This window comes from Streptomyces sp. NPDC047085, from assembly GCF_040643735.1.
Lineage (GTDB): Bacteria > Actinomycetota > Actinomycetes > Streptomycetales > Streptomycetaceae > Streptomyces.
The window spans coordinates 357,530-472,160 of sequence record NZ_JBEYUW010000004.1 but is presented as its reverse complement, the minus strand read 5'-3'; the positions used below and the strand labels follow the sequence as shown (position 1 = coordinate 472,160).

Genomic DNA, 114,631 nt, shown 5'->3' with positions numbered 1-114,631 from the left:
GAAGCTGCTGCGGGAGAAGGACGACAACCTCACCGGTGACGACATCCGCGAGGGCCTGACCGCGATCATCTCGGTCAAGCTGAGCGAGCCGCAGTTCGAGGGCCAGACGAAGACCAAGCTCGGCAACACCGAGGCGAAGACCTTCGTGCAGAAGGCGGTCTACGAACACCTCAACGACTGGCTGGACCGCAACCCGGTGGAGGCCGCGGACATCGTCCGCAAGGGCATCCAGGCGGCCACCGCGCGCGTGGCGGCCCGCAAGGCCCGTGACCTGACCCGGCGCAAGGGCCTGCTGGAGTCGGCGTCCCTGCCGGGCAAGCTGTCCGACTGCCAGTCGAACGACCCCACCAAGTGCGAGATCTTCATCGTCGAGGGTGACTCCGCCGGCGGCTCGGCCAAGTCCGGCCGCAACCCGCAGTACCAGGCGATCCTCCCGATCCGCGGCAAGATCCTGAACGTCGAGAAGGCCAGGATCGACAAGATCCTGCAGAACCAGGAGATCCAGGCGCTGATCTCCGCCTTCGGCACGGGTGTGCACGAGGACTTCGACATCGAGAAGCTCCGCTATCACAAGATCATCCTGATGGCGGACGCCGACGTCGACGGCCAGCACATCAGCACCCTGCTGCTGACCTTCCTGTTCCGCTTCATGCGGCCGCTGGTCGAGGCCGGGCACGTGTACCTCTCCCGCCCGCCGCTGTACAAGATCAAGTGGGGCCGGGACGACACGGAGTACGCGTACTCGGACCGCGAGCGCGACGCGCTGATCGAGCTGGGGCGGCAGCGCGGCAAGCGCGTCCGCGAGGACTCGATCCAGCGCTTCAAGGGCCTCGGCGAGATGAACGCCGAGGAACTGCGGGTGACCACCATGGACCAGGAGCACCGGGTCCTCGGCCAGGTCACGCTCGACGACGCCGCCCAGGCCGACGACCTGTTCTCGGTGCTGATGGGCGAGGACGTCGAGGCGCGCCGCGCCTTCATCCAGCGCAACGCCAAGGACGTCCGCTTCCTCGACATCTGAGTCGGTCTCAGCTGACCGCACCAGGAAGGATCTTCACCAGCAATGGCCGACGAGAACACTCCCACGACGCCTGAAGAGGGCGGCGAACTCGCGATGCGTGTCGAGCCCGTCGGGCTCGAGACGGAGATGCAGCGCTCGTACCTGGACTACGCGATGTCCGTCATCGTGTCCCGTGCGCTGCCCGACGTCCGTGACGGTCTCAAGCCCGTCCACCGCCGTGTGCTGTACGCGATGTACGACGGCGGCTACCGCCCCGAGCGCGGCTTCTACAAGTGCGCCCGTGTCGTCGGCGACGTCATGGGCAACTACCACCCGCACGGCGACTCCTCGATCTACGACGCGCTGGTGCGCCTCGCCCAGCCGTGGTCGATGCGGATGCCGCTGGTGGACTCCAACGGCAACTTCGGCTCCCCGGGCAACGACCCGGCGGCGGCCATGCGGTACACCGAGTGCAAGCTCGCGCCGCTGTCGATGGAGATGGTCCGGGACATCGACGAGGAGACCGTCGACTTCACGGACAACTACGACGGCCGCTCCCAGGAGCCGACCGTCCTGCCGGCCCGCTTCCCGAACCTGCTGATCAACGGCTCGGCCGGTATCGCGGTCGGTATGGCGACCAACATCCCGCCGCACAACCTGCGCGAGGTCGCGGCCGGCGCCCAGTGGTACCTGGAGAACCCCGAGGCCTCGCACGAGGAGCTGCTGGACGCGCTCATGGAGCGCATCAAGGGCCCGGACTTCCCGACCGGCGCCCTGGTGGTGGGCCGCAAGGGCATCGAGGAGGCGTACCGCACCGGGCGCGGCTCCATCACGATGCGCGCGGTGGTCGAGGTCGAGGAGATCCAGGGCCGCCAGTGCCTGGTCGTCACCGAGCTGCCGTACCAGGTGAACCCGGACAACCTCGCGCAGAAGATCGCCGACCTGGTGAAGGACGGCAAGATCGGCGGCATCGCGGACGTCCGCGACGAGACGTCGTCCCGTACGGGTCAGCGTCTGGTGATCGTCCTGAAGCGGGACGCGGTCGCCAAGGTCGTCCTGAACAACCTGTACAAGCACACCGATCTGCAGACCAACTTCGGCGCCAACATGCTGGCGCTGGTCGACGGCGTGCCGCGCACCCTGTCCCTGGACGCGTTCATCCGCCACTGGGTGACGCACCAGATCGAGGTCATCGTCCGCCGGACCCGCTTCCGGCTGCGCAAGGCCGAGGAGCGCGCGCACATCCTGCGCGGTCTGCTGAAGGCGCTGGACGCCATCGACGAGGTCATCGCGCTGATCCGGCGCAGTGAGACCGTCGAGATCGCGCGCGCGGGCCTGATGGACCTCCTGGAGATCGACGAGATCCAGGCGAACGCCATCCTCGAGATGCAGCTGCGCCGGCTGGCCGCCCTGGAGCGCCAGAAGATCGTCCAGGAGCACGACGAACTCCAGGCGAAGATCAACGAGTACAACGAGATCCTCGCCTCGCCGGTGCGTCAGCGCGGGATCGTCAGCGAGGAGCTGGCGGCGATCGTCGAGAAGTACGGCGACGACCGCAAGACCAAGCTGATCCCGTACGAGGGCGACATGTCCATCGAGGACCTGATCGCCGAGGAGGACATCGTCGTCACCGTCACGCGCGGCGGCTATGTCAAGCGGACGAAGACGGACGACTACCGGGCGCAGAAGCGCGGCGGCAAGGGCGTGCGCGGCACGAAGCTGAAGGAAGACGACATCGTCGACCACTTCTTCGTCTCCACCACGCACCACTGGCTGCTGTTCTTCACGAACAAGGGCCGGGTGTACCGGGCGAAGGCCTACGAGCTGCCCGAGGCGGGCCGGGACGCGCGCGGCCAGCACGTGGCGAACCTGCTGGCCTTCCAGCCGGACGAGGCGATCGCCGAGATCCTCGCGATCCGTGACTACGAGGCGGCGCCGTACCTGGTCCTGGCCACCAAGTCCGGCCTGGTGAAGAAGACGCCGCTGAAGGATTACGATTCGCCCCGCTCCGGCGGTGTGATCGCGATCAATCTGCGCGAGCGCGAGGACGGATCCGACGACGAACTGATCGGCGCCGAGCTGGTCTCGGCCGACGACGATCTGCTTCTGATCAGCAAGAAAGCACAGTCGATCAGGTTCACCGCCTCGGACGACACCCTGCGCCCGATGGGCCGCGCCACCTCGGGCGTCAAGGGCATGAGTTTCCGCGAGGGCGATGAACTTCTGTCGATGAATGTGGTGCGACCCGGTACGTTCGTGTTCACTGCCACCGACGGTGGGTACGCGAAGCGGACCGGCGTCGACGAGTACCGCGTCCAGGGTCGCGGTGGCCTCGGCATCAAGGCCGCCAAGATCGTCGAGGACCGTGGCTCCCTCGTCGGCGCGCTGATTGTCGAGGAGAGCGATGAGATCCTCGCCATCACGCTGTCCGGCGGTGTGATTCGTACGCGAGTCAGCGAGGTCAGGGAGACGGGCCGTGACACCATGGGCGTCCAACTGATCAACCTGGGCAAGCGCGATGCCGTGGTCGGCATCGCACGTAACGCCGAGGCGGGGCGTGAGGCGGAGGAGGTCGACGGCGAGGATGTCGTCGACGAGACCGCCGAGGGTGCCGCGACCACCGGCACGGACGAGGGTGAGGCGCCCTCGGCCGAGTAGCACGAGGAGTGAGTCATCGTGAGCGGAGCCACGGGCGCCGGGTCGGCCGGTACCTCCACGGGTACGGAGACGAACGGCGGCGGCCGTGGCTCCGCCGCGAGTGCGGGGAGCCCGATCGACCCGCACACCACCAACCTGAAGCCGGTGACGGCTTCGGTGCAGGGCTCGCCCTCACCGCAGGCGCATGGATCCCAGGGGGGAACTGTGACGGACACCCGAGGCCCGCAGACCCATGGCGGGGCCGTTCCGGCTGAGACCCGGCCGGTCTCCCCGCTGCCCGGTGAGCGGCACTCCGAGCAGCCCGCCGGGCCCTACCACCCGCCGCAGGCCTATCCGGCACAGCAGCCGGGCTCGGCCGTGCGCCGGCCGCGCACGGGAGCGAAGACGGCTCCGCGCACCCGTAAGGCCCGGCTGCGCGTCGCCAAGGCCGATCCGTGGTCGGTGATGAAGGTCAGCTTCCTGCTCTCCATCGCGCTGGGCATCTGCACGATCGTCGCCTCGGCGGTGCTGTGGATGGTCATGGACGCGATGGGCGTGTTCTCGACGGTCGGCGGCACGATCTCCGAGGCGACCGGCTCCAACGAGGCCAACGGCTTCGACCTCCAGGCGTTCCTCTCGCTCCCCCACGTCCTGATGTTCACGTCGATCATCGCGGTCATCGACGTCGTCCTCGCGACGGCGCTGGCCACCCTCGGCGCGTTCATCTACAACCTCTCCGCGGGCTTCGTCGGCGGTATCGAGCTGACGCTGGCCGAGGACGAGTGACTCCACCTGCCCGGCTCTCCTGACAGTCCCCCGACAACCGATTTTGGGACTGCCGCCCTCGTGCGCTAATCTTCAGGAGTCAGCGCGCGGGACACACACCGCAGAGCGCGGCGGGGCTATAGCTCAGTTGGTTAGAGCGCATCCCTGATAAGGATGAGGCCACAGGTTCAAATCCTGTTAGCCCCACAGTGAGAAAACCCCCAGTCGGAGAGGGCTGGGGGTTTTTGCTGTTCCGGGGGTGCGTCGGGCAATGCAAAGGCCCGACCGCTGGCGACGGGGGATGCACCAGCGATCGGGCTATGGCCAAGGGTAACAAGGTTGGTTGGCCTGGGGGAGCGAAGTCGGGGAGGAAATCGGGGAGTTGGCTGATCTTGGTCGGTCAGCGGGGACACGGGGGGTCGTACGAGAGGCGGGGCAGGTACTCGTGCCACTTCTGCTCGGTCAGCACACCCGCGGTGACCGAACAGATGTGCTGGATCGCCTCGTCGGCGTCCAGGCTCCACAGACGGATCGTGTCCGCGCCGCTGGAGACGCCGAGGATGTGGCTGCTGGGGCTGAAGGCGAGGAAGCTGCCCGTCTTGGCGTAGGGGCTCATCGACTGGCCGATGGGGGTGGCCGACTCCGGGCGGGTGACGTTCCACAGGCGGACCGTGTTGTCGTTGCCGCCGCTGGCCAGGGTGTGGCCGCGGGCGCTGAACGTCAGCGAGGTGACCGCCTCGGTGTGGCCGGTGAGGGGTGAGCCGAGCCGGCCGGGTGCGCTGGGGTCGGCGACGTTCCACAGGCGGACGGTGTCGTCGTCGCTGCCGCTGGCCAGGGTGCGGCCGCCGGGGCCGAAGGCGAGCGCGTTGACCGGGCCGGAGTGGCCGGTGAGCGGCCGGCCGAGCGGGGTGGCACGGCCGGGCCGGGTGACGTTCCACAGGCGGATCGTGGCGTCCGCGCTGCCGCTGGCCAGGGTGTGGCCGTCGGGGCTGAAGGCGAGCGCGTCGACGTAGCCCCGGTGGCCGGTGAGGAGCCCCCCGAGCGGGGCCGGACGGGCGGGGTCGGCGACGTTCCACAGCCGGATGGTGCGGTCGTCGTAGGCGGTGGCCAGGGTGCGGCCGTCGGGGCTGTACGCCAGCGCGTCGGGGCCCATGAAACGGGTCCGCAGGGCCAGCGGGGGCCCGGCGGGGACCGGGCGGGCCGGGTCGGCCACGTTCCACAGGTACACCGAGCGGTTCCCGGTCAGCACCGCCAGGGTGCGGCCGTCGGGGGAGAACACCAGCGAACGCTGACCGCCGTCGGCGGCCATGAACGGGGCGCCGAGCGGCACGGGCCGGCCCGGCGCCGCCACGTTCCACAGCCGCAGCCTGCCGTCGCGGGCGGCCGTGGCGAGGACCCTGCCGTCCGGGCGGAACGCCCCGCCGCGGCCGATCATGTCCGACGTCGGCACCGACCACAGCCGGACCTTGCTGTCCCCGCTGCCGGTGGCGAGGGTCCTGCCGTCGGGGCTGAACCCGAGCGCGTACATCTCGCCGCTGCTGCCCGCGAGCGGCTCGCCGACCTGGGACGGGGACGCCGGATCGCTGACGTTCCACAGGCTCGCCGTGCTGTCCGCGCTGGCGGCGGCGAGCCGGCCGCCGTCGGGGCTGAAGGCCACCGACCAGATGGGACCGGTGTGCCCGGTCAGCGGCGAACCGATCGGTGCCGCGCGCTCCGGATCGGCCACGTTCCACAGCCGGATGGTGTCGTCCGCGCTGCCGCTGGCCAGCGTGCGCCCGTCGGGGCTGAACGCCACCGAGTGCACGACGTTCGTGTGGCCGGTCAGCACCGTGCGGACCGGCTCGGGGTGCCGTGGATCGGCCAGGCGCCACAGCCGGACCTCGTTGTCGTCGCCGCCCGCCGCGAGGGTGCGCCCGTCGGGGCTGAACGCCACGGAGCGCACCGCCGCGGTGTGCCCGCGCAGGACACCGAGCGGCCTCGGCGCGCGCGGGTCGGCCACGTTCCACAGGCGTACGGTGCGGTCCTCGCCTGCGCTGGCGAGCGTGTGCCCGTCGGGGCTGAAGGCGACCAGGTAGATCGTGCCCTGGTGGCCGGTCAGAGGCGTGCCGAGCGGCTTGGGGCGGGTGCGGTCGCTCACGTCCCACAGGCGTACGGTGCCGTCGTCGCCGGCGCTGGCGAGCGTGCGGCCGTCCGGGCTGAAGACCGCGCTGCTCACCCAGCTGGTGTGGCCGGTCAGGGGGGCGCCGAGGGGTTGGGGGCGGCTGCGGTCCCGCACGTCCCACAGGCGGACGGTGCGGTCGTAGCTGGCGGTGGCCAGGGTCCTGCCGTCGGGGCTGAAGGAGGTCAGGTAGACGGCGCCGGTGTGGCCGAGCAGAGGGGTGGCGAGCGGCGCGTTCACGACGGAGATCAGTCTGCTGTACGCCCCCTCGTCGCCGGGCCGCAGATCGTGCGCGACCAGGTCGAGCTGAGCGGCCAGCGACGGGTCCGTGTGCTGAACCCGGTCGGCCTCGGCGAGCACCTGCTCGAACACGGCGTCGTCCCGCTGCTGCCACGCCACCACCGCCGAACCGGCGGCCAGCACGGCGAGCACGACCAGCGCCGCCACCGCGGCCCGGCTGATCAGCACCGTACGCCTGCGCAGCCGGACCGAGGCGGCCAGGAACTCCACCGCGCCGCGGGTCAGGAAGGTGTCCCCGGCGGACTTCGCCCAACTACGGGCCTGCTCCAGCCGGGAACCCCGGTACAGCAGGGAACTGTCCCGGTCCGAGGCCTCCCAGGCCCGGCCGTCCTCCTCCAGCCGCTGGCGCAGCAGCTGGTCGCCCCGGTCGTCGTCGATCCAGTGACGCAGCCGGGGCCAGGCGTGCAGCAGCGCCTCGTGGGTGATCTCCACGGTCTCCGCGTCGAGGGTCACCAGCCGGGCGCGGACCAGCGCCTCCAGCGACTCCTCGGTCTTGCCGGGATCCGCCGACTCCTGCGCCAGCTGGCGCCGGGTGCCGCGCCGGCGCGTGGCCTGGGTGTCCTCGCCGAGGCGGACCAGGCGCAGCAGGAGCAGCCGGGCGGCGGTGCGGGCGGCCGGGTCCAGGCCGGACCAGGCGCGCTCGGCGGTGGCCGCGACGGCCCCCTGGATGCCGCCCGCCGCGCGGTAACCGGCCAGCGTCAGCCGGCCCGCCTTGCGCCGCTGCCAGGTGGCGAGCAGGGCGTGGGACAGCAGCGGCAGCACGCCCGCGTCGTGCGCCCCGCGCGGGCCGTCGGCGCTCACCTCGCGGACGATCAGCTCGGTCAGGCCCGCCTCCAGCTCCAGCCCCACGGCCTTGGCGGGGCCGGTCACCGCCTCCCGCAGCTCCGGCGTGGTCAGCGGCCCCAGCACCATGTGCCGGTGCTGGAGCGCGTCGGCCAGCTCCGGGTAGCCGAGGCACTGCTCGTAGAAGTCGGCGCGGATGCCGAGCACCACGAGCACGGGGGCGGGCCCGGGCGAGTCCGCGGGCGGTGTGCAGGCGGCGTGCAGGAACTGGACGAAGGCGCGCCGGCCGGCCTCGTCGGCGCAGAGCGTGAAGGTCTCCTCGAACTGGTCCACGATGAGGACCGGGCGGGGGTAGGGGGTGACGTCGGGGGCGGCGGTGTGGGCGGAGACGGTGGTGTCGGCCGGGGGCTGGTGTACCGAGGGTGCCTCCGTGCCCTCTTGATCCCGCGCCGGCGGTTCGTCATCCCGCGCCAGCGGTTCGTCTCGCGGGTCCTGCTCCGTCCCGGCCGACTCGCCGCGTGCCCATGCCGTGAGGGTCTCCCGTACCGCGCGGGCGAAGTGCGGGGCGTCGGCGCCGGGGGCCGCCGGGTTGTGCGTCGCCTCCAGTTCGGCCTCGCGGGCCGCCGCGGCGAGGGGGGCGAGGGCCGGGACACGGCGGGTCAGCTCGCCGAGCGGATCGGCTCCCGGTACGAGCTGGAGCACCGGGCCCGGCCGGCCGCCGCCGTCCTCCAGGGCGCCGCCCTGCACCGCGGGGACCAGACCGGCGTTGAGCAGGGACGATTTTCCCGCGCCCGAGGCACCGACCAGCACGACCAGCCCGCCCGTCTTCCCGGCGGCGCGCAGCTGGGCCACGAGCGCCTCCGTGCTGCGCTCCCGGCCGAAGAACCACCGGGCGTCCTCGCGCCGGTAGGGGGCCAGTCCCCGGTACGGACACACTCCGCCCGTGACGGCCGGGGCCTGGTCCGGAGGCGGCTGCTGTTGCTCCTCGACGGGCGGCGGACGCTCGCCCACCGGGTCGGCCAGCGCCCTCTCCCACAGCCGCTGCCACTGCGCGAGGTCGTACAGGCCGCCGGAGACCGGAGCGGGCCGCGCGCGCCGCGCCTCGGGGATCAGGATCTGCAGGACCGCCGCGAGGGCGGCGAACTGGGCCGGCACGTTCTTGGCCCGCCGCCAGTCGCTGATGCGCTGCGCGGACACCCGTACGGGCCGCCCGCGCTCGTCCACCCGCTGCAGTCGTACGACTGCCTCGGACACGCTTTTGAGGGGAGGGTTGCCGGCCTCCTTGTAGAGCAGCGCGAGGCGCTCGGCGAAGGCTGTGCGTGCCCCTGAGTCGGAACCCAAGGTCCCACCCCTTTACTTCCCCCGCTGTCTGGACGTCCGGACCGGAAAACTCACCTTATATGGCTGACCTGCGACGAAGCCCTGCTCCGGACGTCCGGGCCTCCTCGCCGGAGGCGCCAGATGGCAGGATCGCATCGCGGTAGCCGCACTGTGACACACCGTCCGGACAGGCCACCTGCCCGTGCCCCGGAGAGGCGGCCCATGGCGCCGAACGTTCTCGGTCAACTTCCCCCGGAGCCACACGGCGGCCGTGTCCACGGTCGTCGCACCTGAGCCTCCGCATCCGTCCGCACCCACTTCGACTTCCTTCGAATTCCTTCGACTTCGGTCCGCCAGCACGCCGACGCGACGTGGACCGACATCCTCCGCTCCGTTCGGTACCGGTCCCCACGAGGGGAGGGACCGGTACCGGACGGGCGGCGGAACCACGCCTCCCCCTGTCCCGACGGCTCTGGATATCTGACGGTACGTCAGCTACGGTCGCCTCGGCCGCCGTTCCCGAAGGGGTTGAGTGCCATGCCGAGTGCCGTGGAAGAAAGCTCTCCTTGTCCGCAACCGCCCGGTGTGCCGCGCTGGGTCGCGATGTTCCACCAGCCGTCCCAGGACTCCTGGGCCGTCGGCGCCGAGTCCCCGTACCGGGCACCCGTGCTCTACGCGGTGGGCGACATGGCCCGGACGGTACGGGCGCGCGGCGCCGAGGTGACGGTCGCTCTGTGGGGCCCCCGGGACGGCGCGTGGCACCGCTTCGACACCCCTGACACCGCCCCGGCCCCGGCCACCGGGGACACCCCGCTCGCCTCGGACACCCCGGCCGCCTCGCACACCTCCGGGAAGCCGAGCAGCAGCCGCGAGGAGCGCATGGCCGACCGCCGACAGCAGGTGCTCATGGCCGGCCTCGGCAAGGCCGGGCTCTACGACCTCGCCGACGACGACGCCCGGGCGGTGGAGGCGATGGTCGACCGCCTGGACGAACCCACCCTGCGCCGCGTGGCCCACTGGCTCGCCACGGCGGGCGGCGCCCGCGGGCCCCTGCCCCCGGTTCAGGCCAGCGCCGGCGGGGCAGGGTCGTCGTAGGTCTCGGTTGCCTGCGACGGGAGGGCGCATGAAGGTCTCGGTGGACCGGAACGTGTGTTACGGATCGGCCGAATGCGCGTACCGGGCTCCGTCGGTGTTCGCGTTCGTCGACGGATACGGCGTGGTCCGGTCCGGCCAGGAGGACGCGGGCGACGATCCCCTGGTGCGGGAAGCCGCCGAGAAGTGCCCCTCGCAGGCGGTCGTCATAGCCGAGTGAGCGAGCCGGCCGGCGTCGGCCGAGGTCGGCCGGGTGGCGTCAGTCGGCGTCGGCCGGATGGCGCCAGCCCGTCTGTGCCAGCGCGCGGGCCCTCGCCTCCGCGACCGCCATGCGCGCTTCGCGTTCCGCCGGGTCGGTGTGCGGGGCCTGGCCCGTGACCTGGCCCTCCCACTTGCGGTAGAGGAGCCCCACCTCCCGCGAGAACCATCCCCGGCTGACGGCGTTCAGCGCGAGGAGCAGTCCGGTGTCCTCGGAGGCGGGCAGGGCCATCCAGCCGCCGAGGGCGGTCAGCAGGTCCCGCCGGACGAAGAGGGTCGCCGGATGCACCTGGGCCCGGAAACCGTGCGCCTTCCAGTAGTCGAGCACGGCCCCGCGCTCGACAGGTCCCTGGTCCGGGTCGTCGGGGAAGCCGGCCGTGGAGCCGTCGGGGAGCAGGTCCAGGACCCGGGACGTGGCCCAGCCCAGTGTGCGGTCGGCCTCCAGCGCCGCGAGGTCGCGGGCCAGCGTGCCCGGCGGGAGCTGGTCGTCGGCGTCCAGGACCTTCACGTACGGGCCGTCGGCGTGCGCCAGGGCGATGGTGCGGGCGACTCCGGGGCCGCCGGGGCGTCCCTGACGGAAGATCACCCGCGGGTCGTCGGGGAGGTACGGGCGGACCTCGTCCGTGCGCCCGTCCTCCTGGACCACCCAGGTCCACTCCCAGCCGTCCGGGAGTTCCTGCGCGCACAGGGACCGGTACGCGTCCGGCAGGAAGCGGGCGGACGGGGCGTGGACAGCCGTGACTACGGTGATGCGCCGGGGCACGGCGGCATTCACCACCTTTCCAGATGCGTGGTGAAGACCAGTTCCGTGCGGTCGCCGGGCAGGACGAGGTGGGAGACGTCCACGACGCGGTCGTCAGTGTCGTACGAGGTCTTCCGGAGCAGGATCACCGCCGTGTCGGGGGGAAGCCGCAGCTCACGGGCCTCCTCCGGGGTCGGCGGACGGGCGGTGACGCGTTCCTCGACGCGGTCCACCTCGACGCCCACGGTGCGGAGTTGGTGCTGGGTGCCGCCGGGCCAGGGCTCCTTGGACTCGTCCAGCAGGTCGGGGTTGGCCGCGACCAGGTCGTAGGGGACGTACGAGGTGACGAGGCTGAAGGGGGCCGGGTCGTCGCCGCACCGCGTCCGGTAGCGGCGTTCGAGCAGCGCGGTGCCCTCCGGCACGCCGAAGGCGTCCGCGAGGTCCCTGGTTGCCTCGGTCCTGCGGTAGCGGGCGAAGAAGACGAGGTCGTCCGGTGCCAGGCCGGTGTCGTGCTCGGTGGCGCCGGTCGCGGCCCGGGTCGGCCGGGGCTGCCGGGCCCGGTCCTTCTCCCACTGGTGCCGCGCGTTGTCGCGCACCGCCGGGGCGCGCGGGCTCCGTACCTCCTTGGACACCCGACCAGGCTACGACGCCCGGCCAGGCCGTGACGCCGGATGAGGAGGCGCGTCGCCGTTCGCGGACAGCGCTGGACCCCCGGCCGCCATCGGCCGGGGGTCATTCCGTGTCGACTCATGCGTACGCAAGTCGCCGTGGTGTCGAAACGTCAGCGGTGCTGTGTGCAGCGGAACGTCTGCGGTCCTGTGTGTTCTGGAACGTCTGCGGTCCTGCGAGCTGCGGGTCGGGTCAGCAGTCGAGCCGTTCCCTCTGTTCCGTCTGTACAGCCCGTTCCGTCTGTTCCATCTGTTCCGTCGGCCGGAGCTGCATGTCCTGCAGCACCGCTTCCGTGTCGGTGAGGGGACGGTGCCGGCAGTTGGGGGTCTTTCCGTGGGCCTCGGCCCGGATCCGCTGTTTCATCGTGGGGGGCAGGGCCCTGGCATGGGACCAGAGCCAGTGGTTCATCGCCGGGACCACCGGGGCCGTGCGGTGCGCGGTGGTGGGGCGGGGCTCCTCGTTCTGCGGCGCCGCCGCGGCGGTGGCGGTGGTCGCGGTGACGAGTCCGAGCGCCGTGCACAGCGCGAGGAAGGCGGTGACGATGGCGGTCCACAGCTTCATGACCTTGTTCTCGGTCATGGCCCCTCACTTTCAGGTCGGGCGATTTGCGTACTTTCCTCATGATGTGTATGGGGATCGAGAAGTGGTGGACCAACGCCCGTGGCGCGTCGAAGTTCAGATGAACACCACTCGGATGGACGCAAGAGGGCCGGAAAACCCCCAAAACCTGGTGAGGGTGAGCGAAGAGGGAGCAAAGTAACCGTGTGTGGAGGTGTGATCACCCTCAGATCGGAAGGTGCGCCGACCTGGTCTATTGCGCTGCCGGAGGCGGGAGTTGGGGGCCGACGCAGGTCACCGACCGATATCGGTCGGTGTGTATAGTCGGGCGCCAGAGGTCCCCTACGTCAACGAAAGACGAGGTCGCGCGGTGAAGAAGCTGCTCCTGGTCGCACTGGCCGCCATCGGCGGTCTCCTCGTGTACCGCCAGATCCAGGCGGATCGCGCCGAGCAGGACCTGTGGACGGAGGCGACCGACTCCGTGCCCACGGGTTCCTGAATCCCGACACCAGAACCTGAACAGAGCCCCGGCCGCCCCGCGCGGCCGGGGCTCTGTGTTGCCCGGCCGTTCTTCCGCTGCCAGGCCGAGTGCGTGGTGTGGCTCGTGGCTCGTGGCGCATGGCTCGTGTTGCCGGGTTCCGGCGGGTGGTGTACGCGTACCCGGACGGTACGGGCGTTTCGGGCCGCCGTTTCGGACGGCCGCACGGAATCCCCGGATGGCCCAAGGGCACCCGGGGCAGGATGGGCCACGCCACGCACCCGGCCGGATGCGGGCGGGAGCGGAGTGACAGGGGGTGTCACGTGCGGGGGCGAGGGCGGCGTACGAGGCGGAACCGGGACCGGGTCTGGGACCGGGGCCGGGTGGCGGGCGGCCGGCGCGTGGGGTATGGAACCCGGGCCGCACTCGTGGGAGCCGCCCTGTGCGCCGTGGCCGCGCTGCCGGGTGCGACCGCCGCCGTAGCCGCCGACGCACAGCAGGGGACGTATGCCTTCGCGCCGGACGCCCGGCCCGTCACCGGTGCGACCGGCACCGCCGATGCCCCCCGGCTGGAGCCCGGCCGGACCTACCGCAGCTCCCTGCCCAGGAACGGCGAGCTGTACTACCGCCTCGACCTCGACGCCCCGGCCACGGCCTACGTCCCCGTCACCGCCGTACCCCCGGCCGACACCACCGTCTCCGCCACCGACGGCATCCGGGTGTCGGTCCAGGACGCCCACGGCACCTCCTGCTCCTACGGCTCCGCGCTGTTCGGCGCCGGGCTCAGCCCCCGCCCCGTCACGGCCCTGGGGGAGCGCGAGACCGGCAAGGCGCTCTGCCAGGGAAAGGGGACGTACTACCTGCGCGTCCAGCGCCTGGACGCGCAGGGGTCCTCCGGGGGGTCCTCCGTGGTCGGCTCCGCGCAGCGCTGGGACCTGGAGATCGCGCCCGTCACGGAACCGCGCCCGGCCGGGGCCGGTGCCACCACCCCGCCCGGGACCTGGGACTCCGCCTCCCCCGAGCCCATCACCGGTGAGCCCCGCGACCGTTCCGGCGGCACCGGGTTCGCGACGGCCCGCCCGCTGGGCCCGGGCGTCTGGAGCACCCGGATCGCCCCCGGACAGACCCTCTTCTACAAGGTGCCGGTCGACTGGGGCCGCCGCCTGCACGCCACCGCCGAACTGGACGGCTCCCCGGGGCACGGCTATGTCGGCGGCGCCCTGAACCTGACCCTCCACAACCCCGTACGCGGCTACGTCGACGCCGCCGCCCTCGGCTACACCGGCACCGCGAAGAGCGCCTCGCTCGACCCCCTGCCGCCCGTGGAGTACGCCAACCGGTACGCGGCCGTCGGCCGGGTCGGCGCCGTCCGCTTCGCGGGCGAGTACTACCTGGTCCTGCACCTCAGCGCGCAGATGAGCGACACGTTCGGGCCGGGTCCGTTCGGGGTGACCCTGCGGGTCCGCCTCGACGGGCAGGCCCATGCCGGGCCCGCGTACGCCGGGTCCCCCGTGCCCGGTGACGTGTTCACGATCTCGGCGCAGGACCGGGCGGCCGCGGTCACCGGAAGCGTGGGGGGTGCGGGGAGTGCGGGCGGCGTGGGGAGCGCCGGGCATGCCGGGAGCGCGGGTGGCGGCGGCACGGCGATGAAGGCGCTCGCGGTCGGCGGCATCGGCACCGGTACCGCGCTGCTGCTGGTCCTGGGCGTGTGGACGCTGACGGCCCGCCGGACTCAGACGCGGGTCAGCGCCCAGAAACCCACGCCGTAGCAGGCCAGCGCCAGCAGCAGTATCGGGATCGCGACCTTGGCCGACGGCCCCGGACGCCGGTTCTTACGGCGTGCTCGGCGCCCCCGGCGTCTGGACGCGGAGGGTGGCTGCGGGGGGTAGGGCTGCGCCGGGTCGGCCTGTGGTGGGCGGAGCTGTGGTGAGTGGGGCTGCAGCGAGTGGGGCTGCGGGGGGACGTGGAGCGGGACGGGCGGTGGAGCCTGTGGCATGGCTTGCGGGGCTTGCGGGTCCTGGGCTGTGTACGCGGCGGTGGGCGTGTGCTGCGGCGCCGGGGGTGTGTGCGGCGCGGCGGGGTGCCAGGGCGTGGGGGTGGTGTGGGCGGAGATGTGGGGGGCGGGGCCGGCCGCTGCCGGGGCCGGGGATACCTGCTCGGTGTTGCCTTGATGGTGCTGCGGGGCCTGCGGCCGGGCGGCTTGGTGCTGCGGGGTGTGGTCCGCCTGGGTCATCTCCGGCAGCGACGGCGACTCGGGCATCGGCGCCGATTCGGGCAGCGCCGGCGACTCCGGCTGCGGGGTCAACTCGGGCTGAGGAGGGGGGAGATGGAAGCTTCCGGTGTCCGACATGGAAGGCGTCGGGGGCGCGGGACGCGAGGCTTCTCCCGTGCCCGGTTCCGTGCCGCCGCCGGTGCGGCCGCCGGTGTCCGTGATCAGGGACGCGTGTACCCCGGAGGCCCTCTTGAGGGGTCCCTCCGGGCCGAACCCGGGTGGCAGGGACCCGAGTTGGTCGAAGATCTCGATCGGCTCCTGGTCGGGGCCGGGTTCCGGCAGGAGTTCCGTGGCCGCGGCGAGCGCCTTGCGCGCTCCCGTGGCGGTGCGGAAGCGGGCCGCGGGATCGGGCTGGAGCAGGGTGGCGACGACCTGCCAGAGCGGCTCGGGGATGCCCTGGGGCGGACCGGGCGTCCCGTGTTCCATGAAGTACTGCATGAGGGCCTTGGCGTCGGGCTTGGCCCCTTCGAGCAGATAGAGGGCGACCAGGCCCACGGCGAACAGGTCGGCGGGGAAGTCCGGTTCGGCCCCCAGCATCTGTTCGGGTGCCAGATATCCGGGCGTGCCCACCACCAGGTTGGTCTCCGTCAGCCGGACCTCGCCGAGCCGCATGGCGATGCCGAAGTCGGACAGCCTGAGCCGCGGCCGGCCGGTACCGGTGGCTTCGAGCAGCACGTTCGCGGGCTTGATGTCCCGGTGGACGACGCCCTCCGCGTGCACCGCGGCGAGACCGGAGAGGAGCTGGTCGAGCAGGGTGCACACGAACGACGGGGGCAGGGGGCCGTAGTCGTTCACGAGGTGGACCAGTGACCCGCCCGCGACGAGGTCCATGGTGAACAGGACCTGGTCGTCGTCGGCGGCCCAGCTGGCCGGGGCGAGCACATGGGGGTGGTCGATGCGCAGGGCCTGCTCCCGCACGAAGCGCAGGAGTGCGTGGGCGTCGCGCTGCTGGAGCACCTTGGCGGCCACGTAGCGCCGTCGGCGGTGGTCCCAGGCACGCCATACGGCGCCCACACCGCCCCGGCCGATCGGGTCGGCCAGCTCGTACCGCCCGGCGAAGACCTCACCCATGACCGTCCGCCGCTCCTCCCCCTCGCCCGGCCCAGCCCTGCGTCCTACCCGGCCCCCCTTGCTCCCTGCCCCCCAGGCCCTGCTTCCCACCCCGATGAGAGATACGACCCGCGCCCCCGACCCTCTGCGCTTCTCGAACCTCTGCCCACCGAGCCTCTGCCTCGGCCCGGTTCCGGACCCCCTCCGGAACCGGGCCGTGGGGTCAGCTCTGGTGGGACTGGTAATGCGCGACCGCGTCCGAGGTGCGGCCGGCGCCGTAGACCCGGAGGAACTCTGCCAGTTCGGGGTGGCTCACGGCGAGGGTGTCGGCGGCGTCGATGATGTCGCCGGCGGCGGCCACGGAACGCAGCAGCGACTGGATCTCGCGGACCACTCGCTTGACCGTCGGCGCACCCGAACTGTTCGTCGTATGCGTGGCGTTGCTCAGCACCGAACCCCCCTGTGACTTCTTGATCTCGTCCATCCGCTCGGTCGCCTCGGCCGCGCTGACGCTGCCGTCCGCGACCTGTGCCGCCAGCTCCTGCAGCAGCTGTACCCGCTGGACCACGGCGGGATTGCCGATCTTGGCCCGCTGGCCGCTCATCAGCTGTGACAGCATCGGAGCGGACAGCCCCAGGACCGCCGCGAGCCGGGCCTGGTTGAGCCCGAGATCGTCGATCAGCTTACGGAAGAGCGCCCCCAACGGCTCCCCGTACCAGTTCCGCTGCAGCTCCCGCGCTCTCGCGGTGGCTTCCTGCTGTGCGGCGTCCATTGCGTCTCCCCATCGCTTTCCCCTAAAAACGGCGGTTCGCTGTAGCGAACCACGTCGAGCATCTTACGGAGAGTGGTCATCCGCGGGGACCCCCAATCTTTTTGCGGGATACGGGGGGTGACCCGGTACTCTGGTCTGCGGCGCCGCCGGGGACGTGATTCCTCCGGTCGGCCGCTCCTGTCCGGGGCCTTAGCTCAGTTGGTAGAGCGCCGTCTTTGCATGGCGGATGTCAGGGGTTCGACTCCCCTAGGCTCCACACCGGAAATGCCCCCTGACCTGCGAAAATGCAGGCCAGGGGGCATTTTTTGAATCGGATCGGCGGTCCGCCGCCGTGCGGGTCGTGCTCAGGAGTGCGGGCAGGCCTCGCCCTGCCCGATCCGCCCGGCGCGCGTTTCACGTGAAACACCGTGGGGCGGACGACCCACACGCGTCGTCCGCCCCACGGTTTCGCCGCCTCACCTGTCGTCGTCGCGGTCGGCGGACTCCTCCTCGTCCTGCTTCGCCTGAACCTCCGGGTCCAGTACCTGGGGGCCGGTGCCGTCGACCGAGCTGAGCCCGCCCGATTCGGGTACCTCCGTCGCGGCGGGCGGTTCCACCAGCCAGTCCGGGTTGGCCTGCTTGTCCCACCACTTCCAGGCCGCGAAGGCACCGCCCGCCAGCACGCCCACCAGCGCCAGGACCTTCACGGCGCGGCCGGCCCGGCTGCGGCGCTCGTTGCGCCGGGCCAGCTTCTGGATCTCCTTCGCCGAGACATTGCCGCGCAGCGCGGCCAGGGCGGCGGCGCCCCGCGAAGCGGCCTCGTCGGCCACCGGGCCGGCCGCCGCCATCGCCTGCTCGATCTTGGGACGGGAGTACTCGGCCGCCTGCCGGGCGGCCCTGCGGGTCAGGACGGCGGCGTCCTGCGCGGCCTGGTCCACCTTCGGCGGCACATGCGAACGGGCCTGTTCCAGACGCGGGGCGAGCCGGGCGTCGTACTGCACGCGGGCTTGCTCCGCGGCCTGCGACACCACGGGCGCGAGCCGTACGCGCGCCTCCTGAGCGTAGTGCGAGGCACGCTCCTTGGCCGTGTCGGCGTAGGGCGCCACCACTTCCGCGGCGTGCAGCACGCTGTCCTTCGCCGAACCGGTCGCGGCGCGCACGCTGTCGATGCGGGTCACGGGGTCCTCCTCCTCGGTGGCGTACGGTATTTCGACTTTCCACCCTTTTACGGATCATGCCTGTCCGAGGCCCGTGAGGCATGCGCGGGCGGGCATACGGGTGTCGATGGCTGCGTAAGCGACGTAATCCGGGCAACACGAGCCTTCGACGACATTGCCACGATTCGCCGCCGCGCGCTTCCCACCCGCCGGAACCCGCCGGAACTGACGCCTGCCCGGCGACGTCCGGGCCGGACCGTGCGAGGATCGGGGCATCACGGAAAGACAACGGAAGGCAGATCGTGGCCGAGCAGCTTTACGCCACCCTCAAGACCAACCACGGCGACATCGCGATCCGGCTGTTCCCGAACCACGCGCCGGTCACGGTCCGGAACTTCGTGGAGCTGGCCACGGGCGAGCGTGAGTGGAAGCACCCGGGCACCGGCGAGGTCACCCACGACAGGCTCTACGACGGCACGATCTTCCACCGGGTCATCGGCGGCTTCATGATCCAGGGCGGCGACCCCCTCGGCACCGGCATCGGCGGCCCCGGCTACGACTTCGCGGACGAGTTCCACCCCGACCTGAACTTCGGCAAGCCCTACCTGCTCGCCATGGCCAACGCCGGCCCCGGCACCAACGGCTCGCAGTTCTTCATCACGGTCTCCCCGACCACCTGGCTCAACCGCAAGCACACGATCTTCGGCGAGGTCGCCGACAAGGCGAGCCGGGAGGTCGTCGACGCCATCGCCGCCGTCCCGACCGGCCGCAACGACAAGCCGGTGAACGACGTCGTCATCGAGTCGGTCGTCGTGGAAAAGCGCGAGGGCTGAACGCCCGTAGGGAACCAAATGCCCCGCTCGTCCGTAAGGATGAGCGGGGCGGGGTCAATGCCGGGGGGACATCCCACGACGGACAAGGGGATCTCATGGAGCAGGCCGCAGGCAGCGCGCAGGACGACGCCCGGAGCCTGCCCGTGTGCTACCGGCACCCGGACCGCGAGACCGGCGTGCGCTGCACCCGCTGCGAGCGCCCCATCTGCCCCGAGTGCATGGTCAGCGCCTCGGTCGGCTTCCAGTGCCCGGACTGCGTCCGCGGCGGCTCCGGCACGGGCCATGCCCCGGCCGCGTCACGGCCCCGCACGATCGCCGGCGGCACCAGCACGGCGGATCCCCGGCTGGTCACCAAGCTGCTGATCGGCATCAACCTCGCCCTCTTCCTGGCGCAGCTGGCCGTGGGCGACAGCTTCACCGACCGCTTCTCGCTGATCGGACATGCCTACAGCCCCCACCTCACCGGGTTGCAGGGCGTCGCCGAGGGCCAGTACTACCGCCTGCTGACCTCGATGTTCCTGCACGGCGGGTACGTCCACATCCTGTTCAACATGCTCAGCCTGTGGTGGATCGGCGGCCCCCTGGAAGCCGTCCTCGGCCGCGCACGCTATCTCGCGCTCTACTGCGTCTCCGGCCTGTCCGGCGCCGCGCTCACCTATCTGCTCGCCGCGCCCAACCAGCCCTCGCTGGGCGCCTCCGGCGCGATCTTCGGCCTCTTCGGCGCGACCGCCGTCCTGATGCGCCGGCTGAACTACGACATGCGGCCGGTCATCGCGCTGCTGGTGGTCAACCTGATCATCACCTTCGGGGTGCCGCACATCGCCTGGGAGGCCCACATCGGCGGTCTCGTCGCCGGTGTCGCCGTCGGGTACGCCATGGTCCATGCCCCGCGCGAGCGGCGGACGCTGATCCAGTACGGCGCCTGCGCCCTCGTGCTCGCCGTGGTGGTGGTCCTCACGCTGGTCAGGACCGCTCAGCTCACCTGATACCGAACCGTTGTCCACAGTCTGTGCCGAATCTTGTGCACAGAGTGCGGGCACAGCTGTGCCCCCTGTCGCTCGGATGAGTTTCCGCAGGTCAGACAGGGGGCGCTGAGGTGTTCGAGGCCGGTAGGGCAGTCACACCGGCGTCAACGGCCGATGAGTTATCCACAGATCGTAGTCTTTTCCCCAGGGAGGGTGTGGACGGAGCTCAGGCCTGTGGATAACTCAGCGACGAGGCCCTGGGCAGAGCCCGCGCGGTCGCGTCACTTCCACTGCGTGGAGACACCGAAGCCGGCGGCGATGAAGCCGAAGCCGACCACGATGTTCCAGTTGTCCAGGCTGTCGATCGGCAGGGAGCCGTCGGTCACGTAGAAGACGACGATCCAGGCCAGGCCGATGAGGAACATGGCCAGCATGACCGGGGCGACCCAGGCGCGATTGCTGAGCTTGAGGGCCTGCGCCTGCTTCGCGGGCGGCGGCGTGTAGTCGGCCTTCTTGCGGATACGTGACTTCGGCACGAGGGTCTCTCCTGTCGATGCGCTGCGTGGCCGCGCAGGTAACTGGGTCGGGCTCGGGGCAGGGTACAAGCGGACAGTAAGGGCACACTCAGCGCTCCCCCGGGCGTCCGTTAGCGTAGTGCTTCCGCGGCGCCGAAGGAGATAAGGGTACGTTGAGCAATTCTGCCGACTCCCCCGGGACGGGATCAACGGGTTCCGGTCCCGCGCGCGGCCTGCGTTTCCCGCCGGTGCGCATCCTGACCGTGGCCGTCTTCGCCCTCGCCGGGCTCATCTTCTTCACCAGCTTCAACACGGCCAAGGGCACCGACATCCGCCAGGACGGCTCCCTGCTGAAGCTGTCCGACCTGATCCAGGAGCGCAGCCGCAAGAACAAGGAGCTGGACGAGTCCAACGGCACGCTGCGTGACGGTGTCGACGCGCTCGCCGAGAGCGACGACGGCAGCTCCAAGGAGCAGGACGAGCGGATCCGCGGCCTGGAGAAGAGCGCGGGCACCCAGCAGGTCACCGGCGACGCCGTGACCGTCACCCTCAACGACGCCCCGCCGAACGCCACGGCCAAGCTCCCCGGCTACCCCGAGCCGCAGCCCGACTACCTGGTCATCCACCAGCAGGACCTGCAGGCCGTGGTGAACGCGCTGTGGCAGGGCGGCGCCAAGGGCATCAAGGTCATGGACCAGCGGCTGATCTCCACCAGCGCGGTCCGCTGCGTCGGCAACACCCTGATCCTCCAGGGCCGCGTCTACTCGCCCCCGTACAAGATCACCGCGGTCGGCGACCCGGACCGGCTGAAGCAGGCGCTCGCGGCGAGCAAGGCGATCCAGACCTACATGGTGTACGTCAACGTCTACGGCCTCGGCTGGAAAGTCACCGACGACGGAACGGTGACTCTCCCCGGTTACTCGGGCACAGTGGATCTGCACTACGCGAAGCCAGTCGACTAGGACGTCTGGATCCCCCGGTCAGGAGCCGCCGGTGCGCGTGATCGTCAGGACCGTCAGCGAACTGTGCATCACCGTCGGCACGCTGATCGTGCTCTTCGTCGTCTACGTGCTGTTCTGGACCGGCGTGCGCGCCGACGGCGCCATGAGCGACCAGATCGACGAACTGCACCGGCAGTGGTCGCAGGGGAGCGTCCGGCCGACGACCACCGCCCCCGGCGAGCAGACGATCACCGCGACGCGGCCGGAGCCGTACCACTACGGCAGGCCCTTCGCGATCATGTACATCCCGCGGCTCGGTTCCACGTGGAACAAGCCGGTGCTGGAGGGCACCGGCACCGACGTCCTGCAGAAGGGCCTCGCCCACTACGCCGGGACCGCCCGCCTCGGCCAGGAGGGCAACTTCGCGGTCGCTGGCCACCGGCGCACCTACGGCGACCCCTTCAAGGACTTCCCGCGGCTGCGGCCGGGCGACGCGGTGGTGCTCACGGACGGTACGACCTGGTTCACGTATCGGATCGACAAAGGGCCCTACAAAACCGTTCCGGCGGACGTTGAGGTGATCGACCCTGTGCCACGTAAGTCGGGGTACACCCGTCCGGGCCGGTATCTGACGCTGACCACGTGCGATCCGGAGTGGGGGCACAGCCACCGGCTGATCGTCTGGGCGCACCTGGACGCCACACAGCCTGTGGAGTCAGGCCAACCGGAGGCGCTGCGCCGTTAGTCTGGTGCGGGTACGGCGTGAGTCAGGTGCCGTGGATGAACGGAAGGGACGGCATGTACGGCTGGATCTGGCGGCATCTGCCGGGGAACGCGTGGGTGAAGGCACTGATCTCATTCGTACTCGTCCTGGCTGTGGTCTACGTCCTCTTCCAGTACGTGTTCCCGTGGGCCGAACCACTGCTGCCCTTCAACGATGTGACGGTGGACAACCAGTGAGTACTGCACGGATTCTCGTCGTCGACAACTACGACAGCTTCGTCTTCAACCTCGTCCAGTACCTGTACCAACTGGGTGCCGAGTGCGAGGTGCTGCGCAACGACGAGGTGTCGACGGCCCATGCGCAGGACGGCTTCGACGGGGTGCTCCTGTCGCCCGGCCCGGGTACGCCGGAGGAGGCGGGCGTCTGCGTGGACATGGTCCGCCACTGCGCCGCGACCGGCGTCCCGGTGTTCGGGGTGTGCCTCGGCATGCAGTCGATGCAGGTGGCGTACGGCGGTGTGGTCGACCGGGCGCCCGAGCTGCTGCACGGCAAGACCTCCCTCGTCACGCACGAGGGCAAGGGCGTCTTCGCGGGGCTCCCCTCGCCCTTCACGGCGACCCGGTACCACTCCCTGGCCGCCGAACCGGCCACCGTGCCGGACGAGTTGGTGGTCACGGCCCGCACCGAGGACGGGATCATCATGGGGCTGCGCCACCGTGAACTCCCGGTCGAGGGTGTGCAGTTCCACCCCGAGTCGGTGCTGACCGAGCACGGGCACCGGATGCTGGCCAACTGGCTGGTGGAGTGCGGCGACAAGGATGCCGTGGCGAGGTCGGCGGGGCTCGCCCCGGTGGTGGGCAGGGCCACGGCGTGACCGCGCTGCGCCCCGAGCGCGAGGACTTGTACGGCGAGGTGCCGTACGAGTCCTACGGGCATGCCTCGCTCGCGGGCGCGGGTGATCATCCGACGGCGCAGCTGCCTTCCCTGGACGGGCAGGCGGCCGCGCCGTCGGCGTATGACGGCCAGTACGGCGGCGGCCAGTACGGCGCGCGGTACGGCGAACCGTACGGGGACCCGTACGCCCAGCGGTACGGCGGGCCGTACGACGGACCGCCGGGGGCGACCCGGGCCGCCGTCGACGAGGAGACGATGGCGCTGCGGATCCCCGGCCCTTCGCAGGGGCCGGAGAACGGCCTCCTGGGCGCCTCTGGGGCCTCTTCCGCCTCATCGGCCACAGCCGGCCCACTCGGTGGCCGTGCGGCCCGCAGAAGGGCCGCCAAGCGGGGAGGTGGCCGCCACGGCGGAGGCGGCCGGGAACCCGCGACGCCTCCTGGAGCCGGTGCCAGGGCGGGGCGGCCCCTGTCCCGGGTGGAGGCCCGGCGCCAGGCGCGGCTGCGCAGGCCGAGCCCGGCGGTCCTCGCGAGCCGGGCGATCGGCGAGGTGTTCATCACCACCGGCGTGCTGATGCTGCTGTTCGTCACCTACCAGCTGTGGTGGACGAACGTGCGCGCGCACGCGCAGGCCGGCCGGGAGACCAGCAACCTCCAGCACGACTGGGAGAGCGGCAAACGGGCGCCCGGTGTGTTCGAGCCGGGGCAGGGCTTCGCCATCCTGCACATCCCCAAGCTGGACGTGGTGGCACCGATCGCGGAGGGCGTCAGCAACAAGAAGGTGCTCGACAAGGGCATGGTCGGGCACTACGGCGAGGGCGATCTGAAGACGGCGATGCCGGACGCCAAGACGGGCAACTTCGGGCTGGCCGCGCACCGCAACACGCATGGTGAACCCTTCCGTTACATCAACAAGCTCACTCCGGGCGACCCGGTCGTGGTCGAGACCCAGGACACGTACTTCGTGTACAAGGTGACGTCGACGCTCCCGGTGACCCCGCCGTCCAACACCAGTGTGCTGAACCCGATTCCGCGGGGCTCCGGCTTCACCAAGCCGGGCCGCTACATCACACTCACCACCTGTACGCCGGAGTTCACCAGCAAGTACCGGCTGATCGTCTGGGGCAAGATGGTCGAGGAACGCCCGCGCAGCAAGGGCAAGCCGGACGCGCTCATCGAGTAGGCACCGAGGAACCGAGGAACTGTGGCAGCGACCGCCGACGACACCGAAGACCACACGGACGCGTCCGGTGCGGCGCCGCCCGCCCCGGGCCGTCGCCGGCCCGGCCGGATCGCCCTCGCGGTCAGCTTCCTCGGTGAACTCCTCATCACGGCGGGCCTGGTGCTCGGCCTGTTCGTCGTCTACTCCCTGTGGTGGACCAACGTGATAGCGGACCGCAAGGCGGACCGGCAGGCCGACAAGGTCCGCGACCACTGGGCGCACGCCACCGACGCCGGCCCCGGCGCGCTCGACACCAAGGACGGCATCGGCTTCCTGCACGTCCCGGCCATGAAGAACGGCGCGGTCCTGGTCGAGAAGGGCACGGGCACGGACGTCCTCAACGACGGCGTGGCCGGCTACTACACCGACCCGGTCAAGGCGGCCCTCCCCATGACCGGCAAGAAGGGCAACTTCACCCTCGCCGCCCACCGCGACGGCCACGGCGCGAAGTTCCACAACATCGACAAGCTGGAGGAAGGCGACCCGATCGTCTTCGAGACCAGGGACCACTGGTACGTCTACAAGGTCTTCTCGATCCTCCCGGAGACCTCGAAGTACAACGTCAAGGTCCTCTCCCAGATCCCCGAGGAGGCCGGCCGCGACAAGCCGGGCCACTACATCACCCTGACGACCTGCACCCCGGTGTACACGTCCCGCTACCGCTACGTGGTCTGGGGCGAACTGGTCCGCGTCGACAACGTCGACAGCAAGCGGACTCCGCCGAAGGAACTGCGCTGACCGAGGTACAACAGTAACTCTGGCGCCCGGACGTGATCATTTTCGGCCAGCCCACCGGGGCCAGTGACCGGGTGGCCGGTATCCCGCATCCGTGCGTACCGGTGCACGGTCCTCATATCGCCCCCACCAGCGCGGACGTCGAATCCGCGAGTCCGGTGGTGTGCAGATGGTGGATGACTTCCATGGCCTTACGGCCAGGCTTCTTCACGATTCCTCCGGATTAAGCCGCGGAGGATTATCTGGTTGAAATAGGCATGTACACGCCTAAGTGAAATGACCGAATATCGGTCAGCTGTGCGATATGGGTTTGTTGCCGCCAAGTATCTAGGTGATCATCTTTGATCACCGGAAGGTCTCATCTGGGCAAGGTTGGGCCACCGGCAACCAACAGGGAGAAAAACAGCATGAGAACGCGTTCGCGCATAGCCACCGTCTGCGGTGCCGGGGCCCTGGCCATGATCACGTTCACCGGTCAGGCATCCGCGGCGACGGCGGCGACGTCGACCACCGCCAGTTGCTCGACGACCGGGGCGAGCGGCAGCATGGGGGCGACCTGGCCCTCGGGGGACCAGTGGATGTACGGCGAGTTCAAGATTGCGCTGTCCGTTACGGATACGTACGCCGATGGGCACCACGTACGGGTCCGCTTCCTCAGCAAGCCGGTGGGGAGCACTGCCACCATGACGTGGCCGTGGCACTCCCTCACCACGGGCAAGGGCGACACCCTCACGGTCCCCACCACCGCTCAGAGCCCGTACGGCATTGTGGCGACGGGTGTCGAGGTGGCGCGCTTCGAGGGCAACAGCAAGCTCAACTCCTGCACCGACTGGTCCTGACCAGCGGCCGGACCGGGCTGCCCGCCCGTCGCCCGTATGGGCTGAAGAAGTGAGCCCCTGCCGGGATGTCCCGGCAGGGGCTCACTCATGGGGCTCGCTTCATGCGGGCCGCGCGGGGGCCTCAGCCTCCGACGCCGCCGAAGAGTGTGCCGCCGTTGTTGCCGTTGCCGTTGCCGCCCCCGCCAATAGTGAACAAGGTGACCGTGAAGCCCTTGTTGACGGTGGTGCCCTGGGGCGGGTTCGAGTTGAAGACGGTGGCGTTGTCGTCCTGGACGCCCTGGACGGCGACCTGCAGGCCCGCGTCCTCGAGCAGCTTCCTCGCGTCCTTGAGCGAGCGGCCCTGGACCTGCGGAACCTGCACCTGCTGGTCGCCCTGGTCGTCGCCGGCCTCGACGGTGAGCGTGACGGGCGTGTTCTTCTTGACCTGCGTGTTCACCGGCGGGTTGGACCCGGTGACCTTCCCGTCCCCGTTGTCGGGGTTGCAGGTCGGCACCAGGCCCAGCTGCTGGAGCGCGGCCTTGGCGTCGTTGCAGGACTGGCCGACGATGGTGTCGGGGATGGTGACCAGTTCCTCGGCCTTGGCGACCGTGAGGGTGATCGTGCTGCCCTTCTGGACTTCCTTGCCGAGCTCCAGGGACTGCTTGATGACGGTGCCCGCCGGCTGGGTCGAGACCTCTTCCTTCTTGAGGACGTTGAACTGGTACTTGTTGCTTTCCAGCAGCGTCTTGGCGGCGTCGAAGGTCTGGTTGAGGACGTTCGGTACCGCGACCTTCGGGGCGCCCTTGGAGATCACCAGGCTGATCGTCTGGTCCTTCTTGACGTCCGTGCCCGGCTTCGGGTCCTGGTCGCAGACCTTGTTCTTCGGCTGGTTCTCGCAGGACTCGTAGGTGGGGTCCGCCAGCTTCAGATGTGAGTTCTCGGCCATCTTCTGGGCGTCGGCATACGTGTTGCCGATGAAGTTCGGGGCCGGGAAGGGCTTGTCGGCGTTGTTGTCGCCGCTGAACGCCCACTTGCCGATCAGGATCGCGCCGACCAGGACCAGGATGCCCGCGACGACGAGAAGGATCGTGGAGGTGTTGTTCTTCTTCTGCTGACGGCGCCGGTCGGGGCGCTCGTCGTAGCCGTAGCCGCTGTCGTCGGGGCTCATCGGAGGCAGCATCGTCGTCGCCGCCGCGCCCGGCTCCTGGCGCAGGGCCGTCGTCGGCTGGTCGTCGGGGTAGCCGCCGTAGCCGACCGCGCCCAGCGCGGCGGTGGCGGCGACCGGCTGGCCGTCGAGGCAGGCCTCGATGTCGGCGCGCATCTCGTCGGCCGACTGGTAGCGATAGTTCGGGTCCTTGACCAGTGCCTTCAGGACGATGGCGTCCATCTCGGGCGTGATCTCGGGGTCGAAGACGGACGGCGCCTGGGGCTCTTCCCGGACGTGCTGGTAGGCCACGGCCACCGGGGAGTCGCCGACGAAGGGCGGGCGGACCGTCAGCAGCTCGTAGAGGAGGCAGCCCGTCGAGTACAGGTCCGAGCGGGCGTCGACCTGCTCGCCCTTCGCCTGCTCCGGAGAGAGGTACTGGGCGGTGCCGATCACGGCCGCGGTCTGGGTCATGGTCATGCCGGAGTCGCCCATGGCGCGGGCGATGCCGAAGTCCATGACCTTGACCTGGCCGTTGCGCGTCAGCATGACGTTGGCCGGCTTGATGTCCCGGTGCACGATGCCGTTGCGGTGGGCGTACTCGAGACCCTGAAGGATGCCGACGGTCATCTCCATGGCGCGCTCCGGCAGCAGCTTGCGGCCGCTGTGAAGAAGCTCACGGAGTGTGGAGCCGTCGACGTACTCCATCACGATGTACGGGATCGAGACCCCGTCGATGTAGTCCTCGCCCGTGTCGTAGACCGCGACGATCGCGGGGTGGTTGAGCGAGGCGGCCGACTGGGCCTCCCGGCGGAACCTGGCCTGGAAGGACGGGTCGCGCGCGAGGTCCGCGCGCAGCGTCTTCACCGCCACGGTGCGGCCGAGCCTGGTGTCATGCGCGAGATAGACCTCGGCCATGCCACCACGGCCGAGCACCTGGCCCAGCTCGTACCGGCCGCCGAGGCGACGCGGCTCTTCCATAGCTACCTACCAGCCCTCTCCGTCGGTCCCGGCCGCACGTTCGTGTGCGGTCGAGGCTGCCGTCCGGGCCTACCGTACCCGGCTCGTTCTGTGTGACCTGGCCAAGCCCGTTATCCGATACAGGACCGGTATCGCAACGTGCACCGATGTGAAGGGGACGTGAGCGGGGTCACTTCTTGGCGTTGATGACCGCCTCCATGACGCTCTTGGCGATCGGCGCAGCCAGGCCGCCGCCGGAGATGTCGTCACGGTTGGCGTTGTCGTCCTCGATCACCACGGCCACGGCGACCGGCTTGCTGTTGTCGGGGAGCTTGGCGTAGGAGATGAACCACGCGTAGGGGTTCTCGCTGTTCTCCACGCCGTGCTGGGCGGTACCGGTCTTGCCGCCGACGATGACGCCGTTGATCCGCGCGTTCGTGCCGGTGCCCTCCTTGACGACCGTCTCCATCATCGACTGCAGGATCTGCGCGTTCGCCGGCGTCAGCGGGCGGCTCAGCTCCTTCGGCTCGGTCTTCTCGACCGGGTCGAGGTTGGAGGACTGCAGTTCGTCGACCATGTACGGCTTCATCAGCTTGCCGTCGTTGGCGACGGCGGAGGCGACCATGGCCATCTGCAGCGGGGTGGCGGCGGTGTTGTACTGGCCGATGGAGGACAGCGCGGTCTGCGACTCGTTCATGTTGTCGGAGAACACCGAGGCGTTGGCACGGACCGGGGTGAACTGCTCCGCGTCGAAGCCGAACTTCTTGGCCTCTTCCAGCATCTTGTCGTTGCCGAGGTCGGCGCCGATCTTGCCGAAGACGGTGTTGCAGGAGTACCGCAGCGCGACCCGCATGGTCGCGTTCTTGCAGGGGATGCTGCCCTCGTTCTTCAGCTCGGTCCGGGTGCCCGGCATGACCCACGGCAGCGGCGAGTCGGTCTTCTGGTCGGCCGAGGTGTACTTGCCGTTCTCCAGAGCGGCCGCGGCGGTGACCACCTTGAAGGTGGAGCCCGGCGGGTAGGTCTCGCGCAGCGCCCGGTTCAGCATCGGGTCGGACGGGTCGTTCTTCTTCTGGAGCTTGTTCCAGGCCGCGGAGTCGCTGTTGCGGTCGCCGGCGAAGCTCGAGGGGTCGTACGACGGGTAGGAGGCCAGCGCCAGGATCTTGCCCGTGGAGGGCTCCAGGGCGACCACGGCGCCCTTGCCGCCCTGCCGCTTGAGGCCGTCGAAGGCGGCCTTCTGCGCGGCCGAGTTGAGCGTGGTGACCACGTTGCCGCCCTGCTTGGGCTTGCCCGTGATCATGTCGAGGGTGTTGCGGAAGAAGAGCCGGTCGTCGTTGCCGGTGAGGATGCCGTCGTCGATCTTCTCCAGGAAGTTGCCGTCGAAGGCCTGCGAGGAGTAGCCGGTGACCGGGGCCCACATGGGCCCGTTCTTGTAGGTGCGCTTGTACTTGTAGTCGCCGGCCTTGGTCTCGACCGAGCCCGTTATCGGGTCGCCGTCGACGACGATGTCGCCGCGCGGGTAGGCGTACCGCTCGATGGCGACGCGGCGGTTGGCCGGGTCGGTGCGCAGCTTGTCGGCCTGGACGTACTGGAGCCAGTTGTCGCGGATCAGCAGCGCCAGGACGAGCAGTCCGCAGAAGATCGCGATGCGACGCAGGGGCTTGTTCACGTCCGGCCTTTCCACAAACCAACAGGGGCGCCTGTTGCTTCGGTCTCTCGGTGTCGCGGGTGCTGGCGCTCGTCCTCGGCGGCCCACAGTCTAGGGGCCGGTCCTGTCCCGTCGGCACGGGACAGGGATCGTCGCGGAGTGGTCACGGTCACCCCGCGCTGGGGCCGGTGCCGCCGGGCCGCACCACCTGGGTCATCTCGGCGTCGGGGTTGGCGGCGGGGCTGGGAGCGGGCCGGCGGGCGGTGTCGCTGATGCGGATCAGGATGCCGATGAGCGCCCAGTTGGCCAGCACGGAGGAACCGCCGTACGCGAGGAACGGCATGGTCATACCGGTCAGCGGGATGAGACCCATCACACCGCCGGCGACGACGAACACCTGGAGGGCGAAGGCGCCGGACAGGCCGACGGCGAGCAGCTTGCCGAACGGGTCGCGGGCGGCGAGGGCGGTGCGCACGCCGCGCTCCACGATCAGCCCGTAGATCAGCAGGATCGCCATCAGGCCGGCCAGGCCCAGCTCCTCGCCGAAGGTGGCGAGGATGAAGTCGGAGTTCGCGGCGAACCGGATCAGCTCGGAGTGGCCCTGGCCCCAGCCGGTGCCGAGGGTGCCGCCGGAGCCGAAGGCCCACAGGGCCTGCATGGCCTGCTCGGAGTGGAGTGTGCCGTCGTGGACCCCGGCGCGGCTGAGGTTGAACTCCTTCATCGGGTCGAGCCACGCCTGCACACGCGTCTGGATGTGCGGTTCGAAGCTCGCCACGCCGACGGCGCCGACCGCGGACATCAGCAGACCGAAGACGATCCAGCTGGTCCGCTCGGTGGCGACGTACAGCATGATCACGAACATGCCGAAGAACAGCAGGGAGGTACCGAGGTCGGTCTCGAAGACGAGGATGAGGATCGAGATCGCCCAGACGACCAGGATGGGGCCGAGGTCGCGGCCGCGCGGCAGGTAGAGGCCCATGAAGCGGCGGCTGGCGAGGGCCAGCGCGTCCCGCTTGACCATCAGGTAACCGGCGAAGAAGACGGCGAGGACGATCTTCGCGAACTCACCGGGCTGCAGCGTGCCCATGCCGGGGACCCTGATCCAGATCTTGGCGCCGAAGACGTCGGCGCCGAGGCCCGGCACCAGCGGCAGGACGAGCAGGATCAGGGCGCAGAACATCGAGATGTACGTGTAGCGCTGAAGGACGCGGTGGTCCTTCAGGAAGATCAGCACGACGACGAACAGGGCGATGCCCAGCGCGGTGTACAGCAGCTGGCGGGGCGCGGCCGTGACGAAGGTGGGCAGCGACTGCAGCAGCTTGGACTGGTCCAGGCGCCAGATCGCGACCAGGCCGAGCCCGTTGAGCAGGGTGGCCAGCGGCAGCAGCAGCGGGTCGGCGTACGGGGCGAACTTCCGTACGACGAGATGGGCGATGCCGGCCAGCAGGCCGAGGCCCAGACCGTACGCCAGCAGCCCCGCGGGCACCTGGCCGTCGAGGGCCAGGCCCACGTTGGCGTAGGCGAACACCGGGATGGCCACGGCGAAGACCAGCAGGGCCAGCTCGGTGTTGCGGCGGCTCGGCGCGCCGATGGCGCCGATCGTGGACGTATGGTGCGTCGGCGAATTCGTAGTACTGCTCATCGTGTGACGGGGCCTCTCACGGCTTGCTCACTGCTTGCCGCACTGATCGACGACCTGCTTCTCAGCCTCGGAGAGGCTCGGGCCAGGGCTGGGAGTGGCGGTCGCGGACGGGGGCGTGGACTTCGGGGACGTCGAGGAGGACGCCGACGGGTTCGGGCTCGGTGACGCCTTGGACGTAAGAGAGGTCCGGGTGGTTCCCGTGGTTCCCGTGGTGCCCTTGGTCTCGCCGAGGCTCGTCTTGGCGTTCTTGTCGGTCGCGGCCCTGTCGTTCTCGGCGGCCTGGCGCTCCGCCTGCTTCCGGCACGCGGAGGCCTGGACGGCCAGTGCGTCGATCTTCGTCTCGGCCTGCTGCAGACCGCCCGCCGTGATCGTGTTCTTGACCTGCTTCTGCTGGTAGGCCGGCAGGTACTTGAGTTCGATCTCGGGGTGGTCCTTCTCCACCTTCGACAGGGACACCCACGCCAGGTCCTGGCTGATGCCCCGGTACAGCGCCACGTGCTCGCCGCTCGCGCCGACGTAGTACTGCGTCTGCGTCCAGCGGTAGCCGCCGTAGAGGCCGCCGCCGAGCACGGCGAGGGCGAGGCCGCCGTAGAGCGACCGCTTCAGCCACTTGCGGCTCTTGCGCGGCTTGACGAAGTCCTCGTCGGTGTAGTCGCCGAAGCTGCCCGTGGGGACGAAACCGGTGGTGTCGCCGGAGCCGGGCGGGCCGAACTCGCCGCCGCCCTGTCCGCGGCCCTGCCGGCCGAGGTGGGAGGCGCGGCCGGCCGGGGTCTGCATGATCCCGTTGTCGTGCAGGTGGTGCTGGTTCTCGGCGACGGCGCCGACCACGACCGGGGTGTCGGACAGCTGCCCGGCGAGCGTGTCACCGGTGTCCAGGTCGAGGACGTCGGCGACGATCACCGTGATGTTGTCGGGGCCGCCGCCGCGCAGAGCGAGCTGGATCAGCTCCTGCACGGTCTCCTGGGGGCCCTGGTAGCTGGCGAGGGTCTCCTCCATCGTCTGGTGGGAGACGACGCCGGACAGGCCGTCGGAGCAGATCAGATAGCGGTCGCCGGCCCGGACCTCGCGGATCGACAGGTCGGGCTCGACGTGGTCGCCGCTGCCCAGCGCGCGCATCAGCAGGGAGCGCTGCGGGTGGGTGGTGGCCTCTTCCTCGGTGATCCGGCCCTCGTCGACCAGCCGCTGCACCCAGGTGTGGTCCTGGGTGATCTGGGTGAGCACTCCGTCACGGAGCAGATACGCGCGGGAGTCGCCGACGTGCACGAGGCCGAGCCGCTGCCCGGTCCACAGCAGCGCGGTGAGGGTCGTCCCCATGCCTTCGAGCTGGGGATCCTCCTCCACCATGGCGCGCAGCTGGTCGTTGGCGCGCTGCACGGCGACGCCGAGGGAGGTGAGGATGTCGGAGCCGGGCACGTCGTCGTCGAGCGTGACCAGCGTGGAGATCACCTCGGAGGAGGCGACCTCGCCGGCCGCCTGGCCGCCCATGCCGTCGGCGATGGCGAGCAGGCGCGGACCGGCGTAACCGGAGTCCTCGTTGCCCTCCCGGATCATGCCTTTGTGCGATCCGGCGGCGAAGCGCAGTGACAGACTCATGCGCACCTCGCCCGTCGGCTCCGAATGCAGCCGGTCGTGTCGAGCCACACTGCCCACCCTCCGGTCGGGAGCGCGCCGGGGACCGGGGTGCGGTCCGCCGTTGCGTGCTCGCTCCGCTCGCTCATTGTCGTACTACTTCCGCAGCTCGATGACGGTTTTGCCGATGCGGATCGGTGCGCCCAGCGGGATCGGTACGGGGGTCGTCAGCCGGGACCGGTCCAGGTAGGTGCCGTTGGTGGAGCCGAGATCCTCGACGATCCACTGGCCGTCGCGGTCCGGGTAGATCCTGGCATGCCTGCTGGAGGCGTAGTCGTCGTCCAGCACGATCGTGGAGTCGTGCGCCCGGCCCAGGGTGATGGTCTGGCCCTGCAGCGCCACGGTGGTGCCGGTCAGGGTGCCCTCGGTCACGACCAGCTTGGTGGGGGCGTTACGGCCGCGTCGGCCGCCACCGCCCTGCTGCGCGCGCTGCTGCGGGGGCGCGGCCTGCTGCCGGGCCGCCTGCTGCGGACGTGCGGCCTCCCGGCGCGCGCCTCGCTGCGACCCGCGCTGGGTGACCCGCGTACCGAACAGGTCGCTGCGGATGACCTGCACGGCCACGATCACGAACAGCCACAGTACGGCCAGGAAACCCAGCCGCATGACCGTGAGGGTCAGCTCTGACATTGCCCCCGCTTCACCCTTCGGCTTGCCTATAGATAACGGTGGTGCTGCCCACGACGATCCGCGAGCCGTCGCGGAGCGTAGCGCGGGTGGTGTGCTGCCCGTCCACCACGATGCCGTTGGTGGAGCCGAGATCCTGGATCGTCGAGGGCGTTCCGGTCCGGATCTCGCAGTGCCGGCGCGAGACGCCGGGGTCGTCGATCCGCACGTCGGCGTCGGTGCTGCGGCCCAGCACCAGCGTCGGACGGGAGATCTGGTGGCGGGCGCCGTTGATCTCGATCCAGTAGCGGGTGCGTCCGCCGCCCGCCGGGGCGGCCGCGGGCCGCTGCGGGGAGGACTGGGGGTAGCCGTAGCCGCCGGGGCGGGCGCCGGGCGGCGGCGTGGACGGCATGGGGGGCGCGCCTGCGGGCGGGTAGCCGTAGCCGCCGCCCGGGGCGCCCTGCGCGGGCCGGCCGGGGGCCGCCGGGGCGGCGGGGGCCTGCTGGCTGCTGGAGGAGGCGAGCGTACGGCTGCGCACCCGGTACAGGCCGGTGTCGAGGTCGTTCGCCTTCTCCAGGTTGACCTTGATCGGGCCCATGAAGGTGTAGCGCTGCTGCTTGGCGTAGTCGCGCACCATGCCGGCCAGCTCGTCGCCGAGCTGCCCGGAGTAGGGGCTGAGCCGCTCGAAGTCCGGGGCGCTCAGCTCCACGATGAAGTCGTTGGGTACGACGGTCCGATCGCGGTTCCAGATGGTCGCGTTGTTGTCGCACTCGCGCTGGAGCGCGCCGGCGATCTCCACGGGCTGGACCTCGGACTTGAAGACCTTGGCGAAGGTGCCGTTGACCAGACCTTCGAGACGTTGCTCGAACTTCTTCAGGACTCCCACGGGGCACCTCCTCCGTCGCTGCCGTTCTTGCCGTCGTCGTGCTCGGTCGTGCTGTGCACTGCTGTGTGTACTGCCGTGTCCTGCGTGCTCTCTACCGCCGCCTTGCCCGGTACTGCCTACTGATCGTATCTACGCGTCGCGCAATCAGCCGGTTCCCCGGCGGCTCCCCTTCGAACTCTCCGGGCCGAACTCTCCGGGCAAGGATCGTAGAGGGGGCCGAAGTCCAGTGTCCCGCACCCGGCGGTACACCCGGTCCGCCTCCTGGGGAGATGCCCGGGACCGGTACGAGGTTGATACGTGAACAAGCACTCACGGAGACGTGGAGGGGGCGGATGGGGCGGGTGCGGCCGGTGGGGCGCTTGGGGCCGGGGAGATGGGGGCGGGGACGGAGGTCGCAGGGTTGGGGCGAGAGGCCGCGGGGGCGCGGGCCGGTGAGCCGGTGGGCAGGCGGGCCGCCGGCAGGTGGGCGGAGGGCGGTGGAGGGCCGGGACGGGCCAGGACGGGGCGGTGGCCTGGGGGTTCTCCCTGTCCGGAGGCGGGGTGGAGGGAAAGGGATGTGAACCCACCCCGTACGGCGTGCTAATGTTCTCGATGTCGGAAGGGGCCGGCCCGCAAGGGAAGCACCGGAAGACACACCCAATGCGCGGGTGGCGGAATAGGCAGACGCGCTGGATTCAGGTTCCAGTGCCCGCAAGGGCGTGGGGGTTCAACTCCCCCCTCGCGCACAACAAAGGGCGGCATCGCTAAGGCGATGCCGCCCTTGCTCGTTGTCGCCGGATGTGACGCTTCTCTCGGGCCGGGCGGCCGCTCTCTTCGAACGGACGGTCGGCTGGGGTGCGGCACCATGTGAGGAAGCTCTCAGGTGGGGGCGGTCAGCGAACCGTCTCGTCGAGAAGCAGTGCCATGATCCCGACAAGCGTCGCGCTGCTGACGATCTCCCGCCGCTCGATCATGCCGCGCAGCTCGCTCAGGGGGATCCACTCCAGTCGGTCCGACTCGTTGCGTTCCGTGGGCTCGCCGACGCGCTGTGCCCCGTCCGCGCGGAACACGAAGTGCTGGGAGTCGGTGATCCCGGCCGCGGGCTGAGCGTAGATCAGCTCTCGCAGCTCGCGCGGGCGCCAGCCCGTCTCCTCCTCCAGTTCCCGGGCGGCGGCCGTCGCCGGCGTCTCCCCGTCCTCGACCAGGCCCATGGGCAGTTCCCAGGCCCAGGTGTCCGTGACGAAGCGGTGACGCCACATCATCAGGACGCGCTGACGCTCGTCCACGGCCGCGGTCACGGCGAGGTCGCGCAGCCGGACCACGTGGTAGTCGGTCCGGGTGCCGTCGGGCTGTACGACGTCCAGCGCGCGCACCCGTACCCACGGGGTGTCGTACAGGGTGTGTTCACCGTGCACGGTCCATCGCATCTGGAATCTGCCTTTCGTATCCGGGCGCGTCGTTCCGGAGCGTCATCCGGTGTGCTGCGGCGGCGATGGAGCAGGTGGGTGGCCTCGTTCGGACGTAGGGTCAACTCTAGGTGCTGTATTCCCAGTTGAAATGTGGATCAGGAGGATCGATGGCAGCGGACGACACCTATGACACCTACGGCAAGCTGCTCACCCTGCTCGACGAGCACACGGCCGCCTACCGGGTGATCGAGCACGCTCCGGAGGGCGGCACCGAGGCGGTCAGCCTGCTCCGCGGCCACGAACTCGCCCAAGCCGCCAAGTGCATCATCGTGATGGTGAAGATCGGCAAGAAGGAGAAGCGCTACGCGCTGGTCGTCGTACCGGGCGACAAACGGATCGACATCGCCGCGGTGAAGGCGCTGTACGGCGGTACGTACGCCTCCTTCGCCTCCGCCGACATCGCCGAGGAACTCGCCGGCTCGCCGAGCGGCACGATCCTGCCCTTCTCCTTCGACGAACGGCTGGAACTCATCGTCGACCCCGGTCTGTTGGAGCACCCCGAGTTCTACTTCAACGCGGCCCGGCTCGACCGGTCGCTCGCGCTGTCCACGGCGGACTACCGGGCCGTCGCCGAGCCCCGGGTGGAGGCGGTGGCTCTGGGCTGAGCCGTCCTCACTAGGCGGACGGGGTGAGTGCGAGGGCCATGCCCAGGCCGACCAGGACGGTGCCGATCACCTTGTTCAGCACCGTCTGGCGGCGCAGCAGCCGGGTGCGCAGGCCGTGGTGGGAGAAGAGGACCGCGGCCAGCGAGAACCAGACCAGGTGCGCGAAGGACATGAACAGGCCGTACCCCATCTGCTGGGCGACCGGGGTGTCGGCGCTCACCACCACCTGGGTGTAGGTGCTGAGCACGAAGAGCATGGTCTTCGGGTTGAGCGCGTTCGTCAGGAACCCGGTGCGCAGCGCCCCGGCCCGCGACAGCCCGTTGCCGTCGGAGAGGTCGATGTCCACCTGGGCCTTCGTGACGAACGTCTTGTACCCGATGAACACCAGGTAGGCGGCGCCGATCAGCTTCATCGCCGTGAACAGCGCCGGGGTGCGCGACACCAGCAGGCCCACACCGAGCATGGTGTAGGTGACGTGGACAAGGACGCCGAGCGAGATGCCGACCGCCGCGAGGACGCCGGCGGTGCGTCCGTACAGATAGCTGTTGCGGACGGTCATCGCGAAGTCCGCACCCGGACTGATGACGGCCAGGACGGTGATGACCGCCACGGCGATGATCTGCCCCATTGCCCCGCTCCCCGCTTCCTGTTGCTGTCAGGGCTTGTGACGGTAGGTGATCACCAGGACGTCCCGCGAGGCCGGGTCGGCGGAGTCCGGCCGGAGCAGCGCGTTTTCGGAACGCTCCAGGAGAAGCTGCTTCACCCAAGAATTCCTCAATTTTGGAGTCGCATGGTGAAGAGGGATCAGAGGGATAAGAGGGGGAAAGGTATTTCGGCTGAACCTGCGAGATGAATCAGAGAAATTCAGGCCGCCGAAATTCAGCCGCATTCTTATTTCGCGCACGTACGCGGGGCAGTCGGCTGTGACGGGTGATGCCGTGGAGGGTGTCACGGTGTTGCCCACAATCGCCGGGTTGTCCACAGGGTCTGACGCGTTCCGGCCGGTGGTTGTACGGTCTGCACGGATTGATGTTCGAGCTGGATTGCGTGCGCGCGGGTGTTCGGGGGAGGCGGTCGCGGTGACCGGTGCCGGTGTGGGTGTGGGCGTGGGTGCGGGCATGGCGGAGACGCCGGGGCGGGCGGCAGCGCGCCGGGTGCCCCGGATCAGCGGCTTCGCCCAGTGGCCGACGCAGGGCTCGCCCAAGGACGAGGGCAAGGCCCTCCGGGCGAGTGTGCCGCGCGCCGCCCACCGCACCCTCGACCTGGACGACGCCCGCCCGGACGCGGTGAGCGCGGTCGAGGAGTCCAACGCCGGGCGCATCCCCGAGCTGACGCCGATACGGGTGGGCAGGATGGCGGCCACGCCGTTCGCCTTCCTGCGCGGCTCGGCCGGGCTCATGGCGTACGACCTGGCGCGTACCCCCATGACCAGGATCGGCGCCCAGATATGCGGTGACGCACACGCCGCCAACTTCGGCCTCTACGGCGACGCCCGCGGCGGCCTGGTCATCGACCTCAACGACTTCGACGAGACGGTGCACGGTCCCTGGGAATGGGACCTGAAGCGGCTCGCGACGTCGCTGGTCCTGGCCGGGCGGGAGGCCGGTGCCGACGAGGACACCTGCCGCGCCGCGGCCCAGGACACGGTCGGCGCCTACCGGCGCACCATGCGGCTGCTGGCCAGGCTGCCCGTCCTGGACGCCTGGAACGCCATCGCGGACGAGGAACTCGTCTCCCACACCGACGCCCACGACCTGCTCGGCACACTGGAGCGCGTCTCGGAGAAGGCACGGGCCAACACCAGCGGCCGCTTCGCGGCCAAGTCGACGGAGGAGGCGGTGGACGGCGGACGCCGCTTCGTGGCGGCACCCCCGGTACTGCGCCGCATCCCGGACGCGGAGGCCGCCGCCGTGGCCGCCTCCCTGGAGTCGTACCTGACCACGCTCCCCGAGGACCGGCTCCCGCTGCTGGCCCGGCACGCCGTCCACGACGTGGCCTTCCGGGTGGTCGGCACGGGCAGCGTCGGCACCCGGTCGTACGTCGTGCTGCTCCTCGACCACCGTGGTCAGCCCCTCGTCCTCCAGGTGAAGGAGGCCCGCCCCTCCGCACTGGTCCCGCACCTGGCCACCGCCGGATTCGAGGCGACGCCGGTCGAGCACGAGGGGCGTCGCGTGGTGCTCGGCCAGAAGCGCATGCAGGTCGTCAGCGACATCCTGCTGGGCTGGACGACGGTCGACGGGCGCCCCTTCCAGGTGCGCCAGTTCCGCAACCGCAAGGGCAGCGTCGACCCGGCCGCCCTCCCCGCCGACCAGATCGACGACTACGGCCGCATGACCGGCGCCCTGCTCGCCCGCGCCCACGCCCACAGCGCCGACCCCCGCCTGATCGCCGGCTACTGCGGCAAGAACGAGGAGCTGGACGAAGCGATCGCCGCCTTCGCCGTCACCTACGCCGACCGCACCGAAGCCGACCACGCACAACTGGTGGCCGCCGTACGGGCCGGTCGGATCAAGGCGGAGACAGGGGTGTGAGGGGCGCGGCTGGGCGCGTCGTAAGGGGCAGGGTGGTCCGGTGAAGTACGTCGAGGTGGGCGGTGGCGAGGGCGAGGAGGCGGGGTTCCTCGATCCCCGGCCCTACCTCGCCCTGCTGCCCTCGCTCGCGCCCGAGCTGCCGCCGGGCGCCCGGGCCTTCGCCACCGACCCGGCGCACTACGCCTTCGGCGGCAAGCGCTGCGTGAAGGACCTCCAGCCCGCCGAGGTGCGCCGTACCGGAGAGGAGACCATCGAGATCCGCTTCCGGCACAACTGCTTCAAGCACGACGAGGACCTGGTCGTCCGCTACACCGGCGTCTCCCGCTTCCAGTCGGACGTGCTGGACGTCTGCGACCCCGCCTCCCTCGGCGATGTGATCCTCGACGAGATCCTCCCGCACCCCGGCGGCTGCACCCACGAGCTGGCCTGCCGGCCCGGCACCCTGGTGGTCGCCTGCCGGGACCTGGTCGCCGAGTGGGTACCGGCGAACTGCCCGGACGCCGAGCAGGACGCTTAGCCGATCCGCTGAGCCGGGCCTTCGCCCAGCACGGCCCACTGAGTCGGCCTGCTCCACGCGGCTCGATGAACGCGGTCCACTGAGCGTGACCCACTGGGTGCGGGCCGCCGCACCGGCCGGCTGAGCCCGCCGCCGCGACCGCACCTTTCCGGCCGTGGCCTACGCTGGTCGGGTGACGACCCCGGAAGCTGAGCAGTCCCAGGGCCCGCGGCCCGAGGAACGGCTGGAAAAGGCCGTACGCGCCGCTGAGCAGGCGTTGATCGAGTACGAGATCGCCGTGGAGACCTTCCGCGTCGAGGTCGAGAACTTCTCCCGGCTGCACGAGCAGAAGCTCGGCCCGCTCTACGGCCGTATCGAGGAGCTGGACGCGCAGATCGCCGAGGCGAGGGCCGCCCGCACCGGCGACCCCGAGGACATCCGCCGGGCCCAGGAGGCCCGCGCCAACGTCCAGCCCATCCCCGGCGTCGAGGAACTCCTGCACGGCTGGATGGACGGTCACGGCCTGTTCCCGGAAGCCGCAGCGATGCTCACCGACCAGGCCGTACGGCCCCCCGAGCGGGTCCGCCCCAGCGAGGAGGCCCGCAAGCTCTACCGCGAGCTGGCCCGCAAGGCCCACCCCGACCTCGCCCAGGAGGAAGAGGAACGGCAGCGCCGCGAGGAGTTCATCTCCCGCGTCAACGCCGCCTACGCCCGCGGCGACACGGCCCTGCTCATGGAGCTGGCCGAGGAGTGGGCGGCCGGCCCGGTACCGCCCGAGCGCCGGCCCAGCCACAGCGAGGAGCTGTACGCCCGCCTCGAATGGCTCTCCCAGCGCAAGGAACTGCTCACCCTGGTCGCCCAGGAACTGGAGAACGGCGCCATCGCCGGCATGCTGCGCCTCGCCCCCGACGACCCCGACGCCCTCCTGGACGAGATCGCCGTCCGGCTCCGCACCGACATCGAGCAGCGGGAGACGGAGCTGGCGGGACTGCTCGGGCAGGGATGAGCCACGGTCCGCTTCGGGTAGCGTCGGAGGCATGAGTTTCGGAGCTGGTGTGCCCACGGTCGAGGTCACGGACCTCAAGGACGACGACTTCCTGCTGGACGTCCGCGAGGACGACGAGTGGCAGGCAGGCCACGCCGAGGGAGCGCTGCACATCCCCATCAGCGAGTTCGTGGCCCGGTACGGCGAGCTGACCGAGGCCGCCCCGCAGGACGGCCGCGTGCACGTCATCTGCCGTTCCGGCGGCCGGTCGGCCCAGGTCACGATGTACCTGGTCCAGCAGGGCATCGACGCCGTGAACGTCGACGGCGGCATGCAGGTCTGGCAGTCCGCGGGCCGACCGGTCATCACGGACGACGGACAGCCCGGCTTCGTCCTCTAGCCCTGAGGCGTTCTCCAGCCCTGAGGCGTCCCTGATGCCGCATTCAGCCCTGAGGCGTCCGTCGGCCCTGAAACCGACGGCGTCAGCTGAGCGGGTGGGTCGCCAGCAGGTCGCCGAGAGTCTCCTCGTACGCCGCCGCCGGGCCTAGCGACAGCTCCACCTGCTTGGCCCAGGCGTGGTACCGGTGCAGGACGTACTCGGTGTCCGCGCCGAACCCGCCGTGCAGATGCTGTGCCGTCTGCACGACCCGGCGCACCCCCTCCGCCGCCCAGATCTTCGCGACGGCCACGTCCCCGGCGGCCGGCAACGGTCCCGGCGCACCCGAGGCGATCCGCCAGGCGGCCTGCCACAGTGTGGCCTCCATGGCCCGCAGATCGATGTACCGGTCGGCGGCCTGCACGGCGACCGCCTGGAACGTCGCGATCGGGTGCCCGAACTGCTCCCGCTTGCTCGTGTACTCGCTGGTCATCCGCAGCACCCGCTCGCCGAGTCCGAGGGCCAGCGCACAGGTGCCGGTGGCCAGCAGCGCGTGCAGCCACTCCCCGGCGCCGTCGGCCTCGATGACGTCGCCCGCCCCGATCCGCGCCGACCTCAGGCGCAGCTCGGCCAGCCGCTCCCCGCTGGTGGAGATCTGCTCGGCCAGGACCACCCCGTCCGACTCGAGCGGCACCAGTGCCAGCACGCTCCGGTCGGCGGTCGCGCCCTCGACGTGTGCCGGTACGAGGACGAGGTCCGCGTCGTACGCCCATGGCACCGCCGTCTGCACCCCGTCCAGCACCCACGCGTCACCGTCCCGCCGCGCGGTGACGGCGAGTTCGGCCGGATCGTGTCCGGTACGGCCGTGCGCGGCGACGGTGAGTACCAGCTCGCCGCGCCCCGCCCGGGCCAGCAGTCGTTGCCCCAACTCCTGGGTGCCGTAGGCCTGTACGGCCGCCACGGCCGCGCTGTGTTCCAGCAGCGGCACCCGGGCGAGCACGTGGGCGGACTCGCGCAGCACGAGACACAGCGCGATGGCGTCCAGGCCCGCCCCGCCGTACCCGTCGTCGAGCAGCAGGCTGAGCAGGTCGGCGTCGGCGAGCCGGGACCACAGCTCGCGGTCGAAGCCCTCGGCCACGGCCCCGGTGGTGAGCGCGGGGCTGGGCACCGCGTCCGGCACCACCCCGGCGAACACCCCCCGCGCCGCTTCGGCCGCCGCCAACTGCTCTTCGCTGAAGGTGAAGTCCACGGCCTGTCCTCCTGGCGGATCGGTCGTCCGACGATTCGTCTGACGGGCCGTCAAGATAGAACAGGTTCTAGAAGAAGGGAACGGGGAGGAGGGATCGGAGGGAGGAGGGAACGCGGGGGGAGGGCACCGGGGGAAGGAGGGAGTAGGGCGGGCCATTTCGAAACCGGCTCTGGGGGCCTCCCCCTCCCCACCCCCCTCGCCGAGGCGTGCCTCAGCGGTCGAAGTCCAGCTCGACCTTCTCCGTCACCGGATGCGACTGGCACGCCAGCACGTAGCCGGCCTCCGTCTCCTCCGCCTCCAGGGCGAAGTTGCGGTCCATGCGGACCTCACCGGAGACCAGGAAGGCCCGGCAGGTGCCGCAGACGCCGCCCTTGCACGCGTAGGGCGCGTCGGGCCGGTTGCGCAGGACCGTCTCCAGCAGGGACTCGCCGTCCTGGACCGGCCAGGTGCCGCCGCGTCCGTCGAGCCGGGCGGTGACGGTGCTGTGCGCGGGCACAGGCCTACGGTCCGCCGGGGCCGTGCCCTCGTCCACGTGGAAGATCTCCTGGTGGATGCGGGCCCGGTCCACGCCCAGGTCGCGCAGCGCCTTCTCGGCGCCCTGCACCAGCCCGAACGGGCCGCACAGGAACCATCCGGCCACCTGGTCCACCGGCAGCAGCGCGGGCAGCAGCCCGGTGAGCCGCTCGCGATCCAGCCGTCCGGACGGCAGGCCCGCCTGCTGCTCCTCACGGGAGAGCACCGTGACCAGCTGCAGCCGCTCGGGGTAGCGGTCCTTCAGGTCGGCGACCTCCTCCAGGAACATCGTCGAGGCGGCCGTGCGGTCGCTGCGTATCAGGCAGAACCGGGCCTCCGGCTCGGTCGCCAGCAGCGTGGCGGCGATGGACAGCACCGGGGTGATGCCGCTGCCGCCGACGACGGCCGCGTACCAGCCCGGGGCCGGTTCCAGGGTGAAGCGGCCGGCCGGGGTCATCACCTCCAGCTCGTCCCCGACGTTGACCTCTTTCAGCGCGTACGTGGAGAAGGCGCCGCCGTCGACCAGCCGCACGCCCACGCGCAGCGTGCTCGGGCCCTCGCCGGCCGGGTCGGGAGCCGGGGAGCAGATCGAGTACGTGCGGCGTAGCTCGACGCCGTCCGCGGTCCGCCGCAGGGCGAGGTGCTGGCCGGGTGCGTGCCGGTACTCCTCGCGCAGCTCGGGCGGGACGGTGAGGGTGAGGGCGACGGAGTCGTCGGTGAGCCGGTCGACCGCGGCCACCTGGAGCCGGTGGAAGCGTGCCATCACAACTCCTTGAAGTGGTCGAAGGGTTCACGGCAGGCCAGGCAGCGGCGCAGTGCCTTGCAGGCGGTGGAGGAGAACCTGCTGAGCAGTTCGGTGTCGGCGGAGCCGCAGTGCGGGCAGCGGACCGGGTCGGTCTCCTCGGCGGGGGCCGCGAGGGTGCGGGTCGGGCCCAGGGAGAGCGGGACCGGTCCGGAGTCGTGCCGCACGCGCGGGGGAGCGATCCCGAACTCCTGGAGTTTGCGGCGGCCCTCGGCGGTGATGTCGTCGGTCGACCAGGCGGGGGCGAGCACCGTGCGCACGGTGACCTCGCGCATGCCGTGGGCGCGCAGCACCTGCTCTATGTCCAGGCTCATCGCCTCGATGGCGGGGCAGCCGGTGTAGGTCGGGGTCAGGTCGACCTCGACCGCGTCGGCGCCGCTGACGTGCACGGCGCGTACGACGCCCAGCTCCTGGAGCGTGAGCACGGGCAGTTCGGGGTCGGGCACCGATCCGGCCAGCTCCAGCAGCTCCGCCTCCAGGGCGGTGGCGGTCACCATGACGCCCCCGGGTGGCTGCGGTGCAGGTGCTGCATCTCGGCGAGCATCCGCCCGAAGGGCTCGGTGTGCAGGCCCTGCCGGCCGGCGCCCGCCGCCCAGGCGCCGGTGCGCGGGCCCTCGGGCACGGTCAGGGTGGCCCGGCCGAGCACGTCGGTCACGGACTCGAGCCAGCGGGCCTCCAGGCCGGACCAGTCGGCGTCCAGGCCCTCGACCGGCTGGAACATCTCCCCGGTGAACCGCCACAGCGCCTCGCACGCCCGCTGCATCCGCGTCTGGCTGACGTCGGTGCCGTCGCCGAGCCGCAGGGTCCACTGCTCGGCGTGGTCGCGGTGGTAGGCGACCTCCTTGACGGCCTTGGCGGCCAGCGGTGCGAAGGGGCCGCTGCCCGCGGCGAGTTCGGCGTAGAGCAGGTGCTGGTAGGTGGAGAAGTACAGCTGGCGGGCGATGGTGTGGGCGAAGTCGCCGTTCGGCTGCTCGACCAGCTGGAGGTTGCGGAAGGCGCGCTCCTCGCGCAGGAAGGCCAGTTCGTCCTCGTCGCCGACCATGGACAGCAGCACGCGGGCCTGGCCGAGCAGGTCGAGGGCGATGTTGGCGAGGGCGACTTCTTCCTCCAGGACGGGCGCGTGCCCGGCCCACTCCCCCAGACGGTGGGAGAGCACCAGGGCGTCGTCGCCGAGGGCGAGTGCGGCGGTCGCGGGGACGGTGGCGGTCACAGGTGCTTCACCCCTTCCGGGATCTCGTAGAAGGTCGGGTGCCGGTAGGGCTTGTCGGCGGCGGGCTCGAAGAACGGGTCCTTCTCGTCGGGGGAGGACGCGGTGATCGCGGCGGCCGGGACGACCCAGATCGAGACGCCCTCATTGCGCCGGGTGTACAGGTCGCGGGCGTTGCGCAGGGCGAGTTCCGCGTCCGGGGCGTGCAGGCTGCCGGCGTGGGTGTGGGAGAGGCCGCGGCGGGAGCGCACGAAGACCTCCCACAGGGGCCAGTCGGTGTTCGTCATGCTCGCGTCTCTCCTGTCCCACCGGTGGTCCCGGTGTGCTTGGCCGCGTAGGCCGAGGCCGCCTCCCGTACCCACGCGCCCTCGTCGTGGGCGCGCCTGCGCTGGGTGATGCGCTGTTCGTTGCAGGGGCCGTTGCCCTTGAGGACGTCCCAGAACTCGGTCCAGTCGATCGTCCCGAAGTCGTGGTGCCCCCGCTCCTCGTTCCACCGCAGGTCCGGGTCGGGGAGGGTGAGGCCGAGGGATTCGGCCTGGGGGACGCAGATGTCGACGAAGCGCTGGCGCAGCTCGTCGTTGGAGTGGCGCTTGATCTTCCACTCCATGGACTGCGCGGAGTGCTGGGACTCGTCGTCGGGCGGGCCGAACATCATCAGCGAGGGCCACCACCAGCGGTTCACCGCGTCCTGGGCCATCGCGTGCTGCTCGGGGGTGCCCTTGCTGAGGGTGAGGAGCAGTTCGTAGCCCTGGCGCTGGTGGAAGGATTCCTCTTTGCAGATCCGCACCATGGCGCGCGCGTACGGCCCGTAGGAGCAGCGGCACAGGGGGACCTGGTTGGTGATCGCGGCGCCGTCCACCAGCCAGCCGATCGCGCCGACGTCGGCCCAGGTCAGCGTGGGGTAGTTGAAGATCGAGGAGTACTTCTGGCGGCCGCTGTGCAGCTTGTCGAGCAGCTCGGCGCGGCTGGTGCCGAGGGTTTCGGCGGCGCTGTACAGGTACAGGCCGTGACCGGCCTCGTCCTGGACCTTGGCCATCAGGATCGCCTTGCGGCGCAGGCTGGGCGCGCGCGTGATCCAGTTGGCCTCGGGCTGCATGCCGATGATCTCGGAGTGGGCGTGCTGGGCGATCTGCCGGACCAGGGTGGCGCGGTAGGCGTCCGGCATCCAGTCGCGCGGTTCGATGCGTTCGTCGGCGGCGACGGCCGTGTCGAAGGCGTGCTGGTGGGCCGCCGTGTCGACGGCGGTGCCGGATGCGCCGTCCGCCGGTGTGCGGGCCGTGCGGTGCGCGGCTGCTGTGGCCATGCGGTCCCCCTGACCTCGGGCTCTCTTTGAGCACGGCCCCGACCGATCGTTCGGTCCGTGCGTCATCAATGGTGTGCCGGGCTGCTGCGGGTGTCAACTGCTGTGGATAACTGCGCGAGCCGCCTGTGGAAAACCCTCGGACGGCCGGCGCGGCGTGGCGAGGGCCACTGTCCGGGGCCGCACCCGGGGCTGCGCCGGGCGGCCGGTGCTGAGTACCGTTCCGTGCGAGCGCCGAGGAGTGGCGCTCGCGCAGCACGCGGCGCCTGTGGCGCCGGTGGGACGACCGAACGGAAGCGGGGGACGGGGCGGATGGACGCGTACGACGAGGACTCGGGGGCCCCGCCCGGGCCCGACGGGTCGACCGGGGCGCGTCGCCCGGAGATCCCGGAGCAGGCCGGGGCGCGTGAGCCGGAGGATCAGGAGCACCCGGAGCACCCGGAGCACCCGGAGCGCCCGGAGCACGAGTCGTCGCCCGCCGCCGAGCCGTCGTATCCGACCCCGGCGTCCCGTACCGGCGTCGCCGCCCTCTCCCCCCGCTACCAGGTCGTCGCCGCCGTGGCCCTCGGGCTTGTCGCGGTCACCGTCTGTGTGCACCTGGCAATGGTGTTCCTGAGCGTCGCGCCGGCGAACACCGTGACCAAGCAGCACGGCCAGGCGGTCGAGGACTGGGTGTACCCGGAGTTCGAGCAGAACTGGAAGCTGTTCGCCCCGAACCCGCTGCAGCAGAACATCGCCGTCCAGGTGCGCGCCCAGGTGCGGATGAAGGACGGCGGCCTGCGCATCACCGGCTGGAACGACCTGTCCGCGCAGGACGGCGCCGCGATCGACGGCAATCTCGTGCCCAGCCACACCGACCAGAACGAGGTCCGCCGCGCCTGGGACTTCCTCGTCGCCACGCACGGCGCCGACAACCGGCCCGTGGGCATGCGGGGCGCGCTCTCCGAGCAGTACGTGCGCCGGATAGTCGTGATGCGCCTGTACCGGTACGACGCGACCAGCCGGGAGGGCGTCATCGAACGCGTACAGGTCCGCTCCATGACCACCAATGTGCAGCCGCCCGCGTGGAGCCGCGAGAAGATCTCCGACAAGCCCGCCTACCGGGTGCTGCCCTGGTGGACGGTGGCCCCCGACGAGGCCGCGGGAGGTGTGCGGTGAGCCGGTTCTCCCTGACGCTCTCGCGCGGCATCGCCCGCGTCACCGGCGCGGCCCTGGGCCCGTACCAGACCGCCGTGATCCGCATCGGCTTCGCCGCGACCTGGCTGCTGTTCCTGCTGCGCGAGTTCCCGCACCGCCAGGAGCTGTACGGTCCCGACGGCCCCTGGAGCTGGGCACTCGGCCGGCAGCTGACCGACGACAACCACGCCTTCACTGCCCTGATGTGGTTCCACGGGCAGCTGTGGTTCGAGGTCTGCTACGTGCTGGCGGTCCTCGCCAGTGCGGCGCTGTTGCTCGGCTGGCGCACCCGCACCGCCTCGGTGCTGTTCATGGTCGGGGTGCTGTCGATGCAGAACCGCAGTGTCTTCATCGGCGACGGCGGCGACAACGTCCTGCACCTGATGTCCATCTATCTGGTGTTCACGCGCTGCGGGCAGGTGTGGTCCCTGGACGCGCGGCGCGCGGCCCGGGCCGAGGCGGCACACGCGCGCGGGGAGCGGGTTCCCGCCGACCGGACGGGGCCGGTGCTGTGGGCCGTGTCCGGCCTGGCGCTCGTCACCGTGACGCTGACCGGCCGGCTGTTCCACAACGGCTGGCTGGTGCCGGCGCTGCTGTGGACGGTGTGGGCGGCACTCGCTCTGGAGTGGGCCGTCGCGCGCTGGGCCAGGTCGCCGCAGCCGCGGATCCTGCTGGACGTGATCGCCAGTGTGGTGCACAACGGCGCCCTGGTCGTGATCATGGCGGAGGCGTGCCTGATCTACGCCACCGCCGGCTGGTACAAGATCCAGGGCTCGCGCTGGCAGGACGGCACCGCCGTCTACTACCCGCTCCACCTGGACTACTTCTCGCCCTGGCCCGGCCTCGCCGACCTGATGTCCTCCAGCGGCACGATCATGATGATCGTCGCCTACGGGACGGTCATGGTGCAGGTGGCCTTCCCGTTCACGCTGTTCAACCGGCGGGTCAAGAACGTCCTGCTGGTGCTGATGATGACCGAGCACGCCGTGATCGCGGTCGTCCTCGGACTGCCCTTCTTCTCGCTTGCGATGATCGCGGCGGACGCGGTCTTCCTTCCGACGGCCTTCCTGCTGCTGCTCGGCGGCTGGGCCGCACGCGCGCGTGCCCGGCTGGTCCGGCCTGGCGGCGGGGACCACACGCTGCCGGCTCCGCGCGCCCCGAAGGACTCGGAGGACTTGGACGGTCCGGAGGACTCGCAGGCCTCGGCGGGCCAGGCGGGCTCGGCGGGCTCGGAGGCTTCGGAGGGGAGCACGCCGGGGCGCGTAGGGTTCACCGCATGACCGACCCCGACCCCGTGATGCGCTGGCGCGAGCACGCCGGTGGCGCCGTGCTGCTCGACGGCTTCCACGCCCTCAAGCACGCGCTGCGCTTCGGGGCCGAGGTGCCGGTGGCGGTCACCACCGACCGGCGGGCCACGCTCGCTCTCGCCGAGGAGCTGGCCGACGACGTCAGGGACACGCTGGACGCGCTGCTGACGGAGGTGCCCGAGCAGACGTACGCCTCGCTGGTTCCGCGCCCCCATCCGACCGGGGTGGCCGCGCTCGCCGTACGACCGTCCCGCGAGGCCAATCTACGGGTCCTGGCGCAGGCGCCGCGCACCGCGCCGGTGGTGGTCCTCGACAACCCGCGCAACCTCGGCAACGCCGGTGCCGTGATCCGGCTGGCCGCCGGCTTCGGCGCGACCGGAGTGGTCACGACGGGCACGCTCGACCCCTGGCACCCCACGGTGGTGCGGGGCGGGGCGGGGCTGCACTTCGCCACGGCGGTGGAACGGCTCGGCGTCGACGAACTGCCCTCCGGCCCGCTGTTCGCCCTCGATCCCGAGGGCGACGACATCCGGGGGATCAAGCTGCCCGACGACGCCGTGCTGGCCTTCGGCTCGGAGCGCAGCGGCCTCTCGGACGGGCTGCGCGCGCGTGCCGACCATCTCCTACGGCTGCCGATGCGCCCCCAGGTCTCCAGCTACAACCTGGCCACCAGCGTCGCCATGACGCTGTACCACTGGAGTGCCGCCGGGGGCGCACCGTCCTGAACAGGCGTTACGCCTCCCGTCGAACCTCGACCACGCGGAACCGGTTGGCGACGAACGCGCCGTCGCACAGCGCGGCGTTGGCCGCCGGGTTGCCGCCCGAGCCGTGGAAGTCGGAGAAGGCGGCGGTCTGGTTCACGTACACCCCGCCGGTCAGGTTGAGCGAGAGCTGGGCGGCCTCCTCCAGGCACACCTCCTCGATGTCCCGGGTCACCTCCGGGTCCGTGGTGTAGGCGCCGACCGTCATCGCGCCCTTCTCACGGACCGTGCGGCGCAGCAGCTCCACCGCGTCGGCCGCCGAGTCGACGGCGACGGCGAAGGAGACGGGGCCGAAGCACTCGCTCATGTACGCGGCCTCGTCGTCCGGCTTGGCGCCGTCCAGCTTGACGATGACGGGGGTGCGTACGACCGCGCCGGGGAACTCCGGGTTGCTGATCTCGCGGGAGGCGAGGGCGACCTCGCCGAGGCCGGCCGCCGCCTCCAGGCGGGCCTTCACGTCCGGGTTGACGATGGCGCCGAGCAGGGCGTTCGCGCGGGCGTCGTCACCGAGCAGGCCGTCGACCGCGCGGGCGAGGTCGGAGGCCACCTCGTCGAAGGTCTTGGGGCCCTCGTCGGTGCGGATGCCCTCGCGCGGGACGAGCAGGTTCTGCGGGGTGGTGCACATCTGGCCGCTGTACAGGGACAGCGAGAACGCCAGGTTGGACAGCATGCCCTTGTAGTTGTCGGTCGACTCCACGACGACCGTGTTGACGCCGGCCTTCTCCGTGTACACCTGCGCCTGGCGGGCGTTGGCCTCCAGCCAGTCGCCGAAGGACGTGGAGCCGGTGTAGTCGATGATCCGGATCTCGGGGCGGGTGGCGAGCGTCTTGGCGATGCCCTCGCCGGGCCGCTCGACGGCCAGCGCGACCAGGTTCGGGTCGAAGCCCGCCTCGGTGAGCACGTCCCGGGCGACCTGCACGGTCAGCGCGAGCGGCAGCACCGCGCGCGGGTGCGGCTTGACCAGGACGGCGTTGCCGGTCGCCAGGGAGGCGAACAGGCCCGGGTAGCCGTTCCAGGTCGGGAAGGTGTTGCAGCCGATGACCAGGCCGATGCCGCGCGGGACCGGGGTGAACTGCTTGGTCAGCGCCAGCGGGTCGCGCTTGCCCTGCGGCTTGGTCCACTCCGCCGACTCCGGCGTGCGCACCTGCTCCGCGTACGCGTACGCCACCGCCTCCAGGCCGCGGTCCTGGGCGTGCGGGCCGCCCGCCTGGAACGCCATCATGAAGGCCTGTCCGCTGGTGTGCATGACCGCATGCGCGAACTCGTGCGTCCGGTCGCTGATCCGCTTGAGGATCTCCACGCAGACCGCCGCGCGCAGCTCCGGGCCCGCGTCGCGCCAGGCGCGCAGGCCGGCCTTCATCGCGGGCAGCAGCACGTCGACGTCCGCGTGCGGGTAGGTCACGCCCAGCTCGATGCCGTACGGCGAGACCTCGCCGCCCACCCAGTCGTCGGTGCCGGGCTGGCCGAGGTCGAGACGGGTGCCCAGGACTGCGTCGAAGGCGGCCTTGCCGGCCGCCGCGTCCAGGCTGCCGTGCTCGCCGTACGCCTTGGGATGCTCGGGGTGGGGGGACCAGTACGCGCGCGTGCGGATCGCTTCCAGGGCCTGGTCGAGCGTGGGCCGGTGCTTCGCGATCAGCTCGTGGGGGGTCGGTTGGGCGGCCATGCGAGACCAACTCCTCGTCTGGAGAACTCTTCGTCGAGTTCAGGACCTGGGTCGTCGAGTTCAGGACCTATGCGGAAACAGAGGCGGGAACAGCCAGTCAGAGCTAGAGTAACCGAACGATCGGTCGGGACAAGGGGATCCGCCGCATCTGTGGAAAACGTCGTGCGGGAGGATCGCGCACATGACAGCACTCGACCTCAGCAGCCCCGTGGCCGTCGTCGGCACCGGCACCATGGGCCAGGGCATCGCCCAGGTCGCGCTGGTCGCCGGCCACCCCGTGCGGCTCTACGACGCCGTACCCGGGCGCGCCCGGGAGGCGGCCGAAGCGATCGGCGCCCGCCTCGACCGGCTGGTGGCCAAGGACCGGCTCGACGCGGCCGACCGGGACGCGGCGCGCGCCCGGCTCACGCCCGCCGGAAGCCTTGCCGAGCTGGCCGACTGCGCACTGGTCGTCGAGGCCGTCCTGGAACGGCTGGACGTCAAGCAGCAGCTCTTTCGCGAGCTGGAGGAGATCGTCTCCGACGACTGCCTGCTCGCGACCAACACCTCGTCCCTGTCGGTGACGGCCATCGGCGGGGCCCTCGCCCGTCCCGGCCGCTTCCTGGGCCTGCACTTCTTCAACCCGGCCCCGCTGCTGCCGCTGGTCGAGGTCGTCTCCGGGTTCGCCACCGACGTCACATCGGCCACGCGCGCGTACGAGACCGCCCGCGCCTGGGGCAAGACCCCGGTGGCCTGCGCGGACACCCCCGGCTTCATCGTCAACCGCATCGCCCGGCCCTTCTACGCCGAGGCCTTCGCCGTCCACGAGGCCCAGGGCGCCGACCCGGCCACCATCGACGCGGTCCTGCGCGAGTCGGGCGGCTTCCGGATGGGCGCCTTCGAGCTGACCGACCTCATCGGGCAGGACGTCAACGAGTCCGTCACCCACTCGGTGTGGCAGTCCTTCTTCCAGGACGTCCGCTTCACGCCCTCACTGGCCCAGCGCCGGCTGGTCGAGTCCGGCCGGCTCGGCCGCAAGAGCGGGCACGGCTGGTACGACTACGCCGACGGCGCCGAGCGCCCCGAGCCGCACACCGCGGAGAAGGAGCAGCCGCCCGCCCGCGTCACCGTCGAGGGAGACCTCGGCCCCGCCGCCGAGCTGCTCACGCTGATCCGCGAGGCCGGCATCCAGGTCCACGAGGAGGACGAGGACCACGGCACCCGCCTGCTGCTGCCCAGCGGCGGCCAGCTGGTCCTCGCCGACGGCCAGACCTCCGTGGAGTTCCGTGACGTCGTCTACTTCGACCTCGCCCTCGACTACCGCAAGGCCACCCGCATCGCCCTGTCCGCCGCCCAGGACACCTCGCCCCGGACCCTCGCCGAGGCCACCGGCCTCTTCCAGGCGCTCGGCAAGGACGTCAGTGTCATCCGTGACGTCCCCGGCATGATCGTCGCCCGCACGGTCGCCCGGATCATCGACCTCGCGCACGACGCCGTCGCCAAGGGCGTGGCCACCGAGGAGGACATCGACACCGCGATGCGCCTGGGCGTCAACTACCCGCTCGGCCCCTTCGAGTGGAGCCGCAGACTGGGCCGCGGCTGGGCCTACGACCTGCTGGAGGAGCTGCACCTGCGCGACCCCTCCGGCCGGTACGCGCCGTCCCTCGCGCTCTACCGTCACTCGTACGCCACCGACAAGCGGGAGAGCACTCCATGACCACCGCCAAGCGCGACACGTACACCCCCGAGACACTGCTCTCCGTCGCCGTCCAGGTGTTCAACGACCGCGGCTACGACGGCACCTCCATGGAGCACCTCTCCAAGGCCGCCGGCATCTCCAAGTCGTCCATCTACCACCACGTCAGCGGCAAGGAAGAACTGCTGCGCCGGGCCGTCAGCCGGGCGCTGGACGGGCTGTTCGGGATCCTCGACGAGGAGCACGCGCGCGTGGGGCGGCCCGTGGACCGGCTGGAGCACGTCGTACGGCGCATGGTCGAGGTGCTGATATCCGAGCTGCCCTACGTGACGCTGCTGCTGCGGGTGCGCGGCAACACCGAGACGGAGCGGTGGGCGCTGGAGCGGCGACGGGACTTCGACCACCAGGTCGCCGAGCTGCTGAAGGCCGCCGCCGCCGAGGGGGACGTACGCGGGGACGTGGAGGTGCGCCTGGCGACCCGGCTGGTCTTCGGGATGATCAACTCCATCGTGGAGTGGTACCGGCCCGAGCCGCAGGGCGCGAGCGGCCGCGAGGTGGCCGACGCGGTCGTCCGGCTGGCCTTCGCGGGGCTGCGGCAGGACTGAGCCGGGCTGAGGTAGGGCGGCAGGACTGAGCCGGGCTGAGGTAGGGCGGCAGGACTGAGCCGGGCCGAGGTAGGGCGGCAGGACTGAGCCGGGCCGAGGTAGGGCGGCAGGAGTGAGCCGGGCCGAGGGGGCGCGGTGCGGGCGAGGTGCCTCCCGGTCAGGTCTCCGGTTCCAGGTCCTCCTCCTCGAACACCAGCAGCGTGCGCGTGCTGAGCACCTCGGGGATCGCCTGGAGCCGGGTGAGCACCAGCTCGCGCAGCGCCCTGTTGTCGGGCGTGTGCACCAGGAGCAGCACGTCGAAGTCGCCGCCCACCAGGGCGATGTGGGAGGCGCCGGGCAGCTGCCTGAGCTGCTCGCGGACCGTGCGCCAGGTGTTCTGGACGATCTTCAGCGTGATGTACGCCGAGGTGCCGTGCCCCGCCCGCTCGTGGTCCACGCGGGCGCTGAAACCCCGGATCACCCCGTCCTCGACCAGACGGTTGATCCGCGCGTAGGCGTTGGCGCGCGAGACGTGGACGCGTTCGGCGACCGACCGTATCGAGGCGCGGCCGTCCGCCTGGAGAATCTTGAGGATGTCCTGATCGATGGCGTCCAGCGGGCGCGGCGCCGGCAGCAGGGCCCCCTCGTCCGGCCCTTGGACCATTTGTTCAGGTGACATGTCCCCCCGCTTCACTGCCGTGGACGTCCTGCATTCATTCCAGGTTGTGGAGAACCGTTTGTCCACAGCCTGACGGGGCCTGTAGCCAAAATGTGCCGACGACCGAACAATCGGTAGGTGAGGCGCCTCACAGCCGACGCGCCTCCCGTAGCCACTCCCACGAGGAGGTGCCGTCATGACGGTCATGGAGCAGCGGGGCGCGTACCGGCCATCGCCGCCGCCCGCCTGGCAGCCCCGTATGGACCCCGCGCCGCTGCTGCCCGACGCCGAGCCCTACCGCGTCCTCGGCACCGAGGCGGCCGCCAAGGCGGACCCGGACCTGCTGAACCGGCTCTACGCCCAGCTGGTCAAGGGCCGCCGCTACAACATCCAGGCCACCGCGCTGACCAAGCAGGGCCGTCTCGCCGTCTACCCCTCCAGCACCGGCCAGGAGGCCTGCGAGGTCGCCGCCGCCCTGGCTCTCGAAGAGCGCGACTGGCTCTTCCCGAGCTACCGCGACACGCTCGCCGTCGTCGCCCGCGGCGTGGACCCCGTCGAGGCCCTCACCCTGCTGCGCGGCGACTGGCACAGCGGCTACGACCCCCACACCCACCGGGTCGCCCCGCTGAGCACCCCGCTGGCCACCCAGCTCCCGCACGCCGTCGGTCTCGCGCACGCCGCCCGCCTCAAGGGCGACGATGTCGTCGCGCTCGCCATGATCGGCGACGGCGGCACCAGCGAGGGCGACTTCCACGAGGCGCTGAACTTCGCCGCCGTCTGGCAGGCACCGGTGGTCTTCCTGGTGCAGAACAACGGCTTCGCCATCTCCGTCCCGCTCGCCAAGCAGACCGCCGCGCCCTCCCTGGCCCACAAGGCCGTCGGCTACGGCATGCCCGGCCGGCTGGTCGACGGCAACGACGCGGCCGCGGTGCACGAGGTCCTCAGCGACGCCGTACGGCACGCGCGCGCGGGCGGCGGTCCGACCCTGATCGAAGCGGTGACGTACCGCATCGACGCGCACACCAACGCCGACGACGCCACCCGCTACCGCGCCGACGCCGAGGTCGAGGCCTGGCGGGCGCACGACCCGGTCCAGCTGCTGGAACGCGAGCTCACCGCGCGCGGACTGCTGGACGAGGCCGGTATCGAAGCCGCCCGGCAGGACGCCGAGGCGATGGCCGCCGACCTGCGCGAGCGCATGAACCAGGACCCCGAACTCAACCCGATGGACCTCTTCGACCACGTCTACGCCCGGACCACCGCGCAACTGCGCGAACAGCGCGCCCTGCTGCGCGCCGAGCTGGAGGCGGAGCAGGACGACGACCGGGACGACCAGGAAGGCGACCTGCGATGACCACCGTCGCCGTCAAGCCCGCCACCATGGCGCAGGCCCTCACGCGCGCGATGCGCGACGCGATGGCCGCCGACCCCACCGTGCACGTCATGGGCGAGGACGTCGGCACCCTCGGCGGTGTCTTCCGGGTCACCGACGGGCTCGCCAAGGAGTTCGGCGAGGACCGCTGCACCGACACCCCGCTGGCCGAGGCGGGCATCCTCGGCACCGCCGTCGGCATGGCCATGTACGGCCTGCGTCCGGTCGTGGAGATGCAGTTCGACGCGTTCGCCTACCCGGCGTTCGAGCAGCTGATCAGCCATGTCTCGCGGATGCGCAACCGCACCCGCGGCCGGATGCCGCTGCCGATCACCGTCCGCGTCCCCTACGGCGGCGGCATCGGCGGCGTCGAGCACCACAGCGACTCCTCCGAGGCGTACTACATCGCCACGCCCGGCCTGCACGTCGTCACGCCCGCGACCGTCGCCGACGCCTACGGACTGCTGCGTGAGGCCATCGCCTCCGACGACCCGGTCGTCTTCCTGGAGCCCAAGCGCCTGTACTGGTCCAAGGACTCCTGGAACCCCGAGCAGCCGACCGAGGTCGAGCCCATCGGGCGCGCGGTGGTCCGCCGCCCCGGCCGCACCGCGACGCTCATCACCTACGGCCCGTCGCTGCCGGTCTGCCTGCAGGCCGCCGAGGCCGCCCAGGCGGAGGGCTGGGACCTGGAGGTCGTCGACCTGCGCACCCTGGTGCCGTTCGACGACGAGACGGTCTGCGCCGCCGTACGGCGCACCGGACGGGCGGTCGTCGTGCACGAGTCGACCGGGTTCGGCGGCCCCGGCGGCGAGATCGCCGCCCGCGTCACCGAGCGCTGCTTCCACCACCTGGAGGCACCGGTGCTGCGCGTGGCCGGCTTCGACATCCCCTACCCGCCGCCCATGCTGGAGCGGCACCACCTGCCCGGCGTCGACCGCATCCTGGACGCCGTGGCCCGCCTGCAGTGGGAGGCCGAGGGCTGATGGCACAGGTGCTGGAGTTCAGGCTCCCCGACCTCGGCGAGGGACTCACCGAGGCGGAGATCGTCCGCTGGCTGGTCCAGGTCGGCGACGTCGTCGCCATCGACCAGCCGGTCGTCGAGGTCGAGACGGCCAAGGCGATGGTCGAGGTCCCCTGCCCCTACGGCGGCGTGGTCACCGCCCGCTTCGGCGAGGAGGGCACGGAACTGCCCGTCGGCGCCCCGTTGCTGACCGTGGCGGTGGGCCCCCAGGTTCCCGAGGGCTCGCAGGCCCCGCATGCCCCAAAGACGTCCGGGGCCGCGGGAGGGGACGCCGAGGGATCGGGCAACGTCCTCGTCGGATACGGCACCTCCGAGGCGCCGGCACGGCGCCGCAGGGTGCGGGCGGCGGCCGCCGCCAACGGGACCGCGAAGGAACCCCCGGCCCCGGCCCCGGCACCGTCCGTTCCCGAGCCCGCTCCGGTGTCCGCCGAGGGGCCCGTCCCCGTGATCTCCCCGCTGGTGCGCCGGCTCGCCCGGGAGGGCGGCCTCGACCTGCGGCAGCTGTCCGGCTCGGGACCCGACGGGCTGATCCTGCGCTCCGACGTCGAGGCGGCCCTGCGCGCCAAGGCCGTCCCCGCGCCCGCCCCCGCCCCCGTCGCGGAGGCCCCGGCCGCCCGTGTCGCCCCGCTGCGCAACGGCATCCGTACGCCCCTCAAGGGCGTCCGAGGCGCCGTCGCCGACAAGCTCTCCCGCAGTCGGCGCGAGATCCCCGACGCGACCTGCTGGGTCGACGCCGACGCGACCGAACTGATGCGCGCGCGTGCGGCCATGAACGCCGCCGGAGGGCCAAAGATCTCCCTCCTCGCGCTGCTCGCCCGCATCTGCACCGCGGCCCTCGCCCGGTTCCCCGAGCTGAACTCCTACGTCGACACCGACGCCCGCGAGGTCGTCCAACTCGACCAGGTGCACCTCGGGTTCGCCGCGCAGACCGAGCGCGGGCTGGTCGTGCCGGTCGTCCGGGACGCCCACGCGCGCGACGCGGAGTCGCTGACCGCCGAGTTCGCCCGGCTCACCGAGGCCGCCCGCGGCGGAACCCTCACCCCCGGGGAACTCACCGGCGGCACCTTCACGTTGAACAACTACGGAGTCTTCGGCGTCGACGGCTCCACCCCGATCATCAATCACCCCGAGGCGGCCATGCTCGGCGTCGGCCGCATCGTCCCCAAGCCCTGGGTGCACGAGGGCGAGCTGGCCGTGCGCCAGGTCGTGCAGCTCTCGCTCACCTTCGACCACCGGGTGTGCGACGGCGGCACGGCGGGCGGCTTCCTGCGGTACGTGGCGGACTGCGTGGAACACCCGGCGGTGCTGCTGCGCACACTGTGACCGACGCCGGGTCCGCGAGGACAGACCCACAGGACATACTCGGAGGGTGAGCCACACCGCCCCCGCCGCCCCCGGGTCCGCCGAGGCTCCCGAGCCCGCCACGGCGCCCGGGGCCACCGGCCCGTACGACGCCGTCGTGCTCGCCGGTGGTGCCGCGCGGCGGCTCGGCGGTGCCGACAAGCCCGGCGTCCAGGTCGGCGGGCGCGCCCTGCTCGACCGGGTGCTCGCCGCCTGCGCCGGCGCGGCCACGACCGTCGTCGTGGCCGGCCCCCGCCCCACCGCCCGCCCGGTGCGCTGGGCGCGCGAGGAACCGCCCGGCGCCGGACCCGTCGCCGCGCTCGACGCCGGACTGCGGCTCACCAGCGCCGAGCACGCCGTCGTCCTCTCCGCCGACCTGCCGTTCCTCGAAGAACCCATCCTGCGGCGGCTGTTGACCGCCCTGCGGGACAGCGGCGCCGACGGCGCGCTGCTCACCGACGCCGACGGCCGCGACCAGCCGCTCGTGGCCGCCTACCGCACCACGGCGCTGCGCCACGCCCTCGCCGACCTCGCCGCGGCTCACGACGGCCTCACCGGCCTCCCCCTGCGCCGGCTCACCGGCGCCCTGCGCCTCACCCGCGTCGAGGACCCGCTCGGGTCCTTCGACTGCGACACCTGGGACGACATCGCCCACGCCAGGGCACGCATCAGGGAGCATGAGCACGTGCTGGATGAATGGATCACCACCGTCAAGAACGAGCTGGGCATCGACCTGGACGTCGACACCCAAGTCCTGCTCGACGTCGCCCGTGACGTCGCGCACGGCGTGGCCCGGCCCGCCGCCCCGCTCACCACCTTCCTCGTCGGGTACGCCGCCGCCCAGGGCAAGGGCGGCCCCGAAGCCGTCGCCGAGGCCGCCCGCAAGGCCACCGAGCTGGCGCGGCGCTGGGAGGAAGAGAACAACGGCGGCGACACCGGGGGCGGCTCCGCCCCGGACGCCGGATGACCGCCCCCGGCACCCGGGCCGGCACTCCCGCCGAGGACAGCGACGACCTCGACGTCGAGGAGGCCCTGGCCCTCGTACGGCACCCCCGGGACGACCGCCCCGGCCACGCACCCGCCCACGCCGCCCAGGGCGACCAGCCCGCACAGCGGCACGAGCAGGGGCACGAGGGACGGCACGAGCGGCACCGGGCCACCCCCTGGCCCCGCGCCCGCGAGATCGCCGCCCGCGCCGCCCGGGGCGCGCACCGGCGCGCGCCCGTCTCCGTCCCCCTCGCCGACGCCCTCGGCCTGGTCCTCGCCGCCCCCCTGGACGCGCTCACCGACCTGCCGTCCTTCGACACCTCCGCGATGGACGGCTGGGCGGTCGCCGGACCCGGCCCCTGGCAGGTCCGGGACGAGGGCGTGCTCGCCGGACACGACCTGCCCGAGCCGCTCACCGACGGTGAGGCGGTCCGCATCGCGACCGGCGCCCGCATCCCCGCCGACACCACCGCGGTGCTGCGCACCGAACACGGCCGCACGGACGCCCAGGGCCGGCTCCACTCCACCCGGGAGATGAGCCACGGCCAGGACATCCGCCCACGCGGCCAGGAATGCCGCAGCGGCGACCAGTTGCTGCCCGTCGGCACCCTCGTCACCCCCGCCGTCCTGGGCCTCGCCGCGGCGGCCGGCTACGACAGCCTCGGCACCGTCCCCCGCCCCCGCGCCGAAGTCCTGATCCTCGGCGACGAGCTGCTCACCGAGGGACTTCCGCGCGAGGGCCTGATCCGGGACGCGCTCGGCCCGCTGCTGCCGCCCTGGCTGCGCGCCCTCGGCGCCGACGTCATCGCCGTACGCCGGCTGGGCGACGACGCCAAGGCCCTGCGCAAGGCGCTCACCACCTCCGACGCCGACCTGATCGTCACCACCGGCGGCACCGCCGCCGGGCCCGTCGACCATGTCCACCCCACCCTGGACCGTATCGGCGCCGAACTCCTCGTCGACGGTGTCAAGGTGCGCCCCGGCCACCCCATGCTGCTGGCTCGCACCAAGGAGAACCAGCACCTCGTCGGCCTGCCCGGCAACCCCCTCGCCGCCGTCTCCGGCCTGGTCACGCTCGCCGAGCCGCTGCTGCGCACCCTCGCCGCCCGCCCCGCCCCCGAGCCGTACACGCTGCGGCTCACGGAGGCGGTGCACGGGCATCCGCACGACACCCGGCTCGTCCCGGTGGTGCTGCGCGGCGACCGTGCCGTGCCGCTGCACTACAACGGCCCGGCCATGCTGCGCGGCATCGCCGCCGCTGACGCGCTGGCCGTCGTACCGCCGGGCGGGGCCCGGCAGGGAGAGGAGACCGAGCTGCTCGACCTGCCCTGGGCGGCCGCCGGAATCGGGGTGTGTTTCACGTGAAACTTCCGGGCCATGACGCCATGGCCCGCCAGCCGGGCGATGATCTGGCGACCCATCGGGTGAAACTCCCGAGGAAAGTGGTGGACCGTCCGATCCGCCAGGTCGCCAAACGGCTCCTCATGGCCCTGGCAGTGCTGGTCGCGACCGCGTTCGTCGTCTACGCCGACCGCGACGGCTACCACGACGACGCCGACGGCACCCTCGACCTGCTCGACGCGTTCTACTACGCGACCGTCACCCTCTCCACCACCGGCTACGGCGACATCACCCCGGTCAGCGACAGCGCCCGGCTCACCAACATCTTCGTCATCACCCCGCTGCGCGTGCTGTTCCTGATCATCCTGGTCGGCACCACGCTGGAGGTCCTCACCGAACGCACTCGGGAGGAATGGCGTCTGAACCGCTGGAGGTCCACCGTGCGCGACCACACCGTGGTCATCGGCTTCGGTACGAAGGGACGGTCGGCCATCCAGACCGTCTGTGCGACCGGGCTGAAGAAGGAGCAGGTCGTCGTGGTCGACCCCAGTTCCAAGGTGATCGATGCGGCGAGCGCCGAGGGGTACGTCGGCGTCGTGGGCGACGCCACCCGCAGCGACGTCCTCAAGCGCGCCGAGGTGGACAGGGCGCGGCAGATCATCGTCGCCCCGCAGCGCGACGACACCGCGGTCCTCGTCACCCTGACGGCCCGGCAGCTCAACCGGAGCGCGAAGATCGTGGCCGCCGTGCGCGAGGAGGAGAACGCCCCGCTGCTCAAGCAGTCCGGCGCCGACGCCGTCATCACCAGCTCCGGCGCCGCCGGCCGGCTGCTCGGCCTGTCCGTGCTCAGCCCCGCCGCCGGCATGGTCATGGAAGACCTCATCCAGCAGGGCAGCGGCCTGGACATCGCCGAACGCCCGGTCGTCCGGGCCGAGGTGGGCAGGTCCCCGCGCGAGACGGACGACCTCGTGGTCAGCGTCGTACGCGGACACCGGGTCCTCGGGTACGACGACCCGTCCATCGGCACCCTCCAGCTGACGGACCGCCTGATCACCATCGTCCGCGCGACCCCTGGCGCGCACGTCGCGCCCCACACCCGTCCGCTGCCCCGCGACTGAGCGGGTCCGCCTCGGAGCGGATGCCCGCCAGGAGTAGCTTCGTGGACATGCATGCGATCACGATTCCCGAACCCGGTGGGCCCGAGGCGCTGGTGTGGGCGGAGGTGCCCGACCCGGTGCCCGGCGAGGGCGAGGTACTGGTCGAGGTGGTGGCCAGTGCCGTCAACCGTGCCGACCTCCTGCAGCGTCAGGGCTTCTACAACCCGCCGCCCGGCGCCTCCCCCTACCCTGGCCTGGAGTGCTCCGGCCGGATCGCCGCGCTCGGCCCCGGGGTCTCCGGCTGGACCGTCGGCGACGAGGTGTGCGCGCTGCTCGCGGGCGGCGGTTATGCCCAGAAGGTGTCCGTCCCGGCCGGGCAGCTGCTGCCCGTGCCCGCGGGCGTCGACCTGAAGCAGGCGGCGGCGCTGCCCGAGGTGGTCTGCACGGTCTGGTCCAACGTCTTCATGGTCGCCCACCTGCGCCCCGGCGAGCTGCTGCTCGTGCACGGCGGCTCCAGCGGCATCGGCACGATGGCGATCCAGCTGGCCAAGGCCATCGGGGCCAGGATCGCGGTGACGGCCGGGACGAAGGAAAAGCTGGACTACTGCGCCGAACTGGGCGCGGACGTGCTCATCAACTACCGCGAGCAGGACTTCGTCGCCGAGATCCAGCGGGCCACGGACGGCGCCGGCGCCGACGTCATCCTCGACAACATGGGTGCCAAGTACCTGGACCGCAACATCCAGGCCCTCGCCGTCAACGGGCGGCTCGCGATCATCGGCATGCAGGGCGGCGTCAAGGGCGAGCTGAACATCGCCACGCTGCTGAACAAGCGGGCCGCCGTCACCGCGACATCGCTGCGGGCCCGGCCGCTGGGCGAGAAGGCGGCCATCGTCGCGGCCGTACGCGAGCACGTGTGGCCGCTGATCGCCTCGGGGCACATCCGTCCGGTCGTGGACCGCGAGCTGCCCATGCCGGAGGCGGCCGAGGCGCACCGGGTGCTGGAGGGCAGCGGACACATCGGGAAGGTGCTGCTGATCGCGCCGTAGCGGGTTCCCGGGTTCCCGGGTGCCAGGTGCGCAGGTGCCAGGTGCCGTGCCGCGCGGTGACGGGGTGCCCGGGGGGCGTGCCTCGCAGATGCGCAGATGCGCAGGTGTCCGGATGCCCAGGTGCCGGGGGTCAGCTCCGTCGTACCCGCAGGCCCACGAAGGCCAGGGCCAGGCCCAGGCCGATGAGGACCAGACCGGTGCCCAGCGGCAGGATGTGCAGCGCCGGCTCGGTAGGGCCTTCGCCCTGGCGGACGGCGGCCGCAGCGCCGGGCGGCGACGAGGTCCGTGCGGGGGCCAGGCCGGCTTCCTGGGGCGTGTCGGAGGCGGCGGGCGTTCCGGCAGGGCTGTCCGCGGTCTCCGGCTCCTCCGGGTAGTCGTCGTCCGGGTCGGCGGGCGCGGACGCGTTCGCGGTGTCGTCGCCCTCCTCCTCGGCCGCCGGCCCGTCCGGCCGTCCCGGCCGCATCCGGCCCTCGCCCGCCCCGCTGCCGGCCCGTGACGGCTCGGCCGTCGAGGCGGCCGCCGAGGGGGACACGTCGGCGGCGCCGCGCACCGGTATGCCGGCGGACGCGGACGCGGAGGCGGAGGAAGAAGAGGAAGAAGACGAGCGGGAGCGCGGAGAAGCGGAGGACGACGCAGGGGACGCGGTCGTCCGGGCCGAGGGCGCGCGGGAGCCCGGCGGGGCCGTCTCGGCGCCGTACGCGGCGGCCGAGCCGTACGCGGGTGCCATCGTCACGAGGACGAGCAGCAGCCGTACGAGGCGGAGCGTGAGTCGCAGCCATGGAGTCACGTCGGTGACCTCCCGGAGCCCAGTTGCGATGATCGGCGGAAAAAATCGACGGAATCCAGCCTCACATTGCGTGATAAGCCGGGCATTCCGGATTAGGCCGATGGATCTACACGGTGGATCAGCCGTATCGGGGGGCACCACGCTGGTGAGGTGTGACGGTGCGAGAGAATGGCGGCATGGAGATGCCGAGGAACGAACGGTCGCCGGAGAATCCCCAGATCCTCGTCGTGGGCCAGGACGGGATGGCCCTCGGCGGTGGTGACGAGGAGTCCCGCGAGACCCCCGTGACGGAGCAGGTCGAACAGCCGGCCAAGGTCATGCGGATCGGCAGCATGATCAAGCAGCTCCTGGAGGAGGTGCGCGCGGCTCCTCTGGACGAGGCCAGCCGGGTCCGGCTCAAGGAGATCCACCGCAGCTCGGTGAAGGAGCTGGAGGACGGCCTGGCGCCGGAGCTGGTCGAGGAGCTGGAGCGGCTCTCCCTGCCGTTCACGGACGAAGCCACCCCGAGCGACGCGGAACTGCGGATCGCGCAGGCCCAGTTGGTGGGCTGGCTGGAAGGCCTCTTCCACGGGATCCAGACCACGCTGTTCGCCCAGCAGATGGCCGCGCGCGCCCAGCTGGAGCAGATGCGCCGCGCCCTCCCGCCGGGCATGTCCCACGACGGCGACGAGCAGCGCATGGGCGGCGGCCGCGCGGGCGGCCCGTACCTGTAGGACCACCAGGGACGACTACGGACCACTGGAACCACACCACACGCGGAGGGCCCGGCGGACATCCGCCGGGCCCTCCGCGTGTGTGCCGTTGCTACGAGGGGTTGCCCGTCGACACGTTGAGCTGGATCTCGACGTCCGTCGGGTCGACGTCCGTGCCGGGCTTCGGGAACTGGTCGATCACCGCGCCCTCGCCGTAGGTGTTCTCGTCCACGTTCACCGTCTTCACCTGCCAGCCCGCGGCCCGCGCGCAGTCCTTGACGGACTTGATGTACTTGTAGCGGAAGTCCGGGAGCTCGACCTTCTTCGGGTCGTTGTACGCCTCCACGGGCTCCGTGCAGTCCGTCGTCTCGACCGTCTTCGTGGTGTCCGGGCCCCGGTAGCCCGACCCGTGGGTCGACGCCGAGGGGCTGGCGGTGTTGTCGCCCTTGTCGTCCTCGCCGCCGTTGTTGTTCAGCGTCAGCGCGACGATCAGGCCGACGACCGCGACGAGGGACACCACGATCGAGCCGATGATCACCGGCTTGTTGCTCTTGCCGCCGCCCCCGCCGGAGGACTGCACGGAGGTCTGGGGCGTGAGGTTGTACGGCGGCGGGGTCGAGGCGCCCTGCGGCCCGTACCCGACCGTCGGCGCCTGGTAGCCGGCCTGCTGCGGGTAGCCGTACGCGGGAGCCGGGGACGGGACCGGGCCCGGGGTGGTCGGCGGCGGGGTGCCGTACGGGCTCGGCGCCGGAGTCGGCTGGTACGGCGTCTGCACCTGGCCGGCGGCCGCCGGGGGCTGCTGGCCGACCGGCGGGAACACCGCCGAGCCCACGCCCGCGCCGCTCTGCGTCGGACCGGTGCCCTGCACGATGCTCGGCGCCACCGCCTGGAAGGAGGCGGCCACGCGCAGGCACTCGTCGCGCATGGACTCGGCGGTCGGGAAACGCTCGTTCGGGTTCTTCTTCAGCGCGCGGGCGATCAGCGCGTCCACGGCGGGAGGCAGCGAACGGTTGATCGAGGAGGCCGCCACCGGCTCCTCCTGCACATGCGCGTACGCGATCGCCAGCGGCGAGTCCGCCTCGAACGGCAGCCTGCCGGTGACCAGCTGGAACAGCATGATGCCGACCGAGTACAGGTCGGAGCGCGCGTCCACGCCACGGCCCAGGGCCTGCTCGGGGGAGAGGTACTGCGGGGTGCCGACGACCATGCCGGTCTGGGTCATCGAGGTGACGCCGGACTGCATGGCACGCGCGATGCCGAAGTCCATCACCTTGACCACGCCGCGCTTGGTCATCATCACGTTGCCCGGCTTGATGTCGCGGTGGACCAGCCCCATCTCGTGGCTGATCTCCAGCGCGGCGAGCACGTCCGCGGTGATCTTCAGAGCCTTGTCGGCGGGCATCGCGCCGTACTGGCGGACGTCCTCGTCGAGGACGGAGCCCAGCGGGCGGCCCTCGATGTACTCCATGACGATGTACGGCGTCGTCATGCCGTCCAGATCGTCCTCGCCCGTGTCGAAGACCGAGACGATGTTGGTGTGCGTGAGCTTGGCCACGGCCTGCGCCTCGCGGCGGAACCGCTCGCGGAAGGCCTGCTCACGGCCCAGCTCGGTGTGCAGTGTCTTGATCGCGACCTGGCGGTCCAGCACGGCGTCGTACGCCAGGTGCACCGAGGCCATGCCGCCTTCACCGAGCAGGTCACGCAGCTGGTAGCGACCGCCGGCCACCGCTCGCCCCGCATACCGGCCCTGCGCGCCGTCCTGGCTCATCTCTCCGCGTCCCCCACTGGCCGTCCGGCGCCGTCGCCTGGCGAACATGCCTTGATCGAATGTGTCATTCCCGGCCAAGTCTGCCCCAGGGCACTGACACGTCAAGCTCGGTGCCCGTTCCGTGACCGTACGCGAAAGAAGCGTCGCGGAAGCGTTACAGCGGGCGTACCTCCAATACACAGAATTTGCACGAGAGCGCGTGCTGGTTGTTTCATGACCGGTCAGTCTCGGGCCGGCCCCGGTGCCGGTTCCGGACCGGTGGTTCCCGTGAAGGCTGTAGCGTGGCCCGACGGAGACCGTGACAACACCGCGCGCACCGCGGGCAGAAACGACGGCGAGGACCGATGGCACAGACGCACAGCGCCCAGGGCCCGTCCGACCCCGAGGCGACTGGCGGCGGCATGTCAGACACGCCGGAGGCATGGGGCAACGGAGGGCTCGTCGGCGACGGCCGCTACCGGCTGACGCACCGCCTGGGCCGGGGCGGCATGGCCGAGGTGTTCGCTGCCGAGGACGTCCGTCTGGGCCGCACGGTCGCGGTCAAGCTGCTCCGCGCCGACCTGGCCGAGGACCCGGTCTCCAAGGCCCGCTTCACGCGCGAGGCACAGTCCGTCGCCGGCCTCAACCACCACGCGATCGTGGCCGTGTACGACTCCGGCGAGGACCTCGTCGGCGGCCAGTCCGTGCCGTACATCGTGATGGAGCTGGTCGAGGGCCGCACCATCCGCGATCTGCTGCTGAACGCGGAGGCGCCGGGCCCCGAGCAGGCCCTGATCATCGTCTCCGGGGTCCTGGAGGCGCTCGCCTACTCGCACCAGCACGGCATCGTGCACCGCGACATCAAGCCGGCCAACGTCATCATCACCAACAACGGTGCCGTCAAGGTGATGGACTTCGGCATCGCCCGCGCCCTGCACGGCGCTTCGACAACGATGACGCAGACCGGCATGGTCATGGGCACCCCGCAGTACCTCTCCCCGGAGCAGGCGCTCGGCAAGGCCGTCGACCATCGCTCCGACCTGTACGCGACCGGCTGCCTGCTCTACGAACTCCTCGCGCTCAGGCCCCCGTTCACCGGTGAGACCCCGCTGTCGGTGGTCTACCAGCACGTCCAGGACATCCCGGTCCCGCCCTCGGAGGTCGCCGACGGCTGCCCGCCGGAGCTGGACGGCCTGGTCATGCGCTCGCTGGCCAAGGAGCCGGACGACCGGTTCCAGACGGCCGAGGAGATGCGCGGCCTGATCCAGTACGGCCTGCAGATGCTGTACGAGCAGGGCGGCCACACCGGCACCTGGAACACCGGGCCGGTGGACGTCCACGAGGGCCGCGCCACCCCGGCGGGCGGCTTCGCGAAGACGACCGCGATGCAGCATCCCGGCGACTACGGCGCCGGCACCACGCAGATCCCGCAGCCGATCCTGCCCGCCGGGTACGGAAGCGGCGACGACGGCGGCTTCGAGGGGCACGGCAACCGGGGCAGCGGCCGCGGCAAGCTGTGGATCCTGGCCGTCCTCGCGGTGATCGCGGTCGTCGCGGGCGTCGCGCTGGCGCTGCGGAACACCGGCCACGGCACCGACGGCGGCAACACGCCGACGCCGAGCCACTCGCAGACCACGAAGGACGAGACGGCCTCCGAGTCGCCGACCGACGACTCCACCGACCAGCCCACCGACACGACCACGGACGACAGTTCGGGCACGGACGGCGGTTCGGGCTGGTCGACGCCGTCGTACAGCCCGACGACGGCTCCGTCCGACACCGCCACCTCCGACCCGACCGACGAGCCCACGGACCCGTCGACGTCTCTGGAGCCGACGGACCCGGGGACCAGCCCGTCGACGCCGACGGACCCGGCGGACGGCGGCACGGACGCGGGCACCACGGACGGCGGCACCGACGCGGGCACGACGGACGGCACCACTAGCGGCACCAGCGGTCCGTGAAGCGCACCGACTCCGTCGGTACGGGCGTCGCTCTGAGGTACTACAGCTGACCACTTACGCGCGCGTGCGAGCTTCAGCTCCACGCGCGCGTGCGCTTCGTTCCGCTCACTCCACGAACGCGTCGCACACCGCGTCGTACTCCCGTGTCCACCACACGGCGAGTGCCGAGGCGGCCGGGAACTGGGGGTCCGCGCGGGTGTCGCCGCGCTCGTAGTGCCAGCGCAGCATCCAGAAGTCGTTCAGGCGCTCCCACCACACCCGGTGCACGGCCGCCGCCAGCTCCGAGGGCGTGGCCCGGGCCGCGCGCCGGTACGCGCGCGCGTAGGCCCGTACCTTGGGCAGGTCCAGCGCGCCCGCGGGCCGTACGAAGAAGATCGCGGCGGCGCGTACGGCCTCCTCGGCGCGGGGCTGCACGCCGAGCCGGTCCCAGTCGACGATGGCGGCCGGGGCGTCGTCCCGGTAGAGCAGGTTGAACGGGTGGAAGTCGCCGTGCACCCAGCCCACCGAGCCGCCGCGCGGCGGGCGCCGGTCGGCGTGCTGCTCCAGGAGCGCGCGGCGTTCCAGGAGCCGGTGGCGGGCCAGTTCGTCGAAGGCGTCGGCGGGGCGGTGGCGGCGGACCTGGGCGAGCAGGTCGTCGATGAGGGCGAAGGTGTCGGCCGGGTCCGCGCTCTCCACGGGATGCGGGCTCGGGGCCGGGCGCGTACGCCCCTTGGGGGGCATCACCCGCTCCAGACAGGCGTGCACGGCGCCCAGGAGCGCCCCCAGGCGCGCGCTCTCCCCACGGGTGAGCTGGCCGCCGTGGAGGTGCCTGCCGTCGATCCAGGGGTGCAGGGCATAGGCGTGGCCGCCGACGACGGCGACGGTGCGGCCCTCGCGGTGCGCGAGCGGCGGGGCGACCGGGACGCCGAGGTCGGCGAGGCGCTGGGTGGCGCGATGCCGGCGTTCGATGGCGGCGGGGTCGGCGGTGTCGGGGTCGAAGTGGTGCTTGAGGAAATAGCGGCCGCGGGTGGTGCGCAGCCGGTAGCCGCGGTTGAGCAGGCCCTGGTCGACGGGCTCGCAGGCGAGCGCCGTACCGGCGCAGTACAGGGGCAGCAAGGTCTCCAAAGGGGGCGCGTGGGGCACGAGGGGTGGTACACAAGGGCGCGGCACGCGGCAGATGCTAGGGCACGAAAAGCGGCCGTGAGCTGGGGCTAGTCACAGGCAGTCGTCGATGGTCGCTTTCGGTCATGCGACGCCATGGGTGAACTCCGGAGTAATGCTCGGAAGTCCGGGGAGGAGAATCCGCAGCGGCTTTCGGAGGCGCTCAGGCCTTTCCTTCCGCGGGCGCGCCACAGAGGAATGATCGGACTTATCCGCCTTCCTGTGTGAGGGCAGTGTCACAAGCAGGCTCTTCCCGTGTCCGGGGTGCCCGGGATAACGTGCGGGTGCTCCGGCCTCCTGCGAGGCTGTGACCAGCGCGCTTCCGGACCGCGTCGATTTACTTGGAAATCCGAGTAAAAACGCAGGTCAGGTGGGGTTTCACAGAAATGTGGAGCACTGGGTAACGTGAATGTCGCAGGGCGCTCGCCGGGGCACCTGTCACGCCTGTTCCCGGCCGAGTGGCACCCACCCCGTGCCCGTGGTCGAGACAGGTGAGCCGCACTGGCCTCACCGGCAACCCCGGGGGCCGGAACGACGGAGGAGCACACGTGACCGTGGAGAGCAGTGCCGCGCGCAAGCCGCGACGCACCGCCGCAGGCAAGGCCGGCACCACCGGCAGCGGTGCCGGGACCACCGGCACCAAGCGCACCACCCGCACCACCCAGAAGAGCACCGACCCGGAACTCGTGCAGCTCCTGACGCCCGAGGGCAAGCGGGTCAAGAACGCCGAGTACGACGCCTACGTCGCCGGGATCACCCCCGAAGACCTGCGCGGCCTGTACCGCGACATGGTGCTCACCCGCCGCTTCGACGCCGAGGCCATCGCCCTGCAGCGCCAGGGCGAGCTGGGCCTGTGGCCGTCGCTGCTCGGCCAGGAGGCCGCCCAGATCGGCTCCGGCCGGGCCACCCGCGAGGACGACTACGTCTTCCCGACCTACCGTGAGCACGGCGTCGCCTGGTGCCGCGGCGTCGACCCGACCAACCTGCTGGGCATGTTCCGCGGCGTGAACAACGGCGGCTGGGACCCCAACAGCAACAACTTCCACCTCTACACGATCGTCATCGGCTCCCAGGCGCTGCACGCCACCGGCTACGCCATGGGCGTCGCCAAGGACGGCGCGGACGCGGGCGTCGTCGCCTACTTCGGCGACGGTGCCTCCAGCCAGGGCGACGTGGCCGAGGCGTTCACCTTCTCCGCGGTCTACAACGCCCCCGTCGTGTTCTTCTGCCAGAACAACCAGTGGGCGATCTCCGAGCCCACCGAGAAGCAGAGCCGGGTGCCGCTCTACCAGCGCGCTCAGGGCTTCGGCTTCCCGGGTGTGCGCGTGGACGGCAACGACGTGCTGGCCTGCCTCGCGGTCACCCGGTGGGCGCTGGAGCGCGCCCGCTCCGGCGAGGGCCCCACCCTGGTCGAGGCGTTCACCTACCGCATGGGCGCCCACACCACCTCCGACGACCCCACCCGCTACCGCGGCGACGAGGAGCGCCTGGCCTGGGAGGCGAAGGACCCGATCCTGCGCCTTCGCCGGTACCTCGAGGCCTCAAACCACGCGGACGAGGGATTCTTCACGGAACTCGAGACGGAGTCCGAGGCGTTCGGCAAACGAGTGCGCGAAGCGGTCCGCGCCATGCCGGACCCGGACCACTTCGCCATCTTCGAGAACGTGTACGCGGACGGGCACGCGCTCGTCGACGAGGAGCGAGCCCAGTTCGCCGCCTACCAGGCGTCGTTCGCTGACGCAGAGGGGGGTCACTGAGATGGCCGAGAAGATGGCTTTGGCCAAGGCGATCAACGAGTCGCTGCGCCGCGCCCTGGAGACGGACCCCAAGGTCGTCATCATGGGCGAGGACGTCGGCAAGCTCGGCGGTGTCTTCCGCGTCACCGACGGTCTGCAGAAGGACTTCGGCGAGAGCCGCGTCATCGACACCCCGCTCGCCGAGTCCGGCATCGTCGGCACCGCGATCGGCCTGGCCCTGCGCGGCTACCGCCCGGTGGTGGAGATCCAGTTCGACGGCTTCGTCTTCCCGGCGTACGACCAGATCGTCACCCAGCTGGCGAAGATGCACGCCCGCTCCCTGGGCAAGGTGAAGCTCCCGGTCGTCATCCGCATCCCCTACGGCGGCGGCATCGGCGCGGTCGAGCACCACTCGGAGTCCCCGGAGGCGCTGTTCGCGCACGTGGCGGGCCTGAAGATCGTCAGCCCCTCCAACCCGTCGGACGCCTACTGGATGATGCAGCAGGCCATCCAGAGCGACGACCCGGTGATCTACTTCGAGCCCAAGCGCCGCTACTGGGACAAGGGCGAGGTCAGCACCGAGTCCATCCCCGGCCCGCTGCACAAGGCCCAGGTCGTCCGCGAGGGCACGGACCTCACGCTGGCCGCCTACGGCCCGATGGTGAAGCTCTGTCAGGAGGTCGCCGCCGCGGCCGCCGAGGAGGGCAAGTCCCTGGAGGTCCTGGACCTGCGCTCGGTCTCCCCGCTGGACTTCGACTCCATCCAGGCCTCGGTCGAGAAGACCCGCCGCCTGGTGGTGGTCCACGAGGCGCCGGTGTTCTTCGGCTCCGGCGCGGAGATCGCCGCCCGGATCACGGAGCGCTGCTTCTACCACCTGGAGGCCCCGGTGCTCCGGGTCGGCGGCTACCACGCCCCGTACCCGCCGGCGCGTCTGGAGGAGGAGTACCTGCCGGACCTGGACCGGGTGCTCGACGCCGTCGACCGTGCCCTGGCGTACTGAGGAGAGGGTTCGTGACGACGATGACGGAAGCTTCCGTACGCGAGTTCAAGATGCCCGACGTGGGCGAGGGACTCACCGAGGCCGAGATCCTCAAGTGGTACGTCCAGCCGGGTGACACGGTCACCGACGGCCAGGTGGTGTGCGAGGTCGAGACCGCCAAGGCGGCCGTCGAGCTCCCCATCCCCTACGACGGCGTGGTCCGCGCGCTGCACTTCCCCGAGGGCACCACGGTGGACGTGGGCACGTCCATCATCGCGGTGGACGTGGCGGGCGGCGCGCCGGCCGAGGCGCCGGCCGCTGCCGCCGAGCCGGTCGCCGCTGCGGCCGCGCCCGCGGAGGAGCCCGAGGCCCAGCCCCAGGGCCGTCAGCCGGTCCTGGTCGGCTACGGCGTGGCCGCCTCCTCCACCAAGCGCCGCCCCCGCAAGGGCCCCGAGATCGGGGTCCCGCCGGCCGCGCAGGCGCTCCAGTCCGAGCTGAACGGTCACGGTGCCGCGACGGTCCCCGCCGTCCCCGCCCAGCCCCGCCCGCTGGCCAAGCCGCCGGTGCGCAAGCTCGCGAAGGACCTCGGTGTCGACCTCGCCGCGATCGTGCCGTCCGGCCCGGACGGGATCATCACGCGTGAGGACGTGCACGCGGCGGCCGCGCCCCAGGCCGCCGAACCGGTCGCTCCGGCCGTGGAAGCCCCGGCTGCCGCCCCGGCTCCCGTCGCCGCGCCCGCCGTGACGTCGTACGACGGCGCGCGCGAGACCCGGATCCCGGTCAAGGGCGTCCGCAAGGCCACCGCGCAGGCGATGATCGGCTCGGCGTTCACGGCCCCGCACGTCACGGAGTTCGTGACGGTGGACGTGACCCGCACGATGAAGCTGGTCGAGGAGCTGAAGCAGGACAAGGAGTTCCAGGGCCTGCGGGTGAACCCGCTCCTGCTGATCGCCAAGGCCCTGCTGGTCGCCATCAAGCGCAACCCGGACATCAACGCGTCCTGGGACGAGGCCAACCAGGAGATCGTGCTCAAGCACTACGTCAACCTGGGCATCGCGGCCGCCACCCCGCGCGGTCTGATCGTCCCGAACATCAAGGACGCCCACGCCAAGACGCTCCCGCAGCTGTCCGAGGCGCTGAGCGAGCTGGTGTCGACGGCCCGCGAGGGCAAGACGTCCCCGGCGGCGATGCAGGGCGGCACGGTGACCATCACCAATGTCGGCGTCTTCGGCGTCGACACCGGCACGCCGATCCTCAACCCCGGCGAGTCCGCAATCCTCGCGGTCGGTGCGATCAAGCTCCAGCCGTGGGTCCACAAGGGCAAGGTCAAGCCCCGTCAGGTCACCACCCTGGCCCTCAGCTTCGACCACCGCCTGGTCGACGGCGAGCTGGGCTCCAAGGTGCTGGCCGACGTGGCGGCGATCCTGGAAGAACCCAAGCGGTTGATCAGCTGGGCATGATGACAGGCAATTAGGTACCTTTGGGACCTGGAGGGGACGGCCGCAACTTCGGTTTGCGACCGCCCCCTCTGCCTTTCCCGGCTGTCCCCGCTCTCAGGACCCGTCAGGCCTGATGGAGCACATACACCGGCGCCCCGTCCTCCGCCCCGCCCCGCGAGCGGATGCAGGCGTGCTTGCGCAGCAGACGCAGGCTCTCGTTGACGCGACGCACGGACAGACCCGTCCGGGCCGCGATCGATTCGAGCGGCTCCCGCAATTCCCCCTTCTCGACGAGAACGGGAGCGATGACGACGGCCACCGTCCACACGTCCTCGGTCACGGACAACCGCTGCCGCCAGTCGGCCAGTACGGACTCCGTGGTGGGCAGCACCGTGAGGTGGCCGACGGGCGCCCGACGTTCGAGGACGAGGGCGTCGAGCCGGTCCGCGATGCGTTCCATCGCCCGGACCATGGCTTGCTGCACGGCGAGTGCGGCCTTCTGCGTGGCCAGCATCTCCCGCTGCAGATCGATGGATTCTCGCTGACCGTTGGCGAGTTCCTCGTCCAGCTGAAGGTTGTGCGCCTCGAGCCGGACGATGGCCTCGGCGACCTGCTCCGGCATGGCGTAGGCGATGGGGGCACCGGGTTCGGGCGACTGCACCTCCGCCTCTTCGAGCGTGTAGGAACCCTCCCTCTGGACCGTCTCGATGACCTCGGCGGCCCACTGCTTGAAGGGGGCACAGGCGGGCTTGGTGCAGGCGTTGACGAGGAGGATGAGGCCCTGGAGAGAGATGACATTCAGGTCTCGACGCCACTCTCTACCTGCGGGAATGCTGAGACCGTAACCTCCAGTTAGGGTCTCGAGGCTCTCTCGATGGTCCTCCGGCACATGGTCGGAGAGTGCCTTCTGCGGGTTGGTGTGCCCCAACCGCCTGCACACATCCACCGCCGGGAACCAATGCGTCCCGTCCGGCATCGTCAGCCGGCGGACCCGGGCCCCTGTCGCCGCGTACACGAAGTCGCTGATGTCGATCGCCTCGTGCTGCTCGGCGGCGTTGTAGTGCTTGCTGGGTTCGATCACGTGAACCACCTCCGCCGCGGAACGTAGGGCGAAGAAAATCGAATATGCCAGTTGAAAGCCAGGATGTTCACGATTGCGAGGGAAGATCATCGAATTCGCCGCTTCGGACCGTCCGCCGCGTGTACTGCGGTTCAGAAGTCGGTGGAACCTTCCGGGGCATGGCGCCCTCCTGACTCGGCGATGCGGGCCCGTTGGGGGGTCGCGGTGAGCCGAGAGGGGCTTGAGATGGGGGCGCGTGAGGTGGTCGTGTCCGAGCGGCCGATGCCGGAGGACGGGGCGGTCCGGCATCGGTGGGTGGAGGTCCGGGGGATCCGGTTGCACCTGGCCGAGTGCGGGGCCGGGGTGCCGCTGTTGATGCTGCACGGGTTTCCGCAGCACTGGTACGCCTGGCACAAGGTGGTCGCACTGTTGCCGGAGGGGTACCGGATCATCTGCCCGGATCTGCGTGGCTTCGGGTGGTCGGGGCAGACAACGCGCGGGTACGACATGGACGCCCTCGCCGAGGACACGCTCGCGTTGCTGGATGCGCTCGGGCTTGAGCGGGTCGGGTTGGTCGGGCATGACTGGGGTGGGCAGCTGGGGTTCCGGCTGTGTCTGCGGGCGCCGGAGCGGTTCAGTGGGTATCTGGCGCTGAACATCACCCACCCCTGGCCGCGGCACCGGGCCGTGCTGCCGAACCTGTGGCGGATGTGGTTCACCGCGTTCGTCGAGTACCCGGTGCTCGGGCGGGCGGTCCTGCGGCACTGGCCCGGGTTCACCCGGTTCCTGCTGCGTCACCAGGTCGCCGACCCGGCCGTGTGGACGGAGGCCGACCTCGCCGAGTACGCGGCCGCGACCTCCGCGAGCGCGGCCGCCGCACAGTCCCTGTTCTGGCAGTACGTCCTGCACGACATCCCCGCGCTGGTCCGCGGCACCCGGCGGCGGCAGCGGCTGACCGTGCCCACCCTGCTGCTCGGCGGGGAGCGGGACAACGTGGTGGTGCCGTCGATGCTCGCCGGGAGCGAGCCGTACGCCGACGATCTGACCGTGCGGCTGGTGCCCGGCGCGGGGCACTACCTGCCGCAGGAGCGGCCGGAGGAGGTCGCGGAGGCCGTCCGGACGTTCTTCGCCGGCAGGGTCTAGCGGGTCAGCGCGACTCCGCCCGCTCGGCGACCCGGCGCACGAACTTCCGTCCGCGCCGGTCGCCGAGCAGGCGGCCGTAGAGCCACTGGGCGGGGCGGAGGGCGGTGGGGCGGGCCGCGCCGAGGACCGCGAAACGGGTTCCGTCGCCCTCCGGTACGGCCGCCATGCCGCCCACGATCAGCCGGGACTGCATCAGGCACCAGCCGGGAGAGAGCCGTACCTCGAAGGATTCCGTCAGACTCGACGGACCGATCGCCAGCGCCTGCTTGCGGTCCGCGTCGCCCGGCGGGACGTGGAACTCCCTGAGGAACGGCACCAGATGGGGGAGTTCGGCGGAGAGGTCCGAGGCCACGGCCCACACCCGCTCGTACGGGAGGGGCAGGTGCTCCTCGGTGTACATCGGGGCGTGCAGCCCGGCCGCCAGCACCCGCAGTCGACGTACGGGATCGGCACTCATCGCGACCACGCCTTCCGGAACGAGGAACGGGCCCGGTGCAGCCGGGACTTGACCGTGCCGGCGGGGATGCCGAGCAGTTCGGCGACGGCGGCCTCGTCGAGGCCCTCCAGTTCGCGCAGGACCAGGACCGCGCGGTGCCGTACCGGAAGCCGGGCGAGTACGTCCCGTACGTCGGCGGGCAGTTCCCCGTCGGCGGCCGTCCGCAGTCCGCCGACGCGGGCCAGGTCGGCGGGGTCGGCGGGCTCCTCGACGGCCGTGCGCCGGGCGACCCGTACCGCCTCGCGCACGGTGACGGTGCGCACCCAGCCGTAGAAGGCGAGCGGATCGCGCAGGCCGCGCAGCCCCTTGAAGACCGCCACCAGCGACTCCTGTACCGCGTCGGGCACGTCGTTCGGGGCGATCGGGCGGCACAGCCGGGTGACGTACGGCGTGACCAGCGACAGCAGCTCGTCCATGGCCAGGGCGTCCCCGCCCTGCGCGGCCCGCACCAGGGCGGCGGCCGTCTCCCACGGTTCGGTGGCGTCCCCGTGTGTGTCCATGTCGTGGGGCACCCTATGCGACGGGCCCGCCGCGGAACGCGACGGGCCCGTTCGGCTGGGGTGGCTGTCAGCCGAGCTTGGCGAAGCCGTAGGTCAGGAGCTTCTTGGCGTCCGCCTCGCGCTGGGAGATGGAGGTGGAGGCGAGGACGGTGCCGATGACCGTCTTGCCGTTCCGGGTCGCGGCGAAGACCAGGCAGTACTTGGCCTCGGGGCCGGAGCCGGTCTTCACGCCGATGGTGCCGCTGTAGCTGCTGAGGAGCCCGTTGGTGTTGGTCCACGGGTTCATCGTGCGGGTGCTGCCCGTCTTGGTGATCGTCTTCGCCGTGTACGACTTCGTCTTGACGACCGTGCGGAACGTCGAGTTCTTCATCGCGCTGCTGGCGATCTTCGTCAGGTCGCGCGGCGTCGAGTAGTTGGAGCCGTTGCCGATGCCGTCGAAGGAGTCGAAGTGAGTGTTCTTCAGACCCAGGTTCTTCGCGGCGGTGTTCATCTTGGCGATGAAGTTCGACACGCGGGCGGCCCGGGTGGTCCCGGAGCCGTAGGTGTCGGCGAGCGCGTAGGCGGCGTCGCAGCCGGACGGCAGCATCAGGCCGTACAGCAGCTGGCGGACGGTGACCTTGTCGCCGACGATCAGGTGCGCCTGGGAGGCGTTGTTCGCGACGACGTAGTCGCTGTACGCCTTCTGGATCGTCACCTTCTTGTCGAGATTGAGGTTCGACTGCGCGAGCACGACCTTGGCGGTCATGATCTTGGTGGTGGAGCCGGTGGAGCGCCTGTAGTCCGCTGACTTGGTGTACAGCGTCGAGCCGTTCGCGTTGTTCATCACGTAGCCGCCCTTGGCCACGATCGAGGGCGCGGTGACGGCCTGCGCGGGCGCCGCGGTGAGGGCCCCGGTGGCGAGCATCGCGCCGGCTGTGACGGCGACGGCGGCGGCTCTGCGGACGCGGGTGCCCTTAATGCCGGTAATCAAAGTGATGTACCCCGATTGTCTGGAATGCCCCTGAAGTGCGGCCGAGTTGAGGTGGCAAGAGAGTGGGACCGCACATGTGTGACACGTAAGTAGCGCATGAGGTTGTGCGACCGGGGTGAGGAATTTTCGGCGCTTGCCCGACAGTCCGTTCCGTTTCGCATGCTGGACCCTCTCCCGCATGCGTACGTGTTGTATCTATCCTGTGGCCATGCATATGGCCACCAAGCAGCCACCCGCCGCCGACCGCGTCTACACCCACGTCAAACAGGGCGTCCTCGACCGCCGCTACGAAGGCGGGACGCTGCTGACCGAGGGGGAGCTGGCCGAGGCCGTGGGGGTCTCGCGCACCCCCGTCCGGGAGGCGCTGCTGCGCCTGGAGGTCGAGGGCCTGATCAGGCTCTACCCGAAGAAGGGCGCCCTGGTCCTGCCGGTCTCCGCGCAGGAGATCGCCGACGTCGTGGAGACCCGGCTGCTGGTCGAGGAGCACGCCGCCCGCAAGGCCGTACCCGCGCCGCAGAGCCTGCTGGAACGGCTGAGCGAGCTGCTGGAGCAGCAGAAGACGCAGGCCGCCGCCGGCGACTTCGCCGCCGCCGCCGTCACCGACCGCTGCTTCCACGCCGAGATCGTGCGCAGCGGCGGCAATGAGATCCTGTCGCGGCTCTACGACCAGCTGCGCGACCGCCAGCTGCGGATGGGCGTCGCCGTCATGCACTCCCACCCCGACCGGATCGCCAAGACGCTCGCCGAGCACGAGGAGATCCTGGAGGCGCTGCGCGCCGGCGACGCGGAGGCGGCCGTCGGCGTCGTGCACCGGCATGTGGGCTGGTTCTCGCACCTCGCACGGGGTGAGGTGCGATGAGCGGTCCGGCGAGGAACGCCACCCTTCCGGGTGATCCACCAGGCGGCCGTCGCGCCGTCGTCGTGTGGTCCATCGGCGTCGCCGTCTACTTCGTCGCCGTCATCTTCCGTACGTCCCTGGGTGTGGCGGGCCTGGACGCGGCCGACCGCTTCCACGTGGGCGCCTCCGCCCTGTCGACGTTCTCGATCCTCCAGCTGCTGGTCTACGCCGGCATGCAGATACCCGTCGGCCTGCTGGTCGACCGGCTCGGCACGAAGAAGGTGCTGAGCATCGGCGCGGTGCTGTTCACCGCCGGCCAGCTGGGCTTCGCCTTCTCCCCCTCGTACGGCACCGCGCTCGCCTCGCGCGCGCTGCTGGGCTGTGGCGACGCGATGACCTTCATCAGCGTGCTGCGGCTGGGCACGCGCTGGTTCCCGGCGCGGCGCGGGCCGCTGGTCGCCCAGCTCGCGGGGCTGGTCGGCATGGCGGGCAACCTCGTCTCCACCCTCGTTCTCGCCCGGCTGCTGCACGGCCTCGGCTGGACCCCGGCGTTCGCGGGCAGTGCGCTGGCGGGTGCGGTCGTGCTGGTGCTGACGCTGCTGTTCCTGAAGGACCACCCCGAGGGCCATGAACCGGAGCCGTCCCCGCACCGGGGCGCGGCCTACGTGCGCCGGCAGATCGCGGCGTCCTGGCGGGAGCCGGGGACGCGGCTGGGCCTGTGGGTGCACTTCACGACCCAGTTCCCGGCGATGGTGTTCCTGCTGCTGTGGGGGCTGCCGTTCCTGGTCCAGGCGCAGGGGCTCAGCCGGGCCACGGCCGGTGAGCTGCTGACGCTCGTCGTCCTCTCCAACATGGTGATCGGGCTGGTCTACGGCCAGATCGTCGCCCGGCACCATGCGGCACGGCTGCCGCTGGCGCTGGGTACGGTCGCGGCGACCGCGACCATGTGGGCTGCCACGCTGGTGTGGCCGGGCGAGCGGGCTCCCATGTGGTTGCTGGTGGTGCTGTGTGTGGTCCTCGGTGCCTGTGGCCCGGCTTCGATGCTCGGTTTCGACTTCGCGCGGCCGGCCAACCCGCCCGAGCGACAGGGGACCGCGTCCGGGATCACCAACATGGGTGGGTTCATCGCCTCGATGACGACGTTGTTCGCGGTGGGGGTGCTGCTGGATGCGACGGGGGACGACTATGCGGTGGCCTTCTCGGCGGTGTTCGTGCTGCAGGCGCTGGGGGTGAGCCAGATTCTGCGGTTGCGGGGGCGGGCGGCTCGGCGGGAGCGGGAGCGGTTGGTGGCGAGCCGGGTGGAGACGGTGCACGTGCCCGTGTGAGGGGGGTGTTTGCCCACCCGCGCACCGCCCGTTGCTGTGGGCTGGAGGGCTGGGCGACCTGGGGGTTCTCGCCGTTGGCGGGTGCGGGTGCGGGTGCGGGTCGGGGACCTGTACGCGAGCCCGTCCCCTGGCGCACCCGTACTCGTGTACCCGTCGCGCTGCGCGCCTCGCACCAGAGCACCCGCATCCGCACTGGCGCCCGGCACCCGCGACGCCCCCAGCCGGTGCCGACGTCCGGACTGCCTGGCACCTGTGTCCCGCAGCTGTGCGCGCCTTGTGCTCACGCGCCGCAACCTGGGCCGGCGCCTCCGGCTCTCACGGTGTGATCGTGAAGTTCCTCAGGATCGCCGAGGTCAGGTCGGGGTCGCCCTCGGTCTTGATGCGGTCGGCGACGGCCTCGGGGGTCACGCGGCCGCAGGCCAGGCGGACGTAGGTCTCCCAGTCGAGGGAGAGGGTGGCGGCGGGGCCGAGGGCGGGGGCGGTTTCCAGGGTGCCGCGGCCCTGGATGTCGACGCGGATCGTGCGCAGGAACTCGACCGGGCCGTGCACGTCGAAGACGACCGCGGAGCTGCGCGGCGCGTTCGCGTCCTTGGCCACGACCTTGGGCAGCGCCTCCAGCAGCACGTCACGGGCGATGTACGCGCCCGGCGAGTCGAGGTTGCCGGGCATGCCGAGGGCCGTGCGCAGATCCTGCTCGTGCACCCAGACGTCGAACGCCCGGTTGCGCATCGCCTGCTCCAGGGTGACCTCGGTACCCAGCGGGCCACGCACCATGGTGCCGGGCTCGCGGGTCTCGTTACGCAGCTGGCGGTTGCGGCGGATGACCGTGTACTCCAGCTCGGAGGTCATCTCCGGCGCCGTGTGGTGGCGGCGGACGTCGACCTGCATCTCCATGTACCGCTGGTGCTCGTTGGTGACGTGGAAGAGGTCGCGGGGCAGGCTGTGGATGGGGCGCGGGTCGCCGAGCATCTCGCAGTCCAGGCCGATCACGTGCGAGACCACGTCCCGGACCGACCAGCCGGGGCACGGGGTGCGCCGGTTCCACTCGCCCTCGACGAGCGACTGCACCATTTCGGATATCGCTTCGATCGAGTGGGTCCAGGCGTCGGCGTAGGGCTGGAGGGTGGGATGCAGACTCACGGAACGGGACCCCTTGGCGGTCGGTACACGGGCAGGTTGTGGCGGCTGTGCCAGCGGGAGGTGGCTGCACTCGGCGGGTGTCTCGAACCGCTAAGTTACGCTGCTCTGAGGCACCCCGGCAGTGCTTTCGTGTGACGATCGTAGGCCCGTGTGTCCGACTCGAATGCCAGGACGGTGGTAGTGTGCGCGCCTCGCTGATCCAGATTGCCGTGGACGAGGGCGAATCGGTTGCCGAGCGGCGGCAGCGGGCGGCCTCTCTGGTCCGCGGTCAGGCCGGAGCCGACCTGGTGGTTCTCCCCGAGCTGTGGACGACCGGCGCCTTCGCCTACGAGGAGTTCGGCCCGGAGGCCGAGCCGCTCGACGGCCCCACGTACGAGGTGATGGCCAAGGCGGCGAGCGACGCGGGCGTGTGGCTGCACGCCGGGTCCATCCCCGAGCGGGACCCGGACGGCCCCCTCTACAACACCTCTCTCATCTTCTCCCCCTCCGGTGAGCTGGCCGCGGCCTACCGCAAGATCCATCGCTTCGGCTTCGACAAGGGCGAGGCCGTGCTGATGGGCGCCGGCAGCGACCTGGTGACGGTCCGTCTGCCCGAGACCACGCTCGGGGTGGCCACCTGCTACGACCTCCGTTTCCCCGAACTCTTCCGCTCCCTCGTCGACGCCGGCGCCGAGACGCTGGTGATCCCGGCGGGCTGGCCCGAGCGGCGACGCGCGCACTGGACGCTGCTGGCTCAGGCGCGGGCGGTGGAGAACCAGGCGTTCGTGCTCGCCTGTGGAACGGCCGGGACGCACGCCGGAGTTCCGCAGGCGGGTCACTCGATCGTGGTGGATCCGTGGGGCGAGGTGCTCGCCGAGGCGGGCGCGGGCGAGGAGGTCCTCACGGTCGAGTTCGACCCGGCCAAGGTGGCGGCCACCCGCGAGCAGTTCCCGGCCCTGAAGGACCGGGTGCTCGGTCTTCAGCCTCCCCGACGGCAGCAGAGCCGGTAGCCGGCCCTCGCCCGCGCCGGCCCTCGTCGGCTGTCGCCCGCGCCGGAGTCAGACGCCATTGCCCACGCCTGCCACACGAGGTCGCACCCTGTGGTCGGGAGGATCAGGAGTCGTTCCATGTCCGATGAAATCACCCTGCGCCCGGTGACCGCCGACGATCTCGACCTGTTCGAGCGCGAGTTCAGCGGGCCCGAGGGGACCGGCCCGTACCAGTGGTTCGGCTTCGGTTCACCGGCCGGCCTGCGCCGGCAGTTCGCGGAGACCGGCCTGCTCGGCCCCGACGGCGGCGTGCTCTCCGTCGCGGAGGCGGGCCGGACGGTGGGCAGGGTCGAGTGGTTCGCGAGCACCTGGGGGCGGCCCGCCACCTCCACCTGCTGGACCCTGGCGATCGGCCTGGTGCCGGCCGCGCACGGCCGCGGCATCGGCACCCGGGCCCAGCGACTGCTGGCCGAGTACCTCTTCGACCACACCAGGGCCGAACGGCTCCAAGCCTGGACGGACTGCGCCAACCTCGCCGAGCAGCGGGCGTTGGAGAAGGCGGGCTTCGTCAGGGAGGGCGTGCTGCGCTCCGCGCAGTGGCGCGGCGGCCAGTGGCACGATCAGGTGATCTTCTCCATGCTCCGCGCGGAGCGGTCCGGCGGCGAACCGAGGTGAGCTGGTCATCCGGTTCCGCTCGTGATCGCCATGACGCTGCCCAGTCCTCCTCCGGCTAGTCCTCCTCCCCCTCCTTCTCCGCCAGGTGGACCACGCACACCGCCACCGCGATCAGCAGCGCCGGGTCCGCGTCCTCCCGTACGACGTCGACGCCGTACGTCTCCCGGATGGTCAGCCACCGGCGGGAGATCACCGCGAGGAGTTCGCCGTCGTACTCCACGACGAACTCGCGGTCGAGGATCTTGCCGCTGACGTCCAGATCGGTGCCGTCGACCAGGGACACCCGGTAGTGGTTGCGCAGGAGGGACAGGCGTTTGCGCCGGATGGTGGCCAGGCCTTCGCCGTCCCGCTCGATCACCATCGTGTCGCGCAGGGCGAACATCTTCTGGTGGATGTCGATCAGGACGCGTCCGTGGGCGTCCTTCAGCTCGAAGGTGTCCCGCAGCCGCATCGCCTTGCCGTCGACGAGGAACACCTTCCGGCCGTGCTCGTCCTCGATCCAGTAGTCGTCACCGATGCCGAGGAGCCGGTCGCGTACGAGGAATCTCATGTCGTCAGCACTTCCCCGGCACGGTGGGACCGTCACACGACGAGGGTGAGCTGCGGCAGGAGGAGCTCACGCACGCGTGCGTGTGAGGTTGCCGGGCGAGGATCCCGCCGGGCCGAAACGCTTTCGGTAGTCCGACGGGCTCAGTCCCGTCTCCCGCCGCAGCCGCGCCCGCAGATTGGCCGCCGTGCCCAGGCCGCTGCGGGCCGCCACCACGTCCAGGCGCTCCTCGCCCCGCTCGATCAGCCGGCAGGCGAGGGCGACGCGCTCCCCGGTGAGCCAGGCCAGCGGGGTCGTGCCCAGCTGGGTGCGGAAGCGGCGGTGCAGGGTGGCCGGGGAGACGGCCGCGCGGGCGGCCAGGTCCGCCACGGTCAGCGGTTCGCCGAGCCGTTCCTGCGCCCAGGCGAGCAGCGGGCCGAGCGACTCGTCGGGCACCTCGGGCACTGGGCGCTCGACGAACTGCCGTTGCCCGCCGTCGCGGTGGGACGCGAAGACCAGACGCCGGGAGACCGCGTTGGCGATCTCGGCTCCGTGGTCGCGGCGCCAGATGTGCAGCCCCAGGTCGAGCGCGGCCGCGCTGCCGGCGGCGGTCAGGACGTCGCCCTCGTCCACGAAGAGCACGTCCGGCTCCAGCCGCACCCTCGGGTGCAGCTGCCGGAAGGAGTCGGCCCACAGCCAGTGCGTGGTGGCCCGTCTGCCGTCGAGCAGCCCGGCCTCGGCCAGCGCGAAGCTGCCGGTGCAGAAGCTGACGACACGGGCGCCACGCGCGTGCGTGCGCCGGATCGCGTCCAGGACGGCGGCCCCACGCGGGACGACGTTGTCCGGCCGGCCGGGCACGATCAGGGTGTCCGCCTCGTCCACCGCGTCGAGTCCGGCCACGCCGGTCAGCGTGAAGAAGCCGTGGTTCATCCGCACCTGGGGCGCCGGGGCGCACAGCGCCACCTCGTACAGGGGCCGGGCCAGGCCCAGTTCGGGGCGCGGCAGCCCGAACAGTTCGGTGGCGACACCGACCTCGAACGGGTTCGTACCCCCGTCGACGATCACGGCGACCCGATGGATCCGCATCGGCTGACGGGTCCGTATCGGCTGAGAGGATCCTTGCGGCATACGCGATTTCTAGCACTCGTCGGCCGGCCGGGCACCCCGGACGATGAACCCATGGAACCGATCTCCCTGGAGGCGGCCCTCGCCTCCTTCACCGACCAGTGGAGCCCCCGCATCGTCACGGCGGTCAACGACTACGACGTCCGCGTCGCCAAGGTCGAGGGCGAACACGTCTGGCACGCGCACGACCACACCGACGAGTTCTTCCTGGTCCTCAGCGGCGAACTCCACATCGCCCTGCGCGAGCCGGCCGGCGAGCGCACGGTCGTCCTGCCCAAGGGCTCGGTCTTCACCGTCCCGCGTGGCATCGAACACAAGCCATACGCGCCCGTACCGACCGAGATCCTCCTCCTCGAACCGACCGGCACCCTCACCGTCGGCGACCGCCACGACGAGGTCCCGGACCACGTCGACGCGACGACGGGACACGCCCTGGACTGACCGGCATCCCGTCGCCGACCTCCTCGCCGACCTCCTCGGAGGCCTCGCCGCACATGTGTGATCCGGCGTTCGGACCGGAATGGCAAGCTTGAACCATGAACGATGCCGCCCCGGCGCCCACCCCCGCGCCCGCACCCCGCCGCCGTGCCCGTGTCCGCGCCCCCGAGCTGATCGGCAAGGGAGGGTGGCTGAATACGGGCGACAAGCAGTACACCCTGGCTGACCTGCGCGGACGCATCGTCATCCTGGACTTCTGGACCTTCTGCTGCATCAACTGCCTGCACGTCCTGGACGAGCTGCGGGAGCTGGAGGAGAAGCACCGGGACACCGTGGTGGTCGTCGGGGTGCACTCGCCGAAGTTCGTGCACGAGGCCGAGCACCAGGCGGTCGTGGACGCGGTGGAGCGGTACGGGGTGGAGCACCCGGTGCTGGACGATCCCGAGCTGGCGACGTGGAAGCAGTACGCGGTGCGGGCGTGGCCGACGCTGGTCGTGATCGATCCCGAGGGGTACGTCGTCGCCCAGCACGCGGGTGAGGGGCATGCGCACGCCATCGAGCGGCTGGTCGAGGAGCTGGAGGCCGAGCACGAGGCGAAGGGCACCCTGCGCCGGGGCGACGGGCCGTACGTGCCGCCGGAGGCGGAGCCGACGGTGCTGCGCTTCCCCGGCAAGGCGCTGCTGCTGCCCTCCGGGAACTTCCTGGTCAGCGACACCACCCGGCATCAGCTGGTGGAGCTGGCGGAGGACGGCGAGACGGTCGTACGGCGGATCGGGAGCGGCACGCGCGGGTTCGCCGACGGTGGCCCGGAGACGGCGGCGTTCAGCGAGCCGCAGGGGATGGCGCTGGTCGAGGACGGTGCGGCCGTGGTCGTCGCCGACACGGTGAACCACGCGCTGCGGCGCCTCGACCTCGGCTCCGGTGTGGTGAGCACCCTCGCCGGCACCGGCAGGCAGTGGTGGCAGGGGTCGGCGACCTCCGGACCGGCCCGCGAGGTCGACCTGTCCTCCCCGTGGGACGTGGCGGTCTTCGGCGGCAAGGTGTGGATCGCCATGGCCGGTGTCCACCAGCTGTGGACGTACGACCCGGTCACGGAGACCGTCGCCGTGGGGGCCGGCACCACCAACGAGGGCCTGGTCGACGGGCCCGTTGCCGAGGCGTGGTTCGCGCAGCCGTCCGGGCTCGCGGCCACCGAGGACCGGCTCTGGCTCGCCGACTCGGAGACGTCGGCGCTGCGGTGGGTGGATCGGGACGGGCACGTCCACACCGCCGTCGGCACCGGATTGTTCGACTTCGGGCACCGGGACGGCGCCGCCGAGCAGGCGCTGTTGCAGCATCCGCTGGGCGTCACCGCGCTGCCTGACGGCTCGGTCGCCGTCGCCGACACCTACAACCACGCCCTGCGCCGCTACGACCCCGCCACCGGCGAGGTCACCACCCTCGCCACCGATCTGCGCGAGCCCAGCGACGCCGTGCTGGTCGGCGAGGACATCCTGGTCGTGGAGTCGGCCCGGCACCGGCTGACCCGGCTGCGGCTGCCCGAGGAGGCGGTCCGGGTCGCGGCGGTCGCGCACCGTACGCAGCGTGCGGCGACGGAGGTCGGGCCCGGCCGGCTCCGGCTCGACGTGATCTTCCAGGCCCCCGCGGGTCAGAAGCTGGACACGCGGTACGGCCCCTCGACCCGTCTGCTGGTCTCCTCGACCCCGCCCGAGCTGCTGCTCGCGGGAGAGGGCGCCGACACGGACCTCTCCCGTGAGCTGGAGCTGAACCCCTCCGTCACGGAGGGGGTACTGCACGTCTCCGCGATGGCCGCGAGCTGCGACGACGATCCGGCGAACGAGTACCCGGCCTGCCATGTGCACCAGCAGGACTGGGGTGTTCCGGTGCGGGTCGTCCAGGGCGGGGTGGAGCGGCTGCCGCTGGTGCTGGCCGGGATGGACGAGTAGGCGCTCCGCTGGGGGCCGGGAGGAGCCGGGCCCCCCAGCCCGCCGACCAGCCCCCTCCGACCAGCTCTCCAGTTCCTCCGACCAGTTCCCCAGTCCCCGGCTAGTCCTCCAGGAACGCCACCAGCGCGTTCGCCAGGTGGAACGGGTCGTCGGCGCCGCACAGTTCGCGGACGCTGTGCATCGACAGGATCGCCACGCCGATGTCGACGGTCTTGATGCCGTGGCGGGCGGCGGTGATGGGGCCGATGGTGGTGCCGCAGGGGAGGGAGTTGTTGGAGACGAAGGTCTGGAAGGGGACACCGGCCTTCTCGCAGGCGGCGGTGAACACCGCGCGGCCCGAACCGTCCGTGGCGTAGCGGTTGTTGACGTTGACCTTGAGGATGGGGCCGCCGTTGACGCGCGGGTGGTGCGTGGGGTCGTGCCGTTCCGCGTAGTTGGGGTGGACGGCGTGGCCCGTGTCGGAGGACAGGCAGACGGTGCCGGCGAAGGAACGGGCGCGGTCCTCGTAGGAGCCGCCGCGGGCGAACACCGAGCGCTCCAGCACGGTGCCGAGCAGCGGGCCGTCCGCGCCGCTGTCGGACTGCGAGCCGTTCTCCTCGTGGTCGAAGGCGGCCAGGACGGGGATGTGGGCGAGGGGCGCGCCGGAGGTCGCGACGGCGGCCAGGGCGGCCGTGCCGGCGTGCACGGAGAGCAGGTTGTCCATGCGGGGGCCGGCGACGAGTTCCCGGTCCCGGCCGAGGTAGGCGGGTGCCTCCACGGGGTGGACCATGATGTCCCAGCCGGCCACCGAGCCCGCGACCAGGCCGGCCTCCTGTTCCAGGAAGGCGATCAGGTCGCCCTCGCGCACGTCGTCGCCCACGCCCCACACCGGCTGCAGATGGCGCTGCTTGTCGAGCTTGAGACCCTCGGTGCTCACCGAGCGGTCCAGGTGGACGGCGAGCTGGGGCACGCGTAGCAGCGGCCGGTCCACGTTGACCAGGACCGAGGAGCCGTCGCGCAGGGTGAGCCGGCCGGCGAGGCCGAGGTCCCGGTCGAGCCAGGAGTTCAGCAGCGGTCCGCCGTAGATCTCCACCGCCATCTGGCGCCAGCCGTGCGCGCCGCTGTCCGGCTGGGGCTTGGCCCGCAGGTTCGGGGAGTCGGTGTGCGCGCCGATGATGCGGTGCGGGGTGTGCGGGGCCGCGCCCTCGGGGACGTACCAGGCCACGAGGGCCCCGCCGCGCAGGACGTACTTGCCGCCGCTGCTCCCGTCCCAGGCGTCCGTCTCGGCGACCTGCCGGAAGCCCGCCTTCTCCAGGCGCTCGGCGGCGTTCGCGACGGCGTGGTACGGCGACGGGCTCGCCGCCAGGAAGGACATCAGGTCGTCGGTGTGGCCGCGGTCGAAGCGGGACGGTGCGCTCATGACGTTTACCTTAACGACGTACGCGGGCCCGCTCCCGATATGGGGAAGCGGGCCCGCGCAGGTGGTTGACGGGGGCGGGAGGCGGCCTATGGGAAGAGCCTCCCGGAAGGGACCGAAGTGCCGACGTGTCCCTTCCGGAGTTCTTCCAGTAGGCGGCCTCGTCCAGTCTCCTAGAAGGCGGCCTCGTCCAGCTCCATCAGGTCCAGGTCGACGTTCTCCGAGATCTTGCGGGCCAGGGTGACGCCGGGCAGGACGTTGGCCGCGAAGAACCTCGCCGCCGCGATCTTGCCGGTGTAGAACGCCTTGTCCTTCGCGGGCGCCGTCTCCAGCTTCTCGGCGGCGACCGCGGCGCCCTTGAGCAGCAGGTAGCCGACGATCACGTCGCCGGAGGCGAGCAGCAGGCGGGTGGTGTTGAGGCCCACCTTGTAGATGTTCTTGACGTCCTGCTCGGTGGCGGCGAGGTCGGTCAGCATCAGGCCGACGATCGCCTCCAGCTCGACGGCGGCCTTGGCGAGGTGCTCGCGGGCCTCCGCCAGCGCGTCGCCGCCCGTGCCCAGCGCGAGGAACTTCTTGATGTCCTCGGCGAGGGAGTTGAGGGCCGCGCCCTGGTTGCGGACGATCTTCCGGAAGAAGTAGTCCTGGCCCTGGATCGCGGTGGTGCCCTCGTACAGGGTGTCGATCTTGGCGTCGCGGATGTACTGCTCGATCGGGTACTCCTGCAGGAAGCCGGAGCCGCCGAAGGTCTGCAGCGACTGGGCGAGCTGCTCGTAGCCCTTCTCGGAGCCGTAGCCCTTGACGATCGGCAGGAGCAGGTCGTTGAGCGCGTGCTCGGCGGAGGCGTCCTCGCCGTCCGCCTCCTTGACCGCGATCGCGTCCTGGACGGAGGCGGTGTAGAGGACGAGGGCGCGCATGCCCTCCGCGTACGCCTTCTGCGTCATCAGCGAGCGGCGCACGTCGGGGTGGTGGGTGATGGTGACCTTGGGCGCGGCCTTGTCCATGAACTGGGCGAGGTCCGGACCCTGGACGCGCTCCTTGGCGTACTCCAGCGCGTTGAGGTAGCCGGTCGACAGGGTCGAGATCGCCTTCGTGCCGACCATCATGCGGGCGAACTCGATGATGCGGAACATCTGGCGGATGCCGTCGTGCTTGTCGCCGATCAGCCAGCCCTTGGCGGGGTGGCGGTCGCCGAAGGTCATCTCGCAGGTGTTGGAGGCCTTCAGGCCCATCTTGTGCTCGACGTTGGTGGCGTAGACGCCGTTGCGCTCCCCCAGCTCGCCGGTCTCGAAGTCGAACAGGTACTTCGGGACGAGGAAGAGGGACAGGCCCTTGGTGCCGGGGCCGGCACCCTCGGGACGGGCGAGGACGTAGTGGAGGATGTTCTCCTCCATGTCGTGCTCACCGGAGGTGATGAAGCGCTTCACGCCCTCGATGTGCCAGGAGCCGTCCTCCTGCTGGATCGCCTTGGTGCGGCCGGCGCCGACGTCCGAGCCCGCGTCGGGCTCGGTGAGCACCATGGTGGAGCCCCAGGTCTTCTCGACGGCGATCTTCGCGATCTTCTTCTGGACCTCGTTGCCCTCCTCGAAGAGGACGCGGGCGAACCCCGGACCCGAGGAGTACATCCAGACCGCGGGGTTGGCACCGAGGATCAGCTCGCCGTACGCCCACAGCAGGGACGGGGGAGCGGTGGTGCCGCCGATCTCCTCCGGCAGGCCCAGACGCCAGTACTCGGAGTCCATGAAGGCCTTGTAGCTCTTCTTGAAGGAGGCCGGGACGGGCGCGGTGTTCGTCTCGGGGTCGAAGACCGGCGGGTTGCGGTCGGCGTCGGCGAAGGACTCGGCCAGCTCGTTCTCGGCGAGGCGGGTCAGCTCCTCCAGGACGCTCTTGGCGGTCTCCGTGTCCATCTCCTCGAACAGGCCGGTGCCGTAGACCTTGTCGCGGCCGAGTACTTCGAAGAGGTTGAACTCGATGTCGCGGAGATTGGACTTGTAGTGCCCCATGACGGCTCCGTAGAGAGATCGGCGAGGCACTGACTCCTCGCACTTAGTTCGTTCACGTACCAACAAGTAGCTCCGATGATGCTACCCGTCGGTAATAAGGCGCAACCCCGAACCGGTCATCTGTGACGCGTCTCAAGCGACACGCAAGCCGTCACGCCCGCGGCCCGCCTGAATGTGCCCTAACGCTCCCGCGCGCTACGGCTGTTCGAGCGATCCCACACCTCCGGACCGGGCGTGTCGCGTAACCCCTCCGCTGCGTTCCGTCACTGATCCACTCCGGCTCACGCGTGAGGTTCCGGCGCCGTAGGCCGTCCGGGTGGCGGGGTGGCTCGGTACGCTTGCGCCCATGTACGGATACGGCCAGCCGATGGACGGGGGCGCTGCGCAGCAGCAGTACGCCCCGCCGCAGCAGCAGATGCCGGGCGGTGTCGGCGGGTACGGCCAGCAGCCGCCGCTGTACCCCGAGCCGTCCCCGCCCTCGCTCGCGGACGCGGTGCGCGCCTTCACCACCGGGCAGATGTCCGCCGAGGACTTCCAGCAGATCTTCGCTACGTCGAAGGTGTACTGCCCGCGCGGTGACACCCCCGGCTTCCTCGCCCTGCACAACACCCAGCAGCCGGTGATCCCGATGTTCACCTCGCTGAAGGAGCTGCGCCGGTACGCGGGCAAGGAGTCGAAGTACTTCGTCATCACCGGTGCCGAGGTGATCGACCTGCTGCCGACCGGCTACGGCTTCGTCCTGGACATGGAGGGCGAGCACCGGATGGTGTTCGACGCCAAGGCGGTGGAGCAGATGGTCGACTTCGCGATGCGCCGGATGTACGGCTAGATGAGACGCCCGGCGACGGTCCGGGGAGAGCCCGGCGAGAGCCCGGAGGGAATGCCCTCCGGGCTCTTTCTGTTGTGGGGTGGCAGAAAGTTCAACGCTCAACTAAAGTGGTTGCACAAGGAGGTACCGACATGCCTGCAGTGACCGTTGAGAACCCGCTGAGCCTGCCCCGTGTGGCCGCTCCCGCCGACGCCGTGGCACGCCCCGTGCTGGCCGTCACGACCGCACCGAGCGGGTTCGAGGGTGAGGGCTTCCCGGTGCGCCGGGCGTTCGCCGGGATCAACTACCGCCACCTCGACCCGTTCATCATGATGGACCAGATGGGCGAGGTGGAGTACGCGCCGGGCGAGCCCAAGGGCACCCCCTGGCACCCCCACCGCGGTTTCGAGACCGTCACGTACATCATCGACGGGACCTTCGACCACCAGGACTCGAACGGTGGCGGCGGCACCATCACCAACGGCGACACCCAGTGGATGACGGCGGGCTCGGGCCTGCTGCACATCGAGGCCCCGCCGGAGTCGCTGGTGGTGTCCGGCGGTCTCTTCCACGGACTGCAGCTGTGGGTGAACCTCCCGGCCAAGGACAAGATGATGGCCCCGCGCTACCAGGACATCCGCGCCGGCAACGTCCAGCTGCTCACGTCCCCCGACGGCGGCGCGCTGCTCCGGGTCATCGCGGGTGAACTGGACGGTCACGAGGGCCCCGGCATCACCCACACCCCGATCACGATGATCCACGCGACCCTCGCCCCGGGCGCCGAGATCACCCTGCCCTGGCGTGCCGACTTCAACGGTCTCGCGTACGTCCTCGCGGGCCGCGGCAGCGTCGGTGCGGAGCGCCGGCCCATCCACATGGGTCAGACCGCCGTCTTCGGCGCCGGCTCCTCGCTGACCGTCCGCGCGGACGAGAAGCAGGACTCCCACACGCCGGACCTGGAGGTCGTGCTGCTGGGCGGGCAGCCGATCCGGGAGCCCATGGCCCACTACGGCCCGTTCGTCATGAACACCAAGGACGAGCTGATGCAGGCCTTCGAGGACTTCCAGAAGGGCCGCCTGGGCACGGTCCCGGCGGTGCACGGCATGACGGAGAGCGGTCCGCAGGGCTGAGGTGCCGCCGAAGTATGAGGTGAGGCACCAGGGGTTCCGGCCCCTGGTGCCTCACCCGCCCAGCCCGTCGTGGCAGGACAGCCGGCGGTCGGCGTGATCCGCTGGACGCGTGCAGCTGTTGCCCGATCCCGTGCGCCGTCTCGCCGCCTGGTGCGCCGTGCTGCTGCTCGTCGCCGGGGTGGTCTGGGTGGGCGTGCGGCTGTGCGGGGAGTTCCGTACGGCCGTCACGCCGGTGCTGCTCGCCCTGCTCGGCACCGCCCTGCTCGGCCCGCTGTACCGCAGGCTGGTGCGGGCGAAGGTCAACGCCTCGGTGGCGGCCGGGCTGACCTGTGTCGCCGTGCTGGCGGTCGTCGGCGGCGCCGTGTACATCGTCGTCGCCGCGCTCGTCGACACCGGCGACCAGATCATCGCCTCGCTCCGGGACGCGGCCCGGTCCGTCGCCCAGCACTTCGGGGCCGCCGGGACCGGGCTCGACGACCTGGCCGCCAACTCCCGCCGGCTGCTGAGCAAATTCGGCGGTACGGCGGTCTCCAACGTCATCAGCGGTGTCAGCGTCGTCGGCGAGAGCCTCGCCATCGCCGTGCTCGCGCTGCTGCTCGTCTTCTTCTTCCTGCGCGATTCCCACCGCGCCGTCGACGCTCTCCGGTCGCTCGCCCCCCGGGGCACCGCCGACACCCTGGAGGCGATGGCGCGCCGCGCCTTCGAGGCGGTGGAGGGGTTCATGCGCGGCACGACCCTGATCGCCCTCATCGACGCCGTCTGCATCACCGTCGGGCTGCTGATCCTTCAGGTGCCCGGCGCGGTCGGCCTCGGCGCGCTCGTCTTCGTCGGCGCCTACATCCCCTACCTCGGCGCCTTCGTCTCCGGCGCGGTCGCCGTCCTGGTCGCCCTCGCCGACCGGGGCTTCGTCATCGCGCTGTGGGCGCTCGGGGTCGTGGTCGCGGTGCAGCTGCTGGAAGGGCACGTGCTCCAGCCGGCCATCCAGAGCCGGACCGTGCAGATGCACCCGGCGGTGGTGATGCTGGCGATCACCGCCGGGGCGTCGGTCGCGGGCATTCTCGGCATGCTGCTCGCGGTACCGCTGACCGCGGCCGCCTTCGGCGTCGCCCACGAACTGCGGACGCACTACGGCACTCCCGAACCCTCGGACTCGCAGCACCCGGAACCGTCGGGCCCATAGCCTCCCGAGCGGTCGGGCCGTGGCCCCCCATCTCGCTGTACCCCCATCCCGCTGGACCCGTCCCGCTGGACCCGTCCCGCTGGACCCTTGAGGCCCCGCGCCGTCCTACCCGTACGGCCCCGCGCCGTCCTACCCGTACGGCCCCGCGCCGTCCTACCCGTACGGCCCCGCGCCGTCGGACCCGTAGGTCCCTGTGCCGTCAGGCTCGTAGGATCCCGCGCCGTCCGACTCGTACAGCTCGAACCAGATGCTCTTGCCCTCTCCGCGGGGGTCGACCCCCCACGCGTCGGCGATGAGCTCGATCAGCATCAGGCCGCGGCCGGAGGAGGCGAGCTCGCCGGGGCGGCGTTTGTGGGGGAGGTCGTCGCCGGCGTCGGTGACTTCCACGCGGAGTCGGCGCTCGCGCTTCTCGCCGCAGACCTCGGCGAGCAGCAGTGCGTCGGCGTCGGTGTGGACGAGGACGTTGGTGAGCAGCTCGGAGAGCAGCAGCACCGCGGAGTCGATCTGCTCGGCGGAGGCCCAGTCGTGCAGCAGCGCGCGCAGGTGCCGGCGGGCCTCGGCGATCCGCTCGGGCTCGTCCTGGGCCACCGACAGCAGCGTGCGCCGCACCCGTGGCCGTACGGCGAGCGGGGTGCCGGAGTCGGAAACGGAGTCGGAGGCGGAGCCGCAGAGGTCCGTGAGGCCGTCGCCGGAGCGGCGCAGCAGCAGGACCGCGATGTCGTCCTCGCGGCGGTCGGTCAGGGTGCCGGTGGTGTGGTGGGAGGACGGTCCGTGTACGGCCTGCACCAGCGCGTCGGCGAGCCCCTCCAGGGCGCCGTCGCGGCCGGCCAGGGCGCCGCTGCCGTCGGCGTCGTAGGCGGCGGTGGCGGACTCGGGGTCGTAGTCCTCCAGGATCGTGCGGATGCGCTGCCAGCCGCTGTCCACGTCGTGTCCGCCGGTCTCGATCAGACCGTCGGTGCACAGCATCAGCGTCTCGCCGGGCGGCAGCGTGAACCGCGTGGTCGGGTAGTCGGCGTCCGGGTCGATGCCCAGCGGCGGCCCGCCCGCGGTCGGCCGCATCAGCACCGTGCCATCGGCCATTCGGATCACCGGCTCCGGGTGCCCGGCGCGGGCGACCTCCAGCAGGCCGGTCGCCGGGTCGGCCTCCGCGTACAGGCAGGTCGCGAAGCGCAGGTCGGTCTGCTGCTCGTCGTGGGCGTCGTCCTGGGTGTTCTGGGTGTCCCGGGTGTCCCGGGTGTCCCGGGTGATGCCGTGCAGGAAGCGGGAGGCGCGGGAGAGCACGGCGTCGGGGCGGTGGCCCTCGGCGGCGTAGGCGCGCAGCGCGATCCGCAGCTGGCCCATCAGACCCGCCGCCCGTACGTCGTGCCCCTGCACATCCCCGATGACCAGCGCGAACCTTCCGGTGGGCAGCGGGATCAGGTCGTACCAGTCGCCGCCGACCTGCAGTCCGCCGCCGGTCGGGATGTAGCGGGCGGCCACGCTCATCCCGGGGATCTCCGGGCCGAGCGACGGCAGCATGGAGCGCTGCAGGCCCTCCGTCAGTTCCCGCTGGGAGTCGGCGGCACCGGCCCGGGACAGCGCCTGGGCGAGCATCCGGGCGACCGTGGTCAGCACCGCCCGCTCGTCGGGCGTGAACGCCACGGGATACGAGAACGCCGCCATCCAGGCGCCCATCGTGCGCCCGGCCGCCGTCAGCGGCAGGAACGCCCAGGAGCGGCGGCCGAAGTGCGCGGCCAGCGGCCAGGTGGCGGGATAGCGCGTCCGGTAGTCGTCGGGGGAGGAGAGGTAGACGGACCGACCGGTGCGGACGACGTCGGCGGCCGGGTACTTCGTGGTCAGCGGCATATGGGTGAAGGCGGCGTCGGCGCCGGGCCGGTACCCGTGGTGGCCGATGACGTTCAGCCAGTCGCCCTCCACCCCGAAGACCGCGAGCCCGTCCGGGGAGAACCCCGGCATGGAAAGCCCGGCCGCGACCCGCAGCACCTCCTGCGTCGACCGGGCTTCCGCCAGCGCCCGGCCCGCGTCCAGCAGGAACGCCTCCCGGGAGCGCCGCCAGTCCCCGGTGACCGCGCTGCGGCCCGCGGGCGTGCCCGGGGCCGGCTCGGTGACCTCCTGCAGGGTGCCGATCAGCTTGTACGCCTGCCGCTCGGGGTCGTAGGACGGCTTCGAACGGCTGCGTACGACCCGGACGATCCGCCCCTGCTCGTCCATGATCCGGACGCGCACCTCGGCCAGCGCGCCCTCGGCCACCGCCAGCTGCACGACACCGGTGATCTCGTTCCAGTCGACCGGATGAAGGCGGGCCCGGGTCTGGGACTCCGTGAGGGTGGCCGGCGCGGCGGGCAGCCCGAGCAGCCGCGCGGCCTCCGCGTCCACGGTGACCAGCCCGGCGGCCGTGTCCCCGTGCCACAGCCCGGTCGCGAGCGACGCGAGGACGTCACTCACGGGCGGCAGGGACTCGCCTGTGCGCATTGCCCCACCTTAGGAAGATCTTCATGATATGAGCCACTGTAGGAAGATCCGATGGGTGAGCGTCGCTGTTGGAGGTGCCGCCGAAGGAGTCGCTCTTGGAGGTGCCGCCGAAGGAACGGAGCCGGTGCCGGGCGCACGCGGGAAATGGTGGGGAGCCGATCTTGGCGTGCCCGGTACCCTTGATGGGTCCGGGCCCCGTGTCCGGCTCCCGCCGGAGCGGCAGCCCCGGCACTCATCACCCCACCACGAAGGACGATGAACGACGATGCATCGGTACAGGTCCCACACCTGCGGCGAGCTCCGCGCCTCTGACGTCGGCACCGACGTCCGGCTGAGTGGCTGGCTGCACAATCGGCGCGACCTGGGCGGCATCCTCTTCATCGATCTGCGCGACCACTACGGCATCACGCAGCTCGTGGCCCGCCCCGGCACCCCCGCCTACGAGGCGCTGGACAAGCTCTCCAAGGAGACCGTGGTCCGCGTCGACGGCAAGGTCGTCTCCCGTGGCGCGGAGAACATCAACCCCGAGCTGCCCACCGGCGAGGTCGAGATCGAGGTCGGCGACGTCGAGGTCCTCGGCGAGGCCGCCCCGCTGCCCTTCACGATCAACACCGAGGACGGTGTGAACGAGGAGCGGCGCCTGGAGTACCGCTTCCTGGACCTGCGCCGCGAGCGCATGCACCGCAACATCATGCTGCGTACGGCCGTCATCTCGGCCATGCGTCAGAAGATGTCGGCGATGGGCTTCAACGAGATGGCGACGCCGATCCTGTCCGCCACCTCCCCCGAGGGCGCCCGTGACTACGTGGTGCCCTCCCGCGTGCACCCGGGCAAGTTCTACGCCCTGCCGCAGGCGCCGCAGCAGTTCAAGCAGCTGCTGATGATCTCCGGCTTCGACCGCTACTTCCAGATCGCGCCCTGCTTCCGGGACGAGGACGCCCGCGCCGACCGTTCGCCGGGCGAGTTCTACCAGCTCGACATCGAGATGTCCTTCGTCGAGCAGGAGGACATCTTCCAGCCGGTCGAGAAGCTCATGACCGAGCTGTTCGAGGAGTTCGGCGGCGGCCGGCACGTCACCTCGCCGTTCCCGCGCATCCCGTTCCGCGAGGCGATGCTCAAGTACGGCTCGGACAAGCCGGACCTGCGCGCCAAGCTGGAGCTGGTCGACATCACCGACGTCTTCGAGGGCTCCGGGTTCAAGGCGTTCGCCGGCAAGCACGTGCGCGCCCTGCCGGTGCCGGACGTCTCCGCGCAGCCCCGCAAGTTCTTCGACCAGCTCGGCGACTACGCCGTCTCGCTGGGCGCGAAGGGCCTGGCCTGGGTCCGCGTCGGCGAGGACGGCTCGCTGAGCGGCCCGATCGCCAAGTTCCTCACCGAGGACGACGTCGCCGAGCTGACCAAGCGCCTCTCCCTGGCCCCCGGCCACGCGGTGTTCTTCGGCGCCGGTGAGTTCGACGAGGTCTCGAAGATCATGGGCGCCGTGCGCGTCGAGGCCGCCAAGCGCGCCGGCCACTTCGAGGAGGGCGTGTTCCGGTTCTGCTGGATCGTCGACTTCCCGATGTACGAGAAGGACGAGGAGACCGGCGGGATCGACTTCTCTCACAACCCCTTCTCGATGCCGCAGGGCGGCCTGGAGGCCCTGGAGAACCAGGACCCGCTGGACATCCTGGGCTGGCAGTACGACATCGTCTGCAACGGCGTCGAGCTGTCCTCCGGCGCGATCCGGAACCACGAGCCGGAGATCATGCTCAAGGCCTTCGAGATCGCGGGCTACGACCGTGACACCGTCGAGGAGAAGTTCGCGGGCATGCTCCGCGCGTTCCGCTTCGGCGCTCCGCCGCACGGTGGCATCGCCCCCGGCGTGGACCGCATCGTCATGCTCCTCGCGGACGAGCCCAACATCCGCGAGACGATCGCCTTCCCGCTCAACGGCAACGCCCAGGACCTGATGATGGGCGCGCCCACCGAACTGGACGAGTCCCGCCTGCGCGAGCTGCACCTGACCATCAGGAAGCCGCAGCCGAAGTAAGCGCCGCAGGTCCGCCGACCGCGAGGGGGCCCGGAACCGATACAGGTTCCGGGCCCCTTTTTCTTCACCCCTTCGCTTCACGTCTCCGGCGGCGGCTCCCCCTCCTCCATCAGCCGCTCGGCGATGTCGTCGGACCAGTGCTGGGCCCAGGAGCGCAGGTCGGTGATGGCCGCCTCGTCCAGGCCGTACCGCATGAAGTCTGCGTCGGAGTAGAAGTCCGTGCCGGTGAGGCGGGACTGGAGCGTGGGCAGGTCGAAGGGGTCGAGGGCGTGGCGGCGGCACAGCTCCTCCAGGTCCGGGAGCGAGAAGCGGGCCGCCGCGGCCTGCGCGTCGATCAGGTCGACGGCCGCGCCCCGGTCGTACAGCGCCCGGATCTTGGTGCCGACGGCGTCCTCCAGGGAGAGGGTGGGCCCGTACTCGGTCAGCTCCGGCGGCTGCCAGAAGGTCTCCTTGTGCAGCGCCAGGTCGCAGGGCTCGCCGGTCGGCGGGTCCGTGACCGTCAGCTGCGCCGTGAGCGCCGTGACGGACGCGGCCCGCACCTGCCGGCCCCGCGCCTCCAGCGCCGCGCCGACGGCACGGGCCATCGCGTCCATGGTCTCCGTGCTCTCGGTGGCGAAGTCGATGTTCGCGTGCGGACGCTGCAACAGCCCGTACGCCTGAAGGGCATAACCGCCGGCCAGGACCAGCCCGTACGGGCCTCCTGCCGTCACGACATCCGCGAGGAGCCGCCGGTGGGATTCGGGGAGGTTCACGGCATCCGTACTTTGCCAGACCCGAGACGAGCCGCGCGGCTGCCCCGCCCCCGGTTCACTCTAGGTCGATGCCGCCTCGGCGCCGGGCTCGTCGGCGAAGAGGTCGTCCACGCTCTCCGCATGGGGCGTGCATCCAAGAACTGGCTGAAGAACCGGGCGGCGTTCGGGTCCATCCCTGCAAGGGCACGGCCCAGCGCGTCCAGTATGGCGTCGCCTTCCGGCCCAGCTTGCGGCCTTCTTCGAGTCCCGGCGCTCCTGTGCCTCGAACACAGGCGTGAGGATCTCTGAGGTGCCCGGAGATTTTTTCGGGGGTTGTCACATCGGTGGGGGCGGGGGTGTCAGAGGGGTGTCCGCGGAGTGCGGATCGAAGGTTGCTGGAGGGGAGTTCCTCATGCGTATCGCCTATGTCGTCGTCTCTCTGCTTGCCGCTCTGATGGCCGGGTTCTCCGGGGTCGTGCTGCTCATGCGGGCGCAGTGGATCGTGAAGGCTCTCGAGGACTACCGGGTGCCGCGGGGGTGGTGGACCTGGCTGGGGGTGGCCAAGGTCGCGGGGGCGGTGGGGCTGGTGGTCGGGCTGGCCGTGCCGGTGATCGGGGTGCTGGCCGGGGTCGGGCTGGTGGTGTACTTCGTCGGCGCCGCCGTGACCGTGGCGCGGGCACGGTGGTACACGCACATTCCGTTCCCGCTGGTCTATGCCGCGCCGGTGGTCGCGGCGCTGGTTCTGGGGTACGCGGCCTGAGCGCCGGGTTCGGGTCCGGGGGTGGGCTCGGGCGTGCGGTGTGGGGTACGGCGATGCCGGCTCACCCGAGGGGTGGGCCGGCATCGGTCGGGGGTTGGTCAGGCCGGTTCGCCGCCGAAGCGTTCCTTGTAGGTTTCCAGGTCCTCGTCCGTCAGCTTGGCGAAGAGGACCGCCGGGACCGTGAAGGGGGTGCCGGCGGGGACGGAGGCGAGGGTGCGGGCCTCGTCGGCGGTGGCCCAGGTGGCCGTGTCGTCGGTCAGGGAGAAGGCCTCGCGCATCGTCTTCGCCGTCGCCGGGATGAAGGGCTCCGAGACCACCGAGTAGAGGTGGATCAGGTTCATCGCCGTGCGCAGGGTGAGGGCCGCGCCGTCCTTGTCGGTCTTGATCTCCAGCCAGGGGGCCTTCTCCTCCAGGTAGGAGTTGCCGGCCGACCACAGGGCACGCAGGGCGGCGGCCGCCTTGCGGAACTGGAGGGTCTCCATGTGCGACTCGTACTCGGCGAGGAGCTTCGCGATCTCCTCGCCGAGGCGGGCCTCCGCCTCGCCCGGCTCGCCGCCGGCGGGCACGTCGTCTCCGAAGCGCTTGCGGGAGAAGGACAGGACACGGTTGACGAAGTTGCCGAGGGTGTCGGCGAGGTCCTTGTTGACCGTGGCGGTGAAGTGCTCCCAGGTGAAGGAGGAGTCGTCCGACTCGGGCGCGTTCGCGATGAGGAAGTAGCGCCAGTAGTCGGCGGGGAGGATCTCCAGGGCCTGGTCGGTGAAGACGCCGCGCTTCTGGGACGTGGAGAACTTGCCGCCGTAGTACGTCAGCCAGTTGAAGGCCTTGACGTAGTCGACCTTCTTCCACGGCTCGCGCACGCCCAGCTCGGTGGCCGGGAACATCACCGTGTGGAAGGGGACGTTGTCCTTGGCCATGAACTCCGTGTAGCGGACGTCGGTGTCGACGTCGTACCACCACGACTTCCAGTCGCGGTTCGCCGGGTCCTGGTCGGCCCACTCCTTCGTCGCGCCGATGTACTCGATCGGGGCGTCGAACCAGACGTAGAAGACCTTGCCCTCGGCCGCCAGCTCCGGCCAGGTGTCCGCGGGGACCGGGACGCCCCAGTCCAGGTCACGGGTGATCGCGCGGTCGTGCAGGCCCTCGGTCAGCCACTTGTGGGCGATGGAGGAGGCGAGCTGCGGCCAGTCCCTGTCGTGCTTGGCGACCCACTCGCGGACCTCGTTCTCCAGCTTGGACTGGAGGAGGAAGAGGTGCTTGGTCTCGCGGATCTCCAGGTCCGTGGAGCCGGAGATCGCCGAGCGCGGGTTGATCAGGTCGGTCGGGTCCAGGACGCGGGTGCAGTTCTCGCACTGGTCGCCGCGGGCCTTGTCGTAACCGCAGTGGGGGCACGTGCCCTCGACGTAGCGGTCCGGGAGGAAGCGGCCGTCGACCGGCGAGTAGACCTGGCGGATCGCCCGCTCCTCGATGAAGCCGTTCTCGTTCAGCTTGCGGGCGAAGTGCTGGGTGATGTCGCGGTTCTCCGGGGACGAGCTCCGGCCGAAGTAGTCGAAGGCGAGCGCGAAGCCGTCGTAGACCGCCTTCTGGGCGTCGTGCGCCTGCGCGCAGAACTCGTCGACCGGGAGGCCCTGCTCCTTGGCCGCGAGCTCGGCGGGGGTGCCGTGCTCGTCCGTCGCGCAGATGTACAGGACGTCGTGGCCGCGCTGGCGGAGGTACCGGGAGTACACGTCCGCCGGGAGCATGGACCCCACCATGTTGCCCAGGTGCTTGATCCCGTTGATGTACGGAAGGGCGCTGGTGATGAGGTGTCGAGCCATCGTGGCTGCTCCCAGGTCGCTGCTGTTTCTGCGGGTTCGAACCTTGAAATCGTAGCCGACGTGTGTATGCCGCCCGCTTCCCGTTTTACGGGGTGAGAAGCGGGCGGCGTGGGAGTGACTGCGGAGTGTTGTGGGGGGTGCGGAGAGTTACGGGCGCCAGGTTGCCAGGATGCCTTCGTACAGCTCCGTGTCCGTCAGCTCGCGGGGGGTCGGGCCCGCGTGGAAGAAGGACGTGTTGCCGGTCTTCAGCTTGCGGAGGTAGTCGAAGGCCTTGTTGTCGTGCTCGCCGAAGGCGACGAAGGAGAAGAACACGGAGGGGTGGTTCTTCGCGGCCTCGGTGAGGGACTGGGTGGCGGGGGTCTTCGCGTCGGGGGCGCCGTCCGTCTGGAAGATCACCAGGGCGGGGATGGAGGGGTCCTCGGTGTTCTTCTCGTGGTGGGCGAGTACGGCTTCCACGGCGGCGTGGTAGCTGGTACGGCCCATGCGGCCGAGGCCGGCGTGGACGTCGTCGATCTTGGTCTCGTGGTCCGGGGTGAGGGTGAGGTCGGTGGTGCCGTCGACCTCCGTGGAGAAGAAGACGACGTGGACCGTGGCCTCGGGGCCCTCGGGGTCCAGGTGGGCGGCGAGGGCGAGGGTCTGGTCGGCGAGGGCCTGGGCGGAGCCGTCCTTGTAGTACGGGCGCATGCTCGCGGAGCGGTCGAGGACGAGGTAGAGCTTCGCTCGGGTGCCGGTGAGGTCGGTCTTCTTGAGGGTGGTGGTGGCGGCCTTGTAGGCGGTGGTGAGGGAGGGGGTGCGGGACGTGAGGTGGGTGAGGGGGGTGGCGGGGCCCTGCTTGGCCGGCGCCTCGGCTTCGCCTTCGGCGGGGTTTTCGTCCCCACCCGCACCGCCCGTGCGGGTCTCGTTGTCGGCTGAGGGTGACTCCTGCGGGGTGTCCTCGCCGTCGGCGTCCGCGGCCTCGTTCGCTGCCGCGACGACCGTTTCCGGCTCTGCCTCAGCCACCGGCTCGGGTTCCGGGGCCGGCGTGGGTGCCGGGGCCTCGGCTTCGCCTTCGGCGTCGGTCTCGTTCCCACCCGCACCACCCGTGCGGGTCTCGTTGTCGGCTGCGGGTGGCCCCTGTGGAGTGTCCTCGCCGTCGGCGACTGCGGCTTCGTCCGCTGCCGCGACGACCGGCTCTGGCTCTGCCTCGGCCACCGGCTCGGGCTCGGGTTCCGGAGTCAGCGTGGGTTCGGTCTTGGCCGACGCCTCGGCTTCGCCTTCGGCGTCGGTCTCGTTCCCACCCGCACCACCCGTGCGGGTCTCGTTGTCGGCTGCGGGTGGCCCCTGTGGAGTGTCCTCGCCGTCGGCGACTGCGGCTTCGTCCGCTGCCGCGACGACCGACTCCGTCTCCGCCACGGCCACCGGTTCCGGCTCCGCCTCGGGCGCGGCCTCAGGCTCAACCGCTGCCTCCGGCTCGGCCTCCGGCTGTACCTCCAGCTCCGCCTTTGCTTCCGGCTCAGGCTCCGCTTTTGCTTCCGGCTCAGGCTCCGCCTTGGCCTCCGGCTCCGCCTCAGTCTCGACCTTGGCTTCGGGCTCCGCCTCAGTCACCGGCTCAGGCTTCGGCTGCGCCTCGGCCTCTGCCAGCGGCTCGGTCTCCGCGATCGGCTCGACCTCGGCCACCGGCTCCGGCTGCGCCTCGGTCTCTGCCGTCGGCTCCGCCTCTGCCGTCGGCTCCGCCTCGGCTACCGGCTCGGCCTCGGCCGGCAGGTTCGTCCCGGTGTTTGCCTCGGTCGCGCGGTCGGGTTGCTTGGGGACCGCGACGTTGTCGAAGGCGGCGGCGACCAGATCGTGTTCTTCGGTGGTCGAGGCCGCTTCGGGGGTGCGGGGTTCGGGGAGGTGCGGGGTCGGGCCCTGCGAAAGGTGATGGTCTGCACTCTCTGCTTCGGCGGGGCGACCTTTGCGCCCTCGGCCGAATGCGTTCCGCAGACGAGTGAGAATGCCCATGAAAGCAACCCTTCGCGTGAGTTGGTTCCGTCGATCCCTGGCCAGGACGGACACGTAAGGTTAGCTGCCTTGTATTGCGTTTCGGTCGCGCCGAGGACTCGTCAGTGCGGTGTCGCGATCGCGCGGGCCGCCGCCACCTCCTGGCGCAGGGGTTCCAGGACGCTGTCCGAGGGGCCGGTGAGGTGGGTCGGGACCGCGGTGAGGGAGTCCGCGTACCGGACGCCTTCGGAGAGTTCGCGCAGTTGGAGGGCCACGTGGCGGACCTCGGCCGGTGACGGGGGCGGTGCGCCGTGACGGACGCGGACCCGGGCCGCCGTCGTCGCGTCGACGATGCGTTCCACGGCGACGACCAGCGGCCACCAGGCGGCCGCCCGGCGGCCGGTGGGCGGGGGTTCGGTGAGGGCCCGCTGGAACTCCGTGCGGATGGTGGAGAGGTCACGGTAGAGGCGGCGGCGCATGCGGGCGCGGGACGACGGGTCCGTGGCCGGGCCGAAGGCCGCCTCGACGTAGGTCGCCGTGTCCGCCACCGCGTCGGCCAGGCGGTCGCCCACGCGCGTGTGCCAGCTCTCCGGCCAGAGGAGGTAGCCGGCGACCAGGGCGATCGCGCAGCCCATGAGGGAGTCCAGGAGGCGGGGCAGCAGCAGGCCCGTGCCCTGGTGGTTGAGGATGTCCGAGAGGAGCAGGATCACCGGGGTGATGGCCGCCGTCTGGAAGCCGTAGCCCCGGGGCGTCAGGGCCGGCACGAGCGGGGCCAGCAGCAGCATCGTGGGCACGTCCCACCAGCCGCGCGGCACCTCCGCCAGCACCCCCGCCGCGAGGACCAGGCCCCCTACCGTGCCCAGCGCGCGCAGCAGCGCCCGGGAGAAGACCGAGCCGAAGTCGGGCTTGAGGACGAAGGTGATGGTCAGGGCGATCCAGTAGGAGCGGGGGACGGGGACGAGGGACACCAGGGCCTGGGCGATGCCGATGCAGAGCGCCAGCCGCAGGCCGTAGCGCCAGGAGTTGGCGGACAGGACCACGTTGCGGGCGGCCCGGGCCGTGCGGATGCCGAGCGCGGCCGGGCGGCCGAGGCGGTCGTCGATGCCGCGCGGGTCGACCTCGGGGGTGGCGACCACCTCGGCGGCGTACCGAAGGGCGTGGTCGACGGCGCGGGCCGTCTCGGTGGTGGGGACGGGGAGCGACGGCAGGGCCAACGGGCCCGTGCGGCCGGATTCGATGACGTCGGCCACGTGCCGGACCGCCTCCGGGACCTCCGGCGGGAGCGGTCGGCCGGCGAGGTGGACGGCGGGTGCCGCCTCGACGACCGGCGTGACCGCGTTCAACTGGGCCAGCAGCCGGGTCAGTTGGCGGCTGCGGCCGTGGTGGTGGGCGCGGTGGCCGAGGATGAGGTCGTACGACTGGTTCAGGGACTGGGTGACGTCGACGCGGGTGGTGGCGTAGCGGTCCGGGTCGCCGCAGGCGGCGAGCAGGTCGGCCACCGCGCGGTACGCGGCCGCGACCGACGCGCGCTCCGGCACCCCGGCCCGCAGCGGCCAGGCCAGCAGGGCCAGCAGCAGCACCAGCAGGCCGCCGCCGGTCATCAGGGCCGGTGCCAGCCACCAGGGGTGGGGCAGCGGGAGGCCCGCGCCCACGACACAGTTGAGCAGGAGCAGCAGTCCGGATACGGAGGACACCGCGCCGATCGTGGAGATCATCCCGGACACCAGCGCGACGGCGGTGACGGTGACGACCGCGTACCAGCCCTGCCCGTACACCAGTGAGCCCAGGATGACGCCGACGGCGCCGAGGAGCTGCGGCACGGCGATGGTGAGGACCCGCATGCGGTAGGCCTCGGCGGTGTCGCCGATGACGCCGTTCAGGGCGCCCATGGAGGCGAGCGCGCCGTACGCGGGCTGTCCGGCCGCGAGTCCGAGCGCCAGCGGGAGGGACATGCCCACGGCGGCCCGGGCCATGGCGGCCCAGTTGACGGGCGCCTTCTGGGGGCGGAGGTTCCGCACCAGCCAGTCGGGAGGGGTGAGGCTGATGGGGAACTCTCGGGACATGCGGCCATTATGGTCGCTTCGTCCCTGCTCACCCCCGGTCCGGGGGTACCGGTGACCCTAGGCCCTGGGGACGGTGGCCCCAGTCCTCCAGCAGGTCCACCGCCCGCAGGAACTCTCCCAGCGCCCCGTTGAACTCCCCCGGCCGTTCCAGGTTCGGCATGTGTGCCGACCGCTCGATGACGTGCAGGCGGGAGTCGGGGAGTGCCGCGTGCATGGCTTCGGCGTCCGCCACCGGGGTGTACGTGTCGTCGGCGCCGACGACGACGAGGGCCGGTGCCGTGACCCTGGCCAGCAGGGGGCGGTAGTCGGGGCGTTCGGCGCGGCCGCGCAGGGAGGCGGCGGCGCCCTGCGGGGAGGTGGCCGTCATCATGCGGTGCACATGCGCCTTGACCTCGGGGTCGGCGTAGGGGGCGACCATCTTGTCCAGGACCTCGTCGGCGTAGCCGCGCATGCCCTCGGCGAGCAGCCGGTCGGCCATGGCGCCCCGGTCCCGCCTGCCCTCGGGGGTCTCGGGGTCGGGGAAGGTGTCGGCGAGGACCAGGCCCCGGACGCGGTCGCCGAAGCGGTCGTAGCACTCCATGGCGATCTGGCCGCCCATGGACAGACCGGCGAGCACGAAGGAGTCCACCCCGAGGAGGCCGAGCAGTTCCTCGAGGTCCTGGGCGTGGCGGGAGAGCGGGACGGTGCCGGGGGTGACGGGGGAGGCGCCGTAGCCGCGTAGGTCGGGGGTGATCACGCGGCGGTCGGCGGAGAACTCGGCGGCCTGCGGGGACCACATCGTGCGGTCGAAGGGGTGGCCGTGGACGAGGACGAGAGGGAGGCGGTGGGAGGTTTCGGGGCCTTTGTCGTCGTATGCGAGGAAGGGGGGCATGGGTGCGACCCTAGGAGGCGTCAACTCCTCGGTGCAATAAAATCTTTGCCCTCGGTGCAATCCAGAGAGCTGGACGGGCAGGGGGACTTGTGGAGGACTTCAGGCGGATCGCCGACCGGATCGCCGCCGACATCTCCGGTGGCCGGCTGCGGCCCGGGCAACGGCTGCCGCCGCAGCGGGCGTTCGCGCGGCGGCACGGCATCGCGGCCTCGACGGTGGGGCGGGTGTACGGCGAACTCGTGCGCCGGGGACTGGTGGTGGGCGAGGTCGGGCGGGGCACGTTCGTGCGGGCCACCGAGCCGGACGCGCAGCCGGGGCGGGCGCTGACCGAGGCGGACGCCGGCGCCCTGCCGGTGAACCTCGAGCTGAACTACCCGTCCGTACCGGGGCAGTCGGAGCTGCTGGCCCCGGCCCTCGCGCCGCTGCTGCGCCCGGACGCGCTGGCCGAGGCGCTGCGCCGGCCGGCCGCGGCGGCCGGGACCGGGGCGGCCCGGGAGGCGGTCGCGGGGCTGCTGGCCACCGGCGACTGGCGGCCGGACCCGGAGGGGATCCTGTTCACCGGCAACGCCCGGCAGGCCATCGCCGCCACCCTCGCCTCCCTGGTCCGCCCGGGCGGCCGGATCGGGGTCGAGCCGTTGACCTACCCGCTGGTGAGGGAGATCTCCGCGCGGCTCGGCGGCACCCTGGTCCCGCTCGGCTGCGACGAGCGCGGGCCGCTGCCCGTGTCGGTCGCCGCCGTCCACCGCACCGCACCGCTGTCCGCGCTCTACCTCCAGCCGACCCTGCACAACCCGACCTCGCTGACCGTGGACGCCGAACGGCGGGCCGAACTGGCCGACGTCATCCACAGCCTGGGGATACCGGTCGTGGAGGACCGGATCTGGTCCTTCCTGCACCCGGGCGGGCCCCCGCCGCTCGCCGCGCTCGCGCCCGGTCTCGTCCACCTCGTCGACGGGCTGTCCAAGCGGGTCGCGCCGGGACTCACCGCCGGTTTCGCCGTCGTTCCGGCCGAGCGGGCCGAGGCCGTGGCGCGGGCCGTGCGGTCCGGGGGGTGGGGTGCGGGGGCGTTCGCGCTGGAGGCGGCCGTGCGCTGGATCGGGGACGGGACCGTGGCACGGCTGGTCGCGGAGAAGCGGCGGGATGCCGAACGGCGGCAGCGGCTGGTCGTCGAGGAGCTGGCCGGTTTCGCCGTACGGTCCGACCCGGCCGCCTATTTCGCCTGGTGGCGGCTGCCCGCGCCGTGGCGGGCGGACACCTTCACGGCCGCGGCACGGGAGCACGGGATCGCCGTCACGCCGGGTACGGCCTTCTCGGTCGACCCCAGCCGCACCCCGGACGCCGTCAGGCTCGGGCTCGCGTCGGTGCCGGAGCCGGAGTTGGCGCGGGCGCTGCGGACGCTCGCCGGCGTCGCGCGGGGCGGCGCGGCGGGCGCAGGGAGCGGGTGAGCCAGGTGACCAGGGCGACCGTGAGGCCGAGGCCCAGCAGCAGCCAGGAGACCGTGCGCAGGGTGGAGGTCAGCGCGTCGTAGACCGCGCCCGCGGCCGCGGGCGGCACGTCGGCGGGCAGGTCGTCGAGGGTGAGGGCGCGGCCGACGGCGAGGGCGAGGGCGAGCAGGGCGCCGCCCAGGGCCGTGCCCAGCGCGGTCGCGGCGACGGCGCGGCGGCGGTGCACGGCGAGCGCGATCCCGGCGACGGCGAAGACGACGGCCGCCACCGGCAGCCAGAAACCGGCGACTTCGAGCACGTGGAACCCCTTCCGAAGCCGGGCCAGTTCGCCCGCCCGGAGTATCGGCACCTCGGTGTGCTGCACCGGGATGTGGGCGGCGAGCGGGACGTGGTCGTGGGTGAGTTGCCGTTTGACCTGGGCGGTGACGGGGGCGAGGTCGACGGTCACCGGGCGCCCGGCCGCCTCCTCGTCCGGCTCCTCCGCGCGCAGGGCGCGCAGGACGGCGTCGTGGGTGACCCGGTTGCCGGTGTCCCAGGCCAGCCGGAAGGCGCGGGTCTGGGTGAAGGAGCGCACCACGTCGTGCACGAACGGGCCCACCGAGCCGCGGACCGGGCGGACGTCCATGCGCTGGTCCACCTCGCGCAGGATGTCGTTCCCGACGGTCTCCGCGACGGCGTCCCGCACGTCCGGATCGGCGGCGAGCGGTGCCATCGTGGTGACGTACCGGCCCGTGTCGGTCAGCGTGTACGCCGCCCAGGCCGCCAGCGCGCCGAACGGCACGAGCAGGCAGGACAGGGCGATGAGCGCGGCCGACAGGGCCCTCCTGAGGCGTGGGGGCACGCTTCCAGGCAACGGCCCGGGGGCCCGCGGTGCGAGTGGTGTGCGTGCATCCGGGCGAAAAGTCGAGCCGAACGGCCGCGTCCCCTGGCGGAGCCGGGACAGGCACTGGGGGCTCCTGGGAACTCCTGGGCCTTCCTGGGGATTCCGCTCTCCGGTGGAGGGTTCACCCGAACGGGTGTTTCCTGGTGCTGGGGAGACGGGGCCCCGGGAACGTCGCCGGGCGGCTGGAGCGAGCCCGGCGACCGGTGAGGAGGGAACACAGGGGAGTGCGTGGGCCCCGGCCGGTGCCGGCCGGGGACCACGCACATGCGGGTCGGGGGCGCCCTTTCCCAGGGCTCATCGGATGCGATGTCCGAACGCGTCCTCGTGCGTGTAGAAGCGGTAGAAGAACACGATGAACGTGACCGCCGAGACCACCAGCGACATGCCTATCGAACGGATGATCGAGGCGCCGGTCTGGCTGTAGAGGAAGCCGAACGCGCAGCCGACGAACGCCGTCCACAGCATCGCGTGCACCTCCCGCCGCAGCTTCGGGGCCACCGTCAGCAGACCGGCGCACGCCACCGCGAACACGATCGCCGTGACGAACCCGAACAGCAGGTTCCAGCCGGTGATGGGGCCGCCGCTGCGCCGGTTGGCCGCCGCCCAGTAGCCGTAGACGAGCCCCAGCACGACCGGCACGGCCATCCTGGCGATCCGATGGGTGCGGGCGTCGAAGACGTCGGGCGGACGGTAGACGGCCGGAGCCGCGCCGCCGGAGCCGGGCGTGAGGCCGGGGCGGGGCCTGCTACCAGGCGCGGGTGCCGCGTGAGCCATGAGAGCACTCCTCTCTCCTCGCCCCCGCCTTCCAGGGCACACCTGGGGGGACGGCCTGGCAAGTCGGCCGTGCGGGTGAAGCGCGCCCCGTACGCGATCCCGTACGAGGTCGCGTACGCGGTCCCGTACGAGGTCCCGTATGCGTGTCCGGACACGTGCCCGGACACGGTCTCCGGGCAAGGGGCATGACGTGGGCACATGACACGCGCCCATGACGCACGCCCGGATGCGGCCGGTGTACCCGCGTGCTTGGCTGAGGGACATGGAGGGCAGCCAGGCGTGACGGACGTCGAGTACCGGCGCCGACGGCAGGTGCCGCGGATCCGCGGCCGGAACATCGCGTGGCTGCTGCCGCTGCTGCCGCTGGCGCTGCTCGTGGGCATCGCGCTGGTCGACTTCAACACCAGCGAGCGGTTCCGGATCGTCACCTGGATCGTCCTGGTCCCCGGCTTCGCCGCGGCGATCTGCGGGGTCCGGACGACGGCCGCGTACGCCGTGCTGTCGGTGGCGACGTACTTCGCCGTGGACAACGCCTGGCCCGACCAGTACCGGGCCGGACTCGCCGACTTCGTCCTGGTCGCGCTCGGCGGCGCCCTGGCGACGCTGGCCTCCGCACTGCGGCTGCGCCGGGAGCGGTGGGAAGTGCGCATGCGGGACATCGCCGAGACGACCCGCCGTACCGTGCTGCGCCCGCTGCCGCCCGTCTGGGCCGGGCTGGAGCACGCGGCGGTGTACCTGGCCGCCGACAGCGTCGCCCGGGTGGGCGGCGACTTCTACGACATCCAGCCCAGTCCGCAGGGCACCCGGGTCCTCGTCGGTGACGTGCAGGGCAAGGGCCTGGGCGCGGTGGAGACGGCGGCGGCCCTGCTCTGCACGTTCCGCGAGGCCGGCTACCACGAGACGGATCTGCGGACCGTCGCCGAGCGGCTGGAGGCGCGCATGCAGCGGCACCGCGGGCACATCGTCGCGATCGGCCGGGAGGAGGAGGACCGGTTCGCCACCGCCGTCCTGGTCGGCTTCCCCGAGGACGCCCCGGGCACGATCGAGCTGATCAACTTCGGTCATGAGCCCCCGCTCGCCGTCGGACCGGAGGGCGTCCGGTCCCTGCCCGCCGGCGACGGCGTGCCGATCGGGTTCGGCGACCTCGTGAGCGGGGGCCCGCCGCTGCACCGGTTGCCGCTGAGCGACGCGGAGACGCTGCTGGTGGTGACCGACGGGGTGACCGAGGCGCGGGACCGGGACGGGGAGTTCTACCAGCTGGTCAGGGAGGTGAGCCGGGCCGTCGCGGCCGACCCCCGGCAGGCCCGCCCCGAGCCGCTGGTGCGCCGGATCCGTGACGGGGTGCTGCGGCACAGCGGCGGCCGGCTGGACGACGACACCACGGTCTTCGCGGTCCGGAGGCGCGCGGTGGGCGGGAATTCGGCCGGGGGACGTTCGCGGTCCTGACACACGGGTTTGCAGCAGCAGCGGTTACGGTGCTGACAGCAGGCGACCGACAGGGGGAGGGACGATGCCCGGAACCGTGCTGCTGCTCGCGGCCTCGCCGTTGGGCAAGGGGCGCTTGGTGGACGCGGCCGGTGTGCTGCCGGTCCTCGCCGCGGTCGCCCCCGCCGTGCTGTCCGGCACCGACACGGCGAACGTGGTCGAACTCGCCGATCCGCTGGATCCGCAGGGGGTGTTGACGCGGCTGCGGGCCGCGGCGGCGGCGCCGGGGCCGCTGACCTTGTACATCACCGGGCAGCTGCAGCTGGACCGTCGTCAGCGGCTGCCGCATCTGGCGCTGGCCCGCACGACGCCGGCGACCGTGCGGTACACCGCGTTGCCGTGGCACTGGATCCGGGAGGAGTTGCGGTTGCGCTCCGCCGCGGACACCGCGCTGGTGGTGGATCTGCATGCCGATGCGGAGACGTGGCGGTATCTGGCCGAGCGGCCGCTGGAGTCGGGGCCGAACGTCGCGGTGTACGGGCGGATCGCGCCTCCGGGTGGGCGGCGGATCGCCGAGGCGTCGTACATGAAGGCCGTGGCGACCCTGCTGCGCAGTGGGCGTCGGCCGGCGCTGGCGGAGTTGCACGAGCAGGCGTGGGCGCGGATCGCCGGGGCCGGCGTGGGGCGGGATGTGGTGCTGGGCGGTGTGGGTTCCGGTCCTGGGGGCTCCGCCCCCAGACCCCCGCTCGCCCACCCACCCACCCGACTCGGTCAGCTGGAAGGGGAAGCCGGGATCCAGTTCGGCGGGCTGGAGGGCGCGGCCGGGGTCCGGGTTGGCGGGCTGGAGGGTGCGGCCGGGGTTCGGGTTGGCGGGCTGGAGGGCGCGGCCGGGGTCCGGGGCGGCGGGCTGGAAGGGGAAGCCGGGGTCCGGGGCAGCGGGCTGGAAGGGGAAGCCAGGATCCAGTTCGGCGGGCTGGAGGGCGCGGCCGGGGTTCGGGGCAGCGGGCTGGAGGGTGCGGCCGGGGTTCGGGTTGGCGGGTTGGAGGGCGCTGCCGGGGTTCGGGGCGGCGGGGTGGAGGGCCCGGTCGGGGTTCGGGGCGGTGGGTCGGAAGGCGCGGTTGGGGTCCCGGTCGGCGGGTTGGAAGGGGAAGCCGGGATCCAGTTCGGCGGGCTGGAGGGCGCGGCCCGGGTTCGGGGCGGTGGGGTGGAAGGGGAGCCGGGGTGGGGGCGTTCTCGGCAGTCGGGGGCGGCCGGAGTCCTGGATCCGCACGCCGCCATAAGTGTCGCCGTGCAGGCCGGGCGGCACGGGGACGCCGATGTGTTGGCCGCTCGGTATGAGGAGGCGGCGATACGGGGGTACGGGCCGGTGTCCGACGAGGCGTTGCACTGGGCCGAAGTGCGGGCCGATCTGGCGATGTTCGCGGGGGACGCGGTGCGCAGCTGCCGGGCCTGGATGGGGGTGGCCGGGGTGCGGCTGGCCGCGGGGCAGGCGGGTGACGCGCCTGCCGTGGAGGCGGCCGTGGACCGGGCCCACCATCAGTGGGGGCGGATAGAGGACGCGGCGCGGGCCCGTGAACTCGGGCCCGCGCTCGCGGAGTTGAGGCTGCGGGTGCCGGGCCGCCGGCAGGGCGCGCTGGAGAACGTCCAGCGGCAACTGCGGGAGCTTCAGGCGACCCGGTAGCGGCCTCAGCGGCCTCAGTTGGTGAACGTGAGGTACTTCCAGGCGCCGTGCGTCGTGGAGTTCACGGTGTCACCGGAGGAGCCGTTGATGTACGACGAGCGGACGCGGAACCGCCAGCCGACGTCCTGGCTGTGGTTGCCGGTGATGGTCACCTTGGACACGCCGCTGGTGCCCAGCGCGAAGTACGCGGGGTCGCCCGGGTACCACCTGCCCTGGTAGTACACCTCGAACTCGAACTTCTGCTTGCGGCCCGGGTAGTACGGCATCTTCGTCGTGATCAGCGGGTTCTTGGACTTGTGGAAGAAGTAGTACGTGTGGTTCCACACGCTCTTCGCCTTGTAGTGGCCGCTGACCGAGGTGGACACGCTCACCTTGGCGCCGACGGTGCTGGAGACCGACCGGGGCTGGTAGCGGGCGTCACCGGCGAACTTCGCGGTGACCTTGGTGTCCCGCTTCAGGTCCAGGGTGACGTACAGGTTGCCGTGGGAGTTGACCTTGCCGGACTTCACCAGCTTCTTCGGTTTGTCGGAGCCGAAGGGGTCGGCCCAGATCTCCACCGTGCGGTTCTTGTAGGTCGTCCCCAGGTGGGCCGTGAACGTCACGTCCTTGCCGTAGGAGTAGACCTTGCCGTTGTTGTTGATGGTGAGGGCCGGCTTGGCGCGGGAGACCTCGACGGTGTCCGTGCCGGAGCCCGCCGCGTGGTCCGCGTCGCCGGCGTAGGCCACCTTGTACTTCACCTTGCCGCCGGCCGGCGGGGTGTCGGTGAAGGAGTACGTGCCGTCGGCCTTGACCGTCACCGCGGGCAGGGCCTTGCCGTTCGGGGACTCCAGGTCGGTGCGGGTGACGGCCAGCTTGAGACCGGCCGGCAGCGCGACCTTGGAGGTGACCTTGCCCTTGACCGTCAGCTGCTTGGCCCGCGTCGCGGTGGAGGGGGCCTCGACGGTGATGACGGTGGCCGCCTTGGTGGGCGCGTCGAGGACCCGCAGACGGTAGACGCCGTCGTAGTTGTACGACACCGCGAACAGCCGGGAGTCGTCGGGCGCCCAGGCGAGCGCGCCGTTCGCCAGCAGGTCGGCGTTGCCGCCGCTGCTGGTGGAGGGGAAGTCGTACTCCCGCACCGAGGTGTGCGAGCCCGGCTTGAAGACGTACACGTCGGGCTCGTTGTAGCCCGTGATGCCGGCGGCGACCGAGCCGTCCGGGGCGATGTCCACGGCGTTCGGGTAGGCGTTGGCCGGGTACTGGCCGTCGGCGGTCAGGTCCGCGGTCTTGTAGACACCCTGGTAGTAGGGGTACGAGTTGGCCACCACGACGTCCTTGCCGTCGGGGGTGACGGCCAGTTCCTTCAGGCCGCTGCCTTCCACGCTGCCGTGGGCGAGGCGGGTGAGTGTGCCGGACGAGGCGTCGTACGTGGCCATTTCGGACGGGCTCTGCTCGGGCATGCCCGCGACCAGGGTGCCCTGGGCGCCGTCCACCATGGGTGCGGAGAACCAGGAGGTGACGGTGTCCTGGGCGTAGGTGACCTTGTGCTCGGGGTCGGTGAGGTCGATCGAGCCGATGTTGCCGCCCGAGACCGCGGTGCCGTAGCCGAACCACAGCTTGCCGTCCATGACGGTGAGGTAGGCGGGGTTGGGGCCCACCGAGTAGCGGGTGGTCTCGGTCGCGGTCGCCGTGTCGAAGGCGACGATCGCGTCGCTCTTGGGCAGCGCCGCGTACAGCGTGCCGGAGTCGGCCGACAGGTCGAGGTCCGTGACCCCCGCCAGCGAGGTCAGCTGCTTGACGACCGTCCCGCTGTAGTCGGTGACGACGATCTTGCCGTTGCTCGGGTCGCTGACGAAGACCCGGTTGTGGACGCCGTCCACCACGACGTCGCCCGCCGACTTGATCGGCAGGATCGCGCTGGTGGCGGCGTGGGCCGGAGTGGCGGCGAGCGCCACGGAGCCGATGAGGGCCGCCAGAGCGGTGGCAGCCGAGAGAGAGCGCTTTCGCACGCTGATTCGAACCCCCCGGAACGAATGAAGACATGGGCGCCACGGGACACGGCTGTTGTGTGGGTCCCCTGTGAGCCGTGTGTGGCGGATTAGCGAAGACTAGGTGGCGAACACTAGGTCATGCCACTGACAAAAACGCGAGCGCCCCCGACACCAGCGTGCGGACGCCCGGGGCGATCGTGGACAGGTCGGGAGCGAAGTGCGGGCTGTGGTTGCTCGGCACGGCCGCGAACTTCTCCTCGAAGCCCTCGCCGGGCGCCTGCTCCCACACCTCGGCCGGAGTCGTCGTCACGAACCAGTACGAGTACGGGATCGAGCCGAGCGCCAGCTGCGGGAAGTCCTCGCTGCCCATGGCCGGGCCCGGGTCGAACACCGTGCCCGCGCCGAACACCTCGCCGTGCACGGCGGCCACCGTGGCGTCGGTGCCGGCGTCGTTGACCGTCACCGGGAAGGTGTTGCCGAGGGTGATCTCCGGCTCGCGCGGGCAGCCGGCGGCCAGGCACTCGCCGTGCGCGACGCGCCGGATCGCGGCCAGCATCCGCGCCCGCACCTCCTCGGACTGGGTGCGCAGGTTCAGCGCGATGCGCGCCTCGGACGGGATGATGTTGTGCCGGGTGCCCGCCTCGATACGGCCCACCGTCAGCACCGCCGCCTCACGGGCCGCCAGCTCCCGGGAGACGACGGTCTGGAGCCGGGTGACCAGGTAGGCGGCGGTCACCACCGGGTCGACGGTCGCCTCCGGGCGGGAACCGTGGCCGCCCCGGCCGTGCACCACGATGTCCACGTCCGTCGACGCCGACATGATCAGGCCCGGCGCGTGCGGGTACAGGCCCGCCGGGCCCGGGGCCGCGTGCTGGCCGAGCAGCACGTCCGGGCGGCCGAAACGCTCGTACAGCCCGTCCGCGATCATCCGGGCCGCGCCCTGCCCGGTCTCCTCGGCGGGCTGGCCGACGACCAGCAGGGTGCCGTGCCAGGTCTCCCGCCCCGCCGCCAGCGTCTCGGCCGCGCCCGCCAGCCAGGTGACGTGCAGGTCGTGTCCGCAGGCGTGCATCACCCCGTCCGTTTCGGAGGCGTACGACAGCCCGGTCCGCTCCGCGACCGGCAGCGCGTCCATGTCGGCGCGCAGCAGCACGGTCGGCCCGTCGCCGTTGCGCAGCACCCCCGCGACCCCGGTCCCGCCGATGCCCTCGGCCGTCTCGAACCCGGCCTTGCCGAGCCGGGCGGCCAGCGTGCCGGCCGTGCGGTGCTCGCGCAGGGACAGCTCGGGGTGGCGGTGCAGGTCGCGGTAGAGGTCCTCCAGGCCGGGGACCGGGAGGTCGGCGGTGAGATCACGGGCGGCACGCGCGGCTGCGGAGGCCACGGGGGCAGCGTAGGCGCCCGTGGCGCGGCTGGGGAGTGGGCCGCACCGGGGGCCGCCGGGGCGCCGCCGTCGCCGGGCGCGGCCGAGCACGCGGCTCACCTGCGGCCCAGTACGCGGCTCAGCTGCGGCTCACCCGCGGTGCAGCACGCGGCTCAGCTGCGGCTCACCAGTGGCTCAGCCGGAGCTCACCCGCGGCTCAGCCGCAGCCCAGCGGCAGCTCATCCGCGGCTCAGCCGGAACTCACCAGCGACTCAGCAGGCGGCTCACCAGCGACTCAGCACGCGGCTCACCAGCGGCTCAGTAGGCGGCTCACCCGGAGCTCACCAGCGGCTCACCCGCGGATCAGCACGCGGCTGAGCCGCAGCCCAGCACGCGGCTCACCAGCAGCTGAGTACGCGACTCACCAGCGGCTCAGTAGGCGGCTCACCAGCAGCTGAGTACGCGACTCACCAGCGGCTCAGTAGGCGGCTCACCCGGAGCTCACCAGCGGCTCACCCGCGGATCAGCACGCGGCTGAGCCGCAGCCCAGCACGCGGCTCACC

99 protein-coding genes and 3 tRNA genes (1 of these 102 only partly in view) are annotated in these 114,631 nt (G+C 71.4%); 56 read left to right on the top strand and 46 right to left on the bottom strand.

Annotated elements, in window-relative coordinates; all coding sequences use genetic code 11:
* The 4 genes from gyrB to ABZ865_RS17625 form a co-directional block, all read left to right on the top strand.
* A protein-coding gene (gene gyrB / locus ABZ865_RS17640; RefSeq protein WP_361230837.1) for a DNA topoisomerase (ATP-hydrolyzing) subunit B crosses the window boundary here: on the top strand, window positions 1-1,021 show its end. The gene continues 1,049 nt to the left of window position 1, outside the view; the window shows 1,021 of its 2,070 coding nt (coding positions 1,050-2,070); the start codon falls outside the window, past its left edge; the stop codon is at window positions 1,019-1,021.
* 42 nt (window positions 1,022-1,063) lie between these two features.
* Window positions 1,064-3,658 (top strand): DNA gyrase subunit A, encoded by a 2,595-nt coding sequence (gene gyrA / locus ABZ865_RS17635; RefSeq protein WP_361230835.1) that lies wholly within the window; start codon window positions 1,064-1,066, stop codon window positions 3,656-3,658.
* Between the two features lie 18 nt (window positions 3,659-3,676).
* Entirely contained in the window at window positions 3,677-4,423 is a 747-nt protein-coding gene (locus tag ABZ865_RS17630; RefSeq protein WP_361230833.1) for a DUF3566 domain-containing protein, read from the top strand.
* 112 nt (window positions 4,424-4,535) lie between these two features.
* Window positions 4,536-4,609 (top strand) — tRNA-Ile (locus ABZ865_RS17625).
* Between the two features lie 193 nt (window positions 4,610-4,802).
* Here the strand turns inward: ABZ865_RS17625 and ABZ865_RS17620 are convergent.
* Window positions 4,803-8,984, bottom strand: a complete 4,182-nt coding sequence (locus tag ABZ865_RS17620; RefSeq protein WP_361230831.1) for a hypothetical protein — start codon at window positions 8,982-8,984, stop codon at window positions 4,803-4,805.
* A 564-nt stretch (window positions 8,985-9,548) separates the two neighbouring features.
* On the opposite strand from ABZ865_RS17620, the gene ABZ865_RS17615 reads away from it, so the two are divergent.
* Both ABZ865_RS17615 and ABZ865_RS17610 read left to right on the top strand, forming a co-directional pair.
* Complete coding sequence (locus ABZ865_RS17615) at window positions 9,549-10,058, top strand: hypothetical protein (protein WP_361230829.1); 510 nt, start codon at window positions 9,549-9,551, stop codon at window positions 10,056-10,058.
* A 28-nt stretch (window positions 10,059-10,086) separates the two neighbouring features.
* The gene (locus tag ABZ865_RS17610) at window positions 10,087-10,275 is read left to right on the top strand and encodes a ferredoxin (protein ID WP_361230827.1); all 189 of its coding nucleotides are present in this window, start codon (window positions 10,087-10,089) and stop codon (window positions 10,273-10,275) included.
* 39 nt (window positions 10,276-10,314) lie between these two features.
* Here ABZ865_RS17610 and ABZ865_RS17605 read toward each other — a convergent pair whose 3' ends face one another.
* The 3 genes from ABZ865_RS17605 to ABZ865_RS17595 form a co-directional block, all read right to left on the bottom strand.
* Complete coding sequence (locus ABZ865_RS17605) at window positions 10,315-11,076, bottom strand: glycosyltransferase family A protein (RefSeq protein ID WP_361230825.1); 762 nt, start codon at window positions 11,074-11,076, stop codon at window positions 10,315-10,317.
* Window positions 11,077-11,084: 8 nt separating this feature from the next.
* Window positions 11,085-11,687 (bottom strand): UTRA domain-containing protein, encoded by a 603-nt coding sequence (locus ABZ865_RS17600; RefSeq protein ID WP_361230823.1) that lies wholly within the window; start codon window positions 11,685-11,687, stop codon window positions 11,085-11,087.
* A 229-nt stretch (window positions 11,688-11,916) separates the two neighbouring features.
* Window positions 11,917-12,303: a DUF6344 domain-containing protein gene (locus ABZ865_RS17595; RefSeq protein WP_361230821.1), complete on the bottom strand. Its 387-nt coding sequence runs from the start codon at window positions 12,301-12,303 to the stop codon at window positions 11,917-11,919.
* A 349-nt stretch (window positions 12,304-12,652) separates the two neighbouring features.
* Here ABZ865_RS17595 and ABZ865_RS17590 point away from each other — a divergent pair, with 349 nt between their 5' ends.
* Window positions 12,653-12,781, top strand: coding sequence for a DLW-39 family protein (locus ABZ865_RS17590; protein WP_003999697.1), 129 nt, complete (start codon window positions 12,653-12,655; stop codon window positions 12,779-12,781).
* A gap of 380 nt (window positions 12,782-13,161) precedes the next feature.
* Complete coding sequence (locus ABZ865_RS17585; protein ID WP_361230819.1) at window positions 13,162-14,529, top strand: hypothetical protein; 1,368 nt, start codon at window positions 13,162-13,164, stop codon at window positions 14,527-14,529.
* On the opposite strand, the gene ABZ865_RS17580 is transcribed toward ABZ865_RS17585, so the two are convergent.
* Window positions 14,493-16,103: a protein kinase gene (locus ABZ865_RS17580; protein ID WP_361230817.1), complete on the bottom strand. Its 1,611-nt coding sequence runs from the start codon at window positions 16,101-16,103 to the stop codon at window positions 14,493-14,495. The genes ABZ865_RS17585 and ABZ865_RS17580 overlap by 37 nt on opposite strands.
* Window positions 16,104-16,305: 202 nt before the next feature.
* Window positions 16,306-16,854: a DNA-binding protein gene (locus tag ABZ865_RS17575; RefSeq protein WP_361230814.1), complete on the bottom strand. Its 549-nt coding sequence runs from the start codon at window positions 16,852-16,854 to the stop codon at window positions 16,306-16,308.
* Between the two features lie 183 nt (window positions 16,855-17,037).
* Here ABZ865_RS17575 and ABZ865_RS17570 point away from each other — a divergent pair.
* Window positions 17,038-17,110 (top strand) — tRNA-Ala (locus ABZ865_RS17570).
* A 199-nt stretch (window positions 17,111-17,309) separates the two neighbouring features.
* On the opposite strand, the gene ABZ865_RS17565 is transcribed toward ABZ865_RS17570, so the two are convergent.
* On the bottom strand, window positions 17,310-18,011 hold the full coding sequence (locus ABZ865_RS17565; protein ID WP_361230812.1) for a DUF5324 family protein: 702 nt from the start codon (window positions 18,009-18,011) through the stop codon (window positions 17,310-17,312).
* Between the two features lie 281 nt (window positions 18,012-18,292).
* On the opposite strand from ABZ865_RS17565, the gene ABZ865_RS17560 reads away from it, so the two are divergent.
* Both ABZ865_RS17560 and ABZ865_RS17555 read left to right on the top strand, forming a co-directional pair.
* On the top strand, window positions 18,293-18,823 hold the full coding sequence (locus ABZ865_RS17560) for a peptidylprolyl isomerase (RefSeq protein WP_361230810.1): 531 nt from the start codon (window positions 18,293-18,295) through the stop codon (window positions 18,821-18,823).
* A gap of 95 nt (window positions 18,824-18,918) precedes the next feature.
* The gene (locus ABZ865_RS17555; protein WP_361230808.1) at window positions 18,919-19,809 is read left to right on the top strand and encodes a rhomboid family intramembrane serine protease; all 891 of its coding nucleotides are present in this window, start codon (window positions 18,919-18,921) and stop codon (window positions 19,807-19,809) included.
* 260 nt (window positions 19,810-20,069) lie between these two features.
* Here the strand turns inward: ABZ865_RS17555 and crgA are convergent, their stop codons facing one another.
* Window positions 20,070-20,324, bottom strand: a complete 255-nt coding sequence (crgA, locus tag ABZ865_RS17550; RefSeq protein ID WP_100827213.1) for a cell division protein CrgA — start codon at window positions 20,322-20,324, stop codon at window positions 20,070-20,072.
* 152 nt (window positions 20,325-20,476) lie between these two features.
* On the opposite strand from crgA, the gene ABZ865_RS17545 reads away from it, so the two are divergent.
* The 7 genes from ABZ865_RS17545 to ABZ865_RS17515 all read left to right on the top strand — a co-directional run bounded on the left by ABZ865_RS17545 (window position 20,477) and on the right by ABZ865_RS17515 (window position 25,654).
* The gene (locus ABZ865_RS17545) at window positions 20,477-21,265 is read left to right on the top strand and encodes a DUF881 domain-containing protein (RefSeq protein ID WP_361230805.1); all 789 of its coding nucleotides are present in this window, start codon (window positions 20,477-20,479) and stop codon (window positions 21,263-21,265) included.
* Window positions 21,266-21,296: 31 nt separating this feature from the next.
* The gene (locus tag ABZ865_RS17540) at window positions 21,297-21,989 is read left to right on the top strand and encodes a class E sortase (protein WP_361230803.1); all 693 of its coding nucleotides are present in this window, start codon (window positions 21,297-21,299) and stop codon (window positions 21,987-21,989) included.
* A gap of 35 nt (window positions 21,990-22,024) precedes the next feature.
* On the top strand, window positions 22,025-22,204 hold the full coding sequence (locus ABZ865_RS17535; protein WP_361230801.1) for a hypothetical protein: 180 nt from the start codon (window positions 22,025-22,027) through the stop codon (window positions 22,202-22,204).
* Window positions 22,201-22,842 carry an aminodeoxychorismate/anthranilate synthase component II gene (locus ABZ865_RS17530; RefSeq protein WP_361230799.1) on the top strand — a complete coding sequence of 214 codons (642 nt, stop codon included), beginning with the start codon at window positions 22,201-22,203 and terminating at the stop codon, window positions 22,840-22,842. Before ABZ865_RS17535 ends, ABZ865_RS17530 begins: the two co-directional genes overlap by 4 nt.
* Window positions 22,839-24,041 (top strand): class E sortase, encoded by a 1,203-nt coding sequence (locus tag ABZ865_RS17525; protein WP_361230797.1) that lies wholly within the window; start codon window positions 22,839-22,841, stop codon window positions 24,039-24,041. The genes ABZ865_RS17530 and ABZ865_RS17525 overlap by 4 nt, the downstream gene beginning before the upstream one ends.
* A 21-nt stretch (window positions 24,042-24,062) precedes the next feature.
* Window positions 24,063-24,818, top strand: a complete 756-nt coding sequence (locus ABZ865_RS17520) for a class E sortase (protein WP_361230794.1) — start codon at window positions 24,063-24,065, stop codon at window positions 24,816-24,818.
* Between the two features lie 680 nt (window positions 24,819-25,498).
* A complete protein-coding gene (locus tag ABZ865_RS17515; protein WP_361230792.1) occupies window positions 25,499-25,654 on the top strand; it encodes a hypothetical protein in 156 nt (51 codons plus the stop codon).
* Window positions 25,655-25,775: 121 nt separating this feature from the next.
* On the opposite strand, the gene pknB is transcribed toward ABZ865_RS17515, so the two are convergent.
* From pknB to ABZ865_RS17485, 6 genes are all read right to left on the bottom strand, one after another.
* Window positions 25,776-27,758, bottom strand: a complete 1,983-nt coding sequence (gene pknB, locus ABZ865_RS17510) for a Stk1 family PASTA domain-containing Ser/Thr kinase (protein WP_361230790.1) — start codon at window positions 27,756-27,758, stop codon at window positions 25,776-25,778.
* A 169-nt stretch (window positions 27,759-27,927) separates the two neighbouring features.
* Complete coding sequence (locus tag ABZ865_RS17505) at window positions 27,928-29,403, bottom strand: penicillin-binding protein 2 (RefSeq protein ID WP_361230788.1); 1,476 nt, start codon at window positions 29,401-29,403, stop codon at window positions 27,928-27,930.
* 148 nt (window positions 29,404-29,551) lie between these two features.
* Window positions 29,552-31,024, bottom strand: coding sequence for an FtsW/RodA/SpoVE family cell cycle protein (locus tag ABZ865_RS17500; protein ID WP_361230786.1), 1,473 nt, complete (start codon window positions 31,022-31,024; stop codon window positions 29,552-29,554).
* Window positions 31,025-31,051: 27 nt separating this feature from the next.
* Window positions 31,052-32,617 carry a Stp1/IreP family PP2C-type Ser/Thr phosphatase gene (locus tag ABZ865_RS17495; RefSeq protein ID WP_361230784.1) on the bottom strand — a complete coding sequence of 522 codons (1,566 nt, stop codon included), beginning with the start codon at window positions 32,615-32,617 and terminating at the stop codon, window positions 31,052-31,054.
* Between the two features lie 132 nt (window positions 32,618-32,749).
* On the bottom strand, window positions 32,750-33,280 hold the full coding sequence (locus ABZ865_RS17490; RefSeq protein ID WP_361230782.1) for an FHA domain-containing protein: 531 nt from the start codon (window positions 33,278-33,280) through the stop codon (window positions 32,750-32,752).
* A 10-nt stretch (window positions 33,281-33,290) separates the two neighbouring features.
* On the bottom strand, window positions 33,291-34,142 hold the full coding sequence (locus ABZ865_RS17485) for a DUF3662 and FHA domain-containing protein (protein WP_361230780.1): 852 nt from the start codon (window positions 34,140-34,142) through the stop codon (window positions 33,291-33,293).
* A 641-nt stretch (window positions 34,143-34,783) separates the two neighbouring features.
* On the opposite strand from ABZ865_RS17485, the gene ABZ865_RS17480 reads away from it, so the two are divergent.
* Window positions 34,784-34,867, top strand: a tRNA-Leu gene (locus tag ABZ865_RS17480).
* A 147-nt stretch (window positions 34,868-35,014) separates the two neighbouring features.
* Here ABZ865_RS17480 and ABZ865_RS17475 read toward each other — a convergent pair.
* Window positions 35,015-35,548: an NUDIX hydrolase gene (locus ABZ865_RS17475; protein WP_361230778.1), complete on the bottom strand. Its 534-nt coding sequence runs from the start codon at window positions 35,546-35,548 to the stop codon at window positions 35,015-35,017.
* A gap of 149 nt (window positions 35,549-35,697) precedes the next feature.
* On the opposite strand from ABZ865_RS17475, the gene ABZ865_RS17470 reads away from it, so the two are divergent.
* Window positions 35,698-36,195: a YbaK/EbsC family protein gene (locus tag ABZ865_RS17470; protein ID WP_361230776.1), complete on the top strand. Its 498-nt coding sequence runs from the start codon at window positions 35,698-35,700 to the stop codon at window positions 36,193-36,195.
* Between the two features lie 10 nt (window positions 36,196-36,205).
* Here the strand turns inward: ABZ865_RS17470 and ABZ865_RS17465 are convergent, their stop codons facing one another.
* On the bottom strand, window positions 36,206-36,823 hold the full coding sequence (locus ABZ865_RS17465) for a LysE family transporter (protein WP_361230774.1): 618 nt from the start codon (window positions 36,821-36,823) through the stop codon (window positions 36,206-36,208).
* A 490-nt stretch (window positions 36,824-37,313) separates the two neighbouring features.
* On the opposite strand from ABZ865_RS17465, the gene ABZ865_RS17460 reads away from it, so the two are divergent.
* The 4 genes from ABZ865_RS17460 (at window position 37,314) to ABZ865_RS17445 (ending at window position 40,607) form a co-directional block, all read left to right on the top strand.
* Window positions 37,314-38,726 (top strand): DUF2252 domain-containing protein, encoded by a 1,413-nt coding sequence (locus tag ABZ865_RS17460; protein ID WP_361231207.1) that lies wholly within the window; start codon window positions 37,314-37,316, stop codon window positions 38,724-38,726.
* A gap of 40 nt (window positions 38,727-38,766) precedes the next feature.
* A complete protein-coding gene (locus ABZ865_RS17455; protein WP_361230772.1) occupies window positions 38,767-39,243 on the top strand; it encodes a hypothetical protein in 477 nt (158 codons plus the stop codon).
* Between the two features lie 172 nt (window positions 39,244-39,415).
* Window positions 39,416-40,228, top strand: coding sequence for a hypothetical protein (locus ABZ865_RS17450; protein ID WP_361230770.1), 813 nt, complete (start codon window positions 39,416-39,418; stop codon window positions 40,226-40,228).
* A gap of 49 nt (window positions 40,229-40,277) precedes the next feature.
* On the top strand, window positions 40,278-40,607 hold the full coding sequence (locus tag ABZ865_RS17445; RefSeq protein WP_100827234.1) for a rhodanese-like domain-containing protein: 330 nt from the start codon (window positions 40,278-40,280) through the stop codon (window positions 40,605-40,607).
* 82 nt (window positions 40,608-40,689) lie between these two features.
* Here ABZ865_RS17445 and ABZ865_RS17440 read toward each other — a convergent pair whose 3' ends face one another.
* From ABZ865_RS17440 to paaA, 6 genes are all read right to left on the bottom strand, one after another.
* A complete protein-coding gene (locus tag ABZ865_RS17440) occupies window positions 40,690-41,832 on the bottom strand; it encodes an acyl-CoA dehydrogenase family protein (protein ID WP_361230768.1) in 1,143 nt (380 codons plus the stop codon).
* A 211-nt stretch (window positions 41,833-42,043) separates the two neighbouring features.
* Entirely contained in the window at window positions 42,044-43,108 is a 1,065-nt protein-coding gene (locus tag ABZ865_RS17435; protein ID WP_361230766.1) for a 2Fe-2S iron-sulfur cluster-binding protein, read from the bottom strand.
* Window positions 43,108-43,644: a 1,2-phenylacetyl-CoA epoxidase subunit PaaD gene (paaD, locus tag ABZ865_RS17430; protein WP_361230764.1), complete on the bottom strand. Its 537-nt coding sequence runs from the start codon at window positions 43,642-43,644 to the stop codon at window positions 43,108-43,110. The genes ABZ865_RS17435 and paaD overlap by 1 nt, the downstream gene beginning before the upstream one ends.
* Window positions 43,638-44,357, bottom strand: coding sequence for a 1,2-phenylacetyl-CoA epoxidase subunit PaaC (gene paaC / locus ABZ865_RS17425; RefSeq protein ID WP_361230762.1), 720 nt, complete (start codon window positions 44,355-44,357; stop codon window positions 43,638-43,640). The genes paaD and paaC overlap by 7 nt, the downstream gene beginning before the upstream one ends.
* Window positions 44,354-44,641 (bottom strand): 1,2-phenylacetyl-CoA epoxidase subunit PaaB, encoded by a 288-nt coding sequence (paaB, locus tag ABZ865_RS17420; protein ID WP_361230760.1) that lies wholly within the window; start codon window positions 44,639-44,641, stop codon window positions 44,354-44,356. Before paaB ends, paaC begins: the two co-directional genes overlap by 4 nt.
* A complete protein-coding gene (gene paaA, locus ABZ865_RS17415) occupies window positions 44,638-45,657 on the bottom strand; it encodes a 1,2-phenylacetyl-CoA epoxidase subunit PaaA (protein WP_361230758.1) in 1,020 nt (339 codons plus the stop codon). The genes paaB and paaA overlap by 4 nt, the downstream gene beginning before the upstream one ends.
* Before the next feature lie 309 nt (window positions 45,658-45,966).
* On the opposite strand from paaA, the gene ABZ865_RS17410 reads away from it, so the two are divergent.
* From ABZ865_RS17410 to ABZ865_RS17400, 3 genes are read left to right on the top strand one after another with little or no spacing between them, the layout of a single operon-like run.
* Window positions 45,967-46,812 carry a DUF5819 family protein gene (locus ABZ865_RS17410; protein WP_361230756.1) on the top strand — a complete coding sequence of 282 codons (846 nt, stop codon included), beginning with the start codon at window positions 45,967-45,969 and terminating at the stop codon, window positions 46,810-46,812.
* Complete coding sequence (locus tag ABZ865_RS17405) at window positions 46,809-48,110, top strand: HTTM domain-containing protein (RefSeq protein ID WP_361230754.1); 1,302 nt, start codon at window positions 46,809-46,811, stop codon at window positions 48,108-48,110. The genes ABZ865_RS17410 and ABZ865_RS17405 overlap by 4 nt, the downstream gene beginning before the upstream one ends.
* Window positions 48,107-48,862: a TrmH family RNA methyltransferase gene (locus ABZ865_RS17400; RefSeq protein WP_361230752.1), complete on the top strand. Its 756-nt coding sequence runs from the start codon at window positions 48,107-48,109 to the stop codon at window positions 48,860-48,862. Before ABZ865_RS17405 ends, ABZ865_RS17400 begins: the two co-directional genes overlap by 4 nt.
* Window positions 48,863-48,869: 7 nt before the next feature.
* Here the strand turns inward: ABZ865_RS17400 and paaN are convergent, their stop codons facing one another.
* Entirely contained in the window at window positions 48,870-50,561 is a 1,692-nt protein-coding gene (paaN, locus tag ABZ865_RS17395) for a phenylacetic acid degradation protein PaaN (protein WP_361230750.1), read from the bottom strand.
* A 181-nt stretch (window positions 50,562-50,742) separates the two neighbouring features.
* On the opposite strand from paaN, the gene ABZ865_RS17390 reads away from it, so the two are divergent.
* Together ABZ865_RS17390 and ABZ865_RS17385 are read left to right on the top strand one after the other, a co-directional pair.
* Complete coding sequence (locus ABZ865_RS17390) at window positions 50,743-52,257, top strand: 3-hydroxyacyl-CoA dehydrogenase (RefSeq protein WP_361230748.1); 1,515 nt, start codon at window positions 50,743-50,745, stop codon at window positions 52,255-52,257.
* Entirely contained in the window at window positions 52,254-52,841 is a 588-nt protein-coding gene (locus ABZ865_RS17385; RefSeq protein WP_361230746.1) for a TetR/AcrR family transcriptional regulator, read from the top strand. The genes ABZ865_RS17390 and ABZ865_RS17385 overlap by 4 nt, the downstream gene beginning before the upstream one ends.
* 157 nt (window positions 52,842-52,998) lie before the next feature.
* On the opposite strand, the gene ABZ865_RS17380 is transcribed toward ABZ865_RS17385, so the two are convergent.
* Entirely contained in the window at window positions 52,999-53,484 is a 486-nt protein-coding gene (locus ABZ865_RS17380; RefSeq protein WP_361231205.1) for an Lrp/AsnC family transcriptional regulator, read from the bottom strand.
* A 190-nt stretch (window positions 53,485-53,674) separates the two neighbouring features.
* Between ABZ865_RS17380 and pdhA (ABZ865_RS17375) the strand changes: the two genes are divergently transcribed.
* Genes pdhA (ABZ865_RS17375) through ABZ865_RS17345 form a run of 7 tightly spaced genes read left to right on the top strand, consistent with a single transcriptional unit; the run spans window position 53,675 to window position 61,686 of the window.
* A complete protein-coding gene (gene pdhA / locus ABZ865_RS17375) occupies window positions 53,675-54,832 on the top strand; it encodes a pyruvate dehydrogenase (acetyl-transferring) E1 component subunit alpha (protein WP_361230744.1) in 1,158 nt (385 codons plus the stop codon).
* On the top strand, window positions 54,829-55,833 hold the full coding sequence (locus ABZ865_RS17370; protein ID WP_361230741.1) for an alpha-ketoacid dehydrogenase subunit beta: 1,005 nt from the start codon (window positions 54,829-54,831) through the stop codon (window positions 55,831-55,833). Before pdhA (ABZ865_RS17375) ends, ABZ865_RS17370 begins: the two co-directional genes overlap by 4 nt.
* Window positions 55,833-57,194 carry a dihydrolipoamide acetyltransferase family protein gene (locus ABZ865_RS17365; RefSeq protein WP_361230738.1) on the top strand — a complete coding sequence of 454 codons (1,362 nt, stop codon included), beginning with the start codon at window positions 55,833-55,835 and terminating at the stop codon, window positions 57,192-57,194. Before ABZ865_RS17370 ends, ABZ865_RS17365 begins: the two co-directional genes overlap by 1 nt.
* Before the next feature lie 46 nt (window positions 57,195-57,240).
* The gene (locus tag ABZ865_RS17360) at window positions 57,241-58,179 is read left to right on the top strand and encodes an NTP transferase domain-containing protein (protein WP_361230735.1); all 939 of its coding nucleotides are present in this window, start codon (window positions 57,241-57,243) and stop codon (window positions 58,177-58,179) included.
* On the top strand, window positions 58,176-59,564 hold the full coding sequence (locus tag ABZ865_RS17355) for a molybdopterin molybdotransferase MoeA (RefSeq protein ID WP_361230732.1): 1,389 nt from the start codon (window positions 58,176-58,178) through the stop codon (window positions 59,562-59,564). Before ABZ865_RS17360 ends, ABZ865_RS17355 begins: the two co-directional genes overlap by 4 nt.
* A complete protein-coding gene (locus tag ABZ865_RS17350; protein WP_361230729.1) occupies window positions 59,561-60,658 on the top strand; it encodes a potassium channel family protein in 1,098 nt (365 codons plus the stop codon). Before ABZ865_RS17355 ends, ABZ865_RS17350 begins: the two co-directional genes overlap by 4 nt.
* 47 nt (window positions 60,659-60,705) lie before the next feature.
* Window positions 60,706-61,686, top strand: a complete 981-nt coding sequence (locus ABZ865_RS17345) for an NAD(P)H-quinone oxidoreductase (RefSeq protein WP_361231203.1) — start codon at window positions 60,706-60,708, stop codon at window positions 61,684-61,686.
* A gap of 130 nt (window positions 61,687-61,816) precedes the next feature.
* On the opposite strand, the gene ABZ865_RS17340 is transcribed toward ABZ865_RS17345, so the two are convergent.
* Entirely contained in the window at window positions 61,817-62,473 is a 657-nt protein-coding gene (locus ABZ865_RS17340; RefSeq protein ID WP_361230726.1) for a hypothetical protein, read from the bottom strand.
* Window positions 62,474-62,649: 176 nt separating this feature from the next.
* Between ABZ865_RS17340 and ABZ865_RS17335 the strand changes: the two genes are divergently transcribed.
* Entirely contained in the window at window positions 62,650-63,186 is a 537-nt protein-coding gene (locus ABZ865_RS17335; RefSeq protein ID WP_361230723.1) for a bacterial proteasome activator family protein, read from the top strand.
* A gap of 91 nt (window positions 63,187-63,277) precedes the next feature.
* Here the strand turns inward: ABZ865_RS17335 and ABZ865_RS17330 are convergent, their stop codons facing one another.
* Window positions 63,278-64,933 (bottom strand): protein kinase, encoded by a 1,656-nt coding sequence (locus ABZ865_RS17330; protein ID WP_361230720.1) that lies wholly within the window; start codon window positions 64,931-64,933, stop codon window positions 63,278-63,280.
* A gap of 344 nt (window positions 64,934-65,277) precedes the next feature.
* Between ABZ865_RS17330 and ABZ865_RS17325 the strand changes: the two genes are divergently transcribed.
* Window positions 65,278-66,876, top strand: a complete 1,599-nt coding sequence (locus ABZ865_RS17325; protein ID WP_361230717.1) for a protein kinase — start codon at window positions 65,278-65,280, stop codon at window positions 66,874-66,876.
* A gap of 105 nt (window positions 66,877-66,981) precedes the next feature.
* Here ABZ865_RS17325 and ABZ865_RS17320 read toward each other — a convergent pair whose 3' ends face one another.
* Window positions 66,982-67,998 carry a phosphotransferase gene (locus ABZ865_RS17320; protein ID WP_361230714.1) on the bottom strand — a complete coding sequence of 339 codons (1,017 nt, stop codon included), beginning with the start codon at window positions 67,996-67,998 and terminating at the stop codon, window positions 66,982-66,984.
* Window positions 67,999-68,564: 566 nt separating this feature from the next.
* On the opposite strand from ABZ865_RS17320, the gene pdhA (ABZ865_RS17315) reads away from it, so the two are divergent.
* The 3 genes from pdhA (ABZ865_RS17315) to ABZ865_RS17305 are packed head-to-tail and all read left to right on the top strand — an operon-like array spanning window position 68,565 to window position 72,191.
* Window positions 68,565-69,773 carry a pyruvate dehydrogenase (acetyl-transferring) E1 component subunit alpha gene (pdhA, locus tag ABZ865_RS17315; protein ID WP_361230710.1) on the top strand — a complete coding sequence of 403 codons (1,209 nt, stop codon included), beginning with the start codon at window positions 68,565-68,567 and terminating at the stop codon, window positions 69,771-69,773.
* Between the two features lies 1 nt (window position 69,774).
* Window positions 69,775-70,752, top strand: a complete 978-nt coding sequence (locus ABZ865_RS17310; RefSeq protein WP_361230708.1) for an alpha-ketoacid dehydrogenase subunit beta — start codon at window positions 69,775-69,777, stop codon at window positions 70,750-70,752.
* Between the two features lie 11 nt (window positions 70,753-70,763).
* On the top strand, window positions 70,764-72,191 hold the full coding sequence (locus ABZ865_RS17305) for a dihydrolipoamide acetyltransferase family protein (protein ID WP_361230705.1): 1,428 nt from the start codon (window positions 70,764-70,766) through the stop codon (window positions 72,189-72,191).
* Window positions 72,192-72,294: 103 nt separating this feature from the next.
* On the opposite strand, the gene ABZ865_RS17300 is transcribed toward ABZ865_RS17305, so the two are convergent.
* The gene (locus ABZ865_RS17300) at window positions 72,295-73,251 is read right to left on the bottom strand and encodes a Bro-N domain-containing protein (RefSeq protein WP_361230702.1); all 957 of its coding nucleotides are present in this window, start codon (window positions 73,249-73,251) and stop codon (window positions 72,295-72,297) included.
* Between the two features lie 225 nt (window positions 73,252-73,476).
* On the opposite strand from ABZ865_RS17300, the gene ABZ865_RS17295 reads away from it, so the two are divergent.
* Complete coding sequence (locus ABZ865_RS17295; RefSeq protein ID WP_361230699.1) at window positions 73,477-74,373, top strand: alpha/beta hydrolase; 897 nt, start codon at window positions 73,477-73,479, stop codon at window positions 74,371-74,373.
* Window positions 74,374-74,377: 4 nt separating this feature from the next.
* On the opposite strand, the gene ABZ865_RS17290 is transcribed toward ABZ865_RS17295, so the two are convergent.
* The 3 genes from ABZ865_RS17290 to ABZ865_RS17280 all read right to left on the bottom strand — a co-directional run bounded on the left by ABZ865_RS17290 (window position 74,378) and on the right by ABZ865_RS17280 (window position 76,339).
* Complete coding sequence (locus ABZ865_RS17290; RefSeq protein ID WP_361230697.1) at window positions 74,378-74,830, bottom strand: hypothetical protein; 453 nt, start codon at window positions 74,828-74,830, stop codon at window positions 74,378-74,380.
* Entirely contained in the window at window positions 74,827-75,369 is a 543-nt protein-coding gene (locus ABZ865_RS17285) for an RNA polymerase sigma factor (protein ID WP_361230694.1), read from the bottom strand. Before ABZ865_RS17285 ends, ABZ865_RS17290 begins: the two co-directional genes overlap by 4 nt.
* A 67-nt stretch (window positions 75,370-75,436) precedes the next feature.
* Window positions 75,437-76,339: a D-alanyl-D-alanine carboxypeptidase gene (locus ABZ865_RS17280; RefSeq protein WP_361230691.1), complete on the bottom strand. Its 903-nt coding sequence runs from the start codon at window positions 76,337-76,339 to the stop codon at window positions 75,437-75,439.
* A 208-nt stretch (window positions 76,340-76,547) separates the two neighbouring features.
* Between ABZ865_RS17280 and ABZ865_RS17275 the strand changes: the two genes are divergently transcribed.
* Entirely contained in the window at window positions 76,548-77,198 is a 651-nt protein-coding gene (locus tag ABZ865_RS17275) for a GntR family transcriptional regulator (protein WP_361230688.1), read from the top strand.
* Window positions 77,195-78,502 (top strand): MFS transporter, encoded by a 1,308-nt coding sequence (locus ABZ865_RS17270; protein ID WP_361230684.1) that lies wholly within the window; start codon window positions 77,195-77,197, stop codon window positions 78,500-78,502. Before ABZ865_RS17275 ends, ABZ865_RS17270 begins: the two co-directional genes overlap by 4 nt.
* A 315-nt stretch (window positions 78,503-78,817) precedes the next feature.
* Here the strand turns inward: ABZ865_RS17270 and ABZ865_RS17265 are convergent, their stop codons facing one another.
* On the bottom strand, window positions 78,818-79,642 hold the full coding sequence (locus tag ABZ865_RS17265; RefSeq protein ID WP_361230681.1) for a maleylpyruvate isomerase family mycothiol-dependent enzyme: 825 nt from the start codon (window positions 79,640-79,642) through the stop codon (window positions 78,818-78,820).
* Window positions 79,643-79,824: 182 nt separating this feature from the next.
* Here ABZ865_RS17265 and ABZ865_RS17260 point away from each other — a divergent pair, with 182 nt between their 5' ends.
* Entirely contained in the window at window positions 79,825-80,631 is an 807-nt protein-coding gene (locus tag ABZ865_RS17260) for a carbon-nitrogen family hydrolase (RefSeq protein ID WP_361230678.1), read from the top strand.
* Between the two features lie 117 nt (window positions 80,632-80,748).
* Complete coding sequence (locus tag ABZ865_RS17255; protein WP_361230675.1) at window positions 80,749-81,285, top strand: GNAT family protein; 537 nt, start codon at window positions 80,749-80,751, stop codon at window positions 81,283-81,285.
* Window positions 81,286-81,340: 55 nt separating this feature from the next.
* On the opposite strand, the gene ABZ865_RS17250 is transcribed toward ABZ865_RS17255, so the two are convergent.
* Both ABZ865_RS17250 and ABZ865_RS17245 read right to left on the bottom strand, forming a co-directional pair.
* Complete coding sequence (locus ABZ865_RS17250) at window positions 81,341-81,835, bottom strand: LURP-one-related family protein (RefSeq protein ID WP_361230672.1); 495 nt, start codon at window positions 81,833-81,835, stop codon at window positions 81,341-81,343.
* A 66-nt stretch (window positions 81,836-81,901) separates the two neighbouring features.
* Complete coding sequence (locus tag ABZ865_RS17245) at window positions 81,902-82,939, bottom strand: helix-turn-helix domain-containing protein (RefSeq protein ID WP_361230669.1); 1,038 nt, start codon at window positions 82,937-82,939, stop codon at window positions 81,902-81,904.
* A gap of 51 nt (window positions 82,940-82,990) precedes the next feature.
* Here ABZ865_RS17245 and ABZ865_RS17240 point away from each other — a divergent pair, with 51 nt between their 5' ends.
* The gene (locus tag ABZ865_RS17240) at window positions 82,991-83,377 is read left to right on the top strand and encodes a cupin domain-containing protein (RefSeq protein ID WP_361230666.1); all 387 of its coding nucleotides are present in this window, start codon (window positions 82,991-82,993) and stop codon (window positions 83,375-83,377) included.
* 95 nt (window positions 83,378-83,472) lie between these two features.
* The gene (locus ABZ865_RS17235) at window positions 83,473-85,320 is read left to right on the top strand and encodes an NHL domain-containing thioredoxin family protein (protein ID WP_361230662.1); all 1,848 of its coding nucleotides are present in this window, start codon (window positions 83,473-83,475) and stop codon (window positions 85,318-85,320) included.
* Window positions 85,321-85,420: 100 nt separating this feature from the next.
* Here ABZ865_RS17235 and ABZ865_RS17230 read toward each other — a convergent pair whose 3' ends face one another.
* Window positions 85,421-86,719, bottom strand: a complete 1,299-nt coding sequence (locus tag ABZ865_RS17230; protein ID WP_361230659.1) for a M18 family aminopeptidase — start codon at window positions 86,717-86,719, stop codon at window positions 85,421-85,423.
* Between the two features lie 170 nt (window positions 86,720-86,889).
* Window positions 86,890-88,716: an acyl-CoA dehydrogenase gene (locus ABZ865_RS17225; RefSeq protein ID WP_361230656.1), complete on the bottom strand. Its 1,827-nt coding sequence runs from the start codon at window positions 88,714-88,716 to the stop codon at window positions 86,890-86,892.
* A gap of 346 nt (window positions 88,717-89,062) precedes the next feature.
* Between ABZ865_RS17225 and ABZ865_RS17220 the strand changes: the two genes are divergently transcribed.
* The 3 genes from ABZ865_RS17220 (at window position 89,063) to ABZ865_RS17210 (ending at window position 91,834) form a co-directional block, all read left to right on the top strand.
* On the top strand, window positions 89,063-89,545 hold the full coding sequence (locus ABZ865_RS17220) for an SseB family protein (RefSeq protein ID WP_100827275.1): 483 nt from the start codon (window positions 89,063-89,065) through the stop codon (window positions 89,543-89,545).
* 131 nt (window positions 89,546-89,676) lie between these two features.
* Window positions 89,677-90,654, top strand: a complete 978-nt coding sequence (locus tag ABZ865_RS17215; RefSeq protein WP_361230652.1) for a pirin family protein — start codon at window positions 89,677-89,679, stop codon at window positions 90,652-90,654.
* Window positions 90,655-90,763: 109 nt separating this feature from the next.
* Window positions 90,764-91,834 carry an AI-2E family transporter gene (locus tag ABZ865_RS17210; RefSeq protein ID WP_361230649.1) on the top strand — a complete coding sequence of 357 codons (1,071 nt, stop codon included), beginning with the start codon at window positions 90,764-90,766 and terminating at the stop codon, window positions 91,832-91,834.
* A gap of 153 nt (window positions 91,835-91,987) precedes the next feature.
* On the opposite strand, the gene ABZ865_RS17205 is transcribed toward ABZ865_RS17210, so the two are convergent.
* A complete protein-coding gene (locus tag ABZ865_RS17205) occupies window positions 91,988-94,306 on the bottom strand; it encodes a SpoIIE family protein phosphatase (RefSeq protein ID WP_361230646.1) in 2,319 nt (772 codons plus the stop codon).
* Window positions 94,307-94,571: 265 nt separating this feature from the next.
* Between ABZ865_RS17205 and aspS the strand changes: the two genes are divergently transcribed.
* Entirely contained in the window at window positions 94,572-96,335 is a 1,764-nt protein-coding gene (gene aspS, locus ABZ865_RS17200) for an aspartate--tRNA ligase (RefSeq protein WP_361230643.1), read from the top strand.
* Between the two features lie 77 nt (window positions 96,336-96,412).
* On the opposite strand, the gene ABZ865_RS17195 is transcribed toward aspS, so the two are convergent.
* Window positions 96,413-97,087: a nucleotidyl transferase AbiEii/AbiGii toxin family protein gene (locus ABZ865_RS17195; protein WP_361230640.1), complete on the bottom strand. Its 675-nt coding sequence runs from the start codon at window positions 97,085-97,087 to the stop codon at window positions 96,413-96,415.
* Window positions 97,088-97,478: 391 nt separating this feature from the next.
* Here ABZ865_RS17195 and ABZ865_RS17190 point away from each other — a divergent pair, with 391 nt between their 5' ends.
* The gene (locus ABZ865_RS17190; RefSeq protein ID WP_361230638.1) at window positions 97,479-97,826 is read left to right on the top strand and encodes a DoxX family protein; all 348 of its coding nucleotides are present in this window, start codon (window positions 97,479-97,481) and stop codon (window positions 97,824-97,826) included.
* A 98-nt stretch (window positions 97,827-97,924) separates the two neighbouring features.
* Here the strand turns inward: ABZ865_RS17190 and metG are convergent, their stop codons facing one another.
* The 4 genes from metG to ABZ865_RS17170 all read right to left on the bottom strand — a co-directional run bounded on the left by metG (window position 97,925) and on the right by ABZ865_RS17170 (window position 104,533).
* The gene (gene metG / locus ABZ865_RS17185) at window positions 97,925-99,640 is read right to left on the bottom strand and encodes a methionine--tRNA ligase (RefSeq protein WP_361230635.1); all 1,716 of its coding nucleotides are present in this window, start codon (window positions 99,638-99,640) and stop codon (window positions 97,925-97,927) included.
* Between the two features lie 147 nt (window positions 99,641-99,787).
* On the bottom strand, window positions 99,788-101,620 hold the full coding sequence (locus ABZ865_RS17180) for a VWA domain-containing protein (RefSeq protein ID WP_361230632.1): 1,833 nt from the start codon (window positions 101,618-101,620) through the stop codon (window positions 99,788-99,790).
* Window positions 101,621-101,721: 101 nt separating this feature from the next.
* Complete coding sequence (locus ABZ865_RS17175) at window positions 101,722-103,662, bottom strand: FUSC family protein (protein WP_361230629.1); 1,941 nt, start codon at window positions 103,660-103,662, stop codon at window positions 101,722-101,724.
* A 28-nt stretch (window positions 103,663-103,690) separates the two neighbouring features.
* Entirely contained in the window at window positions 103,691-104,533 is an 843-nt protein-coding gene (locus ABZ865_RS17170; RefSeq protein WP_361230626.1) for an alpha/beta hydrolase, read from the bottom strand.
* A gap of 89 nt (window positions 104,534-104,622) precedes the next feature.
* On the opposite strand from ABZ865_RS17170, the gene ABZ865_RS17165 reads away from it, so the two are divergent.
* Entirely contained in the window at window positions 104,623-105,978 is a 1,356-nt protein-coding gene (locus ABZ865_RS17165; protein ID WP_361230623.1) for a PLP-dependent aminotransferase family protein, read from the top strand.
* Here ABZ865_RS17165 and ABZ865_RS17160 read toward each other — a convergent pair.
* Window positions 105,875-106,819, bottom strand: coding sequence for a hypothetical protein (locus ABZ865_RS17160; RefSeq protein WP_361230620.1), 945 nt, complete (start codon window positions 106,817-106,819; stop codon window positions 105,875-105,877). The two genes, ABZ865_RS17165 and ABZ865_RS17160, sit on opposite strands and share 104 nt — an antisense overlap.
* Window positions 106,820-107,155: 336 nt before the next feature.
* Window positions 107,156-107,635 carry a hypothetical protein gene (locus ABZ865_RS17155; RefSeq protein ID WP_361230617.1) on the bottom strand — a complete coding sequence of 160 codons (480 nt, stop codon included), beginning with the start codon at window positions 107,633-107,635 and terminating at the stop codon, window positions 107,156-107,158.
* 279 nt (window positions 107,636-107,914) lie between these two features.
* On the opposite strand from ABZ865_RS17155, the gene ABZ865_RS17150 reads away from it, so the two are divergent.
* Window positions 107,915-109,081, top strand: a complete 1,167-nt coding sequence (locus ABZ865_RS17150) for a SpoIIE family protein phosphatase (RefSeq protein ID WP_361230614.1) — start codon at window positions 107,915-107,917, stop codon at window positions 109,079-109,081.
* Window positions 109,082-109,145: 64 nt separating this feature from the next.
* A complete protein-coding gene (locus tag ABZ865_RS17145; RefSeq protein ID WP_361230611.1) occupies window positions 109,146-110,741 on the top strand; it encodes a hypothetical protein in 1,596 nt (531 codons plus the stop codon).
* 14 nt (window positions 110,742-110,755) lie between these two features.
* On the opposite strand, the gene ABZ865_RS17140 is transcribed toward ABZ865_RS17145, so the two are convergent.
* Complete coding sequence (locus tag ABZ865_RS17140; RefSeq protein WP_361230608.1) at window positions 110,756-112,729, bottom strand: Ig-like domain repeat protein; 1,974 nt, start codon at window positions 112,727-112,729, stop codon at window positions 110,756-110,758.
* Window positions 112,730-112,847: 118 nt separating this feature from the next.
* Entirely contained in the window at window positions 112,848-114,089 is a 1,242-nt protein-coding gene (locus ABZ865_RS17135; protein WP_361230605.1) for an amidohydrolase, read from the bottom strand.
* Between the last annotated feature and the right edge of the window lie 542 nt (window positions 114,090-114,631).

Coding starts and splice junctions, on each gene's coding strand:
- gyrA (WP_361230835.1), top strand. CDS start 1,064: ATGGCCGACGAGAACACTCCCACGACGCCTGAAGAGGGCGGCGAACTC.
- ABZ865_RS17610 (WP_361230827.1), top strand. CDS start 10,087: ATGAAGGTCTCGGTGGACCGGAACGTGTGTTACGGATCGGCCGAATGC.
- ABZ865_RS17595 (WP_361230821.1), bottom strand. CDS start 12,303: ATGACCGAGAACAAGGTCATGAAGCTGTGGACCGCCATCGTCACCGCC.
- ABZ865_RS17580 (WP_361230817.1), bottom strand. CDS start 16,103: ATGGGTGAGGTCTTCGCCGGGCGGTACGAGCTGGCCGACCCGATCGGC.
- ABZ865_RS17575 (WP_361230814.1), bottom strand. CDS start 16,854: ATGGACGCCGCACAGCAGGAAGCCACCGCGAGAGCGCGGGAGCTGCAG.
- ABZ865_RS17555 (WP_361230808.1), top strand. CDS start 18,919: ATGGAGCAGGCCGCAGGCAGCGCGCAGGACGACGCCCGGAGCCTGCCC.
- ABZ865_RS17535 (WP_361230801.1), top strand. CDS start 22,025: ATGAACGGAAGGGACGGCATGTACGGCTGGATCTGGCGGCATCTGCCG.
- ABZ865_RS17515 (WP_361230792.1), top strand. CDS start 25,499: ATGACGTGGCCGTGGCACTCCCTCACCACGGGCAAGGGCGACACCCTC.
- pknB (WP_361230790.1), bottom strand. CDS start 27,758: ATGGAAGAGCCGCGTCGCCTCGGCGGCCGGTACGAGCTGGGCCAGGTG.
- ABZ865_RS17500 (WP_361230786.1), bottom strand. CDS start 31,024: ATGAGCAGTACTACGAATTCGCCGACGCACCATACGTCCACGATCGGC.
- ABZ865_RS17495 (WP_361230784.1), bottom strand. CDS start 32,617: ATGAGTCTGTCACTGCGCTTCGCCGCCGGATCGCACAAAGGCATGATC.
- ABZ865_RS17490 (WP_361230782.1), bottom strand. CDS start 33,280: ATGTCAGAGCTGACCCTCACGGTCATGCGGCTGGGTTTCCTGGCCGTA.
- ABZ865_RS17475 (WP_361230778.1), bottom strand. CDS start 35,548: ATGCGATGGACCGTGCACGGTGAACACACCCTGTACGACACCCCGTGG.
- ABZ865_RS17470 (WP_361230776.1), top strand. CDS start 35,698: ATGGCAGCGGACGACACCTATGACACCTACGGCAAGCTGCTCACCCTG.
- ABZ865_RS17465 (WP_361230774.1), bottom strand. CDS start 36,823: ATGGGGCAGATCATCGCCGTGGCGGTCATCACCGTCCTGGCCGTCATC.
- ABZ865_RS17460 (WP_361231207.1), top strand. CDS start 37,314: ATGGCGGAGACGCCGGGGCGGGCGGCAGCGCGCCGGGTGCCCCGGATC.
- ABZ865_RS17435 (WP_361230766.1), bottom strand. CDS start 43,108: ATGGCACGCTTCCACCGGCTCCAGGTGGCCGCGGTCGACCGGCTCACC.
- paaD (WP_361230764.1), bottom strand. CDS start 43,644: ATGGTGACCGCCACCGCCCTGGAGGCGGAGCTGCTGGAGCTGGCCGGA.
- paaB (WP_361230760.1), bottom strand. CDS start 44,641: ATGACGAACACCGACTGGCCCCTGTGGGAGGTCTTCGTGCGCTCCCGC.
- paaA (WP_361230758.1), bottom strand. CDS start 45,657: ATGGCCACAGCAGCCGCGCACCGCACGGCCCGCACACCGGCGGACGGC.
- ABZ865_RS17410 (WP_361230756.1), top strand. CDS start 45,967: ATGGACGCGTACGACGAGGACTCGGGGGCCCCGCCCGGGCCCGACGGG.
- ABZ865_RS17400 (WP_361230752.1), top strand. CDS start 48,107: ATGACCGACCCCGACCCCGTGATGCGCTGGCGCGAGCACGCCGGTGGC.
- paaN (WP_361230750.1), bottom strand. CDS start 50,561: ATGGCCGCCCAACCGACCCCCCACGAGCTGATCGCGAAGCACCGGCCC.
- ABZ865_RS17390 (WP_361230748.1), top strand. CDS start 50,743: ATGACAGCACTCGACCTCAGCAGCCCCGTGGCCGTCGTCGGCACCGGC.
- ABZ865_RS17385 (WP_361230746.1), top strand. CDS start 52,254: ATGACCACCGCCAAGCGCGACACGTACACCCCCGAGACACTGCTCTCC.
- ABZ865_RS17380 (WP_361231205.1), bottom strand. CDS start 53,484: ATGGTCCAAGGGCCGGACGAGGGGGCCCTGCTGCCGGCGCCGCGCCCG.
- pdhA (WP_361230744.1), top strand. CDS start 53,675: ATGACGGTCATGGAGCAGCGGGGCGCGTACCGGCCATCGCCGCCGCCC.
- ABZ865_RS17370 (WP_361230741.1), top strand. CDS start 54,829: ATGACCACCGTCGCCGTCAAGCCCGCCACCATGGCGCAGGCCCTCACG.
- ABZ865_RS17365 (WP_361230738.1), top strand. CDS start 55,833: ATGGCACAGGTGCTGGAGTTCAGGCTCCCCGACCTCGGCGAGGGACTC.
- ABZ865_RS17355 (WP_361230732.1), top strand. CDS start 58,176: ATGACCGCCCCCGGCACCCGGGCCGGCACTCCCGCCGAGGACAGCGAC.
- ABZ865_RS17345 (WP_361231203.1), top strand. CDS start 60,706: ATGCATGCGATCACGATTCCCGAACCCGGTGGGCCCGAGGCGCTGGTG.
- ABZ865_RS17335 (WP_361230723.1), top strand. CDS start 62,650: ATGGAGATGCCGAGGAACGAACGGTCGCCGGAGAATCCCCAGATCCTC.
- ABZ865_RS17330 (WP_361230720.1), bottom strand. CDS start 64,933: ATGAGCCAGGACGGCGCGCAGGGCCGGTATGCGGGGCGAGCGGTGGCC.
- ABZ865_RS17325 (WP_361230717.1), top strand. CDS start 65,278: ATGGCACAGACGCACAGCGCCCAGGGCCCGTCCGACCCCGAGGCGACT.
- ABZ865_RS17310 (WP_361230708.1), top strand. CDS start 69,775: ATGGCCGAGAAGATGGCTTTGGCCAAGGCGATCAACGAGTCGCTGCGC.
- ABZ865_RS17295 (WP_361230699.1), top strand. CDS start 73,477: ATGGGGGCGCGTGAGGTGGTCGTGTCCGAGCGGCCGATGCCGGAGGAC.
- ABZ865_RS17290 (WP_361230697.1), bottom strand. CDS start 74,830: ATGAGTGCCGATCCCGTACGTCGACTGCGGGTGCTGGCGGCCGGGCTG.
- ABZ865_RS17285 (WP_361230694.1), bottom strand. CDS start 75,369: ATGGACACACACGGGGACGCCACCGAACCGTGGGAGACGGCCGCCGCC.
- ABZ865_RS17275 (WP_361230688.1), top strand. CDS start 76,548: ATGCATATGGCCACCAAGCAGCCACCCGCCGCCGACCGCGTCTACACC.
- ABZ865_RS17270 (WP_361230684.1), top strand. CDS start 77,195: ATGAGCGGTCCGGCGAGGAACGCCACCCTTCCGGGTGATCCACCAGGC.
- ABZ865_RS17255 (WP_361230675.1), top strand. CDS start 80,749: ATGTCCGATGAAATCACCCTGCGCCCGGTGACCGCCGACGATCTCGAC.
- ABZ865_RS17250 (WP_361230672.1), bottom strand. CDS start 81,835: ATGAGATTCCTCGTACGCGACCGGCTCCTCGGCATCGGTGACGACTAC.
- ABZ865_RS17245 (WP_361230669.1), bottom strand. CDS start 82,939: ATGCCGCAAGGATCCTCTCAGCCGATACGGACCCGTCAGCCGATGCGG.
- ABZ865_RS17240 (WP_361230666.1), top strand. CDS start 82,991: ATGGAACCGATCTCCCTGGAGGCGGCCCTCGCCTCCTTCACCGACCAG.
- ABZ865_RS17235 (WP_361230662.1), top strand. CDS start 83,473: ATGAACGATGCCGCCCCGGCGCCCACCCCCGCGCCCGCACCCCGCCGC.
- ABZ865_RS17230 (WP_361230659.1), bottom strand. CDS start 86,719: ATGAGCGCACCGTCCCGCTTCGACCGCGGCCACACCGACGACCTGATG.
- ABZ865_RS17225 (WP_361230656.1), bottom strand. CDS start 88,716: ATGGGGCACTACAAGTCCAATCTCCGCGACATCGAGTTCAACCTCTTC.
- ABZ865_RS17220 (WP_100827275.1), top strand. CDS start 89,063: ATGTACGGATACGGCCAGCCGATGGACGGGGGCGCTGCGCAGCAGCAG.
- ABZ865_RS17215 (WP_361230652.1), top strand. CDS start 89,677: ATGCCTGCAGTGACCGTTGAGAACCCGCTGAGCCTGCCCCGTGTGGCC.
- ABZ865_RS17205 (WP_361230646.1), bottom strand. CDS start 94,306: ATGCGCACAGGCGAGTCCCTGCCGCCCGTGAGTGACGTCCTCGCGTCG.
- aspS (WP_361230643.1), top strand. CDS start 94,572: ATGCATCGGTACAGGTCCCACACCTGCGGCGAGCTCCGCGCCTCTGAC.
- ABZ865_RS17190 (WP_361230638.1), top strand. CDS start 97,479: ATGCGTATCGCCTATGTCGTCGTCTCTCTGCTTGCCGCTCTGATGGCC.
- metG (WP_361230635.1), bottom strand. CDS start 99,640: ATGGCTCGACACCTCATCACCAGCGCCCTTCCGTACATCAACGGGATC.
- ABZ865_RS17180 (WP_361230632.1), bottom strand. CDS start 101,620: ATGGGCATTCTCACTCGTCTGCGGAACGCATTCGGCCGAGGGCGCAAA.
- ABZ865_RS17175 (WP_361230629.1), bottom strand. CDS start 103,662: ATGTCCCGAGAGTTCCCCATCAGCCTCACCCCTCCCGACTGGCTGGTG.
- ABZ865_RS17170 (WP_361230626.1), bottom strand. CDS start 104,533: ATGCCCCCCTTCCTCGCATACGACGACAAAGGCCCCGAAACCTCCCAC.
- ABZ865_RS17155 (WP_361230617.1), bottom strand. CDS start 107,635: ATGGCTCACGCGGCACCCGCGCCTGGTAGCAGGCCCCGCCCCGGCCTC.
- ABZ865_RS17145 (WP_361230611.1), top strand. CDS start 109,146: ATGCCCGGAACCGTGCTGCTGCTCGCGGCCTCGCCGTTGGGCAAGGGG.